The organism is Thioclava pacifica DSM 10166 (genome assembly GCF_000714535.1).
Classification (GTDB): domain Bacteria; phylum Pseudomonadota; class Alphaproteobacteria; order Rhodobacterales; family Rhodobacteraceae; genus Thioclava; species Thioclava pacifica.
The window spans coordinates 56,705-172,047 of sequence record NZ_AUND01000001.1; the positions used below are offsets into that span (position 1 = coordinate 56,705).

Below are 115,343 nucleotides of genomic sequence, written 5' to 3' on the forward strand. Positions count from 1 at the left end.
CAACATCAAGCGCGTGAACCCCGCGATCGAGGTCCTGCGCGTCTCGGCGCGCACGGGCGAAGGTATGCAGGCCTGGCTCGACTGGCTGCGCGCGGGGCTTGCCCGCAAAGGTGCGAAATGACCAGCTCGACCCCCGCCATCCTCCTCGTCGATGACGAACCCCATTCGCTCCAGTCGATGCGCATGGCGCTCGAGGACGAATTCGAGATCCTCACCGCCTCGGGCGCGGAAGAGGCGATGGGTGTCCTTGAGGAGGAATGGGTTCAGGTCATCTTCTGCGATCAGCGGATGCCCGGACGCTCGGGGGTCGAGTTCCTGACCGAGGTGCGCGAGCGCTGGCCCGAGACGGTGCGCATCGTGATCACCGGCTATACGGACAGCGCCTCGATGGTGGCCGCGATCAACGAGGCGGGCATACATCAGTTCATCGCCAAACCCTGGCATCCCGAGCAGCTTCTCGCGGCGGCGCGGCAGGCGGCGAAGATGTTCCAGCTTGCGCGCGAGAATGAGCGGCTGACGCTGGAGATGCGCTTTCTGAACTCGACCACCGAGACGCGGGTCGAGAAGCGGCGTCGGGCGTTGCGTGACGGGATGGGCTTCGAGACGATCCTGCGTGCGCCCAATTCTTCGATGAACGCGGCGGTGGCACTGGCGCGGCAATTCGCGAGCTTCGATGTGCCGGTGCTGATGACGGGCGAGCCGGGAACCGGAAAGGCGCAGATGGCGCGTGCGATGCATTACGGCTCGCTGCGCTCCGAGAAACCTTTCTACGAGGTCAATATCTCGGGGATGCCCGAGGATCTCGCGATGGTCGAGCTGTTCGGGGCCAAGCGCGGTGTGTTGCCGGGCGGGGTGGCCCGGATCGGGCTGGCGCAGAAGGCTGATCGCGGCACGCTCTATCTGGCGGGCATCGAGAAGGCGAGTCCGGCGCTGCAACTCGCGCTGCATCGGATGCTGCGCGAGGGCACGATCAGCCCGATGGGCGGGCAGGAAACCGTCGCGACCAGCCTGCGCCTGATCGCGGGGGCTTCAGTGGATCTGCGCCCGCTTGTGGCCGATGGCAGCTTTCGCGCCGATCTCTATTACGCGCTCTCGCTGGGCGAGATCGCGGTGCCGCCGCTCCGGGCGCGGCGTGGCGACGTGGCGCTGCTCGCGCAGTCGATCCTGTCGGAGATGTCGAGCGCGCATGGCAAACCGGTGATGGGCTTCGATGCGGCGGCACTGGACTTTCTCGAGAATTACGACTGGCCGGGCAATCTGCGAGAGCTGACCAACGAGGTCACGCGCATGTTGATCTTCGCGCAGGAAAGCTCGCTGGGCGCCGAGTTGATCTCGCGCCATATCCTGCAAGCGGCTCCGTCTGAGGAAGGCGCTGACCGCGCCGCCGAGGACGTGATGACCGCGGAAGGGACGCTCAAGGACCGCATCGAGCTGATCGAGATGCGCATCCTGCGCGAGACGCTCACCCGTAACCGCTGGAACAAAAGCCGTGCGGCCGCCGAGCTGGGACTTTCCCGCGTTGGGCTGCGTGCGAAACTGGAACGCTATGGCATTGCCGACCCGTCGGCCGCCACCGAAGAGGAGGATAGCTGATGTGTCTGGGAATTCCGGGGCAGATCGTCGCGATCACCGATGAGAGCCGCCAGATGGCGATGGCCGAGGTTTCGGGCGTGCGCCGCGAGGTCAGTGTCGCCTGTGTCGCCGACGAAGGCCCGCTCTCGGGCCTGATCGGGCAATGGGCACTGATCCATGTGGGCTTCGCGATGAGCCTGATCGACGAGGATGAGGCTGCCAAGACACTGGAAGCCTTGCACGATCTTGGCGAGGCGCAGGAAGCGCTTGAACAGATGGCGGCAGGTGACGCCGCGCTGGCAGGGGAGTGAGAGAGATGAAATTCGCATCCGAATTCCGCGATCCGAAAGCCGCCAAGGCGCTGCTGGCCGAGATCGCACGCGTGGCCGACAAGATTGGTGCGACCAAGGAAAAGCCCATCCACATCATGGAGATCTGCGGCGGGCATACCCATTCGATCTTCCGCTACGGGCTCGACAAGCTGATCCATGAAGGTGTCGAGTTCATCCACGGGCCCGGCTGCCCGGTCTGTGTGCTGCCGCGCGCCCGCGTCGACGAATGCATCGAGATCGCAGAGCGTGAGGGCGTGATCTTCACCACCTTCGGTGATGCGATGCGTGTGCCGGGGTCGAAAAAGTCGCTCATTCAGGCGAAGGCCGAAGGCGCGGATATTCGCATGGTTTATTCGCCGCTCGACGCGCTGGAGCTGGCGCGGCGCAACCCCGAGCGCGAAGTGGTGTTCTTCGGGCTGGGCTTCGAGACCACCACGCCCTCGACCGCGCTCGCAATCCAGCAGGCTTCGCGTGAGGGGCTCCAGAACTTCTCGGTATTCTGCAACCACATCACGGTGCCGGAACCGATCAAGGCGCTGCTCGACGACCCGCATATGTGCCTCGACGGGTTCATCGGGCCCGGCCATGTCTCGATGGTGATCGGGATCCATCCCTATGATTTCATCGCCGAGGACTATCACAAGCCGATCGCCGTGGCCGGGTTTGAGCCGCTCGATCTGCTGCAATCGGTGCTGATGGTGCTCAATCAGGTTGCCGAGGGGCGCGCCGAGGTCGAGAACCAATATGCGCGCGTGGTGCCGGAACATGGCAACCCCGTCAGCCTCGCCGCGATCGCGGATGTCTATGAGCGCCGGCCGAGCTTCGAATGGCGGGGCCTCGGCGAGATCGACGCTTCCGGATTGCGGATCCGCCCCGCCTATGCCGCTTTCGATGCCGAGGAGAAATTCGGTGTGGGCTATGCCGGTGTGCGCACCGAGCTGAAAGATCCCGAGGGCTGCGCCTGTGGCGCGGTGATGACGGGCCGAATGAAGCCGGTCGATTGCCCGCAATTCGGCCGGGGCTGCACGCCGGAAATGCCGCTCGGGGCGCTAATGGTGAGCTCGGAGGGGGCTTGCGCGGCCTATTGGCAATATGGGGGCGCCCGTGCGCGCGAGGCGGCGGAGTAGGGGGCTCTGCCCCCGCGGCTGCGCCGCTCCCCCGGGATATTTCAAGCAGTTGGAAGGTGAGACATGGCACTGCGCGACGAGCGGGTGACGCTGGCCCATGGCGGCGGCGGCAAGGCGATGCGGGATCTGATCGAGGAGGTTTTTACCTCGGTCTTTGCACCGCCCGGTATGGAGGATCAGGCGCGGCTTCAGGCGGAGGCGCTGGCCGAGCCCGGAGCGCGTCTGGCCTTCACTACCGATAGCTATGTCGTCACGCCGATCGAGTTTCCCGGCGGCGATATCGGCAAGATTGCCGTTTGCGGCACCGTGAACGATCTGGCCGTCGGGGGGGCTGCGCCGCTCTGGCTCTCGGCCGCCTTCATTATCGAGGAGGGAACCGAGATCGCGCTTCTGCGCCGGATCGTGGCGACAATGGCGCGTGAGGCGGAGGCTGCGGGTGTGAGGATCGTCACCGGCGATACCAAGGTCGTGGGGCGGGGCGCCTGTGACGGGGTGTTCGTGACCACCGCCGGGGTGGGGGTGATCCCACCCGGCATCGAGATGGCGGCGGGTCTGGTCGCCCCCGGCGATGTGGCGATCGTGAACGGGGTGCTCGGCGATCATGGGGCCACGATCCTCGCCGCGCGGGGCGATCTGGCGCTCTCGAGCGCGATCGAGAGCGATTGCGCGGCGCTCGGACATCTGATGGTGGATGTGCTGGTCGCCGCACCGGGGGCCAAAGCCGCGCGCGATCTGACGCGAGGCGGGCTGGCCTCTGCACTCAACGAAATCGCGGAGGCCGCGGGCTGCGGGATCGAGATTGCCGAAGACGCGCTGCCGTTACGTGCCGAGGTGGTTGGCATGTGCGAGATCCTCGGGCTCGATCCGCTCTATCTGGCCAATGAGGGGCGGCTCGTGGTTTTCGTGCCTGAAGATCAGGCCGAGGCGGCGCTATCCGCGATGCGGGCGCGGCCGGAAGGCGAAGGTGCGGTGATCGTGGGGCGCGCGGTCGAGGGGCACAAACAGGTCCGGATGACGACCGCCTTCGGCGGGCAGCGCATTGTCGATATGCTGGTGGGCGAGCAATTGCCGAGGATCTGCTGATCGGCTCAGTCGCCGTCCCCACCATCCCCGTCACTGTCGAAAAAGCCCGAGCCGCCGCCATCGTCGCCCCCTTTGCCGCGAAAGGATCGGCCGATCACATAGGCCATGAGCCCGGCGAGGCTCAGCCAGACCCAGGGGTCGGTATTGCGGATGCCGTCGATATAGCGTTCTAGCATGGCGTCTCCGGGGAAGTCCTGCGTTACGAAATCATGCGGGTCCGACCCGGCATCGCGCAAGAGAAAGAAAAAAGCCGCCCCCGAGATGTCGGAGGCGGCTTTGACGTGCCGGATGTCGGGCCCGGTTCAGCCGTTGCGGATCGTTTCGATCATCAGCGCCACATTTTCGGGATCGGCATCGGGGGTGATGCCGTGGCCGAGATTGAAGATGTGGGGGCCGTTCTTGAACGCCTCGACGACATGGCGGGTCGCGTCGATGAGGGCCTGACCGCCGGTGACCATATGGCCCGGCGCGAGGTTGCCTTGCACGCAGCCCGAGACCTGCACATTGGCCGCGCCCCATTCCGGCGTCACCGAATTGTCGAGGGCCACGCAATCGGCGCCGGTCTTCTGGTGGAAGCCGATATAGCCCTCGCCCGCCTCGCGCGGGAAGGCGATGACCGGCAGGCCGGGGAAGCGCGCCTTCATCTCGGAGATGATCTTGCGCGCAGGTTCGACGGCGAAATCCTCGAAATCCTGGCCCTTGAGCGATCCCGCCCAGCTGTCGAAGATCTTTACCACCTCGGCCCCGGCCTCGACCTGTTTGGAGAGATATTCCACGGTCGAGACGGTCAGCAGGTCGATGATCTTCGAGAAGGTCTCGCGATCCTCGGCCTTGAGCGCATGCGCCGGGCCCTGATCTTTGGTGCCGCGGCCCGCGATCATGTAGGTGGCGACGGTCCAGGGCGCGCCTGCGAAGCCGATCAGCGTCGTCTCTTTGGGCAGTTCGCGCGACAGGATCGAGACGGTTTCATAGACCGGGTTCAGGGTCTCGTGGATGTCATCCTTGCCCTTGAGCTTGGCGAATTCCTCGGGCGTGGTGATGGTGGACAGGCGCGGGCCTTCGCCCGTGACGAACCACAGATCGGCGCCAAGCGCCTGCGGCAGCAGCAGGATATCGGCAAACAGGATCGCCGCGTCGAAGCCGTAGCGGCGGATCGGCTGCAAGGTCACCTCGGCGGCGAGATCGGGCGTATAGCAAAGCGACAGGAAATCGCCCGCCTGCGCGCGGGTGGCGCGATATTCGGGCAGGTAGCGGCCCGCCTGGCGCATCATCCAGACCGGGGGCGTGGGCAGAACCTCGCCTTTCAGGGCTCGCAGGATCGTCTTGTCAGTCATTCGCGCCTCCTCTTTGCCCCCTTCATCGCCACCTGAGGCGTCATGTCAAGCGCGAGCCCCATTGCGCGGGCCATCTGTCGCGGATATTCCGGTGCCATGACACAGATGCCCGATGCGAAATCCCCGCTCAAGATCGGCACCCGCGGCTCGCCGCTGGCGCTCGCGCAGGCCTACGAGACCCGGCAGCGGCTGATGGCCGCGCATGGTTTGCCCGAAGACGCGTTCGAGATCGTGGTGATCAAGACCACGGGCGATGATCGGGCGCTGATCGCGTCCGACACGCCGCTCAAGGAGATTGGCAACAAGGGGCTGTTCACCAAGGAAATCGAAGAGGCGATGGTCGATGGTCGCATTGATATCGCCGTGCATTCGATGAAGGACATGCCGACCGAGCAGCCCGAGGGGCTCGTGCTCGATTGCTATCTGCCGCGCGAAGATGTGCGCGATGCTTTCGTGTCGCTGCATCACGAGTCGATCAAGGCGCTGCCCGAGGGCGCGAAAGTGGGCTCGTCGAGCCTGCGCCGCCGCGCGCAGCTGGGCCATGTGCGCCCCGATCTGGAGCTGGTGGAGTTTCGCGGCAACGTGCAGACCCGTCTGAAGAAGCTCGAAGACGGGGTGGCGGCGGCGACCTTCCTCGCGATGGCGGGGCTGAACCGTCTGGGCATGGCCGATGTGGCGCGCTGCGCGATCGAGCCCGAAGAGATGCTGCCCGCCGTGGCGCAGGGCGCGATCGGGATCGAGCGCCGGATGTCGGATGCGCGCGCCGAGGCGCTGCTCGATCCGATCCATGACGTGCCCACGGCGCAGCGTCTGGCGGCGGAGCGGGCCTTCCTCGCGACGCTCGACGGGTCGTGCGAAACCCCGATCGCGGGGCTGGCGCTGATCGAGGGTGATCGGCTCTGGCTGCGCGGCGAGATCCTGCGGCCCGACGGTTCCGAGGCGATCTCGGGTGAGCGTTGGGGCGATATCGACGACGGGGCCGCGATGGGTGAACACCTCGCGCGCGACCTGCTGTCTCAGGCGGGCGAAGGTTTCTTCGACTGGCGCTGAGCGCTGATCAGCACAGCAACTGACCGGAGGCGCGCCGCTGCAAGGCGCGCTCCATTTCCGGCACCTCGCCGTCGCCAAACCCGCGCAGGGCGAGCCGTTCCAGCGGTGCCAGATCGCACCAGAACCGCTTGAGTGCCAGATCGCGGTAGCGCCGGGGGATATCGGCGAGCCGCATCTCGTAAATCTCGTCGGCCACGGCCAGCAGGCGCGGGTGGAGGCTTGTCAGAAGCGGCTCGAACGCCGCCCGCGCCGAGGCCGCATTGCGCAACCGCAGGATAGCGCCTTCGCCGATCGTCATTGTCTGGATCAGCGACCAGCCCAGCACATCGGCCGCGCGATGGGGCGGGATCGGCTTGTGACCGGTCAGCCCATAGGTCAGACACAGCACCGCGCGTTCGTCAGACTCCATCGACTGCACGATCCGCGCGCAAGCCTGTTCCAACGCTGTCTCGGCATCCTCGAGCCGCCCGAGGCGGGGCGTCATCACATCCGCCTTGGACGCTTCGGCGCGCAGGAGGATATTGCGGATAACTGTGTCGAACTTCAGAGCGATGTGGCGTGAGAGCATGTCGGAACCTTTCCACCGTTTACTGTCGTCTCCCGCCCATTCGTTTCAGGTAGCGCGCTGGGACGAACTGTCCCCTGACGCAGCGGAAACCTGCCGATTGGGCGCCAAGCTCGCGCGATGATAAGGATTTTGCCTCCGCCGCGGGCGTGCGCTGCCGCGAAGGCCCCCCTTGATCTCGCGCGCCAAGAGGCGCAAAGCGGCCCCATGCTGCGCCTCATTCGCCTCGTTCTCTCAGACCCTGCGCTGCGGCTCGCCGCGGTGTTGCTGGTGCTGTTCGGTGCCCATGCGGCGACGATGGGGCCCTATGTCTCGGCGCTCGCGATCAAGGTGTTCGGACTGTCGGACCGCGCCTATTCGGGGGTGCTTCTGGTGGCCTCGGTGCTGTCGGTCTCGGCCTCGGTCGGCCTTGGCATCCTCGCCGATCAACGCGCGAACCGGCGCGCCATCGCGCTTGGCACCTCCGCGATGCTGATCGTGGGGTCTGGGCTGGTACTGGCGGGCGAGAACTGGATCGTCTTCGTGATTGCGAATGCGCTGATCCTGCCGCTATCGGCCTCGATCTTCGGCCAGCTTTTTGCGCTGTCGCGGCTCGCGGCCTCGACGCACCCGGATGCCGACCGCCCCGCGATCCTGTCCACGCTGCGGGCACTGTTTGCGCTGCCCTGGGTGGTGGTGCTGCCGATCTGGTCGGTGGTGTTCGATCAGGGTGCGGCGCTCACCGCGATCTATCCCGTGACGCTGAGCCTCGGCGCCGCGATCGTCGCCCTGACCTTCCTGTTCTGGCCGCGTGACGGGGCGACCCGCTGGCCCGATCCGAAATCGGGGCTGAGCTTTCGCCAGTCGCTGCGCGAGATGGCAAACCTGCCGATCCTCGCCCGCGTCGTGGCGCTGGGGACGATCAACGGTGCGGTGATGCTCTACCTCGTCGTGATGGGTCTGGTCTTCGAGGCAACGCCCGGGCGCGGCGCCGCCGATACCGCGCTTTATGCGGGGCTGATGGCGGGGTTGGAAGTGCCCTTCATGCTGGCCCTGCCGCTGGTGCTGGGCCGGGTCGAGCGCACGACGCTGATCTGGATCGGGGCGGCGCTTTACGCGACCCATCTGGGGCTGATCCCGCTTCTGGCGCCCACGCCCTTCGTCTGGTTGCTGACCTTGCCGGGCGCCATTGGCGGGGCGGTGGTTCTGACCCAGCCAATGGCCTATCTGCAGGACCTGCTGTCGAACAGGCCCGGAGCGGGCGCCTCGCTCATGGCGCTGCAAAAGCTTGCGGGCGACGGATTCTCGGCCGCCGTTTTCGCGATTGGAACGGCGCTGGCAGGCTATGAGCTGGCCGCCGCCGCCGGGGCGATTCTGGGTGTTGCGGGCGCCGGTATGCTCTGGGCGCTGGACCGGCGCGCGGCGCGCTCGTGAGCCGGGCAGGGTGCCCTCTCAGCTCCCGGCCTTCACCTTCGCCAGCAACTCCAGAACTTTCGGCCCCAGCGCGGCGACCACCTTCTTCACGCCTTCGGGGGAAGGGTGGATATTGTCAGGCTGCATCAAATCAGTGCTCGCGCGCTCCTCGATCGGGGTCTCCATGATCGGGGCGAGCAGGTTGGGCACCAGAACCGCACCGTATTTCTGCGCCAGATCGGGATAGATCGCGTCGAATTCCTTCTGGTAATCGGGGCCGAAATTCCCCGGCGCGGGCAGCCCGGCCAGCAGCGCGGGGATGCCCTTGGCCTGCAGCTTCGCCAGGATCCCGTCAAGATTGTCCCGCGCCTGATAGGGCGGCAACCCGCGCAGCAGGTCATTGCCGCCAAGCGCCACGATCACCGCATCGGGCTGCGGGCTCAGCAGCCAGTCGATCCGCGACAGCCCGCCTGCGGTGGTGTCACCCGACACGCCGCCATTGATCACGCTGACATCCTGCCCGTGATCCCTCAGCCAGCCCTGCAGTTGCGGCACCAGCCCGTCCTCGGGATTGTCCAGCCCGTAACCCTGCGTCAGCGAGTCCCCGAGCGCGAGGATCGACACCTCCGCCAGTGCCGGACCCGCGCCAAAGGCCAGCCCCGCGACGATAAAACCCGCCGCCAGACGCTTGCGTATCCCGAGGACCGGCCCATATCCCTTTGAAGCAAAAGAAAGACAGTGGCGCATGAGCGAGACCATCCTTGAACTGAAAGACGCGCGGCTCGCGCTTGACGGCAATACCGGCCCGGTCGAGATCCTGCGCGGGATCGACATGGCGGTGGCAAAGGGGGAAAGCGTCGGTCTCACGGGGCCGTCTGGATCTGGCAAATCGTCGCTCCTGATGCTGATGGGGGGGCTCGAACAAGCCACCTCCGGGTCTGTCACGGCGCTGGGGCACGATCTGTCGGTCATGTCCGAAGATGCGCTGGCCCGGTTCCGCCGGGGTAATATGGGGGTGGTTTTCCAAAGCTTCCACCTCATCCCGACGATGACGGCGTTGGAAAATGTCGCGATGCCGCTGGAAATCGCCGGTGCCGAGAAGCCGTTCGAACGCGCGGCGGCCGAGCTGGAGGCCGTGGGGCTGGCGCACAGGCTCGATCATTACCCCAGCCAGATGTCGGGCGGCGAGCAGCAGCGCGTGGCCTTGGCCCGTGCCGTCGCCCCGCGCCCGGCGATCCTTCTGGCGGATGAACCCACGGGCAACCTCGACAGCGCCACGGGCGAGACGATCATCGAACTGCTGTTCGGCCTTCAGGAAAAACACGGCGCGACGCTGGTGCTGGTGACCCACGCGCCCGATCTGGCCGCGCGCTGCGACCGGATTGTGGAGCTGCGCGATGGCGTGGTCGTCACCCCCGAGGGCGCCCCCGTATGAGCCTGTCGCTGACCATTGCCCGCCGCGAGCTGCGCGGCGGCATTCGTGGCTTCTGGGTGATGCTGCTCTGCCTGATGCTGGGTGTGGCGGCGATCGCCTCGGTGGGGCTGGTGCGCTCGGCGATCGAGCGCGCGCTGTCCGATCAGGGCGCGGTGCTGCTGGGCGGCGATGCGCAATACGAATTCACCTATCGCCGCGCCAAGCCTGATGAGCTGCAATGGATCACCGATCACGCGACGGCCGTCTCCGAGGTGATCGACTTCCGCTCGATGCTCGCGACCGGCACCGATCCCGCCGACCGCGCGCTGACGCAGGTGAAGGCGGTGGACGGGGCCTATCCGCTGACCGGCAAGCTGCAGCTTGATCCGCCCGTGACGCCTCATGCGCTCAAAGGCGAGGGCGGCGTGCCGGGGATCTTCCTCGATCCGATCCTCGCCGACCGTCTCGGCCTCAAGCCCGGCGACAAGGTCCAGCTGGGCGGGCAGGATTTCGTGATGAAGGCGCGGATTGTGCGTGAGCCGGATTCCACCGGGGCGGGGATGGGGCTCGGGCCGCATTCCATCGTCGCGCTCTCGGCCATCGAGGCGACGCCGCTGCTCGCGCCGGGCTCGCTATTTGAGACGGAATACCGCGTGACGTTGCCGCCCCAGACCGATCTGGCCGCGATGAAGGCGCAGGCCGAGGCGCATTTCGAGGGCGCGGGTATGCGCTGGTCGGATCGCCGTCGCGCGGCGCCGGGTGCAGAGCGTTTCGTGCAACGGCTTGGCTCGTTCCTCGTGCTGGTGGGGCTCGCGGGCCTCGCCGTGGGCGGCGTCGGCATCTCCGCCACGGTCGCCGCCTGGATCGAGCGCAAAGCCCCGACGATCGCCACGCTGCGCGCGCTTGGCGCGACCGGCCGCACGATCCGCGCCGCCTTCCTGATCCAGCTCGCGTCCCTCGGCGCGATCGGTATTCTCGCGGGGCTCGGGCTCGGGGCGGGGCTGGTGCTCGGCGCTTCCGGCCTGATCGAGCGCGCGCTGCCCTTGCCCGTCGCGATCACCCTCGATCCCGGACCGCTGGGCGAGGCCGCGCTCTATGGCGCGCTAGTGGCCGCGCTTTTCGCACTCTGGCCACTCTCGCGCATGTCGAGGATGCGTGCGGCGACGCTTTACCGTGACACCGGCGCGGGCCGCCGACTGCCGGGCTGGCCCACGCTGACCCTCACGGTCGTGCTTCTGGCGGTGATCGTCGGCGTCTCCGCCTGGTTCTCGGGGCTCTGGACGCTGACGCTCGCAAGCCTTGGCGGTATCGCATTCGCGCTGCTGATCCTGACGCTTGCCGCTTGGGTGATCCGCCGCGCCGCGCGCGCGGGCCAACACCTCGCGCGCGGCCGTCCAGTGCTGCGCGCGGCGCTCGCCGCCATCGGTGGGCCGCGCTCCGAGGCCCGTTCTGTGATCCTGTCGCTCGGCCTCGGCCTCTCGGTTCTGGCGGCCGTGGGCCAGGTCGATAGCGGGCTGCGCGGCGCCATCGACCGCGACCTGCCGAAGGTTGCCCCCGCCTATTTCGTCATCGACATCCAGCCCGACCAGATCCAGCCCTTCAAGGATCTGCTGGCGGGTATGCCGGACGTCACCAAGGTCGAAAGCGTGCCGATGCTGCGCGGCGTCATCACCAAGATCAACGGCGAGGATGCGCGCAAGACGCATGGCGAACATTGGGTGCTGCGCGGCGATCGCGGCGTAACCTATGCCGACACCCCGCGCGAGAAACTCACGGCGGGCGAATGGTGGCCCAAGGATTACAACGGCCCGCCGCTGGCGAGCTTCTCGGCGAAGGAGGCGCAGGAGATCGGGCTGAAGCTCGGTGACGACATCACCGTGAATATCCTCGGGCGCGACATCACCGCGAAGGTCACCTCTTTCCGCGACGTGGATTTCGCGACGGGCGGGATCGGCTTCGTGCTGACCCTCGATCCGGCGGCCCTGCGCGGGGCCCCGCACACATGGCTCGCCACGATTTACGCTCCGCCTCAGGCCGAGGCGCAGGTGATGCGCGATCTGGCCGAGCGCTTCCCCAATATCACCGCGATCCGCGTGCGCGACGCGATCGCCCGCGTGACCGAGGCGCTCTCGGCCATCGCGCGCGCAACCTCGCTTGCCGCAGGGGTGACGCTTCTGACCGGCTTCGTGGTGCTGATCGGTGCGGCGGCCGCGGGCGAGCGCGAACGCGCCTGGGAGGCGGCGATGCTGAAAACGCTCGGCGCCACCCGCGGCGCGATCCTTGCGAGCTTCGCCCTGCGCTCTGCCCTGATGGGAGCGGCGGCGGGTCTCGTCGCGATCCTCTTCGGCGGGCTCGCGGGCTGGGCCGTGGTCGATCTGGTGATGGGGGCCGAGTTCCGATTTGCGCCGGTCCCCGCGCTGCTGATCGTGGCGGGCGGGGTGATCGCAACGCTGCTCGCGGGCCTCGTCTTCGCGCTGCGCCCGCTGGCGGCGCGGCCTGCGGGGGTGTTGCGCGCCCCGGAATAAAGGCGCGCGGGTTGAGAGGGCGGATGCCTCCGGCGGGGATATTTGGAGCAGTTGGAAACGAGAACCTGTCTTCCAACTGCTCCAAATATCCCCCGCGGAGCGTCCTCACCCTGCTACGGGCGCGAGCGCCGGGTCAGCGCAGCCCGGTCTCCTTCAGCATCCCGCGCCGCTTGGCCTCGTAATAATAGCCCTTCGCATACCACATCACGGCGCGATCTTCCGAGCCATCGGCCAGAAGCCAGGCCCCGCGCAGATATTTCACCGCGTATTTGAGGTTCGTCTCGGCATCGAGCAGATCCTTCGGCTTGCCCTTGAACCCCATCCCGCGCGCGGTCTGGGGCAGGATCTGCATCAACCCGTAATAGGGACCGTTTCGGGCATTGGCGCGGTAGCGGCTTTCGCGTTGGATTACTCGATGGGTGAGGGTCCGCGGCACGCCGTAATGGTCGGAATAGCGATTGATGAGCACGCGCAGTTCGGTCGTCTCGCCGGGATGAAGCGGTGGATTGTAATCGGGCTTCGCCATCGGGTGGGGCGAGCCGCCGCAGGCGGCAAGCGCGCTCAGCGAGAGCAGGAAAAATCGGCGTGTCAGCATGCAGGCGCTCCGGTCGGGTCGCGAGCAGCTAAGCGAGGCAGGACGCACTTGGGAAGTGGGGATTTTCCGCCTCGGCGCGCTCTCGCCGATCAGCGAGCGGCGCGGCGCAGGCGCAGCGCGTTCGAGACCACGAAGACCGAGGAAAACGCCATCGCTCCCGCCGCCAGCATCGGCGACAGGCCGGTGCCGCCGAAGGGCACGAGAATACCCATCGCGACCGGGATCAGCGCAACGTTATAGGCAAAGGCCCAGAACAGGTTCTGCTTGATGTTGCGCATCACCGCGCGCGACAGATCGAGCGCCTTGGCCACGCCCGTCGGATCACCGCGCATCAGCACCACCTCGGCCGCCTCGATCGCGACATCGGTGCCGGTTCCGATCGCAAGGCCGACATCGGCCGCGGCCAGCGCAGGCGCGTCGTTGATCCCGTCGCCGACGAAGGCCACGGGGCCGGTTGCGCGCAGGTTTTCGACCGCGTCGCGTTTGCCTTCGGGGAGCACTTCGGCTTCGACCCGGTCGATGCCAAGCTCACTGGCGACGGCTTGCGCGGTGGCGCGGGTGTCGCCGGTGACCATCGCGACCTGAACGCCCGCTGCGTGAAGCGCCACGATGGCGTCGCGCGCCTCGGCTTTGATCGGGTCCGACAGCGCCATCAGCGCTACGGGCTTGCCCTCGATCGCCATCCAGACCGGAGTGCGGCCTTTGGCGGCAAGGGCGGCGGCGCGCTCCGAGAAAGGCGAGATATCGGCCTCGGCCTCCGCCATCGCGGCGGCATTGCCGATCCAGAGCTTGCCCGCCTCGGCCTGCGCGCGCAGCCCCTTGCCTGAGAGCGCCTTCACGCGTTTGACCGGGGCATGGGCGATACCGCGCACCGCGGCTTCGGCGAGGATCGCGCGGGCGAGCGGGTGTACGGACCGGCTCTCGGCACCGGCGGCGAGTGCGAGGATTTCACTTTCCGAGAGATCGGCGAGGGGTTCGAGATCGGTCAGGGCGGGGCGCCCTTCGGTCAGCGTGCCGGTCTTGTCGAAGCCCACTAGTGCGACCTCCGACAGCCGTTGCAGCGCGTCGCCGCGGCGAAACAGCAGGCCCAGCTCGGCGCCGCGCCCGGTGCCCACGAGGATCGAGACGGGTGTGGCCAGCCCCATCGCGCAGGGGCAGGCGATGATCATCACCGAGATTGCGGCGACGAAAGCATGGGTGAAGCCCATCCCCGCCAGCATCCAGATCGCGAAGGTCAGAACCGACAGTGCCATCACCACCGGCACGAAGACGCGGGTGACCTTGTCGACCAGCGCCTGAACCGGGAGTTTCGCGCCCTGTGCCTCTTCGACCATCGCGATGATCCGTGAGAGCACCGTATCGGCGCCGATTGCGGTGACGCGGTAGCTCAGCGCCGCCTCGCCATTCACCGTGCCGCCGGTGATCTTGTCGCCCTCGGCTTTCGTGACGGGCAGGGGCTCGCCCGTGAGCATGCTTTCATCGACATGGCCCGCGCCCTCGGTGATCACCCCATCGAGCGCCACCCGCTCGCCCGGGGCAAGCAGTAGCACGTCGCCCGGAGCAAGCTCGGCGATGGGGCGTTCCTCGACCCCGGCCTCGGTCTGCACGCGGGCGGTCTTGGGCTGCAAGCCGATCAGCCGCGAGATCGCCTCGCCCGCGCGGCCCTTCGCGCGCGCCTCCAGCCAGCGGCCCAGCAGGATCAGTGTGACGATGGTCGCGGCGGCCTCGAAATAGACGGCGCGGGCGCTTTCGGGCAGCAGCTGCGGGGCGAGGGTCACCAGTGCGGAATAGAAAAACGCCGCGAGCGAGCCCATCGCCACGAGCGAATTCATCTCGGGCGCGCCGCGCAGCAGGGCGGGGATACCGATGCGAAGGAACAGGCGTCCCGGGAAAGCCAGAACGGCCGCCGTCAGGATAAACTGGATCCACCAGCTCGCGCGCTCGCCAATGGTCGAGGCGATCAGGTGATGCACGCCGGGGATCATATGCGCCCCCATCGCGAGCACGAAAACCGGGAAGGTCAGGACGAGCGAGAGCAGGAACTGATGCTTGAGCTGGCGCGCCTCGGCGGCTTGGCGTTCGGCAGCGGGTGCTGTGGGCGCGCTGCGATCCGCGATGCGGGCAGGGTAGCCAGCCTCGGTGACGGTGCGGGCGAGATCCTCGGGCGTGAGCGTTGCTTCATCGAAGGAGACCTGCGCGCTTTGCGTCGCAAGGTAGACGCTGGCCGAGGTGACGCCGGGCAGGGCGGTCAATGCGCGCTCGACGCGACCGGTGCAGCTGGCGCAGGTCATGCCCTCGACCTCGAGCCGCGCGGAGCCGCCCGAGGCCGGGTAGCCCGCCTTTTCGAGAGCCGCGCGCAGGCTCGCCTGGGTGGCGGGGGCGTCGAATTCCACGCTCGCGCTGCGCGCCATCAGGTTTGCAGAGGCCGATGTCACCCCCGGCTCGGCCAGAAGGGCGCGTTCCACGCGGCCCGTGCAGGCGCCGCAGTGCATCGCGTCGATGCTAAAGCTGGTTTTCGTCATCGCATGTCTCCTGCCCCCTGATCTGGGGGATTTCGCCCTGCGGTCAAGCGCTAAGAGACATATGCCAAGGATTGAATTTGTCGTGAGGAAATGGTACAGCGCGCGCAAGAACAACCCCTTTTCCGGAGCAATCCCATGAACCTCGACCGCACCATCTTCGCCTTTGCCGGTGTGATGATCCTGATCAGCGTTGCGCTGACGCATTGGGTCTCGCCCTATTTCGTCTGGTTCACCGTCTTCATCGGTGCCAACCTGCTGCAATCGGCTTTCACCGGTTTCTGCCCGGCTGCCAAGATCTTCGGCCTGTTCGGCATCAAGGCCGGCTGCGCTTTCGGCGAAAAGTAAGGCAGACAGGCAACGCTCGGCCCGGCAGTTATGCTGTGGGCGGCGCATAAGCTTGAGAGGGCGGAGCGGCTTTGCTAGCTTCGCCCTTAGTCATTTTTACGAGGAGCTGACGATGGACCGTCGTGCCTTTGTGCTGTCGCTGGCCGCATTGCCCTTCGCGGGCCTGCCCGCTTTCGCCCTCGAGGTCGAGCCTGAAGGCGAGCCCGCGAAACGTTGGCCGATCGGCTCGCAATATTACCCGACCAAGGTGCGTGTGAAGCCCGATCTGCCGGTGGGCTCGATCATCGTGCTGTCGGACAAGTTCTTCCTTTACCACATCGTCGCGCCGGGCGAGGCGATGCGCTACGGCGTCGCCGTCGGCAAAGCCGAGCTGACCTTCCGCGGCACCGCCACGATCGGCCGCAAGGTCGAATGGCCGAGCTGGAAACCCACCCCGGAGATGATCCAGCGCGATCCGGGCTCTTACGCGAAATATGCCGACGGGATGCCGGGCGGGCCAAAGAACCCCTTGGGCGCGCGGGCGATGTATCTCTATCAGAACGGCCGCGACACCGCGATCCGCATCCATGGCACGACCGCGCCGAGCTCCATCGGGCATGCGGTCTCGAATGGCTGCATCCGGATGGTGAATGACCATGTGATCGAGCTCTTCAACACGGTCCCCGTGGGCACGCAGGTCACCGTCTACTGATGCAACTCACCTCTCTGGCCGGGGTTGCGGCGCTCGATTTCGACACGATCATCGACGTGCGCTCGCCTTCGGAATTTGCCGAGGATCATATTCCCGGCGCGATCAACCTGCCGGTGATGGACGATGCCGAGCGCGCCGAGGTCGGCACGATCTACAAGCAGGTCTCGCCCTTCGATGCGCGCAAGATCGGGGCGGCCATCGTGGCCTCGAACGCCGCGAAACATCTGCGCGGGCCTCTGGCCGACAAGGAGGGGGGCTGGCGCCCGCTCGTCTATTGCTGGCGTGGCGGGCAGCGTTCGGGCTCTTTCGCGACGATCCTCAAGCAGATCGGCTGGCGGGTGGAACTGGTCGAGGGTGGCTACAAGGCGTTTCGCGCGCTGGTGGTCGAGGCGGGCAATGCCCCGATGCCCTGTCCGGTGGTCGTGCTCGATGGCAATACCGGCACCGCGAAGACCGACATCCTGAAGGCGGCGAAGCGTCAGGGCGCGCAGGTGATCGACCTCGAAGGGCTCGCCAATCATCGCGGCTCGCTGTTCGGCGCGATGGAAGGCGGGCAGTCGAGCCAGAAGGATTTCGAGACCCGGCTGGCGATGGAGGTGACCGCGCTCGATCCGTCGCGCCCGGTGCTGCTGGAGGCGGAAAGCTCGAAGATCGGCGATCTGCAACTGCCCAAGGGGATATGGACCGCGATCAAGGATGCGCCACGCATTCGGGTGAAAGCGCCGCTGGCCGAGCGCGCCGCCTATCTCGCGCGCGCCTATGCCGATATCACCGCCGATCCCGAACGGCTGCTGTCGGTGATCGACCAGCTCCGCCCGTTCCAGCCCGCCGAGCGGATCGCCCAGTGGCAGGAACAGGCCGCGGCGGGCGAATATGCGGCGCTGGCTGGCGAGCTGATGCGCGACCATTACGATCCGCGTTATGAAAAGCACCGCGCCCGCCATGTGGAGCAAGAGCGGGTGATTGAGGCCGAGAGCCTTGCGCCCGAGGCGATTGGCGGCTTGGCCGAGCGCGTCATCGCCGAAGCCAAGGCGCTGATCTCGCAACCCTGAACGGGGTTCAGGAACGGCTTTGAGGGTTTGCGACCTTCACCGGCCACAGCTCCAGCACACCCGCGCCCAGAACCAGAAGCCCCCCTGCGAGTTCCATCGGCGAAAGCAGTTCATGGGCTAGAAACGCGGCCGAGATAGCTCCCACCACCACCTCGGTCATCAACAGGATGCCGACGCGGGCGGGCTCCAGCCGCACGGTGGCCCACATCAGCGCCGCGAGCGACAGCCCCCACCAGATCGCACCGGTGCCAAGCGTAAGGGCCAGCGTGACGGGGAGCGTTTCGACCATGGTGGGAAGAGGCGCGAGGATCGGGGCGAGGATCAGGCTCGCCAATGCCGCCCCCAGCGAAAAGACAAAAGCCGAAGGCGCGGGAGAGAGGCGCGAGGTCGCGCGGATGCCGGTGGTCGAAATCGCCCAGAGTACGCCCCCCAAAAGCGTCATCCATTCTCCCAGATCGCGGGGCAGCGGCAACCCGCCGCCTGCGCCCAGCATCAGCGCCAGCCCCGCCAGCCCCAGCGCGATCGCGTAGAGTCTCAGTCGCGGCGTGGGCCAGCCCATGACGAAGCGACCGATGAGCGTGGACCAGACCGGGGTGAGAAACCACAGCAGGATCACCAGCGCCACGCGCCCATACACAAAGCCGATCGAGTAAAGCGCGAAAGCCCCGCCTCCCAGCGCGATCGAGGCCAGTGCGACAGGCGAGGTCGCCGCGATTTCCTGCCGCTTGCGCCAGGCGAAGGGGGCGAGCACCGCAAGTGCCGCGAGCGTGATCCCGACCGTCCCCCAGGCGCCTGCCAGCCCCCGCGCGTCGAGCGCGCGCACGGGCAACCAGTAGAGCCCCCAGAACGCCCCTGTGAAAAGGGTGATGGCGCTCGCCAGAAAGATGATCTGCCCCTCGCGCACGTTCCGTCAGCCGAGCTTCGCGATCCAGGCCTTCAGCGCGTCCAGCGCCTCGGGCTCGTCGAGGAAGGGGATATGCGCACGGCCGGGCACCTTCGCATAGATCATATCGGGGCGGCGGCGCTGCATTTCCTGCGCCGCGGTATCGCTCAGCAGGTCGGAATTCGCGCCGTGGATCAGCGCGAGCGGCAGCCCCTCGGCGGCCTCGAACAGCGGCCAAGCTTCGGGAATATCGCCCTTGAAGGCGGCAAGGAAGGCATCGCGCAGCTCGGGGTCGTAATTGATCTTCAGGCCGGTTTCGGTCTCGACATAGTGGTGGCGGACCTCGTCGAGCCAGCGGCTCTCGGGCACGCCCTCGAACCCGGTCATCGCGGCGGGCAGTTTCGCGGCCATCTCGGCATAGCTCTTCGCCGCCGGGTTGCGCCCGATATAGTCGAAGATCTTGTTGAGCCCCTCCATCTCCAGCACCGGGCCGACATCGTTGAGGCACAGCCCCGTCATCCGGTCCTTCGCGGTCGCGGCCAGATACATCCCGATCAGCCCGCCGCGCGAGGTGCCGAGGATCGCGACCTTCTCCAGCCCCAGATGGTCGAGCAATTGTAGCGCATCCGCTGCTTCGCGCGGCACGGTATAGCTTGCCTCGCCCGTCCACGCGCTTTGCCCGCGCCCGCGGTAATCCATGCGGATGAAGCGTACGCCTTCCAGATGGGGGGCGACATAGTCGAAATCGCGCACATTGCGGGTCAGGCCGGACAGCGCAAGCACCGGCACGCCCTCTCCCTCGTCGAGATAGGCCAGCTTCGCCCCGTCATCTGCGGTGAAGAACTTCATTGCGCGTCTCCTCTGGATTGCTGCTCTGGCACGGATCATAGTGCGCGGGAAGGAGATCGCCATGTCTGAAACGCTCGACAAATTGCAAGCCAGGCTCAACGCGCTCGAGGATGAGATCGAGCAGGAATGGGATCGCCGGCGCGACGCGATGCAGTTTCACCTCGATCGCAACAAGGTCGTGTTCGAAAAGAACGTGCGCGACGCCCATCGCAAGGCACGGGTGAGGCTGTGGCAGTTCCTGAAATACACCCGGCCGATGGTCGTTCTGAGCGCGCCGGTGATCTATGCGCTGATCGTGCCCTTCGTGCTGCTCGATCTGTTCGTGACGGTCTATCAGGCGATCTGTTTCCCGATCTACAAGATCGCGAAAGTGAAGCGGTCGGACCACATCGCGATCGACCGCCAGCATCTGGCCTATCTGAACGGGCTGCAAAAGCTCAACTGCGTCTATTGCGGCTATTGCAACGGACTGCTGAGCTATGTGCGTGAGGTCGCCGGGCGGACCGAGCAATATTGGTGTCCGATCAAACATGCCCGGCGTGTGAAGGGGCCGCATCTGCGCTATCGGGATTTTGTGGAATACGCCGACGCAGAGGCGTTCCAGTCGCAGACGATGCGGCTGCGCAATGCGTTGCGGCAGATGAAAGACTGACGGATGTGCCCCGCGCGAGGGTCAAAGACCGAAGCGTGCATTCAGACCCAATCGGGCACGGCGCGCAGATCCTTGAGCGTTGCGGCGGGTTTGTAGGGGAGCCGATCCACTGGCACGCCTGCACGATTGACCCAGAGCACCCGGAACCCGGCCTTCGCAGCCCCCGCCGCATCCCAGCCATTGGACGATACGAAACAGGTCTCTTCAGGCGCGACCCCCATCTTCTGCGCGATCAGTTCGTAGACCGCGCCGCGCGGCTTGTAATGGCCAAGCCCGTGGATCGAGATCACGTCATCGAGCAGATGTCCCACCCCCGCCGCATGCACCGCCGCGTCGAGCATCTCCGGTGCGCCGTTTGACAGGATCGCCCGCCCGATGCCGCGATGATGCAGCGCGTCGAGCATCTCGGGCACTTCGGGATAGGCGGGCAGCTCGCGGTAGAGCGCCATCAGCCGCGCGGCCAGGTCGGGATCGTTGAGCCCCTGCGCCTCCATCGCCCAGTCGAGCCCGTCGCGGGTGAGCTGCCAGAAATCGACGTAATCGCCCATCACCTCGCGTAGCCAGCTATATTCGAGCTGCTTGCGCCGCCAGTCGGCGGCCAGACGCGGCCAGATCTCGGTCAGGCGCGGCTCCTCCAGCGCCAGCTCGCGCGCGGCGGCGTCGACATCGAACAACGTGCCATAGGCATCGAAAACGCAAAGCTGAATGGACATGGCGAACCCTCCCCTGATCGTCGCAACCAGCCTAGCGCGCGGGCGCGGCGCTGCAAGGGTCAGTAGATCTCGCGCGATTTCCGGGTGGCGGCGGCCAGCCCTTCGGCGAGGCAGGCACCGAACCCGTTGTCGCGCAGGGTGACGAGACCCGCAGCCGTGGTGCCCGCATAGTCGATCATTTCCTGCACATGCGCTTGCGGGGTTGGGCCTTCGGTCATCATTTCGCCCGCCGATCGGAAAAGCTGGCGCACGGCCCGGTCAGCGACTTCCGGCGGGACACCCTCGGCCTCGGCATGGCGCGCCATCGCCGCCGCGCAGGCCGCGACGAAGCCCGGCACCGGCCCGGTCATCGCGGTGAAAAGGTCGATCTGCGCCTCGTCATGGAGCTCGTCGGTCTGCCCGCAGGCCTCGAACAGGGCACGTGTGCGGGCGCGGTCCTGCTCGGTGATCGCGTCACTCGCAAACCACGGCGAATAGGCGAGTGCTTGGGCAGCGGCGGGGCTCGACATCGCGCGGATTACACGCAGGCTTCCCGAGATACGGCTGAGCTCGGCCAGCGGCACCCCGGCCATGACCGAGATCACCAGCTTGTCCGTGGCGTCAATCCTGAGGTCACGCGCGGCGGCGGGCGGCACGCAGAGGATCACCACGTCGCAACGATCCGCCAGCGCCTGCGGGTCGGTCAGCACGTTCTCGGCGGGAAAGCCCGGGATGTCCGGCGCCTTGCCCGAGCGGTTCGCGACGAACAGCGCCTGCGGCTCCGCCCGCCAGAGCGCCTCGGCGATGGCCGCGCCGAGCATGCCCGAGCCGATGATACCAATGGAGAAATCGAGTGCCATGCGCGCCTCCCTGATGGGTCATGGCGAGCCTAGCGTGAGGGACCGACGGGCGAAAGAGAGAGGTATCCTCAAGCATGAGCTCGCGCCCGATGCGCGGCGTAGCCGCAGGGCGCGCGCCGGCCCGTCCCCACGGGCTGCCGCCTTGGCCACCTGCGCAAGACGCTCGGATCGTGGAGGGATTTGGCTGGTATAAAACGCTGCCGTTCAAAGCGTATGCCGCGCCACCCCACGGGCCGGCGCGCGCCCTGCTAGAGGTCAGCCCCTTACAGGTTCTCGGCCGCGGGCATGCCCAGAACGTGATAGCCGCTGTCGACCGAGATGATCTCGCCGCTCGTGCAGGCCCCGTATTCCGAGCACAGATAGACCGCCGTCCCGCCGATCGCCTCGAGCGTCGCATTCTGGCGAAGCGGCGCGTTGGCCTCGGTGTGACGAAAGGTTTTGCGTGCGCCGCCGATGGCCGCGCCCGCAAGCGTCTTCATCGGACCGGGCGAGATCGCGTTCACGCGGATCCCGTCGGGGCCGAGATCGGCCGCGAGATAGCGCACCGCCGATTCCAGTGCGGCCTTGGCCACGCCCATCACGTTGTAGAAGGGCGTGACGCGCTGCGAGCCCATATAGGTCAGCGTGATCATCGAGCCGCCTTCGGTCATCAGCTCGGACGCGCGTTTGGCCACATCGATGAAGCTGTAGCACGAGATCGTCAGCGAGTTCTTGAAGTTGTCGCGGGTGGTGTTGATGAAGCGTCCCGTCAGCTCGTTCTTGTCGGAATAGGCGATCGCGTGGATCACGAAGTCGATCGAGCCCCATTCCTCTTTCAGCTTGGCGAAGGCGGCATCCATCGAGGCGTCGTCATTCACGTCCACGTCGAGCAGCAGGGTCGATCCGACGCTCGCGGCCAGCGGCTCCACGCGCTTTCCGAAAGCCTCGCCCTGATAGGAGAAGGCAAGTTCCGCACCCTCATCGGCCAGCGCCTTCGCGATGCCCCAGGCAATCGAACGCTCATTGGCGACACCCATCACGAGGCCGCGCTTACCCTTCATCAGTTCCGCCATTCCCGTCCCCGCCGCCGTTTCTTGCCGTTAGTCGCGATATTTGCTCATCACGAGCGACGCATTGGTGCCGCCGAATCCGAAGCTGTTCGACAGGACCGAGTCGAGCTCGATGTCGTCGATGCGCTGCGTTGCGATCTCTTCCGGTTTGATCGCCGGATCGAGCTCGGTGATGTTGGCCGACGCCGCGATGAAGTTGTTCTGCATCATCAGCAGCGAATAGATCGCCTCATGCACGCCGGTCGCGCCGAGCGAATGGCCGGTGAGCGATTTGGTGGACGAGATCTTCGGCACGTTGCCCTCGCCGAAGACGCGGCGCACGGCCTCGATCTCGGTCACGTCGCCCGCCACCGTCGAGGTGCCATGCGCGTTGATATAGGAGACCTTGCGGCCTTCGGGCAGCGTCGAGACGGCGAGCTTCATCGAACGCTCACCACCCTCGCCCGAGGGGGCCACCATGTCATAGCCGTCCGAGGTCGCGCCGTAGCCGGTGACTTCGGCATAGATCTTCGCGCCACGCGCCTTGGCGTGCTCAAGCTCTTCGAGCACGACAACGCCGCCGCCGCCCGCGATCACGAAGCCGTCGCGGGTCGCGTCGAAGGCGCGCGAGGCGGTCTCGGGCGTGTCGTTATACTTGGACGACATCGCGCCCATCGCGTCGAAGAGGCAGCTCAGCGTCCAGTCGAGTTCCTCGCCGCCGCCGGCGAAGACGATGTCCTGCTTGCCCATCTGGATCAGTTCGGCCGCGTTGCCGATGCAATGCGCCGAGGTCGAGCAGGCCGAGGTGATCGAGTAGTTCACACCCTTGATCTTGAACGGCGTTGCGAGGCAGGCCGAGTTCGTCGAGCTCATGCAGCGGGTGACCATGAACGGGCCCATGCGCTTGGGCGAGCCCTTCTCCATGACGATCCGGTGCGCCTCGAAGAAGTTCGAGGTCGACGGACCGCCCGAGCCCATGATCAGGCCGGTGCGCGGGTTCGAGATGTCGCCGTCTTCCAGACCGCTATCGGCCAGCGCCTGCTCCATCGCGATGAAGTTATAGGCGGCACCCGGGCCCATGAAGCGCAGGTTGCGCTTGTCGATATGGTCCTCGAGCACGATCTGCGGCTGACCTTTGACCTGCGAACGGAAGCCACGCTCGGCATAGTCCTCGGCGAAGACGATGCCGGATTTCCCGGCCTTCAGGCTGGCGGTGACTTCTTCGGCATTGTTGCCGATGGGCGAGACGATGCCCAAACCGGTGATGACGACGCGGCGCATGACGGGCCTCCTGTCTTTTCTCGAATTGGGGGTCAGCTCTCGGAGAGCGCGACCTTCATATCCTTGACCTGGTAGATGATCTCGCCATCGGCCTCGACGATCCCGTCGGCGACGCCCATGGTCAGCCGGCGGGTCTGCACGGCCTTGGTGAAATCGACCTTGTAAGTCAGCATTTTGCGATCCGGGCGGACCATGCCGGTGAGCTTCACTTCGCCCACGCCGAGCGCATAGCCGCGGCCCAGCCAGCCACGCCAGCCGAGGTTGAACCCGGTGAGCTGCCACAGACCGTCGAGGCCGAGGCAGCCGGGCATGATCGGGTTGCCGGGGAAATGGCATTCGAAGAACCACAGGTCAGGCGTGATGTCGAACTCGGCGACCACATGGCCCTTGCCGTGCAGACCGCCATCGCCCGAGATCTCGGTGATGCGATCCATCATCAGCATCGGAGGCGCCGGAAGCTGCGCATTGCCGGGGCCGAACAGCTCCCCGCGTGCGCATTTCAGAAGATCCTCTTTCCCGAAGCTCGTCGGAAACCCTGCCATTGGCGCTCCTTCCCGGTTTTGGCGTGCTTTTCAAACCCTCTATCACCGCGCGGCTGAGCGGCGCAAGGGCAACGGCGTGGGGGCTTCTTCCGGGTTCCATTGAAACCCGAGGCGAAAAGTCGCATATAGGATAGAGAGGAGAGGTGACATGGCTGTGAAAAGCTCGACAGAACAGCGTCGCGGGCAGGATTGGCTCGCTAAGGGGGGGCTGCGCCCAACCCGTCAGCGTCTTGCGCTGGCCACGCTTCTCGTGGGCGATGGCAACAATCGTCACGTCACCGCCGAAAGCCTCTATGCCTCCGCTCTCAAACGCGGCGAGAAAGTTTCGCTCGCCACTGTTTACAACACGCTCAAGGCCTTCTGCGAAGCGGGCCTGATGCACGAAATCGCGGTGGACGCCTCGCGCAGCTATTTCGACACCCGGATGGACGATCACCCGCATTTCTTCTGGGAAGATGACAACCGTCTGTCGGATGCGCCGGCCGAAGAGCTCAAGCTTCTTTCGGTGCCCAAGGCGCCGGAAGGCGCGGAGATCACCCGCGTCGACGTGGTGATCCGGGTCCGCAAGACCTGAGCCCGGGGCTGCGCCCTTTATCCCAGATAATCCTTCAGAACCGGCGGCGGATTGGCCAGTAGTGCAGCCGTGTCCTGCGGCGGATGCGCGATGCCGTCTGCGACGAGAACGGTCTGCGGGCAAAGCACACGCGCATCCTCGGGATCGTGGCTGACCATCAGCACCGTCGTTCCCTGTTCGCCTGCGATCTCGGCTACCAGCGCGAGCATTTCCGCCTTCAGCGCAGGCCCGAGAGCTGCAAAAGGCTCGTCGAGAAGCAGCATCGGCCGAGCCCGCAACAGAGCGCGTGCCAGACCCGCGCGGCTTTGCTGCCCGCCCGAGATCTGCCCCGGCTTGCGCTTGCCGAAACCGTCCAGCCCGACGCGCTCCAGGGCAGCTTCGATCCGCGCCCGCGCCGCACGGTCGATTTTGCCTTTCGGGTTCAGCCCAAGCGCGAGGTTGGTTTCGAGGTTCAGATGCGGAAAGAGGTTCTGGTCCTGAAACAGGATCGAGAGCGGGCGTTCCCCTGGCGCGGTTCCTGTGATGTCGATGCCGTCCCAGAGAACCCGGCCCGCGCGTTGCGTGAAGAACCCGGAGATCACCGAAAGCAGCGTGGACTTGCCCGCCCCCGATGGTCCGATCACCGCAACCCTGGCCCCGGTTTCGATTTCAAAATCGGCGCTCAGGCGGAAGTCGCCCTGTTCGATGAGCAGATTATCGAGGGTCAGCATGATGCCCCGCACGGTCGAGCGCCCAGAAAAGCGCGAAGGTGAGTGTCAGCAGGAGCGTCGCCGCGCCCGCCGCCTGATCCATCCGATAAGAGCCCATCAGCTGGAACAGCGCCAGCGGCAGGGTGCGGGTCTGGCCATCGGAAAAGAGCGTGATGACGCCAAGATCGCCCATTGAAAACGCCGCCGCGAGCCCTGCCGAGAAGCCCAAGGGGCGCGCGAGGCGGGGCAGCGTCAGCAGCCGCAGGCGGGCGAGGCCGCGCAGGCCCAAAGAGGCCGCGAGCCGGTCGTAATCGGCCTGAAGGGTGCGGATCTCGGGCATCAGGATACGGGTCGCGAAGGGGATCGACAGCGCGGCATTGGTCAGCAGCACCATCGGCAGGGCGAGGCTGGTGGGGTTCACGAAGGGCCGCGCGATGAGAAACGCGCCCGTGCCCATCACCAGCGCCGAGGCCGTCATCGGCAGCATCGCCGCGATCTCGGCCCAGCGGTGGCGGGTCGCGGCGAGTGCCAGCGGCAAGGCGATGATGAGCGTGACAAGGGTGGACGCAAGCGCGATCCCCAGCGAGGTCAGCGTCGCGGGCCAGATCATCGCGGGCAGCTCGGGCAGGGCCGGCAGCCCCCGGGCGAAGACCGCGCCGATCGGGGCGAGCAGGAAGGCGGCGGCGAGCAATATCGCGAGCGCATCTAGGGTTGCGCGCCCCGCGCCAACGGAGAGTTGCGGGATCGGCAGGGAGGTGCGGTCATGACCTGCGCCGAAGCTCGCGGGTGTCGTCACGCGCGCCGCGATCAGCAGCGCCGTGACCGAGATCGCGACCTGCACCAGCGCGAGGCTCGCCGCGCGGCCCATGTCGAAATCGAAGCGGAAGGCCTGATAGATCGCAAGCTCCACCGTGGTCGCGCGCGGGCCGCCGCCAAGGGTCAGGGCAACTGCGAAGGAGGTCAGGCAGACGAGGAAGATCGCAAGGGACGCGCCGGGCAGAACCGCGCGCAGCATCGGGCGTTCGAGATGGCGGGTGACCTCGGCGGGACCAAAGCGGAGGGACGCGGCGAGGCGGAACCGCTCGGTGGGGATCGCCTCCCATCCATGCAGGATCATCCGCGTCGCCAGCGGCAGGTTGAAGAAGACATGGGCGATGATCACCCCATGCGCGCCGTAGATCGAGATCGGCTCGACCCCGAAAGGCGCGAGGGCTGCGTTGACCAGCCCACGGCGTCCGAAGACGGCGATCAGGCCAAAGACGGCAACGATCACCGGCAGGATGAAAGGCGCGCCCAAGAGCGAGATCAGCAGGCCGCGCCCGGGAAAGCGGCGGCGATGCAATGCGCGCGCCACAGGGATTGCCAGGAGACAGGAGAGCAGCGCGGACAGAGCCGCCTGCCAGAGCGTGAAGCGGATCGCGGCGAGATCGGTTGCGCGCAGGCCGGTCAGCCCGCCCGCGCGGATCGCCACCGCCGCCAGCGCGCCCAGAACGAGCGCGGCCAGAGCCGCGCTCGCCAGGGCCGCGGGCGTTATTTCGCGAAGGCGCGTTGCCATTCGTCCAGCGCCGGTCCGCGCAGTTTCTCGGCCTCGTCCTCGCCCAGATAGAGCGTCTTGTCGGGCATCGGCAGGGTCTGGAAGACCTCGGGCAGCTGGTCATGCGGCAGCTTCGCCGGGAAGGACCAGTTCGCCGTCGCGATCATGCCCTGAAACTCGGGACTGAGAACGTAATCCATGAATTTCTGCGCCAGCTCCGGGTGCTTCGAGGTTTTGAGCTGCGCGACCAGCTCGGGGGTGAAGTAATGCCCCTCGGGGAAGATCGCCGCGACCTTGCTGTCATCCTTCTCCGCCATGATGTGATAGGCGGGCGAGGTGACGTAGGACAGCACCATATCGGCCTCGCCATCGGTGAACATCCCGTAGGCTTCGGACCAGCCCGGGGTCACGGTCAGCACCTTGGGCGCCATTTTCTCCCAGGCCTGTTCGGCCTTGTCGCCATAGATGTCCTTCACCCACAGCAGCAGCGACAGCCCCGCGATCGAGCTGCGCGGGTCTTCGATGACGATCTTGTAGGCATCCTTCGGCGCGTCGAGCAGCTCCTCGAAGCTCTTCGGCGGGGTCTTCAGCTTGGTCTTGTCATAGACGAAGGCGAGCTCGGACCAGTCGAAGGGCAGGAAGATCGGGTCGGTCCATTTGACCGGCATGGTGAGGTTCGAGGTGTCCTCGTTATGCGGCGCGAAGAGGCCCGTCGCGCGCGCCTTGGCGGTCACGTCGGTGTTCAGACCGATCGCGATATCGGCCTGCGTCTTGTCGCCTTCGAGCAGGATGCGCGGCAGCACATCGCCCGCCACGAATTTCAGATCGCAGTCGCAGATCGCCTCGAACCCTTTCTCGATCGCGGGGCCGGGGCCCCAATCGCTCGTGAAGTAGTCGGGCGCGTAGACGGTGAGTACGGGCTTGTCCTCTGCCGCCGCCATCGTGGCGATCAGGCTCAGGGCTCCCGCAAGCATCAGGTGGGTTTTCATGCCTCACTCCTTGGGCTTGCCGGGCGGAGTGGGGCCGGGGGATCCGGCTACCTTCCCTCCGCCGGTCTTAACCGGTTCAGGTTCAACGGGTTCGCGAAGATCGCATCTCAGCCAGCCTTGCGCCGGCACCCCGAGGTGAGGCGCAACCTAAGGGCACGCGCGGGGCGGTGCAAGTGCGAAGGCGAGGGCGTCCGGGGCAGGTCATGGTGCGATAGAGTGGTGAGAGGGCTCGCACCAAGCGCTCCGCGGCGGTGCCTCGTGGCGCGCCTTTCCTATGTCACGCACCACCATCCGCGTTGCCTCGCACCGCCCCGGTTGCTAAAGCAGACGCCGAACATACCCGATCGAGGCCGCGCCCATGTCCTTCAACACATTTGGTCACCTGTTTCGCGTCACCACCTGGGGCGAAAGCCACGGGCCCGCTCTGGGCGCGACGGTGGATGGCTGCCCTCCGGGGATCGAGATCGACGAGGGGTTCATCCAGCAATTCCTCGACCGCCGCCGTCCGGGCCAGTCGAAGGAGACGACCCAGCGCAAGGAGCCCGATGCGGTGCGCATCCTGTCGGGCGTGTTCGAGGGCAAGACCACGGGCACCACGATCCAGCTGATGATCGAGAATACCGATCAGCGTTCCAAGGATTACGGCGAGATCGCGCGGCAGTTCCGGCCCGGCCATGCCGACATCACCTACCACCAGAAATACGGTGTGCGCGACTATCGCGGCGGCGGGCGCTCGAGCGCGCGTGAGACGGCGGCCCGTGTTGCCGCTGGCGGTGTGGCGCAGGCGGTGCTGCGCCAGCTGGTCCCCGATCTGAAGATCTACGGCTACATGGTCCAGATGGGCGCCAAGCACATCAACCGCGCGCGTTTCGACCGCAGTCAGATCCTGCAAAACCCGTTCTTCATTCCCGACGCGGAAGCGGTCGACGAATGGGCCGATTACCTCGCCGCGATCCGCAAGGGACAGAACTCGGTGGGGGCTGCGATCGAGGTCGTGGCGGAAGGGTGTCCGGCGGGTCTCGGTGCGCCTATCTACGCGAAAATGGATACCGAACTCGCCGCCGCGATGATGTCGATCAACGCGGTGAAAGGTGTCGAGATCGGTGAGGGGATGGCCGCAGCGGCGCTGACCGGCGTCGATAATGCCGATGAGATGGTGATGGGTCCGGACGGGGTCGAATACCTGTCCAACCACGCGGGCGGTATCCTCGGGGGGATCACCACCGGCCAGCCGATCCTCGTACGCTTCGCGGTCAAGCCGACCTCCTCGATCCTGACGCCGCGCCGCTCGGTCAATGTCGCGGGCGAAGAGGTCGAGGTGATCACCAAGGGCCGCCACGATCCCTGTGTCGGTATCCGCGCGGTGCCGGTGGCCGAGGCCATGATGGCCTGCGTGATCCTCGATCAGTTCCTGATGGATCGCGGCCAAACGGGCGGGACGCGCGGGACCATCGGCTGAAGGTAAGGGGCGCTGCCCCTCGGCGCTTGCGCGCCTCACCCCGAGATATTTTCATCAAGAAGAAGAGAGCGTCTTTGTGCGAGGCGCGCCGCGCGTGTGTCGAAGATCGCCTTGCTGGCTGCATGGCGGGCATGACGTGACGTTGCGCCGCCTTGCGGGAGGTGAACGAGCCGGTTTATTCTGAGGGACCGGGTGAGGATGCCCGGCAGCGGAGAGGTGAATGGCGGACGCAGATCAGATCCATCGCGGGCGGAAGTTTGATCAGGTGCTCGAAGGTGCGCGGATGATCTTTCTGCGCGATGGGTATGACGGCGCCTCGGTCGACGATATCGCGAAGGAGGCGGGCGTCTCCAAGGCCACGCTCTACAGCTATTTTCCCGACAAGCGGCTGATGTTTCTCGAAGTGGCGCGGACCGAATGTCAGCGTCAGGCCGAACAGGCGAGCGAGACAATCGATTTCAGCCAGCCCCCCGAGGTGGTGTTGCCACAGGCGGCGGAGCAGATCATCGACTTCATGGCGTCCGATCTGGGGCAGGGGATTTACCGGCTCTGCGTGGCCGAGGCCGAACGGTTTCCCGATCTGGGCCGGGCTTTCTATGCCTCCGGCCCGCAGCTCGTGCATGACAAGATCTGCGCCTATCTCGAGCAGTCGGTCGCACGCGGCGAGTTGGAGATCGACGATCTCGATCTCGCGGCGCATCTCTTCGCCGAACTGTGCAAGGCCGAGCTGCATGCCAAGCTGCTCTTCGGTATGAGCTGCTGCTCGTCGCTCGACAAAGCGCGCGTGATCAAGGGCGCGGTGGAGATGTTCCTTGCGAGATATGGCAAGAAGCGCGCCTGATCAGGCCAGATCGCGCACCATCCACTGATTTCCTTCGCCGCGCTGGAGCTGGAAGCGTCCGGTCTTGATCAGCAGGTCCGAGAGCTTCGCGCTGCCATAGGTGCGGGTATCGAAATCCGGGTTCGCCTGGGTGATGAACTGGCCGAGCTGACCGAGCGAATACCATTCCTCTTCCAGGCCGATTGCCTTCATTGCGTTCACGATGATCGGGATCGCCTCTTTCGGTTCCTGTTTGCCGCCAGCGGATTTCGGCGCGCTGCCCTTGCCGGGGCTTGGTTTCGTGCTGGCGGTAGAGCTGTCGCCATTGCCGAGGTTCTCGACATAGATGAAGCGCTTGCAGGCCTTGCGGAAGGCTTCGGGCGTTTTCTGTTCGCCAATGCCGTAGACGTCGAGCCCCTGTTCGCGGATGCGCGCGGCGAGCCGGGTGAAATCGCTGTCGGAGGAGACCAGCACGAACCCGTCGAAGAGCCCCGAATGGAGGAAATCCATCGCCGCGATGACGAGGCCGATATCCGAGGCATTCTTGCCCTTGGTGTTGGCGAATTGCTGATCCGCGACGAGGCCCAGCTCGGCCACGCGCTTTGCCCAGCCTGCGAGTCGCTGCGCCGACCAGTCGCCATAGATCCGGCGCACCGAGGCCTCGCCCAGTGATGCGATCTCCTCAAAGATTGCCTCGGCATAGGAGGCGGGCACGTTATCCGCGTCGATCAGCACGCAGAGCCGCGGCGCGCGGGCCGCAGGCGAGGCATGGGGGAAATCGGGCAGGTCGGGCATTGTCTCTCCTGAGGTTGCTCCCTGTGAGTTAAGGCGCGGTCCTGTCCTTGGCAACCATTGTGACGCGGATCGTGTGGGCGCAGGGGCCGCAGCCCGCGCTCGTCGAAAGAAAAACGCCCCCTCGTTTCCGAGGGGGCGTCTGTCATCTCAATTCAGCAGCGATCACAGATCGACATGCTTGCCCTTGTGCGGGGCCCAGAGCTTCTTGTTCGTCAGGTAGAGAAGCGAGCTGAGCAGCACCAGCATGATAACGGCCACGAAGCCCCAGCGCTTGCGCGCCTCGAGCTTGGGTTCGGCCGTCCACATCAGGAAGGCCGAAATGTCCTTGGCCATCTGCTCGACGGTCGCGGGCGTGCCGTCCTCATACTCGATGAGGTCTTCCGAGAGCGGGGGCGGCATCGCGATCCAGCCGCCCGGGAAGGTGTGGTTTCCGTAGAAGAACGAGCCCGCCTCTTCCTTTTCCTCACCGGTATAGCCGGTCAGGATCGAGTAGATGTACTCGGGGCCGCCCATGCCGCGGAAGAGCTGGTTGAGGCCGAGGCCGTAGGGGCCGTGGAAGCCCGCGCGCGCCTTCGCCATCAGCGACAGGTCGGGGCCCATGCCCTCGCCGGTCACGGTCGGGAAGTGGTCGGTTTCCTTGCCCGGACGGTCCTCGCCGGTTTCCTTGTCGACCATGGTGAACTCGGCCGCATAGGCGCGAACCCAGGCCGGATCCATCATCGGGCCGCCTTCGTCGGCCAGCGTGCGGAAGGGCACGAATTTCAGGCCGTGGCAGGCCGAGCAGACCTCCCGATAGACCTGGAAGCCGCGACGCAGCTGCTGCTGGTCGAAGGTGCCGAAAGCACCCTCGAAGGAGAAGTCGACATTCTCGACATGGCTTTCGCCACCGCCCGAGGCCAGGGCGGGACCGGCGAAGAAGCCGGTGCCGATGGCCAGTGCCGAAATGGCGGAGATCAGAAGATTTTTCATTTTGCGTCCCTCTTCCTTACTCACTCGGCCGGTTTGATGTCGTAGTGATGATTGAAGTCTTCCTCGATCGTCGCGGGTAGCGGCGCCGGCTTCTCGATCAGTCCCAGCAGCGGCAGGATGATCAGGAAGTAGACGAACCAGTAGGTTGCGCCGATCAGCGAGATATAGGGGTAGATCCCGTCGGTTGGCATCGCACCCACCCACATCAGCACCACGAAGTCGATCGCGAGCAGCCAGAACCACCACTTGAACATCGGACGGTAGGCGCCCGAGCGCACTTTCGAGGTGTCGAGCCACGGCGCCAGCGCCATCACGATGATCGCACCGAACATCGCGATCACGCCGAAGAACTTCGCATCGACGATACCGAAGGTGATCCAGTTCACGAACATCACGGCCCACACATCGGCGGTGAAAGCGCGCAGGATCGCGTAGAAGGGCAGGAAGTACCATTCGGGCACGATATGTGCGGGCGTCACCAGCGGGTTCGCTTCGGTATAGTTGTCGGGGTGACCGAGATAGTTCGGCATGAAGCCCACGACCGCGGCGAAGATCAGCAGCACGACAGCCAGCGCGAAAAGGTCCTTGATCACGAAGTAGGGCCAGAAGGGCAGGGTGTCCTTCTCGGCTTCCGCCTTCGAGCCGCGACGCACGTCGACGCCGGTCGGGTTGTTGTTGCCGGTGGTGTGGAAGGCCCAGATATGGACCACGACCAGCGCGGCGATCACGAACGGCAGCAGGTAGTGCAGCGAGAAGAAGCGGTTCAGCGTCGCGTTGTCCACCGCCGGGCCGCCCAGCAGCCAGGCCTGGATGTCCGGACCGATGCCCGGGATCGCGCCGAACAGGCCGGTGATCACGGTCGCGCCCCAGAAGGACATCTGGCCCCAGGGCAGCACGTAGCCCATGAACGCGGTGCCCATCATGCACAGGTAGATGATCATGCCGACGATCCAGGTGATCTCGCGGGGCGCCTTGTAGGAGCCGTAATAGAGGCCGCGGAAGATGTGGATATAGACGGCGAGGAAGAACAGCGACGCGCCGTTCGCGTGGATGTAGCGCAGCATGTAGCCGCCATTCACGTCACGCATAATGTGCTCGACCGAGGCGAAGGCCAAGTCGACATGCGGGGTGTAATGCATCACCAGAACGATACCGGTGACGATCTGCAGCACCAGGCAGAAAGCCAGCACGATACCCCAGATCCACCACCAGTTCAGGTTCTTGGGGGTGGGGATCATGATCGTGTCATAGATCAGCCCGATAATCGGCAGGCGCGAATGCACCCATTTCTCGGCGCCCGTCTTGGGCTCGTAATGGTCGTGGGGAATGCCCGACATCTCAGTGCCTCCTCAGCCCAGCAGGATGGTGGTTTCGTCGGTGAACTGCGCCACCGGGATATCGAGGTTGCGCGGTGCGGGACCTTTGCGGATCCGCCCGGCGGTGTCGTAATGCGAACCGTGGCAGGGGCAGAACCAGCCGTGGTACTCGCCCGCGCCATTGCCGATCGGCACGCAGCCCAGGTGGGTGCACACGCCGATCATCACAAGCCATTCGCCCGCTTCGTCCAGCGTGCGGTTCTCGTCGGCCGCATCGGCGTCGGGCTTGTTCGCGTTCTCGGCGGAGGGGTCGATCAGCTCGTCGAGCGGCACTTCGCGCGCCATGTTGATCTCTTCTTCGGTCCGGCGGCGGATGAAGACGGGCTTGCCGCGCCATTTCACCGTCAGCTGGGTGCCGATCTCGACGCCCGAGACATCCACATAGATCGACGAGAGCGCCTTGACGTCGGCCGAGGCGTTCATCTGGTTCACCAGCGGCCAGACGGCCGCGCCGGTGACGACCGCGCCGGTGCCGGCGGTGGCGTAGTAGAGGAAATCCCTCCGGGAACCTGCGTTATTGTCTGCGTGGGACACGTTGTCTCTCCTTCCCGGGCCCGTGGGATGGGCCGATAGTGACGTGCCGGGGCACATCTCGCAGTGCCGCCCAACATGGCCGCTCTCATAGCAATCACGAATTTGTCAGTCCAGAAGTCATTCGGCTTCAAGACCGGCTGAACCAATGTAAATGACGCAGTTGCAACACGTCACCCCGGGTCATCCGAGCGATTAGGGGACTGCGAGCGCCAACAGTCCCGTACACGCTGTCCTGCGATCTTTTCGCCCTGCGACAAAACGAATCAATCAAGTAAAATCATATAACAATTTCACATCATTGGCCGGGCCCGTCGAAAACTCAGTCCGGGGCGAGCATGTAGCCCAGCCCGCGCACGGTCTGGAGATAGCGCGGCTCGCGCGGATCGCGCTCGATCTTGCGGCGCAGGCGGGTGATTTGCACGTCGACGGCGCGGTCGCCGCCCGAGCCGTCCTCGTTGGCTGAACGTTCGCGGCCGAGTTCCTCGATCAGCGCGGTCCGGCTGACGACTTCTCCGGCATGAGAGGCGAAGATCTTCATCAGCTGAACTTCGGTCGCGGTCAGCTTCACGGGGCTTTCGCCGTCCCAGAGCTCGCCCCGGTCCTGATCGTATTTCAGCGGCCCCAGCGAAAGGAATTTCGGGCCGGTCTCGGCATCCTGCGGCACGCGGCGCAGGATCGCGTTGATCCGCAGCAGCAGTTCCTTGGGCTCAAACGGCTTGGGCAGGTAGTCGTCGGCGCCTGCTTCGAGCCCTTCGATCCGGTCGCGGGTTTCGCCACGCGCGGTCAGCAGCAGGATCGGTGTCGCGATCGTCTTGCGCAGATCGCGGGTCAGGCTCAGCCCGTCCTCGCCCGGCATCATCACATCCATCACGATCAGGTTGAACTCGAGCCCCGACAGCAGCGAGCGCGCATGGGCGGCATCGCGCGCCGCGGTCACCAGAAAGCCGTGGCGCTGCAAGAAGCCCTTCAGCAGCGTGCGGATGCGCTCGTCATCGTCGATGATGAGCAGGTGAGGATCGGCGGAGTAGGGCATCACTCGTCTTTCATCATCTGGTAGAGCTTGTGCAGGTCCGGACCCATCATTGCCTCGAGAACCTGCCGGAAGCCAGCCACCGCCTGCGGCCCGGCCGCGCGATAGGCGGCGCGCATACGCCCGCGCTGCGCCTCCGAGAGCGCGCGCTCCAGCGCCTCGCCTGCCTCGGTCAGATGTAGCCGCCGCTCGCGCTTGTCGCGCTTGCCGACCCGACTCTCGACCAGCCCGTCCTCGATCAGCGTGCGCAGCACGCGGTTGAGCGATTGCTTGGTCACGCCCAGCACTGCGAGCAGCGTGGTCACGGTCAGGCCCGGCTGGCGATTGATGAAATGCAGCGCCCGGTGATGCGCGCGGCCATAGCCATGTTCTTCCAAAAGCCGATCGGGATCCGCAGTAAAGGCGCGATAGGCGAAGAACATCGCCTCGATCCCCTTGCGCAGCTGCTCGTCCGTCAGAAACAAAAGGGTTTCGCCCCCGGGGCTTCCGCTGTCGGCCATCTCTCTCCCTCTCTTTTCTGTGACTTTAAGTCAGCCTTGTTGACTTTCCAAGACTCAACTGGTACCGAACGGCAGTTTTCGCGCAAGAAAATGTCCGGATCGGACTGATCGCGCGCAATATTCGTAAATCGGCAGAGCCGCAAGGAGGGTATGATGGCCGGGTCGTATGAGGATCGTGACGGTAAGATCTGGATGGATGGTAAACTGGTGGACTGGCGCGACGCCAATGTCCACATTCTGACCCACGCGCTGCACTATGCCTCCTCGGTATTTGAAGGCGAGCGTTGCTATAACGGCAAGATCTTCAAAGGTGTCGAGCATTCCGAGCGTTTGCGCAAATCGGCCAACCTGCTCGATATGGAGATCCCCTATTCGGTCGAGGAGATCGAGAAGGCGAAATACGACATGCTGAAGGCCAATGGGTGGACCGACGCCTACGTGCGTGCGGTGGCCTGGCGCGGCGCGGGCGAGGATATGGGCGTCTCGGCGCGCAAGAACCCGGTTCGTCTGGCTGTGGCCGGTTGGGAATGGGGCAACTATTACGGCGATGCGAAGATGAAGGGCGCCAAGCTCGACATCGCGAAATGGCGCCGCCCCGACCCGCGCACGATCCCGGCTGAAGCCAAGGCTGCCGGTCTCTACATGATCTGCACCATGTCGAAACATGCCGCTGAGGATCGCGGCTATTCGGACGCGCTGTTCATGGATTGGCGCGGCTACGTCGCCGAGGCGACCGGCGCGAACATCTTCTTCGTGAAGGATGGCGAGGTGCACACGCCGAAGGCCGACGTGTTCCTCAACGGGATCACCCGGCGCACCGTGATCGGGCTGCTGGAAGAGAAGGGCATCACCGTGCATGAGCGCCTGATCGAGCCGACCGAACTGGCCGAGTTCGAACAGTGCTGGCTGACCGGCACCGCTGCCGAAGTCACGCCCGTGAGCCAGATCCGCGAGTTCAACTTCGAGGTCGGTGCGCTCACCCGCGATATCGCCGAGACCTACGAGAAACTCGTGCGCGCCTGAGGCGCCTCAAAAAGCGAATAAACGAAAAGGGCGCGCCAAGTCAGGCGCGCCCTTTTTTCTGTGCCGGTCTCCGCAAAGCCGCTGTGGCAATGCGCTCAGCTCGCTTTGGCCCGTTCGATCTTGAGAAACTGTTTCATGCGCGCGCCGTTGGCAGGCTGTTCGCGCTTGCTGAGTTCCAGGATCGCGGGGTGGACCCCTTCACGCCGCTGTAATTCGAGGAACCGCTTGAGACGCGAGCCATCGGATTTCGGCTTGGCGTGGTCGATGATGTGACGGGACATGGATCTTCTCCTCTTCATCGCTGCCTCTCTCTTATAGCAGAATTGCGGTGAGTCGGGGAATCTTCAGGTGACGGTTTTTCGTCGCAGGCGGAAACCGGCTCAACCCTGGGGTGTGGCGGCCTTGCGTGCGCGGCGTCGTTCCAGCCCAAGCCAATGTTCGCGCAGGATAATCGCGATCCCGGCCACGATGACCAGCGCCGCCCCCCAAAGCGTTGCAGCGGTGGGTATCTCGTTGAAAACCGAATAGCCGATCGCCAGCGCGAAGATCATGGAAGCATAGTCGAACGGCGCCACGATCGAGGCATCGGCGAAGCGATAGGCGGAGGTAAGCAGGATCTGGGCCGTTCCGCCCAGAAGTCCCGCCCCGATCAGGAGCGCCGCCTCGCGCGGGCCCGGCATCACCCAGCCGAAGGGCAGGGTCAGGAGCGAGAGCACGCTCGCGGTGGCCGAAAACCAGAACACGATGGCCGAGGCGCGTTCGGTCCCGACCATGCGCCGGATCTGGATCTGTGCCAGCGCCGCGCAGGTGGCGCCGGCCAGCGCCAGTCCCGCACCCAGCGCTTCGGTTCCCGCATTCGGCCCCTCACTGCCGAGTTTGGGCCAAAGCACGATCAGCACACCCAGAAGCCCGAGGCCAACCGCAGAAATCCGGAAAAGCCGCACCGTCTCCTTCAGCAGGAGTGCCGCGAAGACCACCGTCAGAAGCGGGGCCGCGTAGCCCAGTGCGGTTGCTTCGGGCAGGGGCAGGAATGCAAGAGAGGCAAAGCTCAACCCCATCGCCGTCGTCCCGATCACCCCGCGCATCACGTGATTGATCGGCTTGGCGACGCGCAGCCCTTGTCCCAGTTCGTGCCGCCAGGCCAGCCAGATCAGGATCGGCACGATCCCGACGAAAGAGCGGAAGAAAACCGCCTCACCTGGGGGCACCTCCGAGGCCACCGCCTTGATCATTGCCTGCATCACCACGAATCCGATCACGGCCCCGAGCTTGAGGCTGATGCCTGTCATCGGCGAGGGGGTGGGAAGTGCGGAACTGGTCATGCCCTCCAAGCTAGCGCGGCGCGCACCGCTTGCAATCGCGATTTTACGCCAGTTGTGCGCGCGCCCAGCTTGCCGCTTCGGCCACCACCGGATCAGGGTCTTCAAGATGCGCCCGCGCCGCCTCGACGAGTGACGGATCGCCCGAGTTGCCGATCGCGTAAAGGACATTGCGCAGGAACCGGTCGCGTCCGATCCGCTTGATCGGAGAGCCCGCGAACCGCGCCCGGAATGCCGCATCATCAAGCCCCGCCAGCTCCGCCAGCGGCGGCGCGCCGACGCCCCCGTGATAGCGCAGCTCGCGCGCCTCGGCGGCGAACTTGTTCCACGGGCAAACGGCGAGGCAATCGTCGCAGCCATAGATCCGGTTGCCCATCTTCGCGCGCAGCTCCGGCGCGATCGGCCCCTTATGCTCGATCGTCAGGTAGGAAATACAGCGGCGCGCGTCGAGCTGGTAAGGCGCGGGAAAGGCCTCGGTCGGGCAGATGTCGAGACAGGCCGTGCAGGATCCACAATGGCTGACCTCCGGCGCATCGGGCTCCAATTCGACGGTGGTGAAGATCGCACCAAGGAAGAACCAGTTGCCCAGATCGCGCGCGAGCAGGTTCGTATGCTTTCCCTGCCAGCCAAGCCCCGACGCCTGACCCAGCGGTTTCTCCATCACCGGCGCGGTATCGACGAAGACCTTGATCTGCGCGCCCTCGGCCTGATCGAGCAGCCAGCGCCCGACCCGCTTGAGCCGCTTCTTCACCAGATCATGGTAATCGCGGCCCTGCGCATAGGCCGAAATCACGCCGCGGTCCCGCTGCTCCAGCAGCTCCAGCGGATCATAGTCAGGCGTATAGGCCTCGGCCAGCATCACCACCGAGCGCGCCTCGGGCCAGAGCGCATCCGGCGCGCCGCGCCAGTTTTGACGCTCTTCCATCCAGCCCATCTGCCCATGCATCCCGGCGCTCACGAAGGCGTCCAGCCGCTCCGCCGCCTGAGGGATCGCATCGGGCGTGGTTACGCGCGCCTTCGAAAACCCTTCCTCAAGGGCTTTCTCGACCAGCCGTGTTTTCAATGCGTCCACGGCGATCCTTCCAATTGCTCCAAATATCCTGCGGGGGTCTGGGGGTGCAAAACCCCCAGCCGGTCGGGATCAGAAATCTAGCTCCGCATATTGCGGCGCGGGCGGCATGCCGGGCAGCTGGTCGGCCAGAAGCGAGCGGAAGGCCGGGCGCGACTTGATCTTCGCATACCAGTCCTTCACCGCCTCCTGCCGGTTCCAGTCCACATCCGAGATATAGTCGAGACAGCTCAGATGCGCGGCGGCGGCGAAATCGGCGAGCGTCATCACGTCGCCCGCGAGCCAGCGGCGCTGATCGAGCAGCCAGCCCATGTAGTCGAGGTGATACTTGATCGCCGAGAGCCCCGCCTTCACGGTCTTGCTGTCGGGATAGCCTTCCTTGCGGACCTTCTTCCAGACCCGCTCGCCCATCACCTTTGCGGTAACCTCGTCGTTGAACTTGTCGTCGAACCAGGCGCACAGCCTGCGCACCTCGTAGCGCGCACCCGGATCGCGCGGCATCAAGGGCGCCTCGGGGTGGGTTTCCTCGATATATTCGCAGATCGCCTGGCTCTCGGCCATGACCATCCCATCCATCTTCAGCACAGGCACCTTGCCCGCCGGGTTGCGGCGCAGGAAATCGGGCTGCTGCTCCCAGTAGCGCTCCTCGACGAGCTCGACTTCGAGCTTCTTCTCGGCCAGCGTCAGGCGGACCTTGCGGCAGAACGGGGAGAGGGCGACGTGGTAGAGGCGGATCATCGGCTCGAAGCTCTCATCTCTCGTTGCGGTTTCATCCCTGATAGCGAGGGCCGCGCGCGGGTTCAATGGTGGGCAGCCGCAACCCGGCAAGCTCCTGCCTGACGATAGTGCGAGGATGTGGGGGCGGGAGCCTCCGGCGGGGATATTTTCATCAAGAAGAAGGGGGGCTCAGAACGCCTTGCGGGCGCGCAGGGCCGCCTGGATCGTGCCGTCGTCGAGATAGTCGAGCTCTCCGCCGATCGGCACGCCTTGGGCAAGGCTGGTGACGGTGACGCCACGCCCTTCCAGCGCCTCGGCGATGTAATGGGCGGTCGTCTGGCCCTCAACGGTGGCGTTGAGCGCGAGGATCACTTCCGAGATGCCCTCGGCCGCGACGCGCTCGAGCAGGTCCGGGATGCGCAGGTCTTCGGGGCCGATCGCATCGAGCGCGGAGAGCGTGCCGCCCAGCACATGGTAGCGGCCCTTGAAGGCGTGGCCGCGCTCCATCGCCCAGAGATCGGCCACATCCTCGATCACGCAGATCTCGCCGGTGGCGCGTTTGGGGTCCTCGCAGATTTCGCAGATCGGGGCGGTCGAGATATTGCCGCAGCGCGCGCATTCACGCGCCGTGCGGGCGACCCCGGCCATCGCTTCGGCCAAGGGCCCCATCAGCTGGGTGCGTTTCGAGATCAGGTGCAGCACCGCCCGGCGCGCCGAGCGGGGCCCCAGCCCCGGCAGCCGCGCCATTAGGGCGATCAGCGCCTCGATCTCGTCGCGCCCGCCCGTCATCTCAGACCGGCAGGTCCATGTTCTCGGGCAGGCCGAGCTCGCGCAGGAGGCGCTTTTGCTCTTCCTGTTCGCGCAGCTTCGCCTTGGCCTGGGTGTCCTTGATCGCGGCGAGGATCAGGTCCTCCACCACTTCCTTTTCCGAGGCCTGCAGGATCGAGGGGTCGATGGAGAGGCCCGTCAGTTCGCCCTTGGCGGTGGCGCGCGCCTGCACGAGACCGGCCCCGGCCTCGCCGACGACCACGATGGATTTCAGCTCTTCCTGGAGCTGGCCCATCTTCTCCTGCATTTCCTTGGCGGCCTTCATCATCTTGGCCATGTCGCCCATGGCGCCCAGTCCCTTGAACATCGCTCACTCCGTCACGTTTGGCTTGGGTCCAGAGATACGCATCGGCGCGCGGGCGGACAAGGGAGAAGGCGGGAAAACGCCGGGGCAAAGCCTCAGCTATCCTCGAACGGGTCCCATTCGTCCTCGACCTCGGGCAGCGCCTCGGTCTCGATCTCGGCGGCCAGATCCTCGGCGGTGGCGATGTCCTCGAACTGGGCCTGCGGGAAGGCCTCGAAGATCGCGGCCACGAGCGGGTTCGCCATCGCCTCGGATTGCGCCTTGGCCATCTCGGCGGCTTTCACCTCGGCGATGGTGGGTGCGCCGCCCTCGGAGACCACCGAGACGCCCCAGCGCGCACCGGTCCAGCCTTGCAGCCGCGCCGAGAGGGTCGCGGCGAGATCGCGCGAGGCCCGCGGGGTCGGTTCGAACTCGATCCGGCCGGGGCGGTAGCTGACGAGGCGCAGGTTGCTCTCGACTTCCAGCAGCAGGGTCATGTCGCGCATTCGGGCGATCAGCTCGACCACGTCGTCGAAACTGGCGAAGCGCGCGAGCGCATCGGCCATCGGATCGTGTTGCGGGGCAGGGGCTGCGGCCGCAACCGCGCCGCCACCGGCACGCCGGGCGCGCAGCGTCGCGCCATGCACCGGACCGGTCGAGGGCGCGGGGCCGCGGCCTGCGGCTTGCGTGTTCGTGCTGCCCTGCTGGATCTTCTTGATCAGCGTCTCCGGGTCGGGCAGGTCGGCCACATGGGTCATGCGGATCACGGCCATCTCGGTCGCCATCATCGCATTGGGCGCGCCCGCGACCTCTTCCAGCGCCTTCAGGAGCATCTGCCAGAGCCGCGACAGAACCCGCATCGGCAGGGCGGCAGCCATCTCCTGACCGCGATTGCGCTCCTCGGGGGGCACGGTCGGGTCCTCGGCGGCCTCGGGCGTGACCTTGATGACCGAGACCCAATGCGTGATCTCGGCCAGATCGCGCAGGATCGCCATCGGGTCGGCCCCGTCGGCATATTGCGCGGCCAGTTCCGTCAGCGCCTCGGCGGCCTGCCCGTGCAGGATCATGTCGAAGAGATCGAGCACCCGGCCGCGATCGGCGAGGCCCAGCATCGCGCGGACCTGCTCGGCCGTGGTCTCGCCCGCACCGTGGGCAATGGCCTGATCGAGCAGCGACATCGCATCGCGCACCGAGCCTTCGGCCGCGCGGGTAATCAGCGCCAGCGCGTCATGGGCGATCTGCGCGTTTTCCTTCTCCGCGATCCGCTTGAGATGGTCGATCATCACCTCGGGCTCGATCCGGCGCAGGTCGAAGCGCTGGCAGCGGCTGAGCACGGTGACCGGAACCTTGCGGATCTCGGTCGTGGCGAAGATGAATTTCACATGGGCGGGCGGTTCCTCCAGCGTCTTCAGGAGCGCGTTGAACGCGCTCGTGGAGAGCATGTGAACCTCGTCGATGATATAGACCTTGTAGCGCGCCGAGGCCGCCCGATAATGCACGCTTTCGATGATCTCGCGGATATCGCCGACGCCCGTGCGCGAGGCGGCGTCCATCTCCATCACGTCGACATGGCGGCCCTCGGCGATGGCCTTGCAATGCTCGCATTGCAGGCAGGGCTCGGTCGTGGGGTTGCCCTGACCATCGGGCCCCACGCAATTGAGCCCCTTTGCGATGATCCGCGCCGTTGTGGTTTTGCCCGTTCCGCGAATCCCCGTCATGATGAAGGCCTGCGCGATCCGGTCGGCGGCGAAGGCGTTCTTCAGCGTGCGCACCATGGCCTCCTGACCGATCAGATCGGCAAAGGTGGCGGGGCGGTATTTGCGGGCGAGAACCTGGTATTGGGTGTCGGTCATCGGGGCTCCGGTGTCTTGCGCAGGCGCCAGACTAGGCCCCCGCGCGTCCGGCGTCCACCCGGCTCATTCCCATTCCATCTGGCTGAAGACGGCTTGGGCATTGCGCTTGGCGAGCGTGTCGAAATCCTGAAGGTATTCGAACTGGGACTGGTCCACATCGACCGAGCCGATGATGTCGCCGCCGCCGTCGATGTAGTCGGTCATCTGGGTGCGCAGATTGGTCAGGTAATCATAAGTGTCACGGGTGGCGGTCGCCAGATCGGTGGCGGGGCCATGACCGGGCACGACATGGGCGGGCTCATGCGCGGCCATCGCCTCGAAGGCCTCGACCCAGCCTTTCGACGAGGACATGTCGAGCACGCCGAGGATGCGGCCGACGAAGACGATATCGCCGGTGAACATCACCTTGTCTTCGGGCAGCCAGACGAAACTGTCGCCGGGAGTATGGGCCGGGCCGGGGTGGGTGATCTGGATCTCGCGCCCGCCAAGGGTCAGCGTATAGCTCTCGTCGAAAGTGGTTCCGGCATAAACCGGCTCGGTCCCTGCAAGCGCCTCCTGACCCAACAGCGCGTCGAGCATCGTCAGCTCCATCGAGGCGCGGGCCTTCTGATCGGCGAGCGCGTCTTCCGAGGTGATGATCTCGGCCCCGTGCTCTTTCCAGTAGCCATTGCCGAGCCAGCGGTGATCCTGTCCGCCGGTGTCGATGACGTATTTCACCGGCTGATCGGTGAGCGTGCCGATCACCGCATCGAGCGCCGCCGCCCCCTTGTAAGAGCCCCCTGCATCAACCAGCACCGCGCCCTCGTCGGTCACGATCAGCCCGAAGGTCGCGTTATTGCCGAGGTTTTCCGCATCGCGCTGCCCGAACGGGCCCTCGATGGCATAGGTGTTCGGCGCGACCTCGACCGTGGTGAGCGTGCCCGCGAAAAGCGGCACGGGCAGAATGGCCAGAACGGCCAGAGCGATACGAAACATGACAAATCCTCCCATTTGGCGCGCAGCTTAGCGAAGCCGCGGGCGCTCACAAGCCGGCAAGGTGACGCGTCGGCAATTTCGGGGGATTTAGGTGAGAGGCTGGACAGCGACCCAAGCGGGGCTCGTTGCGGCTGCTTCCTTCCGGACCTGACCGGGTTGGCGAGGCGCTCGCCCGCGCCAACCTCTCGAGAGGCGATATAGGAAACCCGAACCAGATTCGCAAGCGTCGTGAGGGCTTCGAGCGGGGAGGGGGCGCTGCCCCCGCGCTATCGCGCCCCCCGGGATATATCATGCAGTTGGAATGAAAGAGGATGTCTCGCTTCCAATTGCTCCAAATATCCCGGGGGTGAATGGCGAAGCCAGAGGGGGCAGCGCCCCCTCAGCCCGGTTGGCGCTCGGCCCAGCCGGCGAAGATCTTCTCCAGCGCGACCACGGCGTAATAAAGAAGAATGCCCAGGAAGGCCAAGGCGATGAGCACCGCAAACATCAGCGGGTAATCCCCGTTGGTCTGGCCCGAGAGAAACAGCGCGCCGAGGCCTTTGCCGTGGGGCGAGATGATCTCGACGAGGTTGGTGCCGATGAAGGCCAGCGTCACCGAGACTTTCAGCGCGCCGAAGAATTCGGGTAGCGTTTTCGGCAGGGCGATCTTGCGGAAGATGGTGAATTTCGAGGCCCCCAACGCGCCGAGGATGTCGCGATATTCGGGCTCGAGCGTGGACAGACCGATCCCAACCGACACGGCGATCGGGAAGAAGGAGATCATGAAGGCCATCAGCACGGTGTTGAAATCATGCGCGCCGATGAAGAGGAGCGCCAGCACCGGCACCACGGTCGCCTTGGGCACCGCGTTGAAGCCCACGAGCAGCGGGTAGAGCGCATCGCGGGCGGTCTTGGAAAAACCCATGACCATCCCGAGAAACGTCCCGAAGACGATCGCGATCGCGAGGCCAGCCACGGTGCGCCAGAGCGTCTGCCAGCTGTCGATCAGGAACAGATGCCAGTAGCGGATATAGGCGGCGGGCAGGTCCGAAGGCGAGGCCATGACGTAATTCGGCCAGCCGTTCACCCAGACGATGAACTCCCAGAGCGCGAGGAAGGCCACGATCGACAGGATCGGCGTGAGGATTTTCTTGAAGTCCATCAGTGCGCCTCCCCGTCACGACCCTGGGCGATGCGGATCTGGTCGCGCAGCACGTGAAGCATGTCCACGGCTTTCGGTTCATAAAGAATGTCGATCGTGCGGTCTGCGGGCAGATCCACGTCCAGCACATATTGTGTATTGGCGGGGCGACCCGAGAGCACGATGACCTGATCGCCGAGGAACACGCTCTCGCGCAGGTCATGGGTGATCAGCACGGCGGTGAACGGCTCGGCGGCGCGCAGGTCGCGCATCGTCTGCCAGAGGTCTTCACGGGTGAAATTGTCGAGCGCGCCGAAGGGTTCGTCCATGATCAGCACATCGGGTTTATGCACGATGGCGCGGCAGAGCGAGGCGCGCTGGCGCATGCCGCCCGACAGCTCCGACGGGCGCTTGGTCTCGAAGCCCTTCAGGCCGACCATCTCCAGCAGATGCTCGGCGCGGGCGTATTTCTCGGCTTTGGACATCGAGGGCGCGACGATCTCGAGCGGCAGGATCACGTTGTCGATGATCGAGCGCCATTCCAGCATCACCGGGTTCTGGAAGGCCATGCCCACGGTCTTGCGCGGGGAGGTGACCTTCTCGCCATGTAGCCAGACCTCGCCCTGATCGGGTTTCATCAGCCCGGCGACGAGGCGCGTCAGCGTGGACTTGCCGCAGCCCGAGGGGCCGACGACGGCGCAGAACTCGCCCTGCGGCACCTGGATGTCGAGATTGTCGAGCACCGGCAGCGGCCCATGCTTGGTCTTGTAGGCGTGGGTCACGCCGCGAATGTCGATGAGATTTTCCATGAGGGGCCGGGGGTGCGTAAAAGGGAAAAGGGCGGGCAGACCCGAGGTCGCCCGCCCCCTTGAGGAAGGATCAGTCGATCTTCAGATCTGCCGCACCGGGCAAGTATTCGCCGTCGAAATAGGCGGCCGCGTCGGGGGCGTTCTGGAACTCGTAGACGGTTTTCGTCTGCTCGATCGCGGTGGCCATGCGGTCCGCGTCGATCCCGCCCATGCCGTTGGCCTTGACGTAATCGGTCAGCACGTTCGCGTCGATCGCCATTTGCAGGCGCTCGGTCTCCAGCGCCTTGTCGGCGGCCGGGTTGCGCTTGAGCAGCGAGTCCACGGCCTTACCCGGATCGGCGATCGCGGCTTTCCAGCCCTCGGCGGTGGCTTTGATGAAGCCGGTGATCTCTTCGGGATGGGCCTTGGCGTAATCGGTGTTCACGATGATCGCGTTGCCGTAGAGCGCCACGCCGTAATCGGCCATCAGCAGCACCGACTGGTCGTCCATCGGCACGCCGAGGCGCTTGAGGTTGAGCGTCGAGGAGAAGGAGAAGCCGGTGACTGCATCGACCTTGCCTTCGGCCAGCATCGGCTCGCGGGTCGGGAAGCCGACGGGTTCGACCTTGATCTTGGCCATGTCGAGCCCGGTCTCCTTGGCGAAGATCGGGAATTGCGCCCAGGCGCCATCCGGCGGCGGCGCACCCAGCACCTTGCCTTCGAGATCCTTGGGCTCGTTGATGCCCAGCGATTTGCGGCCCACCACCGCGAAGGGCGGCTTGTCATAGACCATCATAACGGCCGTGACGGGCGCGCCGGGGTTCTGGTCGAGGAATTTCATCAGCGAGTTGATATCGGCAAAGCCCACCGGATAGGCGCCGGTCGCGACTTTCGGGATCGCATCGAGCGAGCCCTTGCCCTCTGCGATTTCCACGTCGAGCCCGGCCTTGCCGTAAAAGCCTTCATCCACGGCGAGGAAATAGGGCGCCGAGGGGCCTTCGAATTTCCAGTCGAGCGCGAAGGGCATCTTGGTTTCGGCCTGCGCGAAGGTGGCCGAGAGGCCGAACGCGAGGGCCGCGAGAAGGCCCGGTTTGATATGCAGCATGGTGTTCCTCACTGGTCTGATCGGATGTCGAGCCCGATCCTCGCCACGCGCGCCCGAGGGTAAATCGAAACCGGACGCGGCACGGGGTCGGAGCGAGGGCTCACGGTTGTGTGATTAAGTTTTGGGCGGCGCTTTTCTCGAATGCAAGAAAATTGGGCGCTGCGTTGCGGCGTCAGAGCGCGATGCGCAGCGGCAGGAAGCCGTCAGAGTCGATTGGCAGGGGCGTGGCGTGCACGCCATGCGTCGCAAGCTCGTGCAGATGGGGCTTGGCGCCCGGCCCGGTATGGCAGATCACCTGCGTGCCGGGCATCGGTGCAAAGCGCCAGATCGGCTCGGGCGCGATGTCGAGAACCGGGTTGGCGGCGCGGATCTCGCTTTGGAGAAGCTCGCGTATCAGGACCGGCGCAGGATCGAGGTTCATGGGGCGCCCGCGCTGCCGGAAGCCGCTGCCGCCCGAGAGGCGGAAATCATTGCCCAGCAAGACGAAGCGATCATCTGGCGTGACGGGACGCCCGGCATGGGTCAGTGTGCGGATTCGCGCGGCTTCGGGCGCGATGCAGCGGCCGTCGGGGGCGAAGCGCGGGGGCTGACTCAGGTCGATTTCGTAGCGCAGCCCCGAGATCACGTCGAACTGGTAGCTCGCGAAGCCCGGATCGCGCAGGCGAGGCGCTTGCGTGCCGGGGGTGATCTGGAAGAAGACCGAAGCCGATTGCTCGAGCCAGTCGCGCAGCTCCGCGCCGGTGATCTCGACTGCCCCGATGCCGTTGTTGAAAAGGTAAAGATCATCGAGATGGCTTGCGCGCAGTTTGCCCGCGGGGATGTCGATGAAATTGCCCGCGCCGCCCAGCCCTCCGGCTTTGAAGGTCGAGACCGCGGCAAGGCGCGGCAGCGCCGCGAGCGGGTGTCCGCGCAGACGCTCTGCGGCATGGGAAAAAGCCGCCCGCGCCATGAGTGCAAGGCAGCGGTCAGGGGAGATCATGCTGAAATAGCTGTGCAGCGGCACGGCGCTTTCGCCGATCTCGCGTCGGATATGGGCAAGCGTGGCGGCATGGGCAGAGGCGCTTGCAGTCAGGATCGCGGCGCATTCCCGTGGCTCGCCATTCCGGACCTGGCGCAGTGCGGCGCTGTGGCGCGTGATCTGCCAGGTTCCGTCGCGGCGTTCGAGCGTCAAGTCGAGCACTCCGAGTGTCGTTCCCGCCACCCCGGCATTGATCGCAGGTTTGCCGGCCAGCGTGGCGGTGATCGGGTCGATCCCGGCGGTGGCGGGACGGCCCAGATCGGGAAAAGGACGGTGGTCATGGCCGGCAAGCACCACGTCGATCCCATCAAGCTGCGCCACGGCAAGCGCGGCATGTTCGGAATCACAGGCGCAGTCATGCTTACCCGGTTCGATCGGCGCGATCCCGGTATGGGCCAGCGCGATCACCAGATCGGGACGCGCCGCGCGGATCTGTGCGAGATGGTGGCGCGCGGCCTGTTCGATGCAGGTCGTCGCCATCGCGCCGGTGTACCGCTTTTGCATCCAGCCCAATGTTGGGGGCGGCAGCAGGCCGATCACGGCGATGCGCATTTTTTGCATCCGTCCCGCATCGTCCTGCATTTCGCGCTCGATCATCCGCCAAGGGGTGACTTTGCCGCGAGCGGCTGGGCTCTCGCTTTCGGGCGAGCGTTCGAGATTGGCGCAGACAAACGGAAAATTTGCTTCGGCGAGCGCCCGGTCGAGCTGGGCGAGGCCAAAATCGAACTCGTGATTTCCCAGTGCCGCCGCATCATAGCCCACCGTATTCATTGCGGCGATCATCGGGTTCGGAGCGTCGGCAAGCGCAGGATCTCCCTCACCCCAGATCTGCGTGATCGGGGTGCCTTGCAGGAAATCACCGCAATCGAAGAGAAGGCAGTTGCGCGCCTCGTCGCGGGCCCGCGCAATTTCGAGCGCAAGGGCGGAAAGTCCCCGATGGGGAGCGGGGCGGTCCGTGAAATAATCATAGGCGCGCACGTGACCGTGGAGGTCTGTCGTTTCGAGAAGCCTCAGCGAAAGCGTCGCACAACGCAGATCAGCATTCTGCCCGGTTCCCCGGTCAGGTCGTTGCCCCATCATTATCCCTTTGTCGCGGTTTTCCGCGATCACGCCAAGCCCAAAACGGGCCGGCTTTGCCCCTGATTTTCAACCTATGGTAGAAATATGTGTTTTGCCAGTGGATAAATCACGGGTGCGACCAAATTTCTCTTTTGCGCGAGCGGGGCGGGTGAAGGGCCATTGCGCTCTGGTCTCCCGGGGCGCGCTGTGAGAAGCCTTTTGGCAAAGGAGAGCCTCCCCATGACCGATCCCCGCCCTGTCGCCGCCTCAGCCGTGCCGTCTGCGAGCGGACCGCGTGATCTCAGTGGGCTGGCCTTTGTCGATCCTCAGACGGCGCTCGATCGGTCCGCCCATTTGCGCGGCGATGCCGAGGCGCTGGCGGCGTTGCGTGCGGATCCGCAATCGCGCGTTATCAGCCTCTGGCGCGGGCGCCCGCTGTTCGATGCGGCGGGCTTGCATCTGCTGCCCTGCGCCCATCCTGTGCTTGCCGAGATCGCGGGGCTCGAGCTGTTCGTGGGGCTTTCCGAAGGCCGCGCGATTTTCGCCCGAGACCTTTCCGCCTTTGAGCCCGAGGGGGACCGCCCCGACGGCGCGGCCTTTTTCGATGCGAGCGAGCAGCGCCATCCGGATCTGCCCGAAGGCGTCGTCTTCGCCGAGCTGCGCGGCCGGATGGGGCTGCTTACCCCTGCCGAGGCAGAGATCGCCGCGACCGCTCGGGCGATGCTCGAATGGCACCGTTCGCATCGTTTCTGTTCCTTCTGCGGCACCGAGAGCGTTCCCGAGCAGGCTGGCTGGCAGCGGCGCTGTCCGGATTGCGAGCGCCCGCATTTTCCCCGGACCGACCCGGTTGTGATCATGCTGATCACCCGCGGCAACGAGGTGCTTCTGGGGCGCGGCCCGCATTGGCCCGAGACGATGTATTCGGCGCTGGCAGGGTTCATGGAGCCCGGTGAGACCTTTGAGGCGGCGGTGCGCCGCGAGGTCTTCGAGGAGGCCGGTGTGCAGGTCGGTCCGGTGCGGTTCGTCGCCTCGCAACCCTGGCCCTTCCCGGCCTCGCTGATGCTGGGCTGTCACGGGATTGCCACCAGTTCCGAGATCACCATCGACCCGGTCGAGATCGCCGATGCGCGCTGGATCTCGCGCGAACGGCTTTTGGGCGTGCTGGCCGGGCGCGATCCCGAGATCAGCCCGCCGCGCCCGGGGGCGATCGCGGGCTGGCTGATGCGGGAGTGGCTTGCGGACCGGCTCGATTGACGCCACTTTGCCGCCCGAGGGACCCCCTCGGACCTGACGCGCAAGGAGCCCGCCGATGAAATTCTCGACCCGCACCGATATCGCAGCGCCTGCGGAGTTCGTCTTCGAGCGTCTCGCGGATTTCGGGTCTTTCGAGCGGGTGGCCCTGCGGCGCGGCATCACGCTCAAGCGGCTCGATGCGCTGTCTGAGCCCGGCGCGGGCATGTCCTGGGATATCGGCTTTCGGTTTCGCGGCAAGCAGCGCCAGCTCATTACCGATATCCGCCGCTATGAGGTTTCCGAATTGATCGAATATGCCGGGGCGTCCAAGAGTTTCGAGGCGGCTCTCGAATGCGTGCTGACCGAGCTGTCGAAAAACCGCACGCGGCTTCAGGTGGGGCTTGAGGTCACGCCGCGCACGCTCGGCGCGCGGCTGATGGTTCAGTCGGCGAAGCTCGGCAAGGGCAATCTTGAGCGTCGTTTCAAGGAACGGGTCGATCTTTTCGCCGAGGATATCGAGCGTCAGGCCGAGAAGACGGCCTGAGCCGGGAGCGCCGCCGCCCGATCAGTCCTCGCGACGCGAATCGGCCGGGTAGACCCCGAGGATCTCGAGATAGCTGGTGAAATAGTCCAGCTCCTCGAGCGCGCGTTTCAGCGCCGGATCGTCGGGATGGCCCTCGACATCGGCATAGAATTGCGTCGCGGTGAAATTGCCGCCCACCATGTAGCTTTCGAGCTTGGTCATGTTCACGCCGTTGGTCGCGAAGCCTCCCATCGCCTTGTAAAGCGCGGCCGGAATGTTGCGCACGCGGAAGACGAAGGTGGTCATCATCTTGTCGGCGCGCCGCGTCTGGTCGGGCTCGCGCGCCATGATGAGAAAGCGCGTCGTGTTGCGCGAGTGGTCCTCGATATGCCGCGCGAGCACGTCGAGACCGTAGATCTCGCCCGCCAGTTCCGAGGCGAGCGCGGCGGTCGCCTTGTCGCCTTTCTCGGCGACGATCTTCGCGGACCCCGCGGTGTCGGCCCCGGTGATGCGGTGAATGCCATGTTCGGTCAGGAAGCCGCGGCACTGGCCGAGCAGCACCGTATGGCTCATCGCCTGCTTGATGTCGCTCATCTGCGCACCGGGCACTGCGAGCAGGTTGATATGCACGCGCACGAAGGCTTCGTCGATGATATGCAGCCCGGACTCGGGCAGCAGGTAATGGATGTCGGCCACCCGGCCATAGGTCGAATTTTCGACCGGCAGCATCGCGAGATCGGCCTCGCCGCGTTTTACCGTGTCGATGACATCCTCGAAGGTGCGGCAGGGAACGGCCTCGAGGCCGGGACGCGCGTCGCGGCAGGCCTGATGCGAATAGGCGCCCGGCTCGCCCTGGAAGGCGATGCGGCCCGTGCGCCCTGTCTGACTCGTTCCGCTCATCGCTTCGTCCTCCGGCCATCGATCCTGATGCGCCTGCCTAGCCCGTGAGGGGGGCGAAGGGAAGAGGGCAGGGGCGCACGGTGCTCACGCGGCGTCACCGCAACGGGACTTGGGAATTCCGTTCACATCCGGTAAAGTTCCCTTGATCTGAAAGGGTCCGTGCGGATAGATGCGCGGGACGACGACGCATATCTAGGGACGAGACATGTTCAACACCATGACCCTCACGAAGGCAGCCGGTGCGCTTCTCGGCAGCTTTCTGTTCTTCCTTCTCATGGCCTGGGCCTCGAGCGCGCTCTACACGGTGGGCGAAAGCCAGGATCACTCGGGCGGCGAACATGAGCAGGCCGACATGATGTCCGCAGCACCGGGCGACCTGCTGGCCGCGGCTGAGGGCGACGGCGCTGCTGCCGAGCCCGAGGCAGAAACCATGGTCGTTCTCGGCGATGGGGACGCGGCCAAGGGCGCGAAGATCTTCGGCAAGTGCAAGGCCTGCCACAGCCTCGAAGGCAAGAACGGCGTTGGCCCGCATCTCGATGGTGTGGTCAATCGCGCGGTCGCCTCGGTCGACGGCTTCGGTTATTCGGACGCGATGAAGGCACATGGCGGCGAGTGGACGCTTGAAGCGCTCAATGACTGGCTCGCGAACCCGAAAGATTACATCCCGGGCAACAAGATGTCCTTCGCCGGTCTGAAAAAGCCCGAAGACCGCAACGATGTGATCGCCTATCTGCAAGAGCACTCGAACTGAGCGCGCCTGCATCGGCAGATAAAGGGCCGTCCCTCGGGGCGGCCCTTTCACATTTCCGCGCGCCCCTTTACAGATTCGTAACTTGCCGGACGGGGCCATAGGCTTTTAGCTTGGGCGAGCGACAAGCGGTTTGGATCAGGGAGCAGGTGTGCATGGGTGAGACGCGCGTGGCGAGCAGGACGATCGGGGCAAACTGGCTGCATCAGGGGCCGCGTGCCCTGGGCGGGCTGATCGCGGCGGGGATGATCTGGGCGGCGCTGGCCTTTGGCGCACATGCGCAGGATGCGGCGGGCGATACGGTCACTTCCTATGGCATCGCGACATTGGGCTCGTTGAAATATCCGGCCGATTTCGCCCATCTCGATTACGTCAATCCGGATGCTCCCAAGGGAGGCGAAATCTCCGAATGGGCGCCGGGGGGCTTCGACAATTACAACCCCTATTCGATCCAGGGGCGCGCCGCGGCACTGTCTTCGGCTCCGCTGGAATCTCTGATGGAAGGCACGGCCGACACGGTGGGCGAGCTTTACTGCCTGCTCTGCGAAAGCCTCGAATATCCCAAGTCGAAGGATTGGGTGGTCTTCACCCTTCGCGACGGCATCACCTTTTCCGACGGCTCGCCGCTGACTGCGCAGGACGTGGTCTTTTCCTATGAGCAACTCCGCGACAAGGGGCTGAGCTCGTTCCGCGCGGTGATCGCCCAGCAGGTCAAATCGGCTGAGGCGATCGACGACAAACATGTGCGCTTCGAATTCCAGCCTGATTATCCGCGCCGCGACATCATCCAGTCGGTTGCGACGCTCCCGGTTTTCTCAAAGGCGCAGTTCGAGCGCGACAAGATCGACCTGTCGCAGACCTCGGACGTGCCCTTCATCGGCTCGGCCCCCTACATGTTCGACAGCGTGAAGGACAACCGCTCGATCACATGGAAGCGCAATCCGAACTATTGGGGCCGCGATCTGCCGATCAACAAGGGGCGGTCCAATTTCGACAAGATCCGCATCGAGTATTTCGGAGATTATCAATCCGCGTTCGAGGGGTTCAAGTCGGGTACCTATACCTTCCGCAACGAGGCGAGCTCGATCATCTGGGCGACGGGCTACGACTTCCCCGCGATGCAAACGGGGGAAATCATCAAGGCGGAGTTGCCCAATGGCAATATCGCCTCGGGCCAGGGCTTCGCGATCAACCTGCGCCGAGCGAAATTCGAAGACATCCGTGTGCGCGAGGCGCTGGGGCTGATGTTCAATTTCGAATGGTCGAACGAGACTCTATTCTACGGCCTTTATGACCGGGTCGAGAGCATCTGGGAAAACTCCAAGCTCCAGGCGCAGGGCAAGCCTTCGCCTGAGGAGGTCAAGATCCTCGAGCCGCTCGCCAAGGATCTGCCCGAGGGCATCCTGACCGAGGACGCCGTGATCCAGCCGGTTTCGGGCAAGCGCCAGCTCGATCGCAAGAACATGCGCAAGGCTGCCGCCCTTCTCGAAGAGGCTGGCTGGATCGTGGGCGATGACGGGATGCGGCGCAATGCGCAGGGCGAGACCCTCACCGTTTCGATCCTCAATGACAGCCAGACCTTCGACCGGGTCATCAACCCCTATGTCCAGAACCTGCGCGCGCTCGGCATCGACGCGAAGATGGAGCGCGTTGACGACAGCCAGTATGAAAACCGTCGCCGCAGCCACGACTTCGACATGATCACCACCCATCTGGGGCAGGACTACATTCCCGGCTCGGATCTGCAGCAATATTTCGGCTCGGGTTCGACCGATGACGTGTTCAACGCGATGGGGCTGAAGAACCCGGCCATCGACAAGCTGATCCGTGTCGTCGAGGAGGCGAAGACCCAAGAGGAGCTGCTGCCGCGCGTCCATGCGCTCGACCGTGCCTTGCGCAGCTTGCGCTTCTGGGTGCCGCAATGGTTCAAACCCACCTATACGGTCGCCTATTACGACATGTATGATCACCCGAAGACCCTGCCGCCCTTCTCTCTGGGAGAGCTGGATTTCTGGTGGTATGACGCCGAAAAGGCCAAGAAACTGAAAGCGAGCGGGGCACTCTGAGCGCCCGCCGATAAACGAGCAGAGGGCCGGACATGGGCGCCTATATCCTGCGGCGATTGCTGATGGTGATCCCCACGCTGCTGGGGATCATGATCATCAACTTCACGCTGACGCAATTCGTCCCCGGCGGGCCGATCGAACAGGTCATCGCCCGCGTGCAGGGCGAGGCGGATTCGATGCGCAACATCTCGGGCGGCGGGGATGCGGGCACGCAGAACCAGGGCGGTGTCGAGGATAGCGGCTATCAGGGCGCGCGCGGGATCTCGCCCGAGCTGCTCAACCAGCTCGAAGTGCAAATGGGCTTTGCACGGATCGTCTGCGACGACGGTTTCACCGGCACGCCCGATCTTAAAGACCCGGCATGCCACAAGGAGAAGATCCCGGCCTGGGAGCGCTTCGCGATCATGATGAAGGGCTATCTGACCTTCGATTTCGGTACGAGCTTCTTTCGCAATGAAAGCGTTGTGAACCTCGTGCTCGACAAGATGCCGGTCTCGATCACGCTGGGGCTGTGGTCGACGATCCTCGCCTATATCATCTCGATCCCGCTCGGCATCCGCAAAGCGGTGCGCGACGGCACGCCGTTTGATACCTGGACCTCCGGCGCGATCATCGTGGGCTATGCGATCCCCGGTTTTCTGTTCGCGGTGATGCTGATGGTGCTCTTCGCGGGCGGCAGCTACTTCAAGATCTTCCCGCTCAGGGGCCTGACATCGGATGATTTCGACCAGCTCACGATGGTGGGCAAGGCGCTCGATTACCTCTGGCATATCGCGCTGCCGGTCACGGCGACGACGATCGCGAGCTTTGCCACGATGACGTTGCTGACGAAGAACTCCTTCCTCGATGAGATCAACAAGCAATATGTGATGACCGCCCGCGCGAAGGGGCTGGCCGAGAAGAAGGTGCTTTACGGCCATGTCTTCCGCAACGCGATGCTGATCGTGATCGCGGGCTTCCCGGCGCAGTTTCTCGGCATCTTCTTCGGCGCGTCGATCATCGTGGAGACGATCTTCTCGCTCGACGGGCTGGGCCTGCTGGGCTTCCAGGCGGCGGTGGAACGCGACTATCCGGTGATCTTCGGCACGCTCTACATGTTCGGGCTGATCTCGCTCGTGGTGAATATCCTGTCCGACATGATGTATGTCTTCGTCGATCCCCGCATCGACTTCGAGAAGAGGGCGGGCTGATGGCGCTTTCTCCTCTCAACCAACGCCGCTGGCGCAACTTCAAGACCAACAAGCGTGCCTTCTGGTCGGCGATCATCTTCTCGGTCCTATTCGTCGCCTCGATGTTCGCGGAGTTCATCGCGAACGACAAACCGATCGTCGTCAGCTACCGCGGCGAGCTCTATTTCCCGATCTACAAGTTCTACCCCGAGACCGCCTTCGGCGGCGATTTTCGCACCGAGGCGATCTATCGCGACCCGGTCGTGCAATGCCTGATCGAGACCGGCGGGAACGAGACCTGTTTCGATGCCGACGATCCGCAGGCTTTGGCCAAAGAGGCGCTGAAAACGGGAGAGATCGACGGGGAGACAATCGACAAGGGCTGGATGCTCTGGCCGCCGATCCCCTATAGCTACAACACGATCAACGATGTGGGCACCGCGCCGTCGGCGCCCGATGCCGATCACTGGTTGGGCACGGATGACACCGCGCGCGACGTGCTGGCTCGCGTGATCTACGGCTTCCGCACCTCGGTTCTCTTCGCGCTGATCGTGACTGGGATCGGCTCGGTGATCGGGATCGCGGCGGGTGCCGTACAGGGCTATTTCGGTGGCAAGACGGACCTGATCTTCCAGCGTATCCTCGAGATCTGGTCCTCCACGCCGTCGCTCTATGTGATCATCATTCTCTTCGCGATCCTCGGGCGCAGCTTCTGGCTTCTGGTGATGGTCTCGATCCTCTTCGGTTGGCCCGCGCTGGTGGGCGTGGTGCGCGCCGAGTTCCTGCGCGCGCGCAATTTCGAATATGTCCGCGCGGCGCGTGCCTTGGGTGTGTCCGACCGGGTGATCATGTTCCGCCACATCCTGCCCAACGCGATGGTGGCGACCCTGACGATGCTGCCTTTCGTCATCACCGGCGCGATCGGGGCGCTCGCCTCGCTCGACTATCTGGGCTACGGGCTGCCGTCTTCCGCGCCCAGCCTCGGTGAGCTGGCGTTGCAGGGCAAACAGCACCTGCAGGCGCCGTGGCTCGCCTTCTCGGCCTTCTTCACCTTCGCCATCATGCTCTCGCTTCTGGTCTTCGTCTTCGAGGGCATCCGCGACGCGTTCGACCCCAGAAAGGTGTTCCGATGAAACCGGTTCTCGAGGTCGAAAACCTGAAGGTCTCCTTCCGCTCGGAGGGCAAATACACCCCGGCCGTGAAGGGCGTGAGCTTCACCGTGAACGCGGGCGAGACCGTCGCGCTGGTGGGCGAGTCTGGCTCGGGAAAATCGGTGACGGCGCTGTCGACCGTGGCTCTGGTGGGCGGCAATGCGAAGCTCGAAGGCTCGATCCGCTACGAGGGGCGCGAGATGATCGGCGCCTCGGAACGCGATCTGATGGCGGTGCGCGGCAACGATATCAGCTTCATCTTCCAGGAGCCGATGACCTCGCTGAACCCGCTCCACACGCTGGAAAAGCAGATCGGCGAAAGCCTCGCGCTGCATCAGGGCGTGCGTGGCGAGGAGGCGAAAAAGCGTATCATCGAGCTGCTCGACAAGGTCGGTATCCAGAACCCGGCGGACCGTTTGCAGGACTATCCGCACCAGCTTTCGGGCGGGCAGCGCCAGCGCGTGATGATCGCCATGGCGCTCGCGAACGGGCCCGATCTGCTGATCGCGGACGAGCCCACGACCGCGCTCGACGTGACGATCCAGGCGCAGATCCTTGAACTTCTGGCCGATCTGAAACGCGACATGGGCATGAGCCTGCTGTTCATCTCGCACGACCTCGGCGTGGTGCGCCGCATCGCGGATCGGGTCTGTGTGATGCAGAATGGCGAGATCGTGGAGCAGGGCAAGACCGAGGATATCTTTGCCAATCCGCAGCACCCCTATACGCGCAAACTTCTGGAGGCCGAGCCGACCGGCATGGCCGAACCGGTGCCCGAGAACGCGCCCGAACTGGTCCGCACCGAGCATCTGAAGATTTGGTTCCCGATCCAGCGCGGGCTTCTGCGCAAGACCATCGGCCATGTGAAGGCGGTCAATGACGCCTCTCTGTCGGTGCGCGCGGGCGAGACGCTTGGCATCGTCGGGGAATCCGGGTCGGGCAAGACCACGCTCGCGCTCGCGATCATGCGGCTGATCGCCTCCGAAGGGCCGATCATCTACGAAAACGAGGACATCTCGCAATGGCAGGCGCGCCAGCTGCGTGCGCTGCGCCGCGACATGCAGATCGTGTTCCAGGACCCGTTCGGCTCGCTCTCGCCGCGCATGACGGTGGAGCAGATCATCGGCGAAGGCCTGACCGTCCACGGCGTCGATCCGGGCCGCAACCGGCGCGAGATGGTGGCCGAGATCATGGAGGAAACCGGGCTCGATCCGGCGATGATGGAGCGCTACCCACACGAGTTCTCGGGCGGTCAGCGCCAGCGCATCGCCATCGCCCGCGCGATGATCCTGCGGCCCAAGGTGGTGGTTCTGGACGAGCCCACATCGGCGCTCGACATGACGGTGCAGGTGCAGATCGTGAACCTTCTGCGCGACCTGCAGAAGCGCCACGGGCTCGCCTATCTCTTCATCAGTCATGATCTGCGGGTGGTGCGCGCGCTCAGCCACAAGGTGATGGTGATGAAGCGCGGCGATGTGGTCGAAGCGGGCAATGCATCCGAGGTCTTTGCCAACCCGCAGACCGCCTATACCCGACAGCTCATGGCCGCGGCCCTCGGCAAGAGCGCGCTCGAACCCGAGACCGCATGAAGATCCTCTTCGTCCATCAGAACTTTCCGGCCCAGTTCGTGCATCTCGCCCCGGCGCTGGCTGCGCGCGGCCATGACGTTCTGGCCCTGACGGTCGAGACGAACCAGCGCCCTTCGCCGGTGAAGGTGATGAAATACCGCAAGCCCGAGGAGGTGAAGCTCTCCTCGCGCCTCACGCGCCTTTATGCCGAGAGCGCGCAGCGCGGCGCGCGCGTGGCCTTCGCCGCGCGACAACTGCGCGACAAGCATGGCTTCGTGCCGGACGTGATCTTCGGCCATTCCGGCTGGGGCGAGACGCTGTTCCTGCGCGAGGTCTGGCCCGAGGCGAAGCTGCTGATCTATGCCGAACTGATGTATCGCACGACCGGGATGGACACGGATTTCGACGCCGAGTTCCAGCATCCCGGACTCGAGAGCCGGATCTCGACCACCGCGCGCTCGGCGCATCTGATCCAGGCGATGGTGCAGGCCGATGCGGGGCTCTCGCCGACCGAGTTTCAGGCCGCGACCTTCCCGCCCGAGTTGCGCGCCAAGCTGACGGTCTGCCATGACGGGATCGATTGCGCGCGTCTCGCGCCGAACCCCGAGGCGCGGTTTTCCGTGCCAGAGACCACGCTCACCTTCCGCCCCGGCGACGAGGTGCTGACCTTCGTGAACCGCTCGCTCGAACCCTATCGCGGCTATCACTCCTTCATGCGCGCGCTGCCCGATGTGCTGGCTGCACGGCCCGACGCCCATGTGCTGATCGTGGGCGAGGAAGGCCAGAGCTATGGTGGCCCACCGAAGGACGCGGCAAGCTGGAAGCAGAAATTCCTCGACGAGGTGCGCGACCGTCTCGATCTCAGCCGCGTGCATTTCCTCGGCCGTATTCCCTATGCCGATTATATCGACATGCTCCATGTCAGCCGCACCCATGCCTATCTGACCTATCCCTTTGTGCTAAGCTGGTCGCTGATGGAATCGATGGCGGCGGGCTGCGCGGTCGTGGCCTCCGACACCGCGCCCGTGCGCGAGCTGATCACCGATGGCCAGACCGGGCGGCTGGTGGATTTCTTCGACATCCCCGGCTGGTCGCGCGCGCTGACCGAGGGGCTGGCAAACCCCGAGCGGTTCGCGCCGATGCGCACTGCCGCCCGTGCCCATATCCTCGATCGCTACGATCTGCGCACCCATTGCCTGCCGCGTCTTATCGCCTTCGTCGAAGGTGCGGTGGCCCAGGGTTGATCTCCCCGCTTTGTAGACTCGACTCCGAAAGGGGGCGGATTTAAAAAGAACAAAACAGGAACAAATGACTCGAATCCTGGGCTTCGCGAAATGTTCGACGGGCGTGCACGGCGTATTCTCACCCTCTGGTTTCCCCGGCTGGCGAGCGACCGGGTTCTGCGCGTGCGCCCCATCGAAGGGCCGTTTGCGCTGGTCCTGCGCGAGGGCAATACCGACCGGCTGCACTGCCTGAACGCGGCTGCCGAGGGACAGGGGCTCGCGCGCGGCATGGCGCTGTCCGAGGCCCGCGCTTTCTCCCCCGTGCTGCAAACCGCCCCTGCCGAGCCCGCGCGCGAGGCCCAGTTTCTTGAAACCCTGCGCCGCTGGGCCACGCGCTATTGCCCTTGGGTGGGCTTGGATGGCAGCGACGGGCTGGTGCTCGACATCACCGGATCGGACCACCTCTGGGGCGGGGAAGAGGCGATGATGGCCGAGATGGCCGCCCGGCTGGAGCGCGCCCGGATCGCGGTACGGCTGGGCCTTGCCGACACCCGCGGCGCGGCTTGGGCGCTGGCGCATTTCGCACCCGGACGGGCTGCGCCCGGTGCGCGGCTCGCGGCGTTGGCCAAGCTCCCCGTCGCGGCGCTGCGCCTGCCGCATGAGACGGTGACGGGGCTGCAACGGCTCGGCCTGCGCGAGATCGGCGATCTCACCCGCACGCCCCGCGCCCCGCTTGTTCGCCGCTTCGGGGCAGGGCTGATGATGCGGCTCGATCAGGCGCTGGGCGATCTGCCCGAACAGGTCTCGCCCGCGTCCGAGCCGCCCCATTACGGCACCCGCCTGACCCTGCCCGAGCCGATCGGCCAGCAGGCCGACGTGATGGCGGGGATAGACCGGCTGCTGGATCGGCTCTGTGCGAAACTCAAGGAAAACGAGGCCGGGGCGCGAACCCTGAGCCTCACCCTGCGCCGCGTCGATCAGGCCAGCCAGGAGGTCGAGCTGCGCCTCGCCACCCCGCTGCGCGACCCGGCTCGGATCGCGGCGCTCTTCGCGCGCGGCATAGAGGATATCGACGCGGGCTTCGGTATCGACCAGATGCGGCTTGCCGCCACGCAGGTCGAGCCGCTGCCCGTCCGCCAGATCGGCGCGATCGCCACCGAACGGCGCGACAGGCTGGGCGACCTGATCACCCGGATCGGGCTGCGCATCGGGCTGGAAAATGTCCAACGCTACCTGCCCGCCGACAGCCACATCCCCGAGCGCAGCTTCCTGATCGCACCGGCCGCCTTTACCGAAGCCGGGGGCAACTGGCACCAGCCGCATCCGCGCCCGCTCCGGCTGTTCCCGCCTGAACCGGTCGAGGCGGACACGCCCGATCCGCCCCGCCGTTTCCGCTGGCGCCGGCAATCGCTCACCGCTCAACGGGTCGAAGGGCCCGAACGGCTCATGCCGGAATGGTGGTTCGACGATCCGAACTGGCGGCGCGGCATGCGGGATTATTGGCGCGTCGAGACCGGGCAGGGATGGCGGCTCTGGATGTTCCACACCCCGCAAGATCCCGGCTGGTATGTGGAGGGGGTCTTCGCATGACCGCCCCCTTCTTCTTGATGAAAATATCTCGGGGGGCGCCCGACGGGCGCGGGGGCGGCGCCCCCTCCACGGCGTCCAGCCCTGCCATTCCCACCGGCTATGCCGAGCTTTGCACCACTTCCAACTTCACCTTCCTCACCGGGGCCTCGCATCCCGAGGAACTGATGGTGCGCGCCGCCGAGCTGGGGTTGGAGGCGATCGCGATCACCGATCGCAACTCGCTTGCGGGGGTGGTCCGGGCCTTTTCGGCGCTCAAGGAGCTCAAGCGCGAGATCGGGGAGGCGCTGCGCATCCGCTCCGAGGTGCAGCGCGATGAAAGCTCCCGCCAGCCCATCGGCTCGCCGCAGGACTTGCCGCGGCCCGTGACCGCGCGCTTGCCGAAACTGATCACCGGCGCCCGGCTGGTGCTGAGCGATTGCCCGGTCGATTGGGTGGCACTGCCCACCGACCGTGCGGCCTATCACCGGCTGAGCCAGCTTCTGACCCGCGGCAAGCGCCGGGCGGGGAAGGGCGAATGTCATCTGACCCGCGCGGATCTGCTGGAAGGCTGCGAGGGGATGATCCTGATCGCCCTGCCGCCTGCCGATCTGGCCCGCGCTTACCGCCCGCTGCAAGAGATGCGGCGGCGCTATCCGGGGCAGGTCTTCCTTGGCGCACCGCCGCGCTATGACGGCTCGGATCAGCGTTGGTTCGATGCCTGCGCGGCGCTGGCGCTCAGGGCTTCGACCCCGATGGTGGCGGTGGGCGACGTGCTGATGCATCGCGGGTCGCGAAGGCAGCTGGCCGATGTGCTGACTTGCCTGCGCGCGGGCTGCACCATCGACAGCTTGGGCACCCGCGCGCTGCCCAATGCCGAGCGCCGGTTGAAGGGGCCGCAGGATATGGCGCGGCTCTACCGTCGCCACCCCGCCGCGCTGCGCCGAAGCTGCGAGATCGCCGCGCGCTGCGGCTTCGATCTCGACGAACTCAGCTACGAATATCCCGACGAGGTCGCCCAAGGTGAGCCCGCGCAGGACCGGCTCGACCGGCTCGCCCGCGAGGGGCTGGCGCGGCGCTGTCCGGGGGGGATCTCGGAGCGTCACGCGGGGCTGCTGGAGAAGGAACTGCGCCTTGTCTCCGAACTGGGTTTCGCCGCCTATTTCCTCACCGTCCATGACATCGTGGGCTTCGCGCGCAGCCGGGGCATCCTGTGTCAGGGGCGCGGCTCGGCGGCCAATTCGATCATCTGCTGGGCGCTCGGGATCACCGATGTCAGCCCCGATCAGATCGGCATGGTCTTCGAGCGCTTCATTTCGAAATATCGCGGCGAGCCGCCCGATATCGACGTCGATTTCGAGCATGAGCGCCGCGAAGAAGTCATCCAGTGGATCTACGAGCGCTACGGTCGCGACCGCGCGGGACTGTGCGCCACCGTGATCCATTTCCGCACCCGCGCCGCGATCCGCGAGGTGGGCAAGGTGATGGGGCTGAGCGCCGATGTCACGGCGAGCCTCGCGGGGCAGATCTGGGGAATTTCCGGAAAGGGGCCGGACCATGCGCGGTTGGGCGAGCTGGGCCTCGACCCGTCCGATCGGCGGTTTGCGCAGACGCTCAAGCTCATCCGCGAGATCATCGGGTTCCCGCGTCATCTCAGCCAGCATGTCGGCGGCTTCGTCATCACGAAGGGCCGCCTCGACGCGCTCTGTCCGATCGAGAATGCCGCGATGGAGGGGCGCACCTGCATCGAATGGGACAAGGACGATATCGACACGCTGGGCATCCTGAAGGTCGATATTCTCAGCCTCGGGATGCTCACCTGCATCCGAAAAAGCTTCGACCTTCTGGCGGGCCACGAGAAGCTCGACATGTCGCTCGCTACTATCCCGCAGGAAGACGCGCCGACCTATGACATGCTCTGCCGCGCTGATGCGGTGGGGGTGTTTCAGGTGGAAAGCCGGGCGCAGATGAACTTCCTGCCGCGGATGCGCCCGCGCACCTTCTATGACCTCCTGATCGAGGTCGCCATCGTCCGTCCCGGCCCTATTCAGGGCGGCATGGTCCACCCCTATATCAACCGCCGTCAGGGGCGCGAAAAGGTCGATTTCCCCTCCAAGGAACTGGAAAGCGTGCTGGGCAAAACCCTCGGCGTGCCGCTGTTCCAGGAGCAGGCGATGCAGATCGCGGTTGTGGCTGCGGGCTTCACGCCCGAGGAGGCCGACCGCCTGCGCCGCTCACTCGCGACCTTCCGCAAGATGGGCACGATCGGCACGTTCCGCGACCGGTTCGTGGAGGGAATGCTGGCGCGCGGCTACACGCCCGATTTCGCCGATCGCTGCTTTTCCCAGATCGAGGGGTTCGGCGAATACGGCTTCCCGGAAAGCCACGCGGCGGCCTTCGCGCATCTTACCTATGTCTCTTCCTGGCTGAAATGCCACCACCCCGCGATCTTCGCCTGTGCGCTCCTGAATTCGCAGCCGATGGGCTTTTATGCACCCGCCCAGATCGTGAGGGATGTGCGTGAACACGGGGTCGAAGTGCGGCCCGTTTGCGTGAACCATTCGGGCTGGGACAGCTCGCTGGAGCGCCGCGCGGACGGCGCCTTGGCGCTGCGTCTGGGGTTCCGTCAGATCAAGGGATTTCGCGAGGAAGATGCGGGCTGGATCGTCGCCGCACGGGGCAACGGCTACCCCGATCCCGAGAGCCTGTGGCTGCGCGCGGGCACGCCTCCGCACGTGCTCGAACGTCTGGCAGAGGCCGATGGATTTGCCGGAATCGGCCTCACGCGGCGCGATGCGCTTTGGGCCGTAAAGGCGATCCGCGCCCCCGCGCCGCTGCCGCTTTTCGCCGATCCGATGGATGGGGAAGGGGGGCGCGAGCCTGCCGTGGAGTTGCCCGCGATGCATCTGGGAGAGGAGGTCGTGGAGGATTATGTGGCGCTCAGATTGAGCCTGCGCGCCCATCCGATGGAGCTGCTGCGCCCCTCGATTTCCGGCCTCACGCCGCATTGCGAACTGATCGGAACGCGGCAAAATCGGGTTACGGTTTGTGGCCTCGTGATCACCCGCCAGCGTCCCGGAACGGCCTCGGGTGTGATCTTCCTGACGCTCGAAGACGAGACCGGTGTGAGCAATGTCGTGGTCTGGCCGAAGCTCTATGAACGCTTCCGCCGGGCGGTGATGGGCGGGCGTCTGCTGCGGGTCTCGGGGCGGCTCGAACGGGAGGGGATCGTGGTCCATCTGATCGCCGAAAAGATCGAGGATCTTTCCCATCGGCTGGCCGATCTGGGGCACCCGCTCGATGACGTTTTGGGCCTCACGACACCGCAGGCCGACGACGCCCCGCGCCCCCGTCCACAGACCACTGCACGCCATCCCAGAGAGCAGGCGAAGAAGCTTTTTCCGAGCCGCGATTTCCACTGACCGACGCCCAAACCGCGCGCGGGCAATGCTTCACACGCGGTCGTGTCATTGACCCTTCTGGCACGCTCCTCTAGCCCTGAAAGGACGCGGATCGAGCCTCGGGAGGGCGCCTGTCGACATGGTCACGAGACCTCGCAAGACCCCCGCCGCGACCCTCGTCATGGGGGTCTGCGGGACCGGCAAAAGCACCATCGCGCGGGCTCTGGCAGAGCGGCGCGGCGGGGTGTTTCTCGATGCCGACGACTACCATCCGCTGGCCAATCGCGACCACATGGCCGCCGGCAAACCATTGAGCGATGAGATGCGTTGGGACTGGCTCGACGCGGTCGCGAACGCGGTCGCAGAGGCCTCCGAGACCGGTCCCGTCAACTTCGCCTGCTCGGCCCTCAAACACGTCTATCGGGACCGGTTGCGGGCGCATCTGGGACCGATGAAAATCGTCTGCCTGACCGGTTCGCGGGCGTTGATCGCGGCGCGGATGGGCGCCCGACAGGATCATTTCATGCCGGTCGATCTGCTCGAAAGTCAGCTCGAAATCCTCGAGCTTCCCGGCCCCGACGAGGCCGCGCTGATCTGCGATGTCGCGCAGGCTCCCGAGCAGATTCTAGGCACGATCTGCCGCGCTCAGGAGGGCGCAGATTGCTCAGGAACGGGCGCCTGAACCTTCTTCAGATCGCCGGTTTTCCACGCCTCGAAACAGCAATTTTCTGACCTGAAATCAGGGGCTTTCCGGCTTGTTTTCGACTGCGGCGATTCGCCACAATCTGGCAACAATGTGTCGGTGCGGGGCTGAACTGTCCTGTGGATAACTGACCGAAAGGAAAAAAGTGAACCGCGCTAAGTGGCTGAAATTGTTTTCGGATTCCAAAGGTGCATCTGACCTTAGGTAAATTCTGTTGCAATATCACTGCGCTAAGGCAGCCTAAATGGGAACAAAATTTCGCCTTTTGGCGGGGTGGCGTTCGTAAAGCAACCTGGGGAGAGAGCCCGCCTGATGGCTGGGCTCGTTATGTGTCTTGTCGATCTTTGGCTTCACCTCTGTGACCAAGATCCTGCGTCGGACTCGTTCCGGCGCAGAGGACGATGTCGAAATGACCTCCGGCAAGCCCCTCCACGACGCGGATTCCAGCCTTCATCGCGAGGAAAACTACCGTGTCGAGGCGCTCGAACCGCGCCTGTTGCTCTCGGCAGATCCTGTATTCGGCGAGCTGGCCCGCGTGGCCGCAACCGCCCATCAGATCGACCCTCTGGAGGACGTTCCGGCGCTCGTTCAGATGGTCGATGACCTGCATGAACAGGACGAATTGGCTGCCGATGAAGGCCATGAAGACACCGCCCAGGGCGGTGTGGACTGGCCCGAGGAATGGACGCACGAGGCAGCGGCGGACACGGCTGACGAGGCCGCAGATCACGCCCAGGAACACGCGGTTGCGCTGTTCCAGATGGCCTCGGATGCGGTGGAAAATGGCGGTTTCCTGACTGCCGTTCAGGTGCAACAGCTGCTTGATCTGGCGCTGTCGCGGATGGAAAACACGCCCCTGTCCGGGTTCGACCCGGTGGGCAGTTCCGTGGCGGATTTGACCGGCCACGAAGCCACTGGTCCCCCGGCCGCGACCACTAACGCACTGGAAAACAACGAGAATACTGACGATCCGGCCGCCGGGTTTGTCGCTGCTGGCACCGAAGAAACCAGCGAAAATCAAGGGGATAACGGCGAAAACGGCACCGATGACGCGCAATATCTGCGCCTCGACGCCTCTGCCGCGACCGGCACCGATGCCGCGCCCCTGACCTACGAACAGCTCGCCCCCGTCTTCGAGGAAGCGCTCGCTCAATGGGCCGCCCTCACCGACAACGCCGAGATCCTGTCGCAGCTCACCATCACCATCACCGATCTCGAGGACGGTGCGCTTGCCCGCATCACCGGGACGCTGATCGAGGTCGACGCGACCGCCGCGGGTGCCGGCTGGTACACCGGCTCGGAGGACGCGGGCTTCGACGGCATCGACCTGCTCACCACCCTGCTGCACGAGATCGGCCACGCGCTCGGTTACGACCACGACGCCGACATCGCCGTGATGGGTGCGACGCTCGGCACCGGCGAGAGCATCGAGCTGACCGCGACCGGTGCCGTGACCGCGGACCCGGTGAGCGGCGCGCTGAACCTCTCGGGTGCCACGCTCGTCGTCGAGGGCACCGACCCGACCAACCTGACCTTCCAATTCGCGACCGACGGCGCGCTGGTCGTTCTCGACGGCCTCAGCACGATCGGCTCCTACACCGCCGGGCAGGTCACGTCGATCGAGGCGGGTGCCGGTCTGCTCGACACGATCGAGGGTCCGGATGCCGACACGGTCTGGACGATCACCGGCATCAACGAGGGGTCGCTGAGCTGGGATGGCATCACCGTCACCTTCACCGGGGTCGAGCGGCTCGAGGGCGGCGCGCAAGCCGACGCCTTCGCCATCGACGGTCCGGGCTTCGTGACGGCGGGCTTCGCGGGCAATGCGGGGCTCCTCGAAATTTCGGTCGGCGATTTCGTGACGCTGGCGACGACCTCCGAGATCGGCAGCGCGATCAACTTCACCGATCTGACCGATGTGGGCGTAGAGCTCTACACCGTCGGCACCGGTGCGACGAGCTCGGCCGCGAACGGCTTCGACGTGACGACGATCGCGCTCACCAATGGCTCGTTCTTCGCGGGCAGCGGTGCGAACGGGTATTTCACCCAAGGCAAGCCCACCAGCTCGGTCGGCTTCGAGATCGACAGCCTGAGCTTCAGCGTGACCCTCGTGCGCGAGACCGCCACCGGTCGCCAGTGGGTGCTGGCAGACGGGTCGGTCGCGTCGGCCGGTCTTGTGAATGTCGATGGTATCACCGCGACCCTGACCGACGCATCGCTGACGCTGGTGACCGAGCAGCCCGCCAATGTCGCGCTGCCCGATGGCGACCAGGTCGTGCTGTCGCAGATCAACGGGTCCGCTACCAGCGCCACCGCGCCGCTCGCGCAGGTCTCGGGTCAGCTGACCCTGGCCGTGGGTGGCGAGGTTCTGATCGCGGGCGGGTTCGGTTTCACCAAGACGACGGTGAGCGGGCTGACCGGTGCGGCAGCCGCGACGGGCGATCTGCTCGCGCTGAGCCTGACCGGCGTGCAGGTCTTCGCGGGCACCGGAGCGAGCTTCGACACCTCGACGCCCACCGCTCCGACCGTCGACACGACTTCGGACAGCGCGTTTGGTTTCTACGTCTCGAGCCTCACGAGCCAAATCGGCATCCTGACCTCGGGCGGCGTGACCTATACCGGCATCGACTTCTCGCTCGCCGCAACCGGCGTCGGCATCCCCGGCGTGACGGTCGAGGTCTCGAACCTCACGGTGCAGTCGAACAGCGGCTCGGGCGGCTCGGCGATTGACTGGACGCAGAGCGCGCTCACCGTGACCGGCCTGGGCCTGAGCACGCAGATCACCAAGGTCGAGGCCACCGCGACGGTGGTGGTCGATGGCGCGGTCTATATCGCGGGCACCTTCGGGCTGGTGAGCACCGAGGTCACCGGCATCACCGATCAGAACGGCGTCACGGGTGTGAGCGGCAAGCTGCTCGTGATCACCATCACCGATGCGGAGCTGTTCGCGGGCGTCGGCGCCGAGGTCAGCGCGGGCAGCCTCGATCTGACCGAGGCCTCGGGCTTCGGCATCACCGTGCCGAGCTTCACGCTCGCCATGTTCACCGCGACCGGCGCGACCGAGACGGTGACCGGGCTGGAATTCTCGGCCAGTGCGCAAATCTACGGCATCCCGGATGTCACGGCGGTGATCGACACGCTCGACGTGGCCTATTCGAGCGCCGATCTCGACTGGTCGCAGACGCCCTTCACCGATGCTGGTGTGAATTTCACCTTCGATCCGTTCCAGGGCACCGTTCTCGCGGTGCGTGCCGAATTCACGATCCAGAGCACCGTTCTGCTCGCCGCCGATCTCGCGATCTCGGTCACCACCCAGACCATCGCCGCCGCAAATAGCCCCACCGGCGTGGAGCTGACCGATGCCAAGGTCATGACCCTGTCGCTGACCTCGGGCGTGATCTTCGTGGGCTCCGGCGCCACGATCACCTTCGACGCGACCACGGGCGCCGCGACGGGCTCGACCGGCGGCACCGGGTTCGCGGCCAGCGTCACCCGGTTCGAGTTCGCCTCGGTCAAGAAGATCAACGCGGGTACCGGCGCGGTCGAGGGCAGCTGGAGCGCGATCAACCTGCTGGCCGAGACGGTCGAGCTGCGCAACATTCCGGGCTTCCAGCTCGAAGTGAGCGATTTCATCGTTCAGGCCAATATCAAGGATGCAACCAGCCTCACCGTGATGAGTTGGAAGCTGCTCTCGCTCCCGCTGCAGCTGAGCGATGCCAGCACTGGCTTTGACGCGACCGAGCGGTTCCTGATCGGCGCGACGATCGACAAGCTCGACATCGCGGGCACGGTTCTGCTCACCGGCAGCTTCAGCGTTCTCAAGACCTCCGGCATCGACCTGGGCGGCGGCGTCACCGCTGCGCTCCTCTATGTCGAGCTGACGGGCGTGAACTTCTTCGCCGGTGCGGGTGGGGTGATCTCGGGCGGCGTGCTCGATACTTCCGGCGCGACAGGCTTCTCGGCATCGGGCGGCGATTTCGCGATCGGTATCCTGACCACGGATGAGCTGACCCCCGTCACCTATACCGGCGTCGCGGCAAGTCTTTCGGGCCTGGGCCTGGTGAACGTGACCGGCGTTACGCTGAATCTCGCCAGTCTCGAAGTGGTCTATAACGCCACGAGTGGGGCAAGTAAGCTTGACTGGTCGACCATCACGGATGCGCCTGCGCTCTCGGATGTCGACAGCCTGACCGATCTGGCCGTCTCGGGCGAGCTGACCCTCAGCGTCGGCGGGTTCGTCTCGCTGGCCGCCACTTTCGGGCTGCGTTCGGTGACGGCGGATGCCGATGCGGGCACCGGCGCCGAGCTGATCCACATCACCGGCGGCGCACTGACGCTGGTCACGCTGGAAAACGTGCAGTTCTTCGCCGGCACCGGCGCGACCCTTTCGACCGATCCGGTCAGCGGTGCGAGCCTTACCCTCGCTGCGGACAGGATCGGCTTCGGGGCGACGGATGGCACTCTGGCGCTTGGTCTGTTCTACGATGCGACCGGCGCGGTGAAATACACCGGCGTGATCGCCTCGCTCAGCATGCTCTCGGTCAATGGGATCGAAGGCGTGACGGTTGAGCTGGCCTCGCTCGCATTGAGCTACAACGGGAACAGCTCGGCCACCGGTCCGAACCTCGACTGGAGCACCATTACCGAAAGCGCTGCCGCCACCGCGCTTGGCGCCCTCGACCCCGGCGACGCGCTGAAGGTGAGCGGCAAGCTGACGCTGGCGGTGGACACGTTCGTGTTCCTGACGGCGGAGTTCACCTTCCTGTCGGTCGCGGCGACGGCGACGGGTGTGAGCAACGGCGCGCTGACCTTCGTGTCGCTGACCAACGTGACCTTCTTCGCGGGCAGCGGTGCGACGCTGGCCAAGGATGAGGCGGCGGGGACGACCTCTCTGACCTTCGCGACCGATGCGGCGGGCTTCTATGCGGCGGGCGGCTCGCTGGCGCTCGGCATGCTGACCGATCTCGACACGGGCACGAAATACACCGGCGTGATCGCCTCGCTCGAGCAGCTCGACGTGAAGGGGATCGAGGGCGTCACGATCCAGCTGGCCTCGCTGAACCTGAGCTACAATGCGGTGACGCCGGTGGGCACGAAGCTCGACTGGAGCACGATTTCGGATGCGGATGCGCTGGCGGCGCTTGGTACGCTGGGGTCGGGCGACGCGCTGAAGGTGACCGGCAAGCTGACGCTGGCGGTGGATACGTTCGTGTTCCTGACGGCGGAGTTCACCTTCCTGTCGGTCGCGGCGACGGCGACGGGTGTGAGCACCGGCGCGCTGACCTTCGTGTCGCTGACCAACGTGACCTTCTTCGCGGGGACGGGCGCCACGCTCTCGGTGGATGAGGCGACGGGCGTGGCCTCGCTGAGCTTCGCGTCGGGCGCTGCGGGCTTCTACGCCGCAGGCGGCTCGCTGGCGCTGGGGCTTTTGACCGATCTCGACACGGGCACGAAATACACCGGCGTGATCGCCTCGCTCGACCAGCTCGACGTGATGGGGATCGATGCGGTCACGATCAAGCTGGCCTCGATGGCGCTGAGCTACAATGCAGTGACTCCTGTGGGCACGAAGCTCGACTGGAGCACGATCTCGGATGCGGATGCGCTGGCGGCGCTTGGAACGCTTGGGCCCGATGATGCGATCGCGGTTTCGGGCAGCCTCGCGGTGAGCGTCGCCGATACGGTCTTCGCGCTCGCAAGTTTCGATTTCTCGGCGACCACCGAAACGATCGATGATCTCAGCCAGGCCCCGATTGTGGATGCGCAGGTCACCCGGATCAAGTTGACCGGCGTGAATTTCTTCGCGGGCGTCGGCGGGGCCTTCGATTACACCGACGGCGACACCGCTACCTTCCCGATCGGCATCGCGGATCAAGGGCTGGGCTTCCTGGCCGAAAACGCGACGATCGAGATGATGTTGGTGAAGGATGCGGCGACGGCCGCAACCCCGCGCAGCTGGAGCGCGCTGTCGGTTTCGGTCGATTTCATCGGGATGCGCGGGCTGCCGACCAGCTTCGCGCTCAACGTGACCGATCTCTATTTCCGCATGAACACCGCCTCGGCAGGGGCGACCCGTCTTGATTGGAGCGCGATCGTCGATGGCACCGACTATCCGGGCCTCGTGCAGATCACGGACGAGACGGTGATCAACTTCGGCGGTACGCTTGATCTGGCGCTCGACGGCTTCGTGCTGGTCTATGGCACGCTGGCGGGTTCGATCACGCAAGCTGCTGTGAGTGACGGCACGATTTCACTGACTGCGGCCGATATCACCAGCTTCAAGATCACCAATGCGCAGATCTTCGTGGGTGCTGGCGGAGCCTTCGATCGCGAGGCCGGCACCGATCGCGTCCTTGGCCTGCTCGATCAGGGCACGGGCATCTATGCTTCGATGGCGGCGGGCGATGCGCTCGAGCTTGCGCAGGTGACGCGGCTTGCACGTGCGACCGATGACAACGCGGCCGATGACAGCAATGCGAATACGCAATGGGACGATGCGACTGTCACGCTGAGCTGGACCGCTGTGCGTCTGAGCGTGGCCGAGCTGGGCCTGCGCGGCATCACCGGCTTCACCCTCGATCTCTCCGACCTGCTCGTGGAGGGCAATTTCGCCGCTGCCGATGGTTCGGTTCTGGATTGGAGCGCGCTTGGCGCGGTCGCAGGGCTCGACACGCTGAGCCTTGCCGATACCGCGGATGGTCTCGACGCGACGGCAGGCTTTACTGTCATGGGTACGGTCTCCGAGCTGAACATCGCAGGCGTGGTGATCGCGACGGGTACCTTCTCGATCAAGAGCCTGCTGGCCGATATCGCGGTGGCTTCCGATATCGAGGCGGACAACACGCTGAGCAATGCGAGCGTTCTGATCTTCACCCTGAGCGATCTCAATGTCTTCGCCGGTGTCGACGGGGCGCTTGATGGCAGCTCGATCGATCCCGATCAGGGCATGGGATTCGTCGCAACGGGGGCCTCGCTGCAACTGGTGATGGTGAAGGAAGATCCGCTTGCGCCAGCCACGCCCGATGCGCCGCGCAGCTGGATGGCGCTGGCGCTGCGCGTCGATCAGGTCGGTCTGCAAGGCCTGCCGCTGACGGCAACCGCGAAGGATCTCTACTTCGCGATGAACAGTGCGGATGTGAATGGCAAGAAGCTCGACTGGGGCGCGACCGGCGTTGATCAGATCAATGCGCTTGCCGATATCACCCAGCTCGACGCGGGCTTCGGCATCGAGTTTGCGGCCTATGTCGAATTGCAGATCGAGGGCTCGATCCTGCTCGCGGGCGGTCTGTCGGGCCTGATCCGTGAAACCTCGCTCAACGATCCTGGGGATACGTCGATCAACACCAAGGTCTTCGCCTTCTCGATCGATGGCGCCTATGTCTTCATCGGCACCGGCGGCGCGTTCGAATATGATGAATTCGACCGGGTCGATGCGGTGGCCAATGCAGGCACCGGTTTTGCCGCCGAAGGGCTTGCCTTCGACCTGATCTCGGTGACCGAGGTGCTGCCCGACGGCTCGACCGCCACCCCGCGCAGCTGGACGGCGCTTTCGGCCCATGCGGATTCCATCGCGCCGCGCGGTCTGCCCGAGGGGCTGGAACTTACGGTGCATTCGCTCGACTTCACGCTGAACGGGCGCGATGCCGCGACTGAGCAGCTCGACTGGGCGCCGATCATCCAGGATCTGGGCATCGATGCGGTCGCGCCCGAGGATGGCACCGATCTGGTGATCTCGGGTGGGCTCGATCTCGACATCTTCGGCTTCGTTTCCGGTTCGGCCCATTTCGATATCGTTATGCGCAACCAGATCGAGGCCGAGCTCAACGCCAACAGCTCCGACGGTCTCGAAAGCGCCAGCCTGATGCTGATCGGGCTCGATGTGAGCAATCTCTTCATCGGCCAGCCCGGCGGGGTCGGGCTGAGCGTGGCCTCGGCCAAGCTTGGGCTCGCGCTGATCAAGGCGACGCCGCCGGCCGACAATTCGACCGACCCGCCCGGCGTGCTGCCGCTGCCCGCGACGACGACGCCCTCTGCAACCGCCGTGATCGGCACGGTCGAGGGGGGCGAGCTGACCGGCCTGCCCGAGGGGATGGAGCTGACCGTCAACCGCTTCTCGTTGAACTATTACGCGACGAAGCCGAACGGGAACGACGCGACCAACTTCTTCGACTGGACCTCGATCGACCTCGATGGCGAAGGCACTGGTGCGGACGCAGGCGCCGTCGATTTCACCTTCGGACCGTCGGATGACGAGACCACCGTCACCTTCGACGCGCTCACCGACAGCACCACGGTCGAGGGCTACCTGACCCTCAACGCCTTCGGCTTCGTCGATGTCGGCGCCTATTTCTCGCTCTCGCAGGACATCGTCGATGTCGATGTGAACCACGACGGCACGTTCGATCTGAGCACCGACATGAACGATGCGAAGCTGACCCGGATCGGGTTGCGCATCGACCCGGCGGATGACGATGCCTCGATCGGCTACGAGTCGAACTTCTTCATCGGCATTCCCGACGGCCCCGGCATCTCGATCGAGCGTGCGGATATCCTGCTGGCTTCGATCAAGGCGGCCGATCCGACCGTCGATACAAGAAGCTTCACCGGGCTCAAGGCCGAAATCGACAGCGCCGAGCTGACCGGGATCACCGGTGTGACGATCTCTCTCGATGCGCTCTCGCTCGAGATGAACAAGGCGGCGGATGCGAGCGGCGAGATCGATGTGCTCGACTGGGCCAACAGCATCAACCTCAACTCGACCGAATGGGGTGATGCGGACAGCCCGCTTGGCGGCCAGGACCTTCTGAGCGGCACGAACAAGGATGGCGAGACCCTCGCTGACGGTGTCACAGTGCTGGATATGGACCAGTCGGGCTTCTCGCTGTTTGCCGCGGCCACGATCGAGATCGAAGGCTTCGTCTATATCCAGGGCGATATCACGCTCACCAAGACCGACAAGGTCGCGGCCCGCGAGGTCGGTTCGACCACCGCTTTCGAGGCCTCGGTGCTCTCGGTCGGTGTCGCGAATGCGGTTGTCTTCGCCGGGATCGGCACGCCGACGATCGACGTGACCACCGATGGCGACGGCAATGTCACCTCGCGCCGTGTCAACGCGGATTCGGATGCGACCGGCGTCGCGCTTTCGCTCGACAGCATGGGCCTGCATATCGTCAAGGAAATGGCGGCAGATCCGGCGACGGCCGATCCGACGCAGTTGCGCAGCTGGATTGTGGTGAAAGCCACGGGTGCGGCGTCGCTGGTCGGTGTCGATGACGTGGTGGTCTCGGGCGATCTGACGCTGGTGATGAACAGCTCGGGCGAACTGCCCTCGACCACCGGCGGCGATCCGGTGCCCTATGATACGCTCGACTTCACCTATGGCGGCGTCGGCGGCACCTGGGACATCGAGATCGGTGCGACCACGGTCAACTTCGACGAACTGACGGTGGCCACGCTCGAGGTGTCGGGCTCGATCACCATCGGCTTCTCGAGCTTCGTCTTCGTCGAGGGTGAGTTCGCCTTCACCAAGTCGGCCACGATCTACGATGCGCTGACCGAGAATGACGATGCGCGCAAGCTAAGCGCGCTGACGGTCGGCGCGCAGCATGTGAACATCTTCATCGGCTCGGGCTATGACCAGAGCGCGGGTTTCGATGCGCAAAGCGATCTGGTCGGGCTGAAAATCACCGATGCCTATCTGGCGCTCGCGATGTTCAAGGCGGTCAATGCCGATGGCTCGCCGATCCTCGCCACCGATGCGAATGCGGGCGATGGCGGCTCCTACATGGCGCTCAAGGCGGGCGGCTCGGTCGAGCTGGTCGGCATCGACGGCGTGACCCTGTCGGCTTACGGGCTGGAGCTGGAACTGAACCAGGGCAAGACGCTCGATGCGACCCCGGTCAAGGAAGCGCTGAATCTCGGCAGCTTCACCGGTGGCGGCTTCGACGTGAAGGTGTCGACCACCGATACCGTGACGCTGGATGCGGCGGGCGAGATCCTCTCGGCCTCGGGCTTCGTGGTTCTGGGCTTCGAGGAATACGTGTTCCTCGCCGGCCATGTCGCCTTCCAGAAGGGCAACACCCTGACCATCGGCACCGGCGTCGATCAGAAGAACTTCGCCGTGACCGAGATCTCGGGCGACGGCATCTATGCCTTCGCGGGCACCGGCGGGCCGTTCTTCGAGGTCGATACCTCTGGCGATACCCCGGTGGTGCAGGAACTTGCGGACACCTCGGGCGCCACGGGCCTCGTGCTGCGCGACTTCTCCTTCAGCCTTGCGCTGCTGGGGCAGGTCGACACGAACGGCGTCGCGGTTGCGGGTGGCGACAAGTATACCGCGCTCTATGCCAGTATCCTGAGCGTCGAGCTTGCGGGCATTCCGGGCGTCGCGATCAGCGCGAACGGGGTCGAGCTCAAGATCAATCAGGGCAAGTCTGGCGCTTCGGGCATGGGCACCCAGACGATCCTGCCGGGCTTCGACTTCACGTCGCTGACCGGTCTGGACCCCGGTGTGCTGCAAGTTCTGAAAGATGAAGGTTTCAGCGGCACCTTCTTCTCTGTTTCGGCCAGCACGGCCCCCGCCGACCCCGGCCACGGGATCGAGCTTTGGGTGAACCTCTCGGGTGTGACGCCCACCAGCGCGGCAGATGCGGAATTCGTTCTCTCCGGCGATCTGCTCTTCGAGAAGACCACGAGCGCTGCGGGCGCGGTCTACACGAAAATCGCGCTCACCGACCTGACCCTCAAATTTGGCGACTACGAATTCGGCGGCTCGGCGCTGATCTACCTGACGCCGCAGGGCATGGCGGGCAAATTCACGGTCACCCTGCCCACGATTTCCTTCACCGATGGCACGAACCGCTACGAGATCGGCAACGGCACCTCGGGTGATCCGATCACGGCGACGCTGGAACTCAACACCTCGACCCAGGCCGTCAATGTCGATTTCGGCGGCGGCAACATTCTCGATCTGCCGCGCGGCAAGTATCTGCGCGTGAGCGTCGAGAACGCCGCCTTCAAGATCGACCTTGGCGACGACGACATGGCGAACCCCGAGATCTATCTCGAAAGCACGCTGGCGCTGTCGCAGTTCACCGACACGCTCGGCAATAAGCAGATGACGCTGGCCTTCACGGATGTGGCGGGCGGCTACACCAACTCTTCCGGTGACGGGTTCACGATCGAAAACGGCAAAGGCGTTCTGATCTTCTATTCGAGCGCGACGAACCCGACCGCGACCACCAATGGCATAGCTGCGCAGATCGAGGTGACGGTGGCCATCGCAGCCGCGCCCTTCTCGGCGGGCGGTACCGGGATCATCCGCATCAACACCACCTCGCGCACTGATATCTACGAAGAGGTGGATGTCGGGGATGCGACCTATATCCTCGACTTCCTGGGTCAGGCCAATGTGAACCAGATCGCGCTGGCCGACGCCAAGCTAAGCTACGAGCCCTATTTCACCATCGAGGGCAGCTTGAGCGATGCCGCCGTGCTGCCGACCGGTGCGACCAGCGGCAAGGTCGGGCGCAATATCACGATCTTCATCGGCGATGCGGGCGACCCGAGCGACCCGACGGACGATATCGGTCTGCTGATCACCAATACCGTCATCGGCATCTACGAATTCGGCGTCGATGCGAACCACAAGTTCGCCGTCTATGCCAAGGGCGAAGTTCAGGTGGTCGGCCTGCCGGGCCTCAATATCTCGGGCACGGTCGAGGTCTGGATCAACAATTCCGGCCAGACCTTCACGATCGTCGATAATGGCTTCCCGCGCCTTGATGGCGACACCTCGGGCGATCCTGTGCAGTTCACCTTCGTCGCGGGCCAGATGGAGCGCGTGAAGGGCGATGTCGAGATCAGCTTCGGCGTCGCGGAGACCGGCGATCTGCTGGTCATCTCGGCCGATGACGTGATGTTCACCCGCACGCCCGATGGCCGGATCGACGTGGATGCGCCGCAGACCTCGATCCTCGTCACCCCGCCGGGGGCCGAGAGCTTCGGCATCGAGGGGGCCGCGCGCTTCAGCTTCGGCGGTGCGCTTGGCTTCCAGCTCGCCGATATGCGCGTGACGGGCTATACCTTCTTCGGCGAGACGGTCGAGCTGACGCAGACCACGAACCTGCGTCCGCTGACCGCCGATCTTGCCTCGCCGCTCAATGGTCAGATCATCGACCTCGACGGCTTCACCTATATCGACGTGACCTTCAACAACGTGAACCGGATCGAGACCGATGCCTATCCGATGGGGATCGATCCCGACTCGATCACCGATGCCGATCCGGAATTCGTGATCCGTGCGACCTCGGGCGGGACGAGCACCACGATTACCGTCGATGGCGCAGGCGAGCTGGTCGAGGGAGCGTCGCGTCCGACCTATCGCTACCAGATCACCACGCCCACGAGCCTGTCTGCCGACACCGTCTACGAGGTGCAATTCCTCGCCAATTCCTGGCGCGACGGGGCAGGTGCGCAGAGCGCCGCGGAGTTCGAGCGCTTCACCGTCCGTCGCAGCCCGGCCTCGACGCTTGCCGCTGGCCAGCAGGATCTCACGGGTGTCACGGCGCTGCCGGGGATCGACCTTGCCTCGCCCTTCAATGGCGCGGTGATCGACAAGTCGATGCTCAACGCCAAGGGCTACATCGACATCACCTATTTCGTGCCCGAGGGGGTCACGCTCGACGCGGCGACGATCAACGGCAACGAGATCCGCTTCACCGCCACCGGTGGCGCGACCAATGTCGATCAGACGATGACCAACGCCCGCTTCTCGGTCCAGAAGATCGGCGCGACTACCTACCGCTATTACGTCACCGCCAAGCCTGTCGCCGCGACCACGGCTCAGACCGGGGTGGTGAACACGGTGAACCAGAACGCGACCGCGCCCTCGAACCCGGCCTTCGGCGTGGGCGATGTGACGGTCGAGTTCGTCACCGGCACCTGGAGCTACACGATCGACGGCACCGCATACTGGTTCGGCGGCGCAGAAGTGGGCAGCTCCACCGAATTCGGCGATGGCGGAACCACGATTTCGACCAAGGCCACTGCCTATACCCAGATCTTCAAGGTCGAGGAACTGCCGCCCACCGAGGCCGCGACCCCGATCAAGATCGGTCCGGTCTCGATCCTCTCGCCCAAGGTCGGCATCTCCAAGCTTGGCTTCAAGGATGGCCTGCTGGTGATCACCGTCGGCATCGGCGCCGAGACGGCCTCGCTCGCCTTTGGCGGAACCGCGACCCAGAATGCTGATGGCACCCAGACCAATAGCGGCGGTACCCAGATCACCCTGACCAACCTGTTGGTGAAGTTCGATATCGGCATCGACGTGCTCGGCGTGATCTCGGGTGGCTCCGACGACCCGGTCGTCTCGCTCACCGGCAAGTGGGAGATCACCGCCGACAAGCTCACCGGCACCGTTCCCGATGTGGTTCTCTTCGAGGCCACCAATATCAAGGTGAAATACGACCCGAACTGGGAAGCGCCGGATGACTGGTCGACGCTCGCGCCCGAAGGGGCAGGGCAGGAGATCGTGACGATCTCGACGATCAAGGTCACCTTCCTGAAATTCGGCATCGCGGGTTCGATCCTCGAATACGATCCGGGCAATGGCGACGCGAAGATTCCGGGCCTCACAGTCTATGATAACGGCTTCCGCATCGGCCGCGGCGAGATCATCTATTCGGGCACCGGCACGGGCACGGGCACCGGCACCAGCGCCGTGCAGCGCACCGATGGCGGCAGTGCGAAGATCAAGTTCGGTTCGATCCTCGAGTTTGACGACCTGCGCATCGGCGTCGAGAATTTCGCGCTCATCTTCGGTCAGGAGGTCAGCTTCGACGGCACGATCTATGTGGGTTCGGGCGGGGCGACCTTTGCTCCGGGCAAGGCGATCAACGCCAAGGTCACCGACCGCGCAACAGGCGAAGATCCCGCCGATACGCTGGCGCTCAAGGCGGGCCTGACCTTCACGGATGGCGTGGTGGATGGCTTCATCTTCGAGCTCGACACGTTCGAGATCAATATCGGTTCGGTGCTGAAGCTGAAGGGCGTCGACTTCCAGCTCGACACCGGTGCGGCCGATGACGAGGAGCTGATTTCCTTCGCCTCGATCGGCGCCGAGCTGAAGATCGGCTCTCTCGCGCTCTCGGGCGAGGCACGCCAGTTCGCCTTCCTCGGTGACGGTACCTTCGTCACCAAGCAGGGCTTCGGCGTCTTCATCGGGGTCGGCGCGGCTTCGGGCGAAGCCTTCAAATGGCCGAGCTGGCTGCCGATCCGCATCACCGAGATCGGCGTGCAATGGCCCGACATCCAGGCCGACCCGACCGATTTCGTCCTGACCCTGTCGGCGGCGATCACCGGGCTGCAAGGCTATGACGGGATCACCTTCGAGGGTACGGTCGAGGGCATCCGCATCGACGTGGGCCTGCTGCTCGAGGGCAAGTTCCCGATCATCGGTATCGACTCGCTCGGCGTGAAGGTCGGGGGCGACGCCTTCGGTGGCCGGATCGAAGGCGCGCTGATCGGCGGCATCATCCGCATCGGCGACAACGATCAGGTGCTTTCGACCTTCGACCTGACCAGCCATGTGAAGGAACGCATCTTCTTCATCGGCGTCGAGGCGGGCTTCTCCTTCTCGGGTGTGGGCGGTTTCACCATCCGCTTCGCCCTGTCGGAACTCGGGCCGCTCGGCGTGCTGGTTTCGGCTTCGATCCCGGGCGGTATCCTGCTCGAGCCGAATTCCGGCCTCGCGATCAACGACTTCACCGGCAGCGTGGACTTCTTCAAGTCGCTGCCCGACATCACTGACCCCGACGATCTGAACGGCCCGGATTTCGCGCTGCCGCTCAATGTTTCGGTCGACGACTGGCTGAACTCGGTGCAGGCGCAGGTCGTGAACCAGTATCTCGCGATCCAGGGCGGCTCGGCGGCGGGCGGCGGTTTCGCTGCGGCCTTCACCTCGCCGATGGTCATCACCGGCTCGGCGAAGATCTACTCGATCTACACCTCGCAGGCGGTCTTCAACGGTCAGGTCACGATCAAGATTTCGACCGATGGCAAGATCCTCGTGATCGGCCAGCTCAACTTCGCGGCCGACAACCTGTCGCTCTCGGCCCGGCTCTACGCGAACCTGTCGAAGATCGCCTCGGGCGAGGGTACGATCCTGCTTCTGGTCAAGGTGCCCGATCAGCTCGACCTGCTCACGATCAAGGGCTCGCTCCAATTCGGCTTCAAGGATATCCTCGGCGAGGCGACTGATTTCGCGGTGGTCGAGGAACAGTCCGCGACGCCCACGCAGCGCCTTGCCGGTCCGGCCGATGGCGGCGTCACGGGCGTCGGCAATTTCAACGAGCGCGCCTATATCGACATCACCCTGCCGGATATCACCGGGGCGAGCATCAATGTCGCGTCGGTCACCGACCTCACTCCGGAGATCGAGATCACCGGCGGCAGCTTCACGCTCGATGACAGCCAGGCCCCGACCCAGGTTGATGGCAACACGTTCCGCTTCTGGCTGATCGGGACCGGCGATGTCACGGCGGTTGACTACACCTTCATCTTCCAGGCCTGGTCCTACAGCGACGATGCGACCAACGAGACCGTCTATGCCGACGAGGACACCTCGACCCATAGCGGTGATGATGCGGTCGCGGGCCCGTGGGTCGATATCAAGTTCATCGCCGAACTGGGTGGCGAGATCACGCCCGAGACGCTCCGCGCGATCGCGGCCTCTGGCGTCGCGCCGTTCCGTCTCTTTGGCGAGACCGAAGGGGATATTGACCTCGTCGACAGCACCACGAGCACCGATATCGCGATCGCGCTCTCCGATGGTGCGACGGTCCGCTACTTCCTCAGCGGGGCGCTCGCGGTGGATAACTACACTGTCGAATTCCTCGCGGACACCTGGGCGAACAATGCCACCCAGAGCGGTCCGAACAACACCGCAACGCCGGATGCGAACTTCTCGCTCGTCGAGCCGGTGGCCACGATCGGCGCGCCCTTCGCGCCGGGGACGACCGGTCTCGTGGTCGATGTGAACTCTGCGAATACCTTCAATGTCGATCTGGATTTCGATACCAATCCGGATGCCTTCCGCGCGATCGTCATCTCCTTCGATGCGGCGGGCAGCGGGACGCTCGATTACAGCTCGATCCTCGACGCGAATGCCGAGTTCACGATCACCCGCACCGCCGATGCCTCTGGGGCTCCGGCGACGGGCTCGATCAGCGTCCCGAATTCGCCGGTGCCGGTGCAACTCTTCATCACCGAGAACGGGCAGGCGGTGTTCAAGACGCTCATGCTTGATGCCGATGGCCGCGTGGTGGCCTCGGACAGCGACGATGCGTTGGACCCGCTGCCGACCGATACGGCCGAGCTGTATGCGTTGCTGGCGCGCGAAGGCATCACGCAATTCGCCTACACCACGACCGACACCTTCCAGCTCGGCACCTATGAGATCGAATACACTGGCAACTGGGCCGATGCGGCGGGCAATACCGGCGCGACCGGCACGCAGGTGATCGCGGTCGAGGGCGCAACGGCGGTCATGGTCGATCCGGGCGCAGGCGCGTCGATCGACGTGAACCTGCTCAAGCTGCGCAACTATATCGACATCCAGTTCGCCGCGGCGGATGCGGGCCTGATTTACGATGCGGCGTCGATCACCGATGGCGGGGCCGAGTTCACGCTGAGTGGCGCGGGCCTCGGCACGATTGTGATCGACGATGGCGTCGCTCCGGTGCGCGTGGCTGGAACCGATGACGCGCCGGTCTACCGCTACTGGCTGACGGGCGAGTTTGCCGACAGCGCAACCTATGGCGACATCACGATCACCGCGGTTGATCAGGGCTGGTCCTATCGCTACGACAGCGCGACCGGGCATGGCGTTGGGTTCACCAGCGATCCGGCTGTCGGAGCGGTGACCGCCGGTGCGATCGTGCTGAGCAATACCACGCTCGAGATCACCTTTACCGGCATTCCGGCTGGCTACACGCTCGATCCGGCCTCGGTGCTCGATCTGGCGCAGGAATTCAGCGTGACGAGCGTGCTCACCGATGAGACCGGCCGCCTGACCAACGGCTCCTTCGTGGTGACCTTCGCCGATGCCGCGCCGGTGCTGCTGCAGAACTCTGCGACCGATCCGACCGATATCTCCTTCACCTATTCGATCGCGGTGTCGATCCTCGATGACGTGGGCCAGATTGCGACGCTCGACGGGGATCTGCTGCCGCAAACGATCGAGATTGATCTCGACCAGTCCAGCCTCTCCTTCTTCAAGGACAGCGCCGCGGCTCCGAGCATCGTGGAATGGGATGGCTCGAGTGTGAGCACGCCGGCGGGCACCGATGCACTGCCGGGCGATCGCACCTATTTCGACATCGAGCTGCGCGCAGCGAAGTCCGAAACGATCTCGGACGACCTGACGACTTCCGACATCACGATCTCCGGTGTCACCGTCACGCATCTTCTCGAGATCAACGGCGTCACGCGCGTCTTCGTCGATGGCAGCTTCGCAATCGGGTCGGTCTCCGTCGAACTTGCCGCCAACAGCTTCGGCGGCACGGCGAAGAACCGCGCCCAAACGCTGAACTTCGCCGTCTCCGGCCCACAGGCCAATCTGGTCGACCCGGCCGATGAAGGCAGCGCGGGGCTGGGCGAGATCAACAGCCGCGGCTATGTCGACCTGCATTTCGAACGTCCGGTGGGCGGTGCGCTCGATATCGGGTCGATCACCGATCTCGCGCCCGAGTTCGAGTTCGGCGGCAGTGGCACGATCACCTTCGACACGTCGCTCGCTCCGGAATGGCTGAACCCGGATGCGACCAGCGGCGATTATATCTTCCGCTACTTCACCACGGGCGCGGCTGCAGCCGACACCACGATCTCGCGCATCGCGACCTATGAGGGCGAGGCGACGGTGCTGCGCGCCGATGGTAGCGAGGACACGACCACCGGGCCGGTCGCCTTCGATGCAAGCACGCTCTCGGTCGCCTTTATTGATGTGCGCTTCACCCCGACCTACGGCGATACGATCGATTTCGGAACGCTGGGCGACGAGATCAGCTTCTCGGGCAGCGGTGCGAATGGCGTCACCGTGGCATCGAGCCTGATCGTGGGCGATGGCCTGACGGTGCGCTACTTCCTGACCGGCAAATTCGTGGCGGGCACCGTGCAGGTCGATGTCGCGGCCGACAGCTTCGGCTCGGGCAGCTATCTCAACGCAGCCAAGACCCAGAGCTTCCGCCTCGTCGAGCTTGGCGCGAGCCTCACCGATCCGGTCGAAGGCAGCTCCGTCGGGCAGGCGCCGCTCAACGAGCGTGGCTTCGTCGATGTGACCTTCGAGCTGCCCGAGATTTACGTGACCGGCATCGACATCGACAGCGTCACCGATGCGGGCGCCGAAGTGATCCTGAGCGCCGCCGGCTACACGATCGCGGTCGATGACAGCCAGGCACCGATTTACCTGGGCGACGATGCCGACGGCAATCCGATCTTCCGGATCTGGTATACGGGCGATTTCGCGGGCTCGAACCTCGACGACAATGTCTCGGTCGAGTTCATCTCGGGCAGCTTCGACTGGATCGGCACCGATGGCGGCACGATCAAGGCGATCACCGCGAGCAACGATGAAGAGCTCGTCGCGACCTCTGGCTCGATCGAGGGCCAGGCAGGCACCTTCTACTATGTCGCGCTCTCGCTCGGCGACAGCCAGACTCTCGATCTGGCCTCGATCGGCACGGACGATTTCACGCTCGCCACTGTCAATGGCTCGAGTGTTGCGATCTCGGGGATTTATGCCCGTGGTCCCCCAGGTGAGTACGCTGTGACATTTGACACCGATCGCAGCGGTGAAACCCTTGTTCTTTCCTATTCCGCGGGCGCTTGGACCTATGGCACCAACCCCTCCGAGGCGATTGATCCGACCACGCTGTCGGTGAAAGCCGCCGATACCGCAACCTATATCGACATCACCTTCGATACGCTGGGCGATCCGGCCGTCAACGAGCTCTTCGCGATTGACGCGGCGACGATCGACGGCGACGAATTCACTCTTGGCGGGGCAGGGGCCACGAATGTGGACCTGCTCGATCTGACCCCGACCGATCTGGGCGACGGCACCTTCCGCTACTACGTGTCGCGCGAATTCGGGCTCGGCACCGTCACCGTCTCGTTCAACGCTGGCTCCTGGGCCGACCTTCAGGGCAACAAGGGCGGGGCGAGTGAACAGAGCTTCCGCGTCATCGACCAGATGCAGGAGGGCGGTCAGCCCGCCGAAGGCGCCGACCCGGCCACGACCCGCGTCTTCTTCATCCGCATCTCGGGCTCCATCACGCTCAACACCGCCGGTATCACCGACGAGCCGCTGATCGAGATGCGCGCGCAGGCCGAGCTGACCTTCGGCGATTACGCCAAGGCCGATGGCTCTACCGTCTTCCGCTTCGAGCTCGAAGCCTCGGGCACGATCACCATCTACAAGCTCGGCAATATCGGCTCGGCCGCGGCGCGCTTCGTGATGGAGACGGGTGGTCTGTCGAGCGGTCTGCCGCAGTTCTGGGGCGTCGCGACGATCCAGCCGAACTTCACTGCGCTCAAGCAATACGGCGTGCATATCGACGGCAACGCCACGCTGATGATCAACCTCTCGGGCGAGGACCATACCGAGACGCTCTCGCTCGAAGGCATCCTCGGCGATCAGCTGACGCGCACCGATGGCGGCACCGACGACACGGTCCAGCTCAGCTCAATGAACCTGAGCACCTCCGGGCCCTTCTACACCAAGACCGCGGTGAGCTCCGAGACCCGCACGGCCTTCGCGCAATTCGGCGTCACGCTGAGCTCGGAAGCCAAGGTCGAGCTGGTGCTCAACATCAGCGGTGAGACCCGCTGGCGGATCACCGATGGCGGCAAGATCTACTTCGTCGAGAGCACCGACGGGACCACCGCGACGCTGCATTCCGAAGAGCAGAGCTACGAGCTGACCCGTAATTCCGTGGTGATCTATGTCGGCGGCTCGATGCAGCTGACCGCGCCAGGCGATAACCCGGATACGGGTACCGTCTACGCCTCGATGACCGGCGCCTTCTATCTGAAGATTTCCGGAACCCGCACCGAGATCTTCGTCTCGGCCAGCGCGACGCTGGGTGCGATGTCGGATGGTGATGCGCTGCTGCAAGGTCAGGCGACAGGCCTCTTCATCATCGACTATGACGGTAGCTCGGATGCCTCTGGCACCACCGACGGGATTGCGGGCACCCTGTCGCTCTCGCTCAGCTTCGGCGAAGTGACCGACTCCGGCAGCTCGGCCCAGGCGAACGAGGGCAGCTTCGGTGGGATCGCTTCGAATATCCTGCGCTTCAACGCGACGATCACGATCCTCTTCAATACCACGCGGATCGACCAGACCTTCGAGGTGCCGACCGCGCTTCTGCCCTTCATTCCCGACGACATGGCGACCAGCATCACGATCTGGGCGGCCAAGCCCGATCTCGGCTCGACCGAACGTCCGGTCGAAAACGATGGCGTCACGCCCAAGGCCGGCGAGATCTATTTCGTCGCGCGTGTCAGCGGCTCGGTCACGCTGTTCGATGCCGTCACCCTCAATGGTTTCCTCGAGATCTCCGTCTCGACAAGCGAGGCGACCATCGCAGGTGTCGTCTCCGGCCGGATCGCCAATTTCGGCGCGGTCGAGGGTGTGCTTTATCTCAAGATCGACTTCGACGAGGGCGAGATCCTCGGCCGTGCGATCCTTTCGGTTGTCGGCGGCATCGAGATCCCGGGCGTCGCGGCCAGCGGCTCGCTGCTGATCGCACTGGAAATCAATTCGGGTGCGACGCGCGCGGTCGACGGGATGATCATCACCGAGGCCGAGAAGCTGATCACCGATGGCCGCTATAGCAACTTCGGCACGATCACGATCGACGACATCACCTATGATACCGCGACAATCGAGATCCAGAACGGGCTGACGCTCTACATCAAGGGCACGCTCGAGGTTTCCGGCGTCATCCAACTCAACGGCGAGTTCTTCCTCCAGATCACCAACGACCCGGTCTTCACGCTGACCGCGCAGATCCAGGTGACGGCGACCCTCGTCGATGTCGCGAGCTTCGCGCTCGACGGCACACTCATCATCTCCGAGGGTGGGTTGCTGATCTACGCGCGCCTCGATCTTGGCTTCAATCTCGGCTCGGTGATCACCGTGACCGGCGAGGCGACCTTCCAGCTCAACACCTTCTCGAGCTCGAAGCAGGTCACTGCCTCGATCAAGGACGGCGAGGGCAGCTATCACGACGAGCTGGTCACGGTTCTGCCGGGCTTCAGCCTCGAGATCAGCGGCTCGGTCGATTTCGCCTCGATCGCGACCGCCTCGGGCCGCGTCTACATCGCTGTCCTGTCGAGCCAGTTCGTGATCGAGTTCGACGTGACCTTCAGCCTCGGCGGTCTCAATGTTCATGCGGCAGGCGGCGCGACGCTCTTCTACAACGCCTCTGGCCTCGAGGGGCTTGCGCTCGTGCTCGATGTCAGCATCGACGCCAATATCGCGCTGGTGATCGACATCGAGGCGAGCGGCAAGCTGCTGCTGAACACCACTGATCGCACCGTGTCGCTCGCAGGCTATTCGCTGGCCGGGCGCAGCTTCGAGCTGGCGCTCAACGGCAAGGTCGAGTTCCTCAAGGTTCTCAAGTTCGACGCGAGCTTCCGCGTGATCGTCCAGAACTACGCCTGGGAAGTGTCCTTCTCGGCCAGCATGGACTTCTTCGGTCTCGCCACGATGAGCGTCTCGGGCTGGTTCAACTCGGACGGCTATTTCGACTTCTCGCTGAGCGGGCGCCTCGTGCTGGGCTCGAACAGCTTCGGCCTGACCGGCAACTTCTCGATCCGGGTCTGGTATCTCTTCGATACGACGACGCATGAATACACGCTCGGCGTCTCGGGCTCGGCCTCGGTGTCGCTGCGCGCCTTCAACATCAGCTGGGGCACCGTCTCGGTCAGCTTCTCGGCCACCGCGACCGGCGTCGGCCGTGTGCCGATCGTGATCTCCGCCAATGCCTCGGTGAAGGTGCTCTTCGTGAAGGTCTCGGTGAGCATGTCCTTCACCGTGGGCTATGTCGAATTCCCGCGCCCGATTTATCTCGCGGGCGACTCTGCCCTCGGCCATATCGATCGCGACGGCTATGCCGGCAACAGCGCCTATTACACCTATACCGACTGGGGCGATGCCTCGCGCGTGCTCACCCTCAACATGGGCGATCACAACTACAACCGCGGCATCGGCGATGCGGCCGCGGGCGAGACCTATATCATCGAGGCGGTGACGCCGGTGGTGAACGGCACCCAGACCATCCGTGTGACCTATTCGGGCCGCGAGCAGGTCTTCGAACATGTCTCCGAGATCAGGGGGTATGGCGGCTCGGGCGATGATCTGCTGATCGTGCGCGAGGGCGTCGAGGTGCCGATCTATTTCGCGGGCGGTTACGGGCTCGATACGGTCGATTACCAGGGTGACGGTCAGGTCTTCATCAATTCCAGCACCGAAACCAGCGATCTGGGCGATCAGATCGATATCGGTGCGGGCGTGCTGACGGGCTCGGTGATCTACGGCTCGAGCGCGGGCGACACGATCGTGTCCGCCTCGGTGGTGCCGATCACGATCTGGGCGCTGGGCGGCGATGACGTGGTGATCCAGAATGGTTCGGGCGTAGCCACAATCTATGGCGGCACGGGCCGTGACCGGCTGATCGGCGGCTCGGCGGCCGACGTGATCAACGGCGGCGAGAATGACGACGAGATCGACGGCCGCGGCGGCGCGAACACGATCAACGGCAACGGTGGCAATGACCGTATTTTCCGCAGCCTCGCCTCGGATGGCGTCGAGATCATCGATGGCGGCTCCGGCACGGATACGATCCTGCTCTATGGCACGGCCAACCCCGACACGCTGACGCTGGATGAAAAGCCGAGCGCGACGAGCTGGCTGCGCGCACTCGACGCGGACGGGACCGGTTTCGAGGCCGACAATGTCGAGAGCCTGAATGTGCATCTGCTGGGCGGCCGGGACAGCCTGACGGTGAACTCGCTCGGCCATACCGATCTGACGGCGCTGCGCATCGACGATGATCTTGTGGTCGAATCCGCCGATCCCTCCAAGGATGTGGCCGATGACCAGATCGACGGTGCGAGCGATGGTCTCGCCGATGCGGTGGTGATCAACGGCACCAATGGCGTCGACACCTTCACGATCAAGGAAGGCACGGTCGCAGGGCAGGAATTCGTGGTCGTCGCGGCCTGGTCGACCGGCACCGTCACCGTCACCTTCGACGATACGATCCGCGCCAAGGGCGACACGCTGCGCATCTCGGCCGCGGGCGGCGCGGACAAGATCACCGCGGGCAGCCCGGTTGCAAGCGGCGATCCCGCCAATGCGACCCCGCTCGATCACGATCTGATCGCGCTGACGCTCGAGGGCGAGGCGGGTGACGACCGGATCATCGGCTCGCGCTTCAACGATGTCATCAATGGCGGCACGGGCTCGGATGTGGTGACCGGCGGCGACGGGCTCGATACCTTCTACGACACCGAAGAAGAGACCGAGACCGATGTGCTGATCGAGGTCTTCGAAGGCGAGGATATGGGCCTCTACGAGAACCTCTTCCTTGTCGGCAAGGTCTTCCAGGCCGATGGTTCGACCGCCTATGCGAGCGGCACCAGCGCGGGCGTGATCGTGCCGGGCGACGGCGATCTGTGGAGCGCCTCGGGCCTCGGCGCGGGCGAGACCACGGTCGAGCGCCTCAATGGCATCTTCGAGGAAGTGCGCCTGACCGGCGGCGACGCCACCAACAACACCTTTGTCGTCAACGATCTGGGTGGCTCGGTGCGCGTGGGCGGCTCGGATATCACGGTCAGCGCCTTCAACGGCAAGGTCGTGCTCGACAACAAGGGCTCGAGCGATCTGGAGCATTACATCATCGCCGCCCCCTATGGTTCGGGCTTCGAGGTCGAGATCAACGACACCGGCACCGGCGCGGACAAGCTCGTCTATCTCGGTTCCTCGGGCGACGATTACCTCGCGGTCAGCACCGGCATGATCGTGGCCAAACGCCACGAAGATGAGGTGACCCACAAGATCACCGGCGCCGCCGCGATCACGATCGATCATAGCGGTACCAGCGTTGTCGAACTCGACACCCGCGCGGGCGCCGACATCATTGCGATCACCGATACGGATCTGCCGATCTACCTCAACACCGGCCTTGGCGACGATGTGATCCACCTCGGCTCGACCGCCGACGCGGTTCCGGGCGTGAGCTACACCGGCGGCGTTCTGTCGGGCATCACCGCGCTGATCCAGATCGACGCCTATGACACCTATTCCGGCACCACGCTGGTTGATCGCGGTACCGACACGCTCAATATCGACGACAGCGGCAATACCGGCGACACGACCGGCTCGATCGGGCTCGAGAGCCGCACCGATGTCGAGGGCTTCGTCTTTGTCGACGGCTTCACCGGCTCCACCGACGGTATCCGCTATCTCGCGCTTGAGAAGGTGAATGTCGATCTCGGTGATGGCGCGAATGACGTGACCATCTCCTCGACCGGCAAGCGCGACGTGACCACGCTGGAAACCCGCGGCGGCGTGGACGAGATCGCGGTCTTCGCGATCAATGGCCCGCTCACCATCGACACCGGCGCGGGCGACGACACGGTCACCGTGACCGATGCCGATCCTTCGACGCCGCTCGCCAATGGAAACACGCTCAACGCGATCCTCTTCGGCTACCTGACGATCAACGCGGGCGAAAACGATCCGGTCACCTATGCCGAGGATGGTTCGATCACCAATCCGGGCGACACGCTGATCGTTTCGGATGCGGGTGACGATCTGCCCGATCAGGGTGGCTATCTCAGCTCCAACGAGATTGTCGGCCTCGGCATGACGCTCGGCGTGATCTACGAGGGCTTCGAGGCGCTCACGCTGGAACTCAGCGACGGCAATAACGGCTTCCACGTCGCCTCGACCCATGCGGGTGTGACCCATCTGCGCACCGGCAACGAGGTGCCGACGGGTGACGCCACGAATGACACGCTCACGATCGAGGAGATCGACGGGCGCACCTATGTCGAGCTGGGCAACGGCAATGACGTGGTGATGGTGAACTACACCGCCGAGGGCGATCAGACCTTCCGCAACGGCATTGCCGGGCAGGAGCTCGATATCGACGGCGGCTCGGGTGTCGATCTCTACATCATCGGTCTTGCGGGCGAGGGCAATTCGACGGTGCGCCTGACCGATAGCGGCGATCCGGCCGATGGGGCGGACCGCGCCGAGATCAAGGGCACCGACGGTCGCGACCTGTTCCTGTTCCGCGCCAATCAGGATCTCGATGTGGGCGTGGTTGCGGCGCTGCCGATGGCCGAGGATGGCACCTGGACCGACGATGTGGTCGAGCGCGTTGAGTATAACGGCTCGATCGAGGGTGGGCTGCGTGTCTTCGGTCGTGACGGTGCCGACCTCTTCGTCTTCGACGACACGCTCAGCTCGCTCGAGGTCTATGGCGATGCCGGCGACGATACCTTCCAGATCGGCCAGCTCTTCGCGTCCTTCCGCGATCAGCAGAACCCCTATAACGGCCTGGCCGGGATCGACTACTACGCGACCACGCAGGTCACGCTCGGCTTCCTGTCGAACGGGGTGAGCTTCGGCGCGACGATCCATGGCGGCGACGGCGAGGACAGCTTCACCGTCTACTCGAACAAGGCCGAGATCTTCCTCTTCGGCGACGCCGATGACGACACCTTCCAGGTCCGTTCCTTCGTCCGCGTCGATCCGAACGACCCGGCAGCGCCCTTCACCAATATCAATGGCGGGCAGGGCGCCGACTTCATCCAGTATGCGGTCAATGCGCCGGTGCGTATCGACGGTGGCGATGGCTTCGACACGATGACCGTGATCGGTACCGAGATGGGCGACGATTACGTGATCACCGATAACGGTGTGTTCGGCGGCGGTCTCTTCATCACCTACACGGGCATGGAGAAACTGGTGGTCGATGCGCTTCAGGGCAACGACACCTTCTTCATCGAGAGCACCTCCGAGAGCGTGCTGCTGGAGATTGTGGGCGGGCTCGGCTCCGACAGCATCAACCTCGGCGGCTCGGATCTCGAAGGCGTCACCGAGGGCGGCGCGATCACCGTCGTGTCGAACGGGCTCAATGGTCATAGCGGCCTGATCCAGACCACTGTCAGCAGCGACGACCCGCGCTATCAGGCAATCTGGGCACAGGACGTGGTCTCGCAGATCGCTGATAATGATGAGCCGGGGCTGGTCTTCTACAATGCCGATGGTTCGACCGGCACGAGCGTGCTGCGCGTCTTCGAGAATGCGACCGCGAACCCGCTTATGGTGATCAATACCTACGCGATCGCGCTCTCTGCCCGTCCGACCGAAACCGTTTATGTCACGATCTCGCCGACCCTCGGAACCGAGGGTGATGTGGAAGCTGGCGCCAAGGGCGTGCGCGTGAACGGCTCCTCGACGAGCACGGTGCTGATCTTCGACGAGACGAACTGGCAGGACCTCCAGTATGTCACCGTCACGGCGATCAATGACGAGGTCGCCGAGGGCCGTCAGGTCGTGCAGCTGCGCCATACCGTGACGCAGGGTGCGACGATTGACGATGCGATCGGCTATGACGCGCTGGCCGTGCCGAACATGCTCGTTGACGTGATCGACGACGATGTGGCCGAGCTGCTGATCTTCCCGCAGAAGACCGCTGGCAATGCGATCGACCTCGCAGGCGACACGATCGTGGCCGAGGCTCTGGATCTGGCCGCGAATGACAGCTTCGCCGTGATGCTTAGCCGTGCACCCACCGGTGCTGTCAGCGTAGGCTTCTCGACCGATGGCAATGTGAGCCTGTCCGGCACTAGCCTGTCCGGCAATGTCGTGAACTTCGACGGCACGAACTGGAATACGCCGCAATACATCACCATCACCGCGGTGAATGATACGGATGCCGAGGGCGTGCATTACGCCCGCATCCAGCCCGAGATCTTCGAGAGCACCCGCGATGCGTTCCTGGGCGTGACCTATGCCGATGTCGCCACCGGTCTGGCGGCGAATATCAACCGCGATATCAGTCAGCAGCGCGAGGCGCAGGTTCTCTACACCGAGGCCGATCTGACGATCATCCGCGGCGATACCTCGGCCATCGAGACTTATGTGCTTACGCTTGATGGCGTTGTGTACCGCTACACCAGCTTTGCTGGCGAAGATGCGGCTTCGGTTGCGGGCGGGCTGCTCTTTGCGATCGGTCTCAACACCGAGAACACCGTGAGCGTTACGCGCGATGGCGCGACCCTGGAGCTGAGCCGTGCCTCGGGCACCACCTTCGCGCTCGAGATCGAGGGCAGCGCCTTCAACAACGGCTATGTCTTCACCCCGACTGCGATGGTGAAGCTCTCGGTCGATGGCGAGGCCTTCGAGATCGAGGGCCAGACGCCGGGCGGCACGCCGCTCAGCGTCACCGGGAACCGCGCCTTTGACATCGTGGCCTTCCGCCTTGCAGCCTCGACCCTCGATGGCACGCTCGCCTCGGGTCAGCTCGTTGATGGCGCGACCTGGATCATCAAGCTCGACGGGTTGCAGGTTCAGGCGAGCGCCGAATTCGGCGATGGCCTCAACGACATCGTCAACAAGCTCGTCGCGCAATTCGCGGGCAGCGATTACGCGGCCTCGGCGGGCTATCTGCAAGCGACGCTGCTGCCCGCGGTGGACGGGGCGCTCTATGTCTCGGCCGAGGATCCGACGACCTGGCGCATCCTGATCGACGGCACGCTGTTCGAATACACCTCGACCTCGAGCGATGCCTCGGGCGGCATCAAGGGCATTTCCGACAAGCTCGCGGAAGCGATCAATGCCGCGGGTCTCGACATCATTGCGACGGTCGACGCCAATGGCGCGATCCGTCTGGTCTCGACCGCGCCCTTCTCGCTCCTGCCGCTTGACAGCGAGACGACCTCGATCGCGATCGCGGGTGACACGAGCCTGACCCCGCCGGTTTATAGCGACGGCGAGATCTTCATCTTCCGTGGTCCGCAATCGACCGGCATCGTGGCCTTCTCGATCGACATTCTGCGCAAGTCGAGCCCGGATGCGGCGAGCACGCTCACCGGTGGCGCCTATGTCCCGGCCGATGCGCAGCGTTCGGGCACCCATTGGCAATCGGCGCAGATCGGCTTCACGACGATGGGCACGATCGCCTATGGCCAGACCTGGACGCTGTCGATCGGCGACAACATCACCAATGCCGATCTGCCGCAGCAATACACGCCCTACAGCTACGTCGCGGGCAAGAATGGCGACAACATCCTGCCCGGCCCGCTCGATGTGACGGTGCTCGACGATGACGCGCCGACGGTCGAGATCATCGAGACCAACGGCTCGACCGTGGTGGCCGAGCGTGCGCCGGGCGAGATCCAGGTGGTCGACAGCTTCGATGTGGTGCTGACCGGTGCGCTGAGCGGCACCAACACCGTACGCGTCGAGGTCACCCCGCTGCCGACCCGCACCTATAACTCGGAAGAGGCGTTCAACGCCGATGCGAATTTCGGCGAGAACGAGATCGTTCAGGTGCGCGTCGCGGCCCCGATCGCGGTGCTGACGCTCGCGGGCGAGGCGGTCGAGGGCGAGACCTGGCAGGTCACGCTGATGAGCGATGCGGGCCTCTCGGGCGTTGCGCCGATGCTGCCGGCCTCGGTGACGCTCGAATACACGGTCGCGGCGAATGAGGATCTGGGCGATGTGGCCGAGGCGCTGCGCTCTGAGATCGACGCGCTGTCGGGCTACAACGCGGCCCTGACCGCCGATGGCGCGATCCAGATCACCGTCGCGGGCAGCACCGAACGCTTCTTCGTCGCGGTCGGCATCGCGGGCGAAAGCCATGGCGCGATCGACACCCGCGTGGTGCAGGACTTCAACTTCGCCAATGTCCTCGAATTCGAGATGATGGGCGCACCGACCGCGGGTGAGACCTGGAGCGTCACCTTCAATGGTGAGACCTTCAATCATCTCGTGACCGCGGGCCAGTCGCTGTCGAACATCGCTGCAGCCCTCGGCGCCCAGATCAACGCCTATAACGACGTGAGCACCACCGACGGCAACCCGCGCCAATACGAGGTGATCGTCGATGGCCGCGTGATCTCGATCCGCGAGATCGCCGATCCGGCGGCCGATTACGCCGCCTCGGCCTCGGTCCTCCCGCAGAAGGCGGGCGAGATCTCGGCGCGTCAGTTCGTGGAGTTCAACGCGACCAATTGGATGACCCCGCAGACCGTCACCGTGCTGGCGCTCGACGATACGATCGTCGATGGCGGCGATGCGCAGGTCTTCGGCGCCTTCAACGACCGCGTGAACTCGATCCGCGGCCCGGTCTCGATCATCGGCGGCGAGAGCGATACCGACGTGTCGCTGCGCACGCCGGTTCTGCTGCCGGGCGAGACCAACATCCCGCTCGCCGATGGCCAGACCGGTTCGGTCGACACGACCGATGGCACGACCACGATCACCATCGACCCCGAAGAGCTGACCCATGTGACTGGCGATTACGGCGAGCGTCCGGGCTTCGATCCGCGCATCAACGACACCGCCACGATCTACGATATCGCGACCATCGGTGAGGATGGCACGCTGAGCACCCGCGTCGATGTCACGAGCATCTCCGAGGATATCCTTTCGCTGGCCAATGATCTTGGTATGACGCTTGATCTTACGATCAACGGAACGGATGCGGTCGAGAGCGGTGCGGTCTGGTTCTTCGGCACGCCCGATCAGGCTGACCTGTCGCTGATCGACTGGCTCTCGGCCTCGGTCGATCTCTCGGGCACGATTGATGCCTTCGAGACGGTGACGGTGACGCTGACCGATCTGAGCGGGGTCGTTCAGACCTTCTCCTACGAAACGGGCGCGCAGACCGCCTATCGCTCGGTCGTGCTGCGCGAACTCGCCGCGCTGATCGATGCCTCGGCCGATTACGAGGCCGTCGCGACCGTGAACCTGCTGGGCGAGACCCGCCTGCATGTGAAGCGCGCGGACGATGCGGCCTTCGATCTGGCTGTCACCGCGCCCGGCACGCTGGAGGCGACGATTGGCGGTGCGCCGGTGCAAAGCCTTTACAATGACGCGGGTATCACCTGGACGCTGGCGGCGTTCCAGCTGCGGAACGAGCCGGTCGCAGGCCAGACCTGGACGCTCACCGTCAATGGTGCCGCGACCCCGGCCTCGGTCATTGCTGGCGCCAGCTTCGGCTCGGTCACGCAAGAACTGGCAGCCCGCATTTCCTCGACCTATGCGCCGGTCGTCTCGGGCAGCTTGATGACGATCACCGATACGCTGCCCGAGGACTTCGACACCGATCCGGGCGCGCTCATCACCTATGCGCCGGTCAACCCGAACCTGCGCGTCGACGAGGCCGAGCAGATCGACACGCTCACGGTGTTCAACAACGAGAGCCCGGCGCTCGATATCGGCGTGCTGACCGAGAACCACCTGTCGGGTCTCGGCATGGGCGGAGACACCAATATCGGCGGCGTGCCGATCGCGGGTGGGGTGAGCTATACCGGCCTCGAGGTGATCGACATCCGTCTGGGCCGCAACACCGACATCTTCACCGTCGAGAGCACCCATCGCGGCAAGACCATCATCGACAGCGCAGACGGCGATGACGTGATCACCGTGAAGACCACCGCCGGTCACACGATCATCCGCACCGGCAATGGCGACGATGAGGTCCATGTCGGCTCGGATCAGGGCGTGGTCGACCAGATCACGGGCCTCCTGATCGTCGATATGGGCGAAGAAGGCCCGATCGGGGACAAGCTCTTCCTCGACGACAGCGTCGATACCAATCCGAATGTGCTGCGCCTCGATGGCAACCGTATCTCGGGGCTCGATATGCCCTCGGTGGCCGAGCGCATCGAGATCGAGACGCGCGGCGTGGGCGGCAGCTTCACCCTCTCGCTCGACGGGATCACGACCACGACCGTGGCCTTCGGTGCGGATGCTGCGGCGATGAAGGCGGCGATCGACACGGTCTTCGCAGCCTTCGGCACCGATGCGGTGGTGAGCGTCGAGCATGATGGCGCCACCTATACCTACACGATCGAGTTCGGCGGCCCGACCGGCGGCATCGACCTGCCCGATGTGATCGTCGATGCGACCGGCATCACCAGCGACGCGGACACCACCGCCGCCGCCGAGGTGACCGAGCTGATCAAGGGCACCACCGATCCGGGCCTGAATGTCATGCAGGCGATCACGATCTCGGCCGAGGGCGGCACCTTCACGCTGGCCTTCGAAGTGCCGGATGTGCTGGGCAACATCGATCTGCGCATCTCCGACCCGATCGCCTTCGATGCGACTGCGGATGAGATCGCGGCGATCCTCGAGCCGATCCTGAACCCGAATAACAGCCGTCCGTTCCTGCCTTACACCAAGAACTTCGCGGTCGACCGCTTCGGCGACGTGATCTATCTGACCTTCCAGGGCGCGCTGGCCCAGACCGAGGTTGCGGCAGTCGATACGCGTGGCCTGACGGGCGACGTGCTTGAGGCGCGCATCGACATCGCAGAGCCGAGCCTGGGCGACACCTTCACGATCGACCTGACCGATCTGGCAACGCCGCTCTTCGATGATCTCTTCCCGGTCGATTTTGCGGTCACGCACTTCGCCTATACCGCGCTCGCAGACGACACGGCGGCGGATGTGGCGGCGGCGCTGGCGGCGCAGATCATGGATGCGCAGGGCCCGAACATCATCGCCCATGTCGAGGGCACAGTGCTCGTGATCACCTCGCGCTCGGGCGAGCGGATCTCGGTCGTGGTCAATAGCGGCGATCCCGCGCTCGATCATCTGCTCGGCCCGCTCGGCATTCAGACCGATCTCGCGAAGCTCGAGACCCGGATGGATGGCGTCGATTACTACGATGTCGAGTATCTCGATATCGCGATGGGCTCGGGCGATGACGTGATCAATGTGCGCGGCACGACGGCCCATACGACGCTCGATCTCGGTGCGGGCAGCGAGCGGATCTATGTCTCCTCCGAGGCCGATTTCGGGCTCGAGACCGACACGACCTTCCTGACCGGCCACCTGCTGAACATCCTCGGCATGCTCAACATCGAAGCGGGCACCGGCCGCCACAAGCTGATGATCTCGGATGAGGCGACGGTGCAGGGCGACGGCACGACCGATCTGCGCGCGCTGATCACCGATGACCGCGATGCGGCGCTGGCTTCGGCGGCGGCCTGGGGTGACGATGCCGAGCTGTCGAACGTCAACGAGATCTTCGTCGTCGGCATCGCGCCCGCGCCGATCACCTATGGCGCCGATCTTGCCGAGGGCAACTTCCTCGACGGTATCACCTACTTGACCGGCTTCGGCGCCGACGCGATCGAGATCGACGGCACCCATGAGCGCGCCATTGAGGGCAGCCGCGAGCTGACCGTGCTGAACACCGGTCTGGGCAATGACGATCTGGTCGTGACCCTGACGACCGATGAGGACGGCGCCTTCGTGCTCAACACCCAGGGCCCGCATGATGCGAATTACGCGCCCGATTGGGGCTATGCCCGCGACTACCTCGAATTTGCGGACAACGATATCGTCGACGCCGCGCTGAGCACGCTGCCGCTGATCATCTTCGGCGGGCAGGGCGATGACCGGATCACCTCGGGTCTCGCGAATGATATCGTCTTCGGCGACCGTGGCCGGATCGACTACCTGACTGCCGATGGCATGGGCGATGCTCTGCGCCTCGGCTCGGGTGGCCCGGATCATGTCAATGACGGAACCGATGTCGCGCCGACCCTGATCTACACGATCGACCCGACCATCGGCGGCGCGGATACGATCATCACGCTCGGCGGCGACGATATCGTGCTGGGTGGCGTGAATGGCGACACGATCACTACCGATGGCGCGGGCGACACCGGCGCGGATATCGTGATCGGCGACAGCGGCATGATCGACTATGTCTCGGCCGACAGCGACCGCACCGATATCGACGAGATCGCGACCACCGACGAGACCTATGGCGGCTCCGACTGGATCGTGACTGGGCTGGGCGATGACATCGTGCTGGCGGGCGAGGATGGTGAGACCATCATCGATGCGCTGCTCGACGGCACCCGCTCGCGCGACCGCGTGACCGAAGAGGCCGTCTCCACGATCGAGGTCGATCTGCGCGACGCCACCACGCGCGTGATCGCGGGCGATTATGTCGATGCCGGTCAGGGCGACAACATTGTGCTGGGCGACAATGGCCGGATCGTGGCGGCTGCTGACGACGCCCCGCAATTTGGTTCTCAGCCCATCACCCTTGGCCGGATCGAGACCTCGGTGGAGAACCCGGCGATCGGCGGCGATGACGTGATCTTCGCGGGCATCGGCTATGACATCGTGCTGGGCGGTCAGGCGGGTGACGTGATCCGGGTGGCCGAGGGCGAGGTCTACGATGTTGCCGTGGGCGACACGAGCCTGCGCGATGCCGGCAATATCGTGCTCGGCGACAATGGCTACATCGATTGGGTCGGCACGGATGGCGATGCCTCGGATATCGATCGGATCGTCTCGACCGATGAGGCAATCGGTGGTTCCGACTGGATCGTGACCGGTGGCGGCGATGATATCGTCATCGCAGGTGTCGATGGCGGTGCGCTGAGCGTCGATTGGGGCGATGGCGAAACCGAGATCGCGGGCGATTTCGTGAATGCGAGCCAGGGCAACAACATCGTGCTGGGCGACAATGGCGACATCGTCGCGGCGGTCGATGATGCCCCGCAGTTCGGCACGCAGCCGATCACGCTCGGCCTGATCAAGACGACTGCGCCAGAGATCGGCAGCGATGATGTGATCCTTGCGGGCATCGGTTACGACATCGTGCTGGGCGGGGCTGCGGGCGACGCGATCAACGTCAAGATCGGTGAAGCCTATGACGTGACGGGTGACGACACCTCGCTGCATGACGCGGGCAATATCGTGATCGGCGATCTGGGCCGCATCGTCTGGGATCTCTCGCTGATCGACGACACGATCGAGAGCGACAGCGCAGCCGTGCTCGACCTGATCGAGACCACCGAGGCGCGCTATCCGGCGACCGACGCGATGATCGGCGGCAATGATCTGATCGCCACGGGCGCGGGCCGCGACTTCATCATCGGCGGTACGGCGGATGACACGATCTTCGCGGGTGCGGGCAATGATCTCGTCTTCGGCGATCACGGGCGCATCGTGGCGCAGCCGGGCGGTGGCGTGGATGCGGCCCTTCTGCCGCTGACCGAGACCGAACTGCTCGAAGAGTTCGATTTCTATTCGATCCTGCGCAGCGAAACCGATGGCGGCGGGCGCGACATGATCTTTGCCGAGGACGGGCGCGACATCGTGCTGGGTCAGCAGGGCGCAGATATCATCTATGGCGGCAATGGCGACGATGACCTGATCGGCGGCCATAACCGTCCGGGCGGCGTCGATGGGGCAGACCGGATCGACGGCAATGGCGCGGTGCTGGCCGAGGATATGCCTGCGATCAGCAGCTGGCTTGTGGCGAGCGAGCAGGCCTTCGATACGACCGTGTCCGATAATGACGTGATCCTCGGCGATAACGGCATCATCATCCGTACCGATGCAGCCGTGAGCCTGCGCTTCCGGGTGCTCGCGGATGGCACGCTGACGCTTTATGACGATGCCGATGACGGCACCGGCTCGAATGCAGGCAGCGTGGCGCAGCTGAACCCGGCACAGGTTGCGGGCAGCTTCGTCGAGGAACGCCTGATCGCGCTCTTCGATCACGACGACACCGTCGAGGCCGACCAATCCGAGCTTTACGGCGCCGATTATCTCGCGGGCGGCGCGGATGATGATGTGATCTTCGGCCAGCTCGGCGACGACCTGATCCAGGGTGACGGCTCGGCCGAGTTCCGTGGGCGTGCGCTGACCACCGCCTATGACTCGACCGATCACGGCTATGCGACGCGTCTCACCGCCGATGGCACGCTGAGCGTCAACCCGACCCGCAGCATCGTGCCTGCCCGCGACGGCGATGATTACATCGAAGGCAATGGCGGGAACGACGTGGTCTTCGGTGGGCTGGGGCAGGACGACATCATCGGCGGGTCGTCGGATCTCTACATCCGTCACGCGGCCGATGCGGCGGAGGGCTACGACCCGGCACTTCTCTCGACCGCGAACGTGACTGAAGCTGATCGTCCGGATGGCGCGGACCTGCTCTTCGGCGGGCGCGGGGATGATGCGACGCTTGCACGCAATTCCTTCGGTCAGGACGGCACCAATGCGCATGCGCTCGATGCGGACACGATCCTGGGCGACAATGGCCGGATCCTGCGGATGGTTGGCGCGACGGGCTTCCTGGCCTTCAATTACGACACGCTCGACCCGGCCCGCAGCTCGACCATCGCTATCGGCGGCGGCGCGCATTCCGATGCCTGGCTGGTGGTGCGTGCGGTCGAACTGCTCGACTATCACTCCGGCGGCCCGGATGTCTGGGGCGAGGAAACGGCGCTGGCCGATAACGGCGCGGCCGACGAGATCCATGGCGAGGGCGGCGACGACGCGATCTACGGCATGGTGGGCAATGACGTGCTCTTCGGCGAGGGTCAGGATGACGACCTGCTCGGCGGCTGGGGCCATGACTGGATCTCGGGCGGCACCGGCCAGGATGGTGTGCTGGGCGACGATGGCCGGATCTGGACCTCGCGCAATTCGTCGAGCTATGAGGAACCCCTCTACGGCATCGCCGACGTGCGCCAGATGACGATCTCGACCCCGGGCAAGATCCAGCAGGCCGTGATCAACGTTCAGGGTGAGCTGAAGAAGACCGTGAACCTCACGCCCTTCTTCCTGACCTCGAACCTGCCGAATGTCTCGGATGATCCGCTGCAAGATCCGCTCTATGCCGATGACATCATCTATGGCGGTCTGGGCGATGACTTCCTGCATGGCGGGGCGGGTGACGATCTGGTCTCGGGCGCCGAGGCGCTGGCCGAGGCCTGGTATCTGCTCTTCGCGGCCGATGCGCTCGATCCGCTGGCCGAGGGCGTGCTGGTGCGTTCGGATTATTCGGTTCCGGTCAATACGGGCAACGCGCTGGGCTACAACGCCTTCTACGCGGGCGAGTTCGCCGCCTATGACGAGGTCTTCCCGCGTCAGGTGATCATGATCGACGGCACGGAGTACTCGACCTATGTCGCAACGGGTGGCGCTGGGCTGACCTACTTCGCCAGCTTCGATCCGACCGATGGCGGCGCGGCGACGGCGGTTGGTACGCTCGACAACGACCCGACGATCACCGTGCATAGCGACGGCAACGACATGATCTTCGGCGATCTGGGCAATGACTGGCTCGTCGGCGGGACCGGGCGCGACCATATCTATGGTGGCTGGGGCGACGATCTGATCGATGCCGATGACGATCACACCCGCTCGGCGGATGGTTCGGCCGAGGGCTCGAATGACACGCCTGACACCGATCCGACCTATGAGGACATCGCCTATGGCGGTGCGGGCCGTGACATCCTGATCGGCAATACCGGTGGCGATCGCCTGATCGACTGGGTGGGCGAGTTCAACAGCTTCATCGTGCCCTTCGCGCCCTTCGGTGCCTTCACCATCACCCGTGCGCTCGCGCCGCAGATCCAGGAATACCTCTACGATCTCTCGGCCTCCGATGGTGCCGACCCGACCCGTGCGGCCGATTCCGGTGATTACAACGCCGATCGCAATGGCGAGCCGTGGGGCGAGCTGGGTCTGGTGATGCAGAAGGATGCCGCGTGGCAGGATCAGACCGGCGCACCGGATGATCCGCAGCCGGGCAACATTCCGGGTGGCAAGCGTGACGTGCTGCGTTCGGCCGATTTCAACGGCACGAGCGGTGCGCAGGACGCGCAGGGCTTCGCGGCCGATAGCGGCGTCTGGACCGTGTCGGGCGGGGCCTTCGCGGTGAGCCCGGAGACGCTCGGTGGCGATGCCGTCTCGGTCTTCTATATCGGTGACGCGCTGCCGAGCTATTTCGAGATCACCGCCACGATCATCGGCGGCAAACCCACCGCGGGCCTGAAGTCGAACGCCTATATCATCTTCGACTATCACTCGCAGACCGACTTCAAATTCGCCGGTGTGAACATCTCGACGGACAAGTTCGAGATGGGCATCCGGACCGAGGATGGCTGGATCGTGCTTGAGCAGGCGCCCGTGCAGGCCAAGCCCGACACGCCCTATAACCTGCTGCTGGCGATCAACGGTTTGACCGCGACGCTGGTGATCGACGGGAAGGAATACTTCACCCATGTCTTCGATGCCCGGGTCGACCAATGGGGCGTGACCCATGGTCTGAACGCCGGCTATGTCGGACTCGGCGCGAATAACTCGGTGACCAAGCTCGACAATATCGCGGTGCAGGTGCTGCCGCCCGAGTTCACGTTGAATGAGGTCGAGGACTTCTCCGACGGTCTGGCCGATCGCTTCGCGCATGATGCGGACTGGACCATCACGGGCGGCGTGCTGAGCGTCACTCCGAGCACCGAGTTTGCCACGACCCTTTCGGATCTCGTGATCGCCGAGACTTCGGTGATGCGGATCGGGGCGAGCATCGAGACCGATGGCCGCGCGGGCTTCATCTTCGATGCCTATGAGGACGGGCGCTTCAAATACTTGTTGATCGATACGGCCAATGATCGCGTCTCCTTCGGTCATTACACCTCGCGCGATGGCTGGATCGAGGTCGCGAGCTACGACATCGCGATTGATGCGAGCCAGGCCAACGAGGTCGAGATCACCCTCTCGCGCACCACGGTCAGCCTCTCGCTCAATGGCCATGAGGTGTTGGGCTATGCCTATTACGCGCCGGTCGCCGATGGTGCGGTGGGTCTGCTGGCGGTCGACGCTGCGCTCTTCGACGATGTGACCCTCGCGACCGACGACCCGGCCTATTACAGCCCCGAGGCGGGATCGCAGACCTATAGCTATGACTCCGCCGGCGCGATCGCGATTGCCGATCAGGGCGTGACGACGCAGAGCATCATGGTCGGCGCCGATGTGCTGATCGGTGATCTGAACGTGACGCTGAGTCTGACCCATTCCCGGATGTCGGATCTGACGGTGACGCTGATCGGCCCCGATGGTACGCGAGTGCAGCTCTTTGCCGCCCTGCCGGGCGACGGGCTCGACGGGGTCAGCTTCGATGACGAGGCCGATGTGGCGGTCGGGGATGCGACTGCGCCCTACGATGTCTCTTATCGTCCCGCTGACGCCCTGAGCGCCTTCGACGGAAAGCTTGCGGCAGGGCTCTGGACGCTCGAGATCGTGGACGGGGCCAAGCGCCAGACCGGCACGCTCGAGAGCTGGACGCTCACGATCGAGGCCGCACAGGCGCTTCATGCGGCCGACGTGGCCCCGACCGCCGAAGGCGCGGTGCTCGACGAGGCGTTGCTAGAAGAAGCCCGCGCCCAAGCGATGGTCGAAATCGCGGCGGAACTCGGTTTGACCGCGGATCAGATCGCGACCCTCGAAGCGGTGCAGATCTCGATTGCCACGCTCGACGGCACGCTTCTGGGCTATACGGCGGGCAACACGATCACGCTCGATGCGGATGGGGCGGGTCATGGCTGGTCGCTCGATGGCAGCGAAGGGTTGAACCTCGTCGATGCGCTCAAGCATGAATTCGGTCATGTCCTCGGGCTGGACGATAACAGCGATGCGGCGAGCTGGATGGAGGCAACGCTTGCCGAAAACGATCCCCTGCTCTCCGATACCACCGCGTCCGACGCGGGGGCCGATACCACGCAGGATCTCGCCACGAGCACTGATCAGACCGACCAGACTGCGAGCCCCGCAGATCCCGCCCCAACGCCTGTTCCCGACCCGGTTACGACGACCCCCACGCGGGGGAATTCCACAGTAACCGAGAAACAGTCGCGTAGCGCAAAGGCGTAGAGTTTCCGCAATCCCTTATAAAATCGGGATTTTCCTTGTCAGAATCGCAAAGCGGACGTTTACTTTGCGTCAGGGAATAGTGTGGATCGCCGCTGCGCGGCGCTTTGTCAGGGAATTTTTGCAGATAGGCAGGGTGCGTCGGGGCGCCCCGAGGGAGTATGCTTGCAACAACGGGCTGGAACAGCGTCTGGCGAGGCGACGGGATCGGTTTTTCTCGATTCCGAGACGCTTGGCAGGCTTAAGAGCGGGACGGATCGGGCGCAGGTTGCGCAAGCTTGGCTCTCTTCCATGGCGAAACAGACCACGGGGCTCGAACAGGGCGTTGTGGTTCTGGCGGGGCTCGGGCGGAGCCGTTTCGAGCCCGCCGCGATCTGGCCCGATGCGGCCAAGCCCAAACGCGAATTGATGACGGCGGTCGATGGTGCGCTCCATGCCGGGCGGCTGGTGATCGAGACGCTGAGCGAGGGCGGTGCCGCGATTGCGGTGCCGATCCGGCTCGAGGGACAATTGCGCGGGGCGGCGGCCATTCTCGTCGGGGTCGGGCCCGAGGCGCGCGTGGATCTCGCGATCGACCAGCTGCAATGGGGTTCGGGTTGGCTGGAGGCCTTCTTGCGCCGCAAGCAGGGTGGCTCAGGCGATAGTCTCGCCTCGGTGATCGAGTTGCTTGCGACCAGTCTGCACCATGAACGGTTTACCGAAGCCGCGACGGCGGTCGCGTCCGAACTGGCAGGTGTGCTGGGTTGCGAACTGGTGGCGATCGGCCTCACGCGCGGGCGCCATGCGCGGGTGCGCGCACTGTCGAACTCGGCAAGTTTCGGCAAGCGCTCCAACCTCGTGCGCGCGATCGAAGCGGCGATGGATGAGGCGATCGATCAGCAGGCGGTGCTGAGTTATCCGCCTCAAGATGGTGGTCCTGAACGCGTGTTGCGCGCCCATGCGGCGCTGTCGGAAACCGAAGGCGGCGCGACGCTTTGCACGGTGCCGCTGACTGAGGACAAGAAACTCGTCGGCGCGCTGGTGCTGGAGCGTCCCGCAGGTGAGCCTTTCTCGACCGATACGATCCAGATGGCGGAATATGCGGGCGTCCTGCTGGGGCCGGTTCTGTCGATCAAACGGCGCGAGGATCGCTGGCTGCCGGCGAAGACATGGGAAGCTTCGGTCAACACGTTCAAGGCGCTGGTCGGGCCCAACCATGCCGCGCTGAAGCTGGGTGCGATCGTGCTTGTCGCGGTTCTGGCTTTCGCGTGGTTCGCCAAGGGTATGTATCGCGTGACCGCCGATGCGGTGATCGAAGGACGTATCCAGCGCGCGATTTCGGCTCCGATCGAGGGCTATCTTGCCGAGGCCGACGCGCGCGCGGGCGACCTCGTGAAGGCGGGCGATGTGATGGCGCGGCTCGATGACCGCGACCTGCGGCTCGAGCGGCTGAAATGGGAGACCCAGAAATCCAAGCAGAGCCGCGAATATTCCGAGGCCATGGCCAAGCGCGAGCGAGCCAAGGCGCTGATCCTGCAAAGTCAGATCGAGCAGGCCGATGCGCAGCTTGAACTGATCGATCAGGAGATCGCGCGGATGGTGATCCGGGCGCCCTTCGACGGGGTCGTCGTCTCGGGCGATCTGACCCAAGCGCTCGGCGCCCCGATCGAGCGCGGCGACGTGCTGTTCCAGGTGGCGCCGCTCGACGATTACCGGGTGATGCTGCGCGTCGATGAGCGCGACGTGAAGGATGTGAAGGCCGGCGAGAGCGGGGCACTGGTGCTGGCCGCGCTACCCGATACACCGATCGAAGTGAAGGTCGACCGGATCACGCCGATCTCGACGGCGGAGGCGGGCACGAACAAGTTCATCGTCGAGGCCTCGGTCACCGACGGGCCGATCCGCGCCTTGCGCCCGGGGATGGAAGGCGTGGCAAAGGTCGAGGTGGCCGAGCATCGCCTCGTCTGGATCTGGACGCGCAATATCGTCTTGTGGGTGCGGATGACGCTCTGGTCCTGGTGGCCGTGAGATGGCCACCTCGCTCTTCTCTCCGTCCTGGTATCGGGTGAAGGATCTCAAGCCGCGGCTGCGTCGTCATGTCGAGATCCATCGCCACGATTATCGCGGCCGGGTCTGGTTCGTGATCCAGGATATCGCGACGGGCCGCTTCCATCGGCTGTCCCCCGCCGCCTGGCGGCTGGTCGGTCTGATGAACGGTCAACGGACGATGGACGAGCTGTGGAACACCACAAACGAACAGCTCGGAGAGAAGGCGCCCACGCAGGATGAGGCAATCCGGCTGATGGGGCAGTTGCACGCGGCAGACGCGTTGATCTGCGACGTGCCGCCCGACGGGCGGGAGCTGTTCCGCCGTTACCAGCGCCACCAGTCGATGCAGCTCAAGCAGAAGATCTGGTCGCCGCTCGCGATCCGCATCCCGATCTGGGATCCGGACGAATTCCTGACCCGCACCATGCCCTTCGTGCGCCCATTCTTCACGCGCACCTTCGCGGTGATCTGGGTGCTTGTCGTGCTCACGGGCCTGCTCGTGGCGGCGGCGAATTTCGGTGCGATCACGGACAATATCGCGGACCGCGTGCTGACGCCGAAGAACCTCTTCGTCCTTTGGCTGGTCTATCCGGTGGTGAAGGCATTTCACGAATTGGGCCACGGCTATGCGGTGAAGAAGAATGGCGGCGAGGTCCATGAGATCGGGATCATGCTGCTGGTGCTGGTGCCGGTTCCTTACGTCGATGCCTCGGCCGCTTCGGCCCTGCGTGACAAGTATCAGCGGATGCTGGTGGGCGGGATCGGGATCATGGTGGAGCTGTTTCTCGCCTCGATCGCGCTGTTCGTCTGGCTCAATGCCGAGACCGGCGCGGCCCATGCGGTCGCCTATAACGTGATGCTGATCGGGGGCGTCTCGACGCTGCTGTTCAACGGCAATCCGCTGCTGCGCTTCGATGGCTATTACGTCTTTGCCGACTGGCTGGAGATCCCCAATCTCGGCCAGCGTGCGAACCGCTATTACGGCTATCTCGCGCAGAAATACCTCTTCGGGATGAAAGAGGCCGAGCCCGTCACCTCGATGCCCGCCGAAAAGCGCTGGTTTGTGGTCTACGGTCTCGCCGCCTTCATCTACCGCATCTTCATCATGTTCGCGATCATCACCTATATCGCCGGCCGGTTCTTCGCGATCGGCGTGGTTCTGGCGATCTGGGCGATCACGACGCAGATCCTCGTGCCCATAGGCAAATCCATGTCCTTCCTGTCTTCCAGTCCGAAACTCCGTTCCAACCGGCCCCGCGCGGTGCTCGTCACAACCGGGTTGATCGCCGCGCTCGTCATCGTGCTTTTCGTCTTGCCCGCGCCTTACCGATCCGTGGTCAGCGGCGTGACCTGGCCCGCCGAACAGGCGCAGGTGCGCGTTGGCACGAGCGGCTTCGTGAAAGAGGTGCCGGTCGCGACCTATGACGAGGTGAAGCCGGGCGAGGTGATGATCGCGCTTGATGACCCACTCCTGCGTGCGCGGCTCGAGGTGCTCGACTCGCAGCTTGCCGGGCTGGAGCTGCAACGTCAGGCCGCGATGCGCTCGGACCGGGTGCAGGCAGAGATGATCTCGGCGGAGATCGCCGCCACACGCGAGGACCGTGCGCGGCTGGCCGAACAGATCGACGAGCTTGCAATCCGTGCGCCGCGCTCGGGGCTCGCCGTGATCCCCAATGGCGCGGATCTGGAGGGGCGCTTTGCCAAGCGGGGGCAGGTCATCGGCTATGTGCTGACCGAGGAGGACACCGCCGCGCTGCGCGTTGTCGTTGATCAAAACGACGTGGATCTGGTGCGCAATGCGACGGGCCGGGTGGATGTGATGCCGGTCGAATATGGCGGTCAGAGCTTTCCCGCGACGATGGTGCGCGAGGTGCCCGGCGGGGTTATGGACCTGCCCACCCCGGCGCTTGGCCTGCAAGGCGGAGGCACGGTGCCGGTCGATCCGACCGACCGGCAAGGGCTGCGCACGCTGGAGCGTGTCTTCGAGTTCGAGCTGGAGATGCCGCCCGAGGCCGCGCTGCCGCTTCTGGGGCGGCGGGTCGAGGTGCGCTTCTCGCATGGCACGCTGCCGATCGGCTTTCAGGCCTACCGCTCGCTGCGCCAGCTGTTCCTGAGGCTCTACAATGTCTGAGAACCTGCTGCAGCGCCCCGGTCTGCTGACCGCCTTCTACCCCGAGCGCGAGGATGAACGCCTCGGCACGCTCGACCGGTTGATGGCGAGCGCGGTCGGGCGTGTGTCGCAATTCTTCGCGGTGAAATCGGCTTTTGGGGCGGGCTTCTTGAGGCAGGTGGGGAAAGAGGAAAAGGCGCTGGCCGCGCTTGAGGCGCATGAGTTCAACCGTACAAGGGTCGAGATCGCGCAGGCGCTGCGGGTGAAGGGGCTGCGCGCGGATCTCGTGGCGCGCGCCTTCGCGCTGGTGCGGATCCAGGCCGAGCGTAGTTTGCAGATGCGCCCCTTCGATGTGCAGCTTCTGGGCGGCCGCGCGATGCTGCGCGGCCGGATCGCCGAGATGGATACCGGCGAGGGCAAGACCCTCACCGCTACGCTTCCCGCCGCGATCATGGCGCTGTCGGGCGTGCCGGTGCATGTGGTGACGGTCAATGATTTCCTCGCCGCGCGCGATGCGGAGTGGATGGGGCCGCTCTATCGTGCGCTTGGTCTCAGCGTTGGCGTGATCATCGAGGGGCTGAGCCCCGAGGAACGGCAGGCCGCCTATGCCTGCGACATCTGCTATTGCACCAACAAGCAGCTCGCCTTCGACTATCTCAAGGACCGGCTGGTGCTGGAAGGCGAGACGCGGTCTTTGCACATGGCGCTTGAAGGTCTGTCGAAGGTGGATCCGAAGCGCACCCGGCTCATGATGCGGGGCCTGTGCTATGCGATCGTGGATGAGGCGGATTCCGTACTTATTGATGAGGCGCGCACACCGCTGATCATCACGCGGGCCGGCGATCATTCCGGGCTGGAGCAAACCTACCGCCGCGCGGTCGAAATCGGTCGCAAGCTGGAACGCCCGCGCGATTTCACCATCCGCGAGAAGGAATGGAAGGTCGATCTGACCGATCTCGGCAAGGCACGGTTGCGCCAACTGAGCGCGCATTTCGGTGGCGTGTGGGCGACCGAGATCCACCGCGAGGAACTCGGTCGACAGGCGCTCTCGGCACTGCATCTCTATCACCGCGACAAGCATTATATCGTCGATGATGCGGGTGTGCAGATCGTCGATGAATATACCGGTCGGGTGATGGCGGACCGTTCGTGGGAACGGGGCCTGCACCAGATGATCGAGGTGAAGGAAGGCTGCGAGATCACGGGTCGGCAGGAGACCCTAATCCGCATTTCCTATCAGCGCTTCTTCCGCCGCTACCTGACGCTGGCAGGCATGACCGGCACGGCGGCCGAGGTCTCGGGGGAGCTGCGCGCGGTCTATCGTCTGCGCACGAAACGCATCCCGACAAACCGGCCCTCGCGGCGCAAGAACCTCGGTGAGCGTCATTATGCGACGGCCGAGCAGAAATGGCGCGCGGTGCTGGCGGAGACGAAGCGCGTCCATCTGCAAGGCCGCCCGATCCTGATCGGGACGCAATCGATCCATGCCTCCGAGGAGATTTCCGCGCTCCTGACCGAAGAGGGCTTCACCCATCGTGTGCTCAATGCGCGCGAGACCGAGCACGAGGCGCATATTATCGCTGAGGCGGGCGGGCATGGCCGGATCACGGTAGCCACGAACATGGCTGGGCGCGGCACCGATATCCGCATCGACCAGCAGATGCGCGACCTTGGCGGCCTGCATGTGATCGCTACGGGCCGCCATGATGCGCGGCGGATCGACCGGCAACTTTTCGGCCGCTGTGGGCGTCAGGGCGATCCGGGGAGTTTCATCACCTTCGTCTCGCTCGAGGATGACCTGATGCGGGTCTTTTACGGTGAACATCTCGCGCGGCTCAGTCGGGCTTTTGCGGGTGGGGCAGGGCGCGTGCCCTGGTTCATAGGCGCGCCTCTCACCCGGCTTGCGCAGCGCGCGACCGAGGCGCGCCATTCCGGTATCCGCAAGAACCTCTTGCGCGCCGATGACAGTCTGGAAGACCTGCTCGCCTTCAGCGGCAGGGGGAATTGAGAAAGGGACCGACATGACTTTGAAGCCGATCGTATTTCTTCTGGCGCTTGGTCCCGGGGCGGCGCTCGCGCAGGAGGCGGAGCGGTTCGATTGTCTGATCGACCCGAGCCAGGTGCTCGAGATCGGCTCGGCCACGGACGGGGTCATCGAACAGGTCTTCGTGTCGCGTGGCGACAGCGTGAAGGCGGGCGACATGATCGCGAAGCTGGAATCGAAAGCCGAGGAGGCGCAGCTCACCTATGCCCGCGAGCGGGCGCAGGATATGGGGCCGATCGAGATCGCTCGATCGAAAGTCACGCTGTTGCAGAAAGCCGCGGACCGGGCGACCGAGATGGGCAAGCGCAACGTCATGGCCGATGCCCAGGTGCAGGAGGCCCAGACCAGTGCCGAGGTGGCGCAGCTGGAGTTGCGCGCCGCAGAGCTCGACCAGAACCTCGCCAAGCTCGATCTTGAACGGGTCGAGGCGCAGCTCGAGCGGCGCGAGATCCGCTCGCCGATCGACGGGATCGTGATTACGCGGATGATGGGGCCGGGTGAATATGTCTATTCGCAAACCCCTGTCGCCCAGCTTGCCCAGATCGACCCGCTCCACGTGGAGGTGTTCTTGCCAACCTCGATGTATGATCAGGTCAAGGCGGGGCAGGTGGCGCGGGTCTATCCGGCTGCGCCGGTCGGCGGCGAGTATGATGCGAAGGTAATCGTGGTCGACAAGGTCTTCGACGCGGCCTCGGACACGTTCGGTGTGCGTCTGGCGCTGGCCAATCCCGAGGGCAAGCTGCCTGCCGGGATCGATTGCACGGTCAGCTTCCCGCAGCCCTGAGTGGGAAAACGCAAAACGGCCCCGAGGGGGCCGTAAAGCTGATTGGTCTGGAGCGGCTGATCAGCGCTGGTAGCAGCGCGATTTCGAACCAAAGCCCGAGGGCGAGCAAATCCAGCTGCCGGTGCCGGGCGCGCGGCGGGTCGAGACGCGCTGGGCGGGTTGCGCATCGCTCTTGCGGCCCGCGAGCCAGTCGAAGCGGGCGCTGCCCTTGCCTGCCGCGCTTTTCACCGCGACCTTGATCGGCGAGATTTCAAGCATCCCAGTCTGCTGTGCACTGGCTGCGCCGAAGGGGGCTGCGATAACCAGAGTAGCCGCGAAAAGGCCGGCGGCTGCGGCACGAAAGATCGTGTTCTGCATCATTATCCTGCTCTGCCGAGTTGCGATCACTAGGCCATTCCCGCATTCGGCGAGGACGGTCCGTTTCGTTCTCATTAAACGCAGGTTTGGTTGATCAAACGTTACCGGTCAAGGTTGTTGTTCCCGCGGCGGAAAGGTGGCGCTTTCATGGCGCAAATGAAAAATGCCGCGCAGGTCAATTTCCTGCGCGGCATCAACATCTTGTCGTGATCAGCCCCTGTCGGCAAAAAATTGCCGCTAGGGATGGTAGGTCAGCTCAGAACCTGGTTCTTGATTCGCCAGTCCGGCGTGCCAAAGCCCTCCGGCCAGGGATAAACCTCGACCTGGTTGAAATAGCTGACGCCCACGAGGCTCGGGTAGTCGGGCTTCTCTTCGCGCACGCGGTTCTTCCACATGTCGACATAGGCCTGATCGCCCACATAGCCGAGCTCGGCCACCGCGACGGGCTTGCCGAAAGCTGCGGCACGCTCGTAGCGCGGGCGGAAGATGTCATCGAACGTCCGATCGCGGCCGTACTTCGCCTGATCCCAGGCCTGAAGCCCGAAGACAGTCAGGCCGATGATGTCGGCATACTCGTCGCCCGGATAGTACGAGGCCATGTCCTCGTCCCCGAGCGGCGACCACATCAGCGAGATGTTGGGCGCGTATTTCTTGGCTAGATCCGTCATCCGGCGATAGGCCGAAATGTAATCCTCGGGTTTCCAGTCCGACCAGATGAACTGCCCGGTCTTGTCGTCCATCTCATGGGCAAAGCGCAACGTGACAGGGCTTTTCAGCGTCGCCAGCACTTCCGCGATCGCGATCATGTTCGGATCATATTCGCCCCGCTCGATGCCACGGCGCAGATATTGTGCCGTGTTGCGTTCGGAACGCGACCAGGTCCAGGGCTCGAGCGTGATGAGCAGCGCGCGGTTGCGTGCGAGCGCATATTCATCCGCATCGTTGAGCGACGGAAGGTACACATCTTCCCAGGGCAGGAAGAGGTGTTCGATGACGACGCCGGTCTTGTCGGCGAAATCCCCGTCGGGGTCATAGACGCCGAAAGGGAGGGTGCCGGGGGGGACCTCGACGGTCGTAGCTGCCTGCGCCTGTCGGACCGACAGGGACAGGCCCAAAGCCGCCGCTCCGGCCATCAGGTCGCGGCGCGTTATGTTTTGGTGTTTCATACCATTTCCCTCCTACATAATCGCTGCCCGGGTCACTTTTTCCATCCCGGGCTTACGCGATATCTCGTTTGGCCCGGCGCGCCCATTCCGGCGCCCGAAACCACATATTCCACTTTCGTCAGCTGGACCGATTGCAGACCGATCATCAATGCCAGCAGGCTTTCATTCCCCCGCATCCAGATCGCTGCGATCCCGAGCGCCACGATCAGACTCAGTGTACCCATCTGCATCCCGATGTCGCGCGACCAGAGTTGCCAGTTGCCCGCGATGCGGCGGGCGCGGGCGCCGAAGATCACGCTGAGCAGCGCGAAATAGAAGGCGGCGTTGAAGAGCGACAGCAGATAGAAGCCACGGGCCTCGGTGACATGGCTTGTCAGCAAGACGGGCAGGATTGCCCCGAGTGCAAGGCCCGCATAGACCGCGATCACCCGACCCGGCAGCGCCGTCGAGGCGGCTTCGCCTTTTGGCGTGATGCGGAAATCGACGAATTTGCCCGAGACCCGGTCATAGACTGCCATCGCGCAGCCCGAGAGCACCCACGGCCATTGCATCATCACGAAGAGGGCTTTCTCCCAAGCGATGATCTTGGCGGTCTTCGGGCGCATCAGGCCATCGCGGCGGATCCGGTAGGCGAAGATCACCATGACGATCGCTGCCGGGAGAGCGTGGCCGACAAAGGCGGGGAAGGTGACATCGGCAAAACGGATATCGAAGGTTAGCGCGACGATCGGCGCGACATACATGGTCGCCATCGCGAGCGCGAAGAAGACATACCAGATCTGGCAGAGCACGAAGAGGAACTTCAGCCGCGCGGGAAGGCGCGAGAGATAACCTGGCGTGTAGCGCAACAGCAGCGTCAGCAGCGAACGCGACCACTGGAACTCCTGCGTAATCAGATCGCTGACTGTGGCCGGGCCGTCGCCCACCGCGATCGCATCGATCGCATGCACGCCCCGCCAGCCTGCAGCGTTGATGAGCATCGTGGTCGAGTGATCTTCGGCGAGTTCCGGCCCCAGACCGCCCGCCTCTTTCAGCGCGACCGTGCGCACCGCGTAATGCGAGCCGATGCACATCGGGGCGAGCGCACCGGTATAGCCTGCTTGCAGAACGCCGTGGAACGCTGCTTCGGAGTAAAGCCGCGTGCGCGCCGCCCAGCTGTTTTCGGCATTTGCCGCGCAAATCGAGGGCGCGCTGACATAGCCCACCTCCGGGTCGTCGAAGGGGCGCAGCATCTCGCGCAGGTAGCCCGGTTCGGGAACGTGATCGGAGTCGAGCTGGCTGACGATGTCGTAGTCGTCATAGCCCCATTGATCGTAGAAATAGGCGAGATTGCCTTCCTTGCAGCGCGTGCGGCGCGGCCAGTCGCTGCGGTGATAGTCCTCGATCCCTTTGCGCGAAGAGACTTTCACCCCATGCGCGGCGCACCAGGCAAGCGTGTCCGGCGAGGGATCTTCATCGGCGAGCCAGGTGTCGTGCGGATAGTCTTGTGCGAGCATCGCCTCGAGGGTTCTGCGCACAACCGAGAAGGGCTCGGACGGGGTTTTCGTCGTGATCATCGCAACCCGCCAGCGGCCGGGTTCGGGATCGGGGGAGACGGATTTACGGGCGTGCAGAAAGACGACCATGAAATAGAGCTGCATTGCCACGAGCCAGACCAGCACCGCCGTGATCGCGAGATAGGGCACCCAGCCAAGAATCTTCGCAGGCTCCAACCACCAGTTCCAGAAGAAGCCGGTGGCGGCCAGCCAGAGCGCGAAGAGCGTGCCATACAGCCAAGTCTGCCGGCGGTTCAGCACCGGAGCAAGATAACCTGCCGCCTGAGCGGCGCGGACCTGCGGGCGCAGGATCATGCAGCGCCTCCAAGCTCCGGCTCAACGCCGCCCAGTTCCGAACGGAAATAGGCAATCGTCGGAATAAGTCCCTCCGCGAAGCTGGTCGTCGGTTCCCAGCTCAAGGCAGCCTTGGCGCGGCCGATATCGGGGCAGCGTTGATGGGGGTCGTCAGTGGAGCGTTTGCTGTGAACGATCGGCGAATGCGAGGCGCAGGCCTCGCGCACGATCCGCGCGATCTCGTTCACGTGGAATTCGCAGGGGTTGCCCAGATTGACGGGCTCGGGTCCGGCGCTTTGGCTTTCCATCAACGCGATCAGCCCCGTGATCAGGTCTTTCATGAAGCACAGCGAGCGGGTCTGCATCCCGTCTCCGTAGATCGTTATCGGCTTGCCCGAGAGCGCCTGGGTGACGAAGTTCGAGACCACGCGACCGTCGCCGGGATCCATGCGCGGCCCGTAAGTGTTGAAGATCCGTGCGATGCGGATATCGACGCCGCGCGCCTCGTGGAAATCATGCATGACGGTTTCGGCGGCGCGCTTGCCTTCGTCATAGCAAGAACGCGGGCCGACCGTATTGACTGCGCCGCGATAACCTTCGGGCTGCGGGCTGATCTCGGGGTCGCCATAGACTTCGGAGGTCGAGGCCTGAAGGATGCGGGCCCCCTTGCGCTCGGCCAAGTCCAGCATGTTGAGAATACCGAGCACGCAGGTCTGGAAGGTGTGAATCGGGTCGCGCTGATATTTGGGCGGCGAGGCCGCGCAGGCCAGGTTGTAAATCCGGTCGATCGGACCCGCGATTTCGAGCGGCGCGATCACGTCGTGCTGTCGGTATTCGAAAGCGGGATGGCCCAGCAGATGGGCGATGTTACGCAGTCGGCCCGTCTGGAGGTTGTCGACGCAGATCACCGAATGCCCTCCCTCTATCAACCGATCACTCAGGTGAGATCCAAGAAATCCCG

Annotated in this window: 72 protein-coding genes, 1 other RNA gene and 1 riboswitch (2 of these 74 running past the window's edge); of the genes, 33 read left to right on the forward strand and 40 right to left on the reverse strand. The window is 64.8% G+C overall.

Translation table 11 applies throughout. The annotated features are described in order from the left end of the window. The 5 genes from hypB to hypE all read left to right on the forward strand — a co-directional run. Positions 1-121, forward strand: partial view of a hydrogenase nickel incorporation protein HypB gene (gene hypB / locus TP2_RS00265; RefSeq protein WP_084713740.1) — the end only. 809 nt of this gene lie to the left of the window's left edge; the window shows 121 of its 930 coding nt (coding positions 810-930); the start codon falls outside the window, past its left edge; the stop codon is at positions 119-121. Further along, positions 118-1,593, forward strand: a complete 1,476-nt coding sequence (locus TP2_RS00270) for a sigma-54-dependent transcriptional regulator (RefSeq protein WP_051692074.1) — start codon at positions 118-120, stop codon at positions 1,591-1,593. The genes hypB and TP2_RS00270 overlap by 4 nt, the downstream gene beginning before the upstream one ends. Continuing rightward, entirely contained in the window at positions 1,593-1,883 is a 291-nt protein-coding gene (hypC, locus tag TP2_RS00275) for a HypC/HybG/HupF family hydrogenase formation chaperone (RefSeq protein WP_038072114.1), read from the forward strand. The genes TP2_RS00270 and hypC overlap by 1 nt, the downstream gene beginning before the upstream one ends. A 5-nt stretch (positions 1,884-1,888) precedes the next feature. Beyond that, on the forward strand, positions 1,889-3,031 hold the full coding sequence (gene hypD / locus TP2_RS00280) for a hydrogenase formation protein HypD (RefSeq protein ID WP_038072117.1): 1,143 nt from the start codon (positions 1,889-1,891) through the stop codon (positions 3,029-3,031). 63 nt (positions 3,032-3,094) lie between these two features. Next, positions 3,095-4,114 (forward strand): hydrogenase expression/formation protein HypE, encoded by a 1,020-nt coding sequence (gene hypE / locus TP2_RS00285; protein ID WP_038072121.1) that lies wholly within the window; start codon positions 3,095-3,097, stop codon positions 4,112-4,114. A 5-nt stretch (positions 4,115-4,119) separates the two neighbouring features. Here the strand turns inward: hypE and TP2_RS18365 are convergent, their stop codons facing one another. Together TP2_RS18365 and hemE are read right to left on the reverse strand one after the other, a co-directional pair. Continuing rightward, positions 4,120-4,290 carry a hypothetical protein gene (locus tag TP2_RS18365; protein ID WP_157617007.1) on the reverse strand — a complete coding sequence of 57 codons (171 nt, stop codon included), beginning with the start codon at positions 4,288-4,290 and terminating at the stop codon, positions 4,120-4,122. A gap of 126 nt (positions 4,291-4,416) precedes the next feature. Beyond that, positions 4,417-5,448: a uroporphyrinogen decarboxylase gene (hemE, locus tag TP2_RS00290; RefSeq protein WP_038072124.1), complete on the reverse strand. Its 1,032-nt coding sequence runs from the start codon at positions 5,446-5,448 to the stop codon at positions 4,417-4,419. Between the two features lie 96 nt (positions 5,449-5,544). Between hemE and hemC the strand changes: the two genes are divergently transcribed. After that, on the forward strand, positions 5,545-6,498 hold the full coding sequence (hemC, locus tag TP2_RS00295) for a hydroxymethylbilane synthase (RefSeq protein ID WP_038072126.1): 954 nt from the start codon (positions 5,545-5,547) through the stop codon (positions 6,496-6,498). Between the two features lie 7 nt (positions 6,499-6,505). On the opposite strand, the gene TP2_RS00300 is transcribed toward hemC, so the two are convergent. Continuing rightward, positions 6,506-7,066, reverse strand: coding sequence for a hypothetical protein (locus TP2_RS00300; protein ID WP_038072129.1), 561 nt, complete (start codon positions 7,064-7,066; stop codon positions 6,506-6,508). Positions 7,067-7,270: 204 nt separating this feature from the next. On the opposite strand from TP2_RS00300, the gene TP2_RS17810 reads away from it, so the two are divergent. Continuing rightward, positions 7,271-8,476 (forward strand): MFS transporter, encoded by a 1,206-nt coding sequence (locus TP2_RS17810; protein WP_051692076.1) that lies wholly within the window; start codon positions 7,271-7,273, stop codon positions 8,474-8,476. A gap of 18 nt (positions 8,477-8,494) precedes the next feature. On the opposite strand, the gene TP2_RS00310 is transcribed toward TP2_RS17810, so the two are convergent. Further along, positions 8,495-9,202, reverse strand: coding sequence for an arylesterase (locus TP2_RS00310; RefSeq protein WP_038072132.1), 708 nt, complete (start codon positions 9,200-9,202; stop codon positions 8,495-8,497). On the opposite strand from TP2_RS00310, the gene TP2_RS00315 reads away from it, so the two are divergent. Both TP2_RS00315 and TP2_RS00320 read left to right on the forward strand, forming a co-directional pair. After that, a complete protein-coding gene (locus TP2_RS00315) occupies positions 9,201-9,890 on the forward strand; it encodes an ABC transporter ATP-binding protein (protein WP_038072135.1) in 690 nt (229 codons plus the stop codon). The two genes, TP2_RS00310 and TP2_RS00315, sit on opposite strands and share 2 nt — an antisense overlap. Continuing rightward, a complete protein-coding gene (locus TP2_RS00320) occupies positions 9,887-12,394 on the forward strand; it encodes an ABC transporter permease (RefSeq protein ID WP_038072138.1) in 2,508 nt (835 codons plus the stop codon). Before TP2_RS00315 ends, TP2_RS00320 begins: the two co-directional genes overlap by 4 nt. Before the next feature lie 133 nt (positions 12,395-12,527). On the opposite strand, the gene TP2_RS00325 is transcribed toward TP2_RS00320, so the two are convergent. Continuing rightward, positions 12,528-12,989 carry a lytic transglycosylase domain-containing protein gene (locus TP2_RS00325; protein ID WP_038072142.1) on the reverse strand — a complete coding sequence of 154 codons (462 nt, stop codon included), beginning with the start codon at positions 12,987-12,989 and terminating at the stop codon, positions 12,528-12,530. An 89-nt stretch (positions 12,990-13,078) separates the two neighbouring features. Next, positions 13,079-15,511, reverse strand: a complete 2,433-nt coding sequence (locus TP2_RS00330; protein WP_038072147.1) for a heavy metal translocating P-type ATPase — start codon at positions 15,509-15,511, stop codon at positions 13,079-13,081. Between the two features lie 135 nt (positions 15,512-15,646). Here TP2_RS00330 and TP2_RS00335 point away from each other — a divergent pair, with 135 nt between their 5' ends. From TP2_RS00335 to mnmH, 3 genes are all read left to right on the forward strand, one after another. After that, on the forward strand, positions 15,647-15,856 hold the full coding sequence (locus TP2_RS00335; RefSeq protein ID WP_038072152.1) for a YgaP family membrane protein: 210 nt from the start codon (positions 15,647-15,649) through the stop codon (positions 15,854-15,856). Between the two features lie 112 nt (positions 15,857-15,968). Continuing rightward, entirely contained in the window at positions 15,969-16,547 is a 579-nt protein-coding gene (locus TP2_RS00340) for a L,D-transpeptidase (protein WP_038072155.1), read from the forward strand. Then, positions 16,547-17,599: a tRNA 2-selenouridine(34) synthase MnmH gene (gene mnmH, locus TP2_RS00345; protein ID WP_038072158.1), complete on the forward strand. Its 1,053-nt coding sequence runs from the start codon at positions 16,547-16,549 to the stop codon at positions 17,597-17,599. Before TP2_RS00340 ends, mnmH begins: the two co-directional genes overlap by 1 nt. A gap of 7 nt (positions 17,600-17,606) precedes the next feature. Here the strand turns inward: mnmH and TP2_RS00350 are convergent, their stop codons facing one another. Then, on the reverse strand, positions 17,607-18,503 hold the full coding sequence (locus TP2_RS00350) for a DMT family transporter (protein WP_206198297.1): 897 nt from the start codon (positions 18,501-18,503) through the stop codon (positions 17,607-17,609). Positions 18,504-18,509: 6 nt separating this feature from the next. Next, positions 18,510-19,331: an alpha/beta fold hydrolase gene (locus tag TP2_RS00355; RefSeq protein ID WP_038072162.1), complete on the reverse strand. Its 822-nt coding sequence runs from the start codon at positions 19,329-19,331 to the stop codon at positions 18,510-18,512. 61 nt (positions 19,332-19,392) lie between these two features. On the opposite strand from TP2_RS00355, the gene TP2_RS00360 reads away from it, so the two are divergent. Further along, positions 19,393-19,983, forward strand: a complete 591-nt coding sequence (locus tag TP2_RS00360; protein WP_038072165.1) for a hypothetical protein — start codon at positions 19,393-19,395, stop codon at positions 19,981-19,983. A 41-nt stretch (positions 19,984-20,024) separates the two neighbouring features. Here TP2_RS00360 and TP2_RS00365 read toward each other — a convergent pair whose 3' ends face one another. From TP2_RS00365 to fabA, 5 genes are all read right to left on the reverse strand, one after another. Next, complete coding sequence (locus TP2_RS00365) at positions 20,025-20,696, reverse strand: haloacid dehalogenase type II (RefSeq protein ID WP_038072168.1); 672 nt, start codon at positions 20,694-20,696, stop codon at positions 20,025-20,027. Positions 20,697-20,755: 59 nt separating this feature from the next. Further along, positions 20,756-21,535, reverse strand: a complete 780-nt coding sequence (locus tag TP2_RS00370) for a pyrroline-5-carboxylate reductase family protein (protein ID WP_038072171.1) — start codon at positions 21,533-21,535, stop codon at positions 20,756-20,758. A 263-nt stretch (positions 21,536-21,798) separates the two neighbouring features. Continuing rightward, positions 21,799-22,587 carry an enoyl-ACP reductase FabI gene (locus TP2_RS00375; protein WP_038072173.1) on the reverse strand — a complete coding sequence of 263 codons (789 nt, stop codon included), beginning with the start codon at positions 22,585-22,587 and terminating at the stop codon, positions 21,799-21,801. Between the two features lie 27 nt (positions 22,588-22,614). Then, positions 22,615-23,844 (reverse strand): beta-ketoacyl-ACP synthase I, encoded by a 1,230-nt coding sequence (fabB, locus tag TP2_RS00380; RefSeq protein ID WP_038072175.1) that lies wholly within the window; start codon positions 23,842-23,844, stop codon positions 22,615-22,617. Between the two features lie 32 nt (positions 23,845-23,876). After that, the gene (gene fabA, locus TP2_RS00385) at positions 23,877-24,386 is read right to left on the reverse strand and encodes a bifunctional 3-hydroxydecanoyl-ACP dehydratase/trans-2-decenoyl-ACP isomerase (RefSeq protein WP_038072177.1); all 510 of its coding nucleotides are present in this window, start codon (positions 24,384-24,386) and stop codon (positions 23,877-23,879) included. 148 nt (positions 24,387-24,534) lie between these two features. Here fabA and irrA point away from each other — a divergent pair, with 148 nt between their 5' ends. Beyond that, positions 24,535-24,960, forward strand: a complete 426-nt coding sequence (gene irrA / locus TP2_RS00390) for an iron response transcriptional regulator IrrA (protein ID WP_038072180.1) — start codon at positions 24,535-24,537, stop codon at positions 24,958-24,960. 17 nt (positions 24,961-24,977) lie between these two features. Here the strand turns inward: irrA and TP2_RS00395 are convergent, their stop codons facing one another. The 3 genes from TP2_RS00395 to thiB are packed head-to-tail and all read right to left on the reverse strand — an operon-like array spanning position 24,978 to position 28,172. Then, positions 24,978-25,670, reverse strand: a complete 693-nt coding sequence (locus TP2_RS00395; RefSeq protein ID WP_038072182.1) for a thiamine ABC transporter ATP-binding protein — start codon at positions 25,668-25,670, stop codon at positions 24,978-24,980. Continuing rightward, positions 25,654-27,204: an ABC transporter permease family protein gene (locus TP2_RS00400; protein WP_038072184.1), complete on the reverse strand. Its 1,551-nt coding sequence runs from the start codon at positions 27,202-27,204 to the stop codon at positions 25,654-25,656. Before TP2_RS00400 ends, TP2_RS00395 begins: the two co-directional genes overlap by 17 nt. Then, on the reverse strand, positions 27,180-28,172 hold the full coding sequence (gene thiB, locus TP2_RS00405) for a thiamine ABC transporter substrate binding subunit (protein WP_038072186.1): 993 nt from the start codon (positions 28,170-28,172) through the stop codon (positions 27,180-27,182). The genes TP2_RS00400 and thiB overlap by 25 nt, the downstream gene beginning before the upstream one ends. 36 nt (positions 28,173-28,208) lie before the next feature. After that, positions 28,209-28,315: riboswitch (TPP riboswitch) on the reverse strand. 215 nt (positions 28,316-28,530) lie between these two features. Between thiB and aroC the strand changes: the two genes are divergently transcribed. Then, the gene (gene aroC / locus TP2_RS00410; RefSeq protein ID WP_038072188.1) at positions 28,531-29,631 is read left to right on the forward strand and encodes a chorismate synthase; all 1,101 of its coding nucleotides are present in this window, start codon (positions 28,531-28,533) and stop codon (positions 29,629-29,631) included. A gap of 220 nt (positions 29,632-29,851) precedes the next feature. Next, complete coding sequence (locus tag TP2_RS00415; RefSeq protein ID WP_038072191.1) at positions 29,852-30,472, forward strand: TetR/AcrR family transcriptional regulator; 621 nt, start codon at positions 29,852-29,854, stop codon at positions 30,470-30,472. Here TP2_RS00415 and TP2_RS00420 read toward each other — a convergent pair whose 3' ends face one another. The 6 genes from TP2_RS00420 to TP2_RS00445 all read right to left on the reverse strand — a co-directional run bounded on the left by TP2_RS00420 (position 30,473) and on the right by TP2_RS00445 (position 35,655). After that, complete coding sequence (locus TP2_RS00420) at positions 30,473-31,246, reverse strand: NYN domain-containing protein (RefSeq protein ID WP_051692077.1); 774 nt, start codon at positions 31,244-31,246, stop codon at positions 30,473-30,475. Positions 31,247-31,408: 162 nt separating this feature from the next. Further along, a complete protein-coding gene (locus tag TP2_RS00425; RefSeq protein ID WP_038072193.1) occupies positions 31,409-32,215 on the reverse strand; it encodes a cytochrome c1 in 807 nt (268 codons plus the stop codon). A gap of 20 nt (positions 32,216-32,235) precedes the next feature. Continuing rightward, positions 32,236-33,552: a cytochrome b gene (gene petB, locus TP2_RS00430; RefSeq protein ID WP_038072195.1), complete on the reverse strand. Its 1,317-nt coding sequence runs from the start codon at positions 33,550-33,552 to the stop codon at positions 32,236-32,238. A 12-nt stretch (positions 33,553-33,564) separates the two neighbouring features. After that, entirely contained in the window at positions 33,565-34,125 is a 561-nt protein-coding gene (petA, locus tag TP2_RS00435) for a ubiquinol-cytochrome c reductase iron-sulfur subunit (protein WP_038072198.1), read from the reverse strand. Between the two features lie 319 nt (positions 34,126-34,444). After that, a complete protein-coding gene (locus TP2_RS00440) occupies positions 34,445-35,158 on the reverse strand; it encodes a response regulator (protein WP_038072201.1) in 714 nt (237 codons plus the stop codon). Continuing rightward, positions 35,158-35,655 carry a MarR family winged helix-turn-helix transcriptional regulator gene (locus TP2_RS00445; protein ID WP_038072204.1) on the reverse strand — a complete coding sequence of 166 codons (498 nt, stop codon included), beginning with the start codon at positions 35,653-35,655 and terminating at the stop codon, positions 35,158-35,160. The genes TP2_RS00440 and TP2_RS00445 overlap by 1 nt, the downstream gene beginning before the upstream one ends. A gap of 153 nt (positions 35,656-35,808) precedes the next feature. Between TP2_RS00445 and TP2_RS00450 the strand changes: the two genes are divergently transcribed. Next, positions 35,809-36,678 carry a branched-chain amino acid aminotransferase gene (locus tag TP2_RS00450; protein ID WP_038073196.1) on the forward strand — a complete coding sequence of 290 codons (870 nt, stop codon included), beginning with the start codon at positions 35,809-35,811 and terminating at the stop codon, positions 36,676-36,678. A 95-nt stretch (positions 36,679-36,773) separates the two neighbouring features. Here TP2_RS00450 and TP2_RS00455 read toward each other — a convergent pair whose 3' ends face one another. The 13 genes from TP2_RS00455 to TP2_RS00510 form a co-directional block, all read right to left on the reverse strand. Next, positions 36,774-36,959, reverse strand: a complete 186-nt coding sequence (locus TP2_RS00455; RefSeq protein WP_038072207.1) for a hypothetical protein — start codon at positions 36,957-36,959, stop codon at positions 36,774-36,776. A gap of 99 nt (positions 36,960-37,058) precedes the next feature. Then, entirely contained in the window at positions 37,059-38,000 is a 942-nt protein-coding gene (locus tag TP2_RS00460) for a DMT family transporter (RefSeq protein ID WP_038072210.1), read from the reverse strand. 43 nt (positions 38,001-38,043) lie between these two features. After that, entirely contained in the window at positions 38,044-39,069 is a 1,026-nt protein-coding gene (gene queG / locus TP2_RS00465; protein ID WP_240473673.1) for a tRNA epoxyqueuosine(34) reductase QueG, read from the reverse strand. A gap of 69 nt (positions 39,070-39,138) precedes the next feature. Continuing rightward, entirely contained in the window at positions 39,139-39,804 is a 666-nt protein-coding gene (gene fzlA, locus TP2_RS00470; protein WP_038072212.1) for an FtsZ-binding protein FzlA, read from the reverse strand. 168 nt (positions 39,805-39,972) lie between these two features. Further along, positions 39,973-40,572 carry a recombination mediator RecR gene (gene recR, locus TP2_RS00475; RefSeq protein WP_038072214.1) on the reverse strand — a complete coding sequence of 200 codons (600 nt, stop codon included), beginning with the start codon at positions 40,570-40,572 and terminating at the stop codon, positions 39,973-39,975. 1 nt (position 40,573) lies between these two features. Continuing rightward, the gene (locus tag TP2_RS00480; RefSeq protein WP_038072216.1) at positions 40,574-40,918 is read right to left on the reverse strand and encodes a YbaB/EbfC family nucleoid-associated protein; all 345 of its coding nucleotides are present in this window, start codon (positions 40,916-40,918) and stop codon (positions 40,574-40,576) included. A 92-nt stretch (positions 40,919-41,010) separates the two neighbouring features. After that, entirely contained in the window at positions 41,011-42,747 is a 1,737-nt protein-coding gene (locus TP2_RS00485) for a DNA polymerase III subunit gamma/tau (protein WP_038072218.1), read from the reverse strand. A 63-nt stretch (positions 42,748-42,810) separates the two neighbouring features. Then, positions 42,811-43,722, reverse strand: a complete 912-nt coding sequence (locus TP2_RS00490) for an MBL fold metallo-hydrolase (RefSeq protein ID WP_051692078.1) — start codon at positions 43,720-43,722, stop codon at positions 42,811-42,813. Between the two features lie 90 nt (positions 43,723-43,812). Then, positions 43,813-43,909: signal recognition particle sRNA small type (gene ffs, locus TP2_RS18160), an RNA gene on the reverse strand. Between the two features lie 192 nt (positions 43,910-44,101). Further along, entirely contained in the window at positions 44,102-44,863 is a 762-nt protein-coding gene (locus TP2_RS00495; protein ID WP_038072222.1) for an ABC transporter permease, read from the reverse strand. Next, the gene (locus TP2_RS00500; RefSeq protein WP_038072225.1) at positions 44,863-45,651 is read right to left on the reverse strand and encodes an ABC transporter ATP-binding protein; all 789 of its coding nucleotides are present in this window, start codon (positions 45,649-45,651) and stop codon (positions 44,863-44,865) included. Before TP2_RS00500 ends, TP2_RS00495 begins: the two co-directional genes overlap by 1 nt. Before the next feature lie 70 nt (positions 45,652-45,721). Continuing rightward, complete coding sequence (locus TP2_RS00505) at positions 45,722-46,735, reverse strand: ABC transporter substrate-binding protein (protein ID WP_038072229.1); 1,014 nt, start codon at positions 46,733-46,735, stop codon at positions 45,722-45,724. A gap of 172 nt (positions 46,736-46,907) precedes the next feature. Next, on the reverse strand, positions 46,908-48,830 hold the full coding sequence (locus TP2_RS00510; RefSeq protein WP_051692079.1) for a 5'-nucleotidase C-terminal domain-containing protein: 1,923 nt from the start codon (positions 48,828-48,830) through the stop codon (positions 46,908-46,910). Positions 48,831-49,052: 222 nt separating this feature from the next. Between TP2_RS00510 and nudC the strand changes: the two genes are divergently transcribed. Further along, complete coding sequence (gene nudC, locus TP2_RS00515; protein ID WP_084713747.1) at positions 49,053-50,066, forward strand: NAD(+) diphosphatase; 1,014 nt, start codon at positions 49,053-49,055, stop codon at positions 50,064-50,066. A 55-nt stretch (positions 50,067-50,121) separates the two neighbouring features. After that, entirely contained in the window at positions 50,122-50,589 is a 468-nt protein-coding gene (locus tag TP2_RS00520) for an SRPBCC family protein (protein ID WP_038072232.1), read from the forward strand. 21 nt (positions 50,590-50,610) lie between these two features. Here TP2_RS00520 and TP2_RS00525 read toward each other — a convergent pair whose 3' ends face one another. Then, complete coding sequence (locus TP2_RS00525) at positions 50,611-51,468, reverse strand: prephenate dehydratase (protein WP_038072235.1); 858 nt, start codon at positions 51,466-51,468, stop codon at positions 50,611-50,613. A gap of 205 nt (positions 51,469-51,673) precedes the next feature. Between TP2_RS00525 and TP2_RS00530 the strand changes: the two genes are divergently transcribed. The 14 genes from TP2_RS00530 to TP2_RS00595 all read left to right on the forward strand — a co-directional run bounded on the left by TP2_RS00530 (position 51,674) and on the right by TP2_RS00595 (position 111,030). Then, positions 51,674-52,219, forward strand: a complete 546-nt coding sequence (locus TP2_RS00530; RefSeq protein WP_038072239.1) for a c-type cytochrome — start codon at positions 51,674-51,676, stop codon at positions 52,217-52,219. Positions 52,220-52,461: 242 nt separating this feature from the next. Further along, the gene (locus TP2_RS00535; RefSeq protein ID WP_240473697.1) at positions 52,462-54,282 is read left to right on the forward strand and encodes an extracellular solute-binding protein; all 1,821 of its coding nucleotides are present in this window, start codon (positions 52,462-52,464) and stop codon (positions 54,280-54,282) included. Positions 54,283-54,314: 32 nt separating this feature from the next. Then, positions 54,315-55,472 (forward strand): microcin C ABC transporter permease YejB, encoded by a 1,158-nt coding sequence (locus tag TP2_RS00540; protein WP_038072245.1) that lies wholly within the window; start codon positions 54,315-54,317, stop codon positions 55,470-55,472. Further along, positions 55,472-56,584, forward strand: coding sequence for an ABC transporter permease (locus TP2_RS00545; protein ID WP_038072247.1), 1,113 nt, complete (start codon positions 55,472-55,474; stop codon positions 56,582-56,584). Before TP2_RS00540 ends, TP2_RS00545 begins: the two co-directional genes overlap by 1 nt. Then, the gene (locus tag TP2_RS00550; RefSeq protein ID WP_038072249.1) at positions 56,581-58,191 is read left to right on the forward strand and encodes an ABC transporter ATP-binding protein; all 1,611 of its coding nucleotides are present in this window, start codon (positions 56,581-56,583) and stop codon (positions 58,189-58,191) included. The genes TP2_RS00545 and TP2_RS00550 overlap by 4 nt, the downstream gene beginning before the upstream one ends. Next, the gene (locus TP2_RS00555) at positions 58,188-59,414 is read left to right on the forward strand and encodes a glycosyltransferase (protein ID WP_038072251.1); all 1,227 of its coding nucleotides are present in this window, start codon (positions 58,188-58,190) and stop codon (positions 59,412-59,414) included. The genes TP2_RS00550 and TP2_RS00555 overlap by 4 nt, the downstream gene beginning before the upstream one ends. A 90-nt stretch (positions 59,415-59,504) precedes the next feature. Next, complete coding sequence (locus tag TP2_RS00560) at positions 59,505-60,983, forward strand: Y-family DNA polymerase (RefSeq protein WP_038072253.1); 1,479 nt, start codon at positions 59,505-59,507, stop codon at positions 60,981-60,983. Then, positions 60,980-64,381: an error-prone DNA polymerase gene (locus TP2_RS00565; protein WP_240473674.1), complete on the forward strand. Its 3,402-nt coding sequence runs from the start codon at positions 60,980-60,982 to the stop codon at positions 64,379-64,381. Before TP2_RS00560 ends, TP2_RS00565 begins: the two co-directional genes overlap by 4 nt. A 118-nt stretch (positions 64,382-64,499) precedes the next feature. Next, positions 64,500-65,042, forward strand: coding sequence for a gluconokinase (locus TP2_RS00570; RefSeq protein WP_051692080.1), 543 nt, complete (start codon positions 64,500-64,502; stop codon positions 65,040-65,042). A 430-nt stretch (positions 65,043-65,472) separates the two neighbouring features. Further along, the gene (locus TP2_RS00575; RefSeq protein WP_157617008.1) at positions 65,473-104,067 is read left to right on the forward strand and encodes a proprotein convertase P-domain-containing protein; all 38,595 of its coding nucleotides are present in this window, start codon (positions 65,473-65,475) and stop codon (positions 104,065-104,067) included. 288 nt (positions 104,068-104,355) lie between these two features. Further along, positions 104,356-106,071: a GAF domain-containing protein gene (locus TP2_RS00580; RefSeq protein ID WP_051692081.1), complete on the forward strand. Its 1,716-nt coding sequence runs from the start codon at positions 104,356-104,358 to the stop codon at positions 106,069-106,071. Between the two features lies 1 nt (position 106,072). Beyond that, positions 106,073-108,223, forward strand: a complete 2,151-nt coding sequence (locus TP2_RS00585; RefSeq protein WP_038072259.1) for a biotin/lipoyl-binding protein — start codon at positions 106,073-106,075, stop codon at positions 108,221-108,223. Beyond that, positions 108,216-110,210 (forward strand): preprotein translocase subunit SecA, encoded by a 1,995-nt coding sequence (locus TP2_RS00590; RefSeq protein WP_038072262.1) that lies wholly within the window; start codon positions 108,216-108,218, stop codon positions 110,208-110,210. The genes TP2_RS00585 and TP2_RS00590 overlap by 8 nt, the downstream gene beginning before the upstream one ends. A gap of 13 nt (positions 110,211-110,223) precedes the next feature. Continuing rightward, a complete protein-coding gene (locus tag TP2_RS00595) occupies positions 110,224-111,030 on the forward strand; it encodes an efflux RND transporter periplasmic adaptor subunit (protein WP_051692082.1) in 807 nt (268 codons plus the stop codon). Positions 111,031-111,090: 60 nt separating this feature from the next. On the opposite strand, the gene TP2_RS00600 is transcribed toward TP2_RS00595, so the two are convergent. The 4 genes from TP2_RS00600 to TP2_RS00615 all read right to left on the reverse strand — a co-directional run. Beyond that, positions 111,091-111,387, reverse strand: a complete 297-nt coding sequence (locus tag TP2_RS00600; protein WP_038072265.1) for a hypothetical protein — start codon at positions 111,385-111,387, stop codon at positions 111,091-111,093. Positions 111,388-111,638: 251 nt separating this feature from the next. Further along, complete coding sequence (locus TP2_RS00605) at positions 111,639-112,553, reverse strand: glycoside hydrolase family 26 protein (RefSeq protein WP_038072269.1); 915 nt, start codon at positions 112,551-112,553, stop codon at positions 111,639-111,641. Positions 112,554-112,585: 32 nt separating this feature from the next. Continuing rightward, complete coding sequence (locus tag TP2_RS00610; protein ID WP_051692083.1) at positions 112,586-114,403, reverse strand: glycosyltransferase family 2 protein; 1,818 nt, start codon at positions 114,401-114,403, stop codon at positions 112,586-112,588. Continuing rightward, a protein-coding gene (locus tag TP2_RS00615) for a GDP-mannose 4,6-dehydratase (protein WP_084713753.1) crosses the window boundary here: on the reverse strand, positions 114,400-115,343 show its 3' portion. The gene runs 85 nt beyond the window's last position; 944 of the gene's 1,029 nt are visible here — the last part of the coding sequence; its start codon lies off the right edge, out of view; its stop codon occupies positions 114,400-114,402. Before TP2_RS00615 ends, TP2_RS00610 begins: the two co-directional genes overlap by 4 nt.

Excerpts from the sequence above, each read along its gene's own strand:
- thiB (WP_038072186.1), bottom strand. The coding sequence starts at position 28,172 with ATGAAAACCCACCTGATGCTTGCGGGAGCCCTGAGCCTGATCGCCACG.
- TP2_RS00425 (WP_038072193.1), bottom strand. The coding sequence starts at position 32,215 with ATGAAAAATCTTCTGATCTCCGCCATTTCGGCACTGGCCATCGGCACC.
- TP2_RS00375 (WP_038072173.1), bottom strand. The coding sequence starts at position 22,587 with ATGGCGGAACTGATGAAGGGTAAGCGCGGCCTCGTGATGGGTGTCGCC.
- TP2_RS00325 (WP_038072142.1), bottom strand. The coding sequence starts at position 12,989 with ATGCTGACACGCCGATTTTTCCTGCTCTCGCTGAGCGCGCTTGCCGCC.
- TP2_RS00595 (WP_051692082.1), top strand. The coding sequence starts at position 110,224 with ATGACTTTGAAGCCGATCGTATTTCTTCTGGCGCTTGGTCCCGGGGCG.
- TP2_RS00605 (WP_038072269.1), bottom strand. The coding sequence starts at position 112,553 with ATGAAACACCAAAACATAACGCGCCGCGACCTGATGGCCGGAGCGGCG.
- TP2_RS00545 (WP_038072247.1), top strand. The coding sequence starts at position 55,472 with ATGGCGCTTTCTCCTCTCAACCAACGCCGCTGGCGCAACTTCAAGACC.
- TP2_RS00550 (WP_038072249.1), top strand. The coding sequence starts at position 56,581 with ATGAAACCGGTTCTCGAGGTCGAAAACCTGAAGGTCTCCTTCCGCTCG.
- TP2_RS00505 (WP_038072229.1), bottom strand. The coding sequence starts at position 46,735 with ATGCTGCATATCAAACCGGGCCTTCTCGCGGCCCTCGCGTTCGGCCTC.
- TP2_RS00455 (WP_038072207.1), bottom strand. The coding sequence starts at position 36,959 with ATGTCCCGTCACATCATCGACCACGCCAAGCCGAAATCCGATGGCTCG.
- TP2_RS00600 (WP_038072265.1), bottom strand. The coding sequence starts at position 111,387 with ATGCAGAACACGATCTTTCGTGCCGCAGCCGCCGGCCTTTTCGCGGCT.
- TP2_RS00525 (WP_038072235.1), bottom strand. The coding sequence starts at position 51,468 with ATGAGCGGAACGAGTCAGACAGGGCGCACGGGCCGCATCGCCTTCCAG.
- hemE (WP_038072124.1), bottom strand. The coding sequence starts at position 5,448 with ATGACTGACAAGACGATCCTGCGAGCCCTGAAAGGCGAGGTTCTGCCC.
- TP2_RS00495 (WP_038072222.1), bottom strand. The coding sequence starts at position 44,863 with ATGGACTTCAAGAAAATCCTCACGCCGATCCTGTCGATCGTGGCCTTC.
- TP2_RS00510 (WP_051692079.1), bottom strand. The coding sequence starts at position 48,830 with ATGGGGCAACGACCTGACCGGGGAACCGGGCAGAATGCTGATCTGCGT.
- TP2_RS00535 (WP_240473697.1), top strand. The coding sequence starts at position 52,462 with ATGATCTGGGCGGCGCTGGCCTTTGGCGCACATGCGCAGGATGCGGCG.
- fabA (WP_038072177.1), bottom strand. The coding sequence starts at position 24,386 with ATGGCAGGGTTTCCGACGAGCTTCGGGAAAGAGGATCTTCTGAAATGC.
- TP2_RS00370 (WP_038072171.1), bottom strand. The coding sequence starts at position 21,535 with ATGGCACTCGATTTCTCCATTGGTATCATCGGCTCGGGCATGCTCGGC.
- TP2_RS00315 (WP_038072135.1), top strand. The coding sequence starts at position 9,201 with ATGAGCGAGACCATCCTTGAACTGAAAGACGCGCGGCTCGCGCTTGAC.
- TP2_RS00575 (WP_157617008.1), top strand. The coding sequence starts at position 65,473 with ATGACCTCCGGCAAGCCCCTCCACGACGCGGATTCCAGCCTTCATCGC.
- TP2_RS00340 (WP_038072155.1), top strand. The coding sequence starts at position 15,969 with ATGGACCGTCGTGCCTTTGTGCTGTCGCTGGCCGCATTGCCCTTCGCG.
- hypD (WP_038072117.1), top strand. The coding sequence starts at position 1,889 with ATGAAATTCGCATCCGAATTCCGCGATCCGAAAGCCGCCAAGGCGCTG.
- mnmH (WP_038072158.1), top strand. The coding sequence starts at position 16,547 with ATGCAACTCACCTCTCTGGCCGGGGTTGCGGCGCTCGATTTCGACACG.
- TP2_RS00580 (WP_051692081.1), top strand. The coding sequence starts at position 104,356 with ATGGCGAAACAGACCACGGGGCTCGAACAGGGCGTTGTGGTTCTGGCG.
- TP2_RS00540 (WP_038072245.1), top strand. The coding sequence starts at position 54,315 with ATGGGCGCCTATATCCTGCGGCGATTGCTGATGGTGATCCCCACGCTG.
- petB (WP_038072195.1), bottom strand. The coding sequence starts at position 33,552 with ATGTCGGGCATTCCCCACGACCATTACGAGCCCAAGACGGGCGCCGAG.
- fabB (WP_038072175.1), bottom strand. The coding sequence starts at position 23,844 with ATGCGCCGCGTCGTCATCACCGGTTTGGGCATCGTCTCGCCCATCGGC.
- TP2_RS00565 (WP_240473674.1), top strand. The coding sequence starts at position 60,980 with ATGACCGCCCCCTTCTTCTTGATGAAAATATCTCGGGGGGCGCCCGAC.
- TP2_RS00360 (WP_038072165.1), top strand. The coding sequence starts at position 19,393 with ATGTCTGAAACGCTCGACAAATTGCAAGCCAGGCTCAACGCGCTCGAG.
- hemC (WP_038072126.1), top strand. The coding sequence starts at position 5,545 with ATGACACAGATGCCCGATGCGAAATCCCCGCTCAAGATCGGCACCCGC.
- TP2_RS00555 (WP_038072251.1), top strand. The coding sequence starts at position 58,188 with ATGAAGATCCTCTTCGTCCATCAGAACTTTCCGGCCCAGTTCGTGCAT.
- hypC (WP_038072114.1), top strand. The coding sequence starts at position 1,593 with ATGTGTCTGGGAATTCCGGGGCAGATCGTCGCGATCACCGATGAGAGC.
- TP2_RS00560 (WP_038072253.1), top strand. The coding sequence starts at position 59,505 with ATGTTCGACGGGCGTGCACGGCGTATTCTCACCCTCTGGTTTCCCCGG.
- TP2_RS00485 (WP_038072218.1), bottom strand. The coding sequence starts at position 42,747 with ATGACCGACACCCAATACCAGGTTCTCGCCCGCAAATACCGCCCCGCC.
- TP2_RS00355 (WP_038072162.1), bottom strand. The coding sequence starts at position 19,331 with ATGAAGTTCTTCACCGCAGATGACGGGGCGAAGCTGGCCTATCTCGAC.
- TP2_RS00420 (WP_051692077.1), bottom strand. The coding sequence starts at position 31,246 with ATGCCCGACCTGCCCGATTTCCCCCATGCCTCGCCTGCGGCCCGCGCG.
- hypE (WP_038072121.1), top strand. The coding sequence starts at position 3,095 with ATGGCACTGCGCGACGAGCGGGTGACGCTGGCCCATGGCGGCGGCGGC.
- fzlA (WP_038072212.1), bottom strand. The coding sequence starts at position 39,804 with ATGATCCGCCTCTACCACGTCGCCCTCTCCCCGTTCTGCCGCAAGGTC.
- TP2_RS00270 (WP_051692074.1), top strand. The coding sequence starts at position 118 with ATGACCAGCTCGACCCCCGCCATCCTCCTCGTCGATGACGAACCCCAT.
- TP2_RS00610 (WP_051692083.1), bottom strand. The coding sequence starts at position 114,403 with ATGATCCTGCGCCCGCAGGTCCGCGCCGCTCAGGCGGCAGGTTATCTT.
- TP2_RS00500 (WP_038072225.1), bottom strand. The coding sequence starts at position 45,651 with ATGGAAAATCTCATCGACATTCGCGGCGTGACCCACGCCTACAAGACC.
- TP2_RS00320 (WP_038072138.1), top strand. The coding sequence starts at position 9,887 with ATGAGCCTGTCGCTGACCATTGCCCGCCGCGAGCTGCGCGGCGGCATT.
- TP2_RS00490 (WP_051692078.1), bottom strand. The coding sequence starts at position 43,722 with ATGTTTCGTATCGCTCTGGCCGTTCTGGCCATTCTGCCCGTGCCGCTT.
- irrA (WP_038072180.1), top strand. The coding sequence starts at position 24,535 with ATGGCTGTGAAAAGCTCGACAGAACAGCGTCGCGGGCAGGATTGGCTC.
- TP2_RS00585 (WP_038072259.1), top strand. The coding sequence starts at position 106,073 with ATGGCCACCTCGCTCTTCTCTCCGTCCTGGTATCGGGTGAAGGATCTC.
- TP2_RS00450 (WP_038073196.1), top strand. The coding sequence starts at position 35,809 with ATGGCCGGGTCGTATGAGGATCGTGACGGTAAGATCTGGATGGATGGT.
- TP2_RS00440 (WP_038072201.1), bottom strand. The coding sequence starts at position 35,158 with ATGCCCTACTCCGCCGATCCTCACCTGCTCATCATCGACGATGACGAG.
- recR (WP_038072214.1), bottom strand. The coding sequence starts at position 40,572 with ATGACGGGCGGGCGCGACGAGATCGAGGCGCTGATCGCCCTAATGGCG.
- TP2_RS17810 (WP_051692076.1), top strand. The coding sequence starts at position 7,271 with ATGCTGCGCCTCATTCGCCTCGTTCTCTCAGACCCTGCGCTGCGGCTC.
- TP2_RS00400 (WP_038072184.1), bottom strand. The coding sequence starts at position 27,204 with ATGGCAACGCGCCTTCGCGAAATAACGCCCGCGGCCCTGGCGAGCGCG.
- TP2_RS00530 (WP_038072239.1), top strand. The coding sequence starts at position 51,674 with ATGTTCAACACCATGACCCTCACGAAGGCAGCCGGTGCGCTTCTCGGC.
- TP2_RS00445 (WP_038072204.1), bottom strand. The coding sequence starts at position 35,655 with ATGGCCGACAGCGGAAGCCCCGGGGGCGAAACCCTTTTGTTTCTGACG.
- TP2_RS00365 (WP_038072168.1), bottom strand. The coding sequence starts at position 20,696 with ATGTCCATTCAGCTTTGCGTTTTCGATGCCTATGGCACGTTGTTCGAT.
- TP2_RS00310 (WP_038072132.1), bottom strand. The coding sequence starts at position 9,202 with ATGCGCCACTGTCTTTCTTTTGCTTCAAAGGGATATGGGCCGGTCCTC.
- TP2_RS18365 (WP_157617007.1), bottom strand. The coding sequence starts at position 4,290 with ATGCTAGAACGCTATATCGACGGCATCCGCAATACCGACCCCTGGGTC.
- TP2_RS00520 (WP_038072232.1), top strand. The coding sequence starts at position 50,122 with ATGAAATTCTCGACCCGCACCGATATCGCAGCGCCTGCGGAGTTCGTC.
- TP2_RS00395 (WP_038072182.1), bottom strand. The coding sequence starts at position 25,670 with ATGCTGACCCTCGATAATCTGCTCATCGAACAGGGCGACTTCCGCCTG.
- TP2_RS00590 (WP_038072262.1), top strand. The coding sequence starts at position 108,216 with ATGTCTGAGAACCTGCTGCAGCGCCCCGGTCTGCTGACCGCCTTCTAC.
- TP2_RS00460 (WP_038072210.1), bottom strand. The coding sequence starts at position 38,000 with ATGACCAGTTCCGCACTTCCCACCCCCTCGCCGATGACAGGCATCAGC.
- TP2_RS00480 (WP_038072216.1), bottom strand. The coding sequence starts at position 40,918 with ATGTTCAAGGGACTGGGCGCCATGGGCGACATGGCCAAGATGATGAAG.
- TP2_RS00335 (WP_038072152.1), top strand. The coding sequence starts at position 15,647 with ATGAACCTCGACCGCACCATCTTCGCCTTTGCCGGTGTGATGATCCTG.
- TP2_RS00330 (WP_038072147.1), bottom strand. The coding sequence starts at position 15,511 with ATGACGAAAACCAGCTTTAGCATCGACGCGATGCACTGCGGCGCCTGC.
- TP2_RS00415 (WP_038072191.1), top strand. The coding sequence starts at position 29,852 with ATGGCGGACGCAGATCAGATCCATCGCGGGCGGAAGTTTGATCAGGTG.
- TP2_RS00570 (WP_051692080.1), top strand. The coding sequence starts at position 64,500 with ATGGTCACGAGACCTCGCAAGACCCCCGCCGCGACCCTCGTCATGGGG.
- aroC (WP_038072188.1), top strand. The coding sequence starts at position 28,531 with ATGTCCTTCAACACATTTGGTCACCTGTTTCGCGTCACCACCTGGGGC.
- nudC (WP_084713747.1), top strand. The coding sequence starts at position 49,053 with ATGACCGATCCCCGCCCTGTCGCCGCCTCAGCCGTGCCGTCTGCGAGC.
- TP2_RS00300 (WP_038072129.1), bottom strand. The coding sequence starts at position 7,066 with ATGCTCTCACGCCACATCGCTCTGAAGTTCGACACAGTTATCCGCAAT.